The organism is Mesorhizobium sp. B2-3-7, assembly GCF_006442695.1.
GTDB lineage: Bacteria > Pseudomonadota > Alphaproteobacteria > Rhizobiales > Rhizobiaceae > Mesorhizobium.
The window spans coordinates 1-111,514 of the sequence record NZ_VFVV01000003.1 but is presented as its reverse complement, the minus strand read 5'-3'; the positions used below and the strand labels follow the sequence as shown (position 1 = coordinate 111,514).

Sequence of the window (111,514 nt, the reverse complement as noted above, 5' to 3'; positions counted from 1 at the left end):
GCGATCGGCGAGATCCTGCGCTTCATCCAGTTCCTCGCCGACGACGATACCATCATCATCGACCGCGAGGTGGCGGCGTCGGAGCGCGCCACCGGCTATCGCAATTTCGCGCTCGCCAACTACATGAAATCCTTCGGGAATCTTCATCATGCGCCGGAGCTGGCGCTCGGCGTCTATTTCCATCATTGCGCCGTCGCCATGAGCTGCCGGCAGCTGGCGATGGCCGGTCGGTTCCTCGCCAATGGCGGCAAGAATCCGGCGACCGGACATTCCGTGGTGTCGGCCGAGCGGGCACGCCGCATCGGCGCCATGATGCTGACCTGCGGCCACTATGACGGCTCCGGTGATTTTGCCTTCCGCGTCGGCATTCCGGGCAAGAGCGGCGTCGGCGGCGGCATATTGGGCATCGTGCCCGGCGTCGCCTCGCTCGCCGTCTGGTCGCCCGGCCTCAACGCCAACGGCAATTCCAAGCTGGGCTCGATCGCCCTGGAGAAGCTCGCCAGGATGATGAACTGGTCGATCTTCGCGCCGTAACGTTCCGGCAAACCGGATATGAAAATCCCGCGCCGTCTTTCGACCGGCGCGGGATTTTTTTTATTCAGGAAGTCAGTTCAAAGGGCTGAATCTCAGAAGAAACCTTTCCGCTGCCACCAGCCGGCGCGCTTCGGCTTCTCTTCGGTCTTGGTTTCCGGCTCTTCGGCGACGGTCGAGGAAACCACCGGCACGATCGGCGCATCGATGGCCGCCGGCTTGCGTCGTGACGGACGGGCCTTCGGTGTTTCCTCGGCGGTCGCTGCCGCCGCCTCGTCCGATGCCGTGGCTGGCGTCTCGGCGGGTGCCGGAACGGCCAGTTCAGCGATCGGCTCCTCGGCGACAGCCTCGGCGGCTGCCTTCTTCGGCTTGGCTGCGCGCCGCGGCTTCTTGGGCTTCTCGGCGGTCGTCGCCTCGTCGCTCACTGGAGCCACCGGCTCTTCCGCAGCCACGACGGTTACCGGCTCGATCGCAGGCTCGCTTTCGGAAGCATCGACCCCGGAAGGTTCGGTCGCTTCATCGGCGCTTGCCTCGGCCTCGCCTTCGCCGTCCTCGCGCCGGTTGCGTTTGCCGCCGCGCTTGCCGCGGCGACGCTTCTTGCCCTGGCCCTCGTCGGATGCTTCCGCCGTTTCGGCAGTTCCGGCCGCGGGGACCGGAGCCTCGTCGCCGGCTTCCGCCTCGTCACGGCTCACCGGGCTTTCCGATGTGGACAACTCGTCGGCCTGCGCCGACACGGAAGCACCGTCGGTGTGGCCATGTTCTCGATCGCGATCCTTGCCGCCGCGGCGTCTGCGACGCTTGCGGCGCTTGCGGTCGCGGCCTTCGCCCTCTTCGCCGGGCCTCTGCTGGTGCTGACCTTGCTGCGGCTGACGCGGCTGTTCGGCCTGGGCCGGTGCTTCGTCTTCCTCCTCGACGATGGTCTCATCCTCGGGCTCTTCCGGTTCGACATAGGCCGGCAGGGTGCGTGCCTCGACGAAGCCTTCAGGCTTTTCGGCCAGCGCGCCGCGGAAGATCGCATAATGCTGCGAACCGACCGTGTCGTCGGCCTCGAGCGTGATAGTCAGGCCGAAGCGGCTTTCCAGTTCCACCAGCGTGCCGCGCTTGTGGTTGAGCACATAGAGCGCGGTCGCCGCGGGCGTGCGAACCGTGATGTGGCTGCGCGAATCCTTGAGCAGGAACTCCTCGATCGCCCTGACCACCATCAGCGCGACAGACGAATCGGAGCGCACATGGCCGGTGCCGCCGCAATGCGGGCAAGGCTTCATGGTCGATTCCAGCACGCTGGCGCGGATGCGCTGGCGCGACATCTCCATCAGGCCGAAATGCGAGATGCGGCCGACCTGGATGCGCGCGCGGTCGTTCTTGAGATGATCCTTCAACCGCTTCTCGACGGCACGGTTGTTGCGGTTCTCCTCCATGTCGATGAAGTCGATGACGATCAGGCCGGCAAGGTCGCGCAGCCTGAGCTGGCGGGCGACTTCCTCCGCCGCTTCCAGATTGGTGTGGAGCGCGGTGTCCTCGATCGAGTGCTCCTTGGTCGAGCGGCCCGAATTGACGTCGATGGCGACCAGCGCCTCGGTCTGGTTGATGATGATGTAGCCGCCGCTCTTGAGCGTCACTTGCGGCTGCAGCATGCGGTCAAGCTGCGCCTCGATACCGTTGCGCACGAAGATCGGCGTCGTATCGCGGAACGGCTGAACCACCTTGGCGTGGCTCGGCATCAGCATGCGCATGAAGTCCTTGGCCTCGCGGTAGCCCTCTTCGCCGGAGACGAGGATCTCGTCGATGTCCTTGTTGTAGAGGTCGCGCACCGAACGCTTGATCAGGCTGCCTTCCTCGTAGACGAGGGCAGGGGCCGTGGACTGGAGCGTGAGATTGCGCACGTTCTCCCAAAGCCGCATCAGATATTCGTAATCGCGCTTGATCTCGGCCTTGGTGCGGCTCTCGCCGGCGGTGCGCAGGATGACGCCCATGCCTTGCGGCACTTCGAGATCGGCGACCACTTCCTTGAGGCGCTTGCGGTCGACAGCACTGGTGATCTTGCGCGAAATTCCGCCGCCGCGCGCCGTGTTCGGCATCAGCACGGAATAGCGGCCGGCAAGCGACAGATAGGTGGTGAGCGCCGCGCCCTTGTTGCCGCGCTCTTCCTTGACGACCTGCACCAGCAGGATCTGGCGGCGCTTGATCACCTCCTGGATCTTGTACTGGCGGCGCATCGGCTTGCGGCGGTTGCGCGCTTCCTCCAGGGCATCCTCGGCACCGACCGATTCGACCTCGTGATCGTCCGGATGCGAAGACTGAACCTCTTCCAGCATGCCGCGATCATCGTCGCTGGATTCGCTGCCCTGTTCCGTCAGCGGGACGGGTTCGGAAATCACATCGGCGTCGACGGAGGCGGCGATCGACGTCGGGCCGCCCTCGCGGGTCTCGCCTTCGTTCTGCCCAGAAGATTCGTCGCCCTGCTCGGGGGAGGCTTCGCCACGATTGGATGCATCCGCGGCCTGTTCCGGGATATCGGCCGCATGTTCGATGGTTTCCGAACCGTGGGAAGTGTTCTCCGAGACGGCGTCATTGCCATTGTCGGCGTCGCCTGCCTCGCCGGCCGTTTCGGTTGCCTCGTCGGCATCGGCCCCGCTCGCATCGCGCTTGTGTTCTGCGCGGTCGCGGCCCTTGCCGCCGCGCCGGCGCCCGCGCCGGCCGCGATCGCGGCTCTGGCGGTCGTCGCCTTCGCCGTCGTCATCGTCCTCGTCCTCGGCTTCCTGCGCTTCGGCGCGCAGCAGCGCCTGACGGTCGGCGACGGGGATCTGGTAGTAGTCGGGGTGTATTTCACTGAAGGCGAGGAAACCGTGACGGTTGCCGCCATATTCGACAAAGGCTGCCTGAAGGGAGGGTTCGACGCGCGTTACGCGGGCGAGATAGATGTTTCCTTTGAGCTGCTTCTTGTCCTGTGATTCAAAGTCGAATTCTTCGATACGATTACCGCGTACGACGACAACGCGTGTTTCCTCCGGGTGGGAGGCGTCTATCAGCATTTTGTTGGGCATTATTTCGTTTCCCCCCGGCAGCCGTCAGCCGCAGCTTGCGGCGCAAGGGCCGCTGCTGTGTGTCTGGATGAATGTGGGTGCCGGATGTCTGAATGTCCGCCGGACGGTGCCTGCGCGCCATGGCGGTGCCGCCCGCAGCCATATTGGCGCGGTTTGATGCGGACCTTTCCATGATTGCGCTTGAAGCCATCGTCACCAGCAGAACCTTTTGAACCAAAGCCCGGAAACCGGACCAGCTTGTTTGCTCATACAGAGCCGGCGCGGGACAAACCCGGCCGTTTTCCTCACGCAGGCGATTCCCCCGCCACGGGCGCACACCTGCGAAATTCGTCGCGATCACCTGAACCCTTCTCGCATGGAGCGAAAGGAGCCGCCTTTCGTCTCACCTGTAGCGGGAAGCTGCGGAGGAGGGCGGTTCCAGGATTGCAGTGATCCACTATCGCTTTTATGATTTGGCGGGTTGGAAGGCAACCCCGATTTCCGACGCCGGCAAAAGCGGTTCCGCCACGTAAGCACGGGTCCGGGCCTCGCGTGAAAAGGCTTGGTTAACCTTCTCTGGATACCAATCGTTAATCGAGTTCGCGGCCTAACCGGCACTTCGACTACATGACCGGGCGCCTTGGCGCCAAACCGGGAGCGACTGCAAAGAGATGGGACTGGCAGGCTTCACAGACAAGGGCAGTCGTGCCGGCGGCCGTTTGCTCGCGATCTTCTGCCTCCTGCTGTCGATGACCATCTCGTTGGTCGCCAACGCCGCCGATGCCCCGCTCACGGCAACCGGTTACAAGATGGCGGGCGATGCCACCAAGATGCGCATCGTCATGGATTTCGACCGTGAGCCCGACGTCAAATGGTTCCTTTTGCGCGGGCCCAATCGTCTGGTCATCGATCTGGCGAATACGAAGTTAGCCATCGATGCCAAGGATTTGAAGCCTCGCGGGCTGGTCAAGGGCGTGCGCCTGGGTGAGTTGGAGGCAGGCGTGTCGCGGCTGGTTCTCACCGGCAAGGGGCCGTTCGCGGTCGACAAGCTCGATGTTCTCAAGAACGAGGACGGCGCGGGCTACCGCATCGCCATCGACATGTCGGCGGCCTCCGAACGCGAGTTCGACACTGCCCTTGCCAATCAGGCGCTGACCACCGGTTCCACGGTTTCGACCGACAAGGGCGGGCGGGTCGGCACCGGGCCGGTCTCCAATCCGGGCCATCGCTTCACCGTCGTCATCGATCCGGGCCATGGCGGCGTCGATGGCGGTGCCGAGGGCCTGAACGGCACCGTCGAAAAGAACGTCACGCTGGCTTTCGCCACGGAACTGCGCGACAAGCTCGCCGCCGTCGGCAGATACGATGTCTTCATGACGCGCGACACCGACGAATATTTGCGGCTGGACGACCGCGTGCGCATCGCTCGCCAGCATGAGGCCGACCTGCTCATCTCCATTCATGCCGACACTATCAGCCTCAAGGGCATCCGTGGCGCGACCGTCTATACCGTTTCCGACAAGGCTTCGGATCCGGAAGCGCAGGCGCTTGCCGACCGTGAAAATCTCTCGGACCAGTTCGCCGGCATGGTGATCAAGGACGACAACAAGGAAGTCACCGATATCCTGATCGACCTGATCCGCCGCGAGACCCACACCTTTTCGATGAGTTTCGCCCACACGCTGGTCGGCCAGTTGTCGACCAGCGTCGGCCTCATCAACAATCCGCAGCGTTCCGCTGGGTTCAAGGTGCTGAAAGCGCCTGACGTCCCCTCCGTGCTGGTCGAACTAGGCTATCTCTCGAATGCCAAGGACGAGGCGCAACTGCTCGACGCCGACTGGCGCGGCAAGGCGGCGCAAAGCATCACCAACGCCGTCGCGCTGTTCGCTTCCGCGCGTGCCGGAACGGGAACCGGGGGCTGAAATGCCTGACGACGCCTGCAACCACAGGCAGCGTTGCGCGGCGACAACACCCGACGCTTTTATTTCCGACTCACGGCCGCGAAATCCGGCCTTGCCGTATTTTGCCCACATGGTAGCGACATGGGTTTTCCATTACGGGTTGGGACCGGCTCGAATGCTTGCGCGGAAGGCGGCTTCGTTTAGGAAATTCCCGAACCAAGGACTGGAGCGGGCATGATTCGTCTCATTGGCTATTTCTTCGGTATCGGCACGACGCTGGCCCTGCTGGTCGCGGCGGGGGTTGCCATCTATATCGGGCATTTGTCCAAGGATCTGCCCGACTATGAGGTGCTGGCCAAGTACGAGCCGCCGGTGACCACCCGAATCCATGCCTCGGACGGCGCGCTGATGGCCGAGTACGCGCGCGAACGGCGCCTGTATTTGCCGATCCAGGCCATCCCCGACCGCGTCAAGGCGGCCTTCCTGTCGGCCGAGGACAAGAATTTCTACAACCACCCCGGCATTGACGTGACCGGCCTGGGCCGCGCTATCATCGTCAACCTGCAGAATTTCGGCTCGGGCAGGCGTCAGGTTGGCGCCTCGACGATCACCCAGCAGGTGGCGAAGAATTTTCTGCTGACCTCGGACCAGACCTACGAGCGCAAGATCAAGGAAATGATCCTCGCCTTCCGCATCGAGCAGGCCTATTCCAAGGACCGCATTCTCGAACTCTACCTCAACGAAATCTTCTTCGGTTTCGGCGCCTATGGCGTGGCGGGTGCCGCGCTCACTTATTTCGACAAGTCGGTGAACGAGCTGACCGTGGCCGAGGCCGCCTATCTGGCCTCGCTGCCCAAGGGGCCGAACAATTATCACCCCTTCAAGCATGCCGACCGCGCGCTTGAGCGCCGTAACTGGGTCATCGACCAGATGGTCGAGAACGGCTACGTTACGCGCGAGGAAGGCGACAAGGCCAAGGCGGAGCCCCTCGGCGTCACGCCGCGCCGCAACGGCACCTATCTGTTCGCCGGCGAATACTTCACCGAGGAGGTGCGCCGCCAGATCATCGCCCGCTACGGCGAGAACGCGCTCTATGAAGGCGGCCTGTCCGTCCGCACCACGCTCGACCCGAAGATCCAGCTCATCGCCCGCAAGGCGATGCAGAACGGCTTGATCAAATACGACACGCTGCGCGGCTACCGCGGGCCGCTGAAGACGATCGACGTGTCCGGCGACTGGGGTGTGCCGCTGGGCAATGTGAAGGGACTGGAAGACGTTCCCGAATGGAAGCTCGCAGTCGTGCTCGACAGTTCGGCATCCGGCCTGTCGATTGGCTTGCAGCCGGCACGCCAGGCGTCGGGCGACATCGTCAAGGAGCGCGTCGAAGGCACCGTCAGCAAGGAAGACATGGGCTTTGCCATGCGCCATGTGGTCGGCGGCAAGACGGTCAGGGCCAAGTCGCCGGCCGATGTGCTGAAGCCGGGCGACGTCGTCTTCGTCCAGAAGAACGAAGGCTCCGACGACGCCTACAGCCTGCGCCAGGTCCCCGAAGTGGAAGGCGGCCTGATCGCCATGGATCCACACACCGGCCGCGTGCTGGCCATGGTCGGCGGCTTCTCCTACGCGCAGTCGGAGTTCAACCGCGCCACCCAGGCCATGCGCCAGCCCGGCTCTTCGTTCAAGCCGATCGTCTATTCCGCGGCGCTCGACAATGGCTATACGCCGGCGTCGGTGATCATGGACGGGCCGATTACCATCCAGAGCGGCAACACGACCTGGACGCCGAAGAACTACGACGGCACGGTCGCTGGTCCGGCAACCCTGCGCTCCGGCATCGAAAAGTCGCGCAACCTGATGACTGTGCGCCTCGCCAACGACATGGGCATGAAGCTGGTCGTCGAATATGCCGAGCGTTTCGGCGTCTATGACCATCTGGCGCCGTATTTGCCGATGGCGCTGGGCTCCGGCGAGACGACGGTGATGCGCATGGTTTCGGCCTATTCGATCATGGCCAATGGCGGCAAGTCGATCAAGCCGACATTGATCGACCGCATCCAGGACCGCTACGGCAAGACCGTCTTCAAGCAGGACGAACGCGGCTGCGAAGGCTGCAACGCGGCCGAATGGCAGAACCAGCCCGAACCTGAGCTTGTCGATAATTCCGAACAGGTTCTCGATCCGATGACCGCCTACCAGATCACCTCGATGATGGAAGGCGTCGTCCAGCGCGGCACCGGCGCCACCATCGCCGAGCTCGGACGCCACATCGCCGGCAAGACCGGCACCACTAACGACGAAAAGGACGCCTGGTTCATCGGTTACACGCCGAACCTCGTCGTCGGCCTCTATATGGGCTACGACACGCCGCGCGGCCTTGGCCATGGCGCCACCGGCGGCGGCCTCGCCGCTCCTATCTTCAAGGATTTCATGCGCGTGGCGCTGGATGGCACGCCCAATGTCGACTTCAAGGTTCCCGAAGGCATGAATCTGGTCGCCATCAACCGCAAGACCGGCATGCGGGCCAATTCGGGCGATCCCGGCACCATCATCGAGGCCTTCAAGCCGGGCACCGGGCCAGCCGACAGCTATTGGGTGATCGGCATGGGCGCTGACGGGTCCAATGCCTCCGGCGGCGCGCTGTCGCCTCAGGCCAACCAGGCCATCCAGTCGGGCGGCGGCGGCCTCTACTGACGGGTATGCATGCAGGATTGGGCCGGCCCTGGGCCGGTCCAATTTGCTTTACAGGCGGCGGCGCCGTCCCTATGTATCGCGCCGACCAGGCGTCACTTTCAGCAACAGGATAAAACACCAGGCCATGCGCGCGGAAACGCAGAATATTGTCGACGAGATCAGGCAGGCAATTACCCTGCTGAGGAGGCATCTTTGACTGGGATCAGGCCATAAAGCGGCTTGAATATCTCAACGTCCGCGCCGAGGACGCCAGCCTCTGGAACGAACCGCTGGAAGCGCAGAAGCTGATGCGCGAGCGCCAGGGCCTCGAGGAAGGCATCGCGGCGGTCAGGGGCCTGACCCAGGCGCTGGAAGACAATATCGGCCTGATCGAACTCGGCGAGGAAGAGGGCGACGAGAGCGTCGTTGCCGAGGCTGAGGCAGCGATCCGCTCGATGCAAGGCGAGGCGAAGGCCCGCCAGGTCGAGACGCTGCTGTCGGGCGAAGCCGACGCCAACGACACCTATCTCGAAATCCACGCAGGCGCCGGCGGCACCGAAAGCCAGGATTGGGCCTCGATGTTGCTGCGCATGTACACGCGCTGGGCCGAGCGCCGCCGCTTCAAGGTAGAGGTGCTGGAAGTGCATGACGGCGAAGAAGCCGGCATCAAGTCCGCGACGCTGCTGATCAAGGGCCACAATGCCTATGGCTGGCTGAAGACGGAGTCCGGCGTCCACCGGCTGGTGCGCATTTCACCCTATGACAGCAACGCGCGCCGGCACACATCCTTCGCCAGCGTCTGGGTCTATCCCGTCATCGACGATACGATCGAGATCGACGTTTCCGAATCCGACGTGCGCATCGACACCTATCGTTCGTCCGGTTCAGGCGGCCAGCACGTCAACACCACCGATTCGGCGGTGCGCATTACCCATCTCGCAACCGGCATCGCGGTCGCCTGCCAGGCCGAACGCTCGCAGCACAAAAATCGGGCAAAGGCCTGGGAGATGCTGCGCTCGCGTCTTTACGAGGAAGAGCTGAAGAAGCGCGAAGCCGTCGCCAACGCCACCGAAGCATCGAAGAGCGACATTGGCTGGGGTCACCAGATTCGCTCCTACGTGCTGCAGCCCTATCAGTTGGTGAAGGATCTGCGCACAGGTGTCGAAAGCACCAGCCCGTCGAGCGTGCTCGATGGCGACCTCGATGACTTCATGGAAGCCTCGCTGTCGCAACGCATCGAGGGTGGTGCTGGGGAAGCGGTGGCGGACCTGGATTAGGGCCGGCGCCTACAGTGCCACACATTTGGATTGGATGATGGCTCGCAAGCTTGTTGGAAAGTGCTTCTGCGGCGCGGTGCACTATGCGGTCGCTGACGAGTTCCTGTACGCGGCGAATTGCCATTGCTCGAACTGCCGGCGCACGACAGGTTCGGCTTTCAAGCCCTTCGCGGGCATCGAACGCGCCAAGTTTGTCTTGACCAAGGGCCACGACATGTTGCTGGTCTTCGGCGACGACAACGGCCATGACGCGCACTGCAAGCGGTGCGGTTCGCTGCTCTATTCGGTCGTGCGCCAGGGCGCCTTCGTCCATGTCGCGATGGGAACGCTCGTCGACAACCCGAGCATCCGCCCGACCGAGCATATCTTCGTCGGTTCCAAGGCGCCGTGGTACACGATCAGCGACGGCCTGCCGCAGTATGACGAACACGTGATCACAGGACCTGCTGGCGAATAGGCCGGAACTTCTCTCGCTGAATCTCGTTATCTGCGATCCCGTCTGCTGGGCATGGTTGTGCCTGCCTATCCAATCGAGAGACGGCGCCTGTTTTCTGTTGCCGATGCGCGGCATTCAGCCTGCGACATCGGCATGCAGTGGTTTCTTGCGCCGACTCACAAATCGGCCCACCATCCATGGTCGAGGGGAGACAAAAGCATCTATGGCCGGGCGCGGCAGAAATGCGTGCTGACGATCCGGCCGCTGGGAAGACACGTTTCAGGAACGGGCAAGCGAAACGCTTGATGCTCGTCGAAAGGAGCGCTTCCATGTCTGCTGCCCCATCAAAATCGGCTCGGGCCGCGGTGGGCCGACTCATGCTCTGCCTGCTTGCAATCGCAGCGATTGCGTTGCCGATGGCGCCTGCCTTCGCCCACGACGCCAAGCCTACGGCGGCGAAGCCGCTGGGTTGGAGCTATCCATTCGCATGCTGCGCTAACTACGATTGCCGCACGGCCCATACGGGCGAGGTTTTGGAAAAACCCGAGGGTTATGTGATCGCCGGCACGGGGGAAGTTGTCCCGATGACCGACAAGCGTGTGAAGGACAGCCCGGACGGCGAATTCCACTGGTGCGCGCATCAAGCGGGTCTAGACGCCGGTAAGACGATCTGCCTGTTCGTGCCGCCGCGCTCCTACTAGGCCCGGGAGGCGCAGCGGCGACCGGCCCGGACCGCGATGGGCGGGGGCCTGCTGACGGACGGTTGCCAGGACCGCTCCTTTGTGTTGCGTTGCCTGCGGGCGGCGGACAAGGGAGAGGTGACGTCCATGACCATCAAGGGAAGCTGCCACTGCAAGGCGACGATATTCGAGGTTTCGCAAGCACCGCAGACGCTGACGCAGTGCACTTGTTCGTTCTGCTCGAAACGCGGCTCGCTTTGGGCCTACTACACTCCGGCGCAGTTCAAGCTCCTCACGCCGCAGAAGAATGTTTCCTTCTATCAGTGGGGATCAAAGACCGTTAAGCACGGTTTTTGCGACACCTGCGGCTGCGGGACCTTCACCGAAACACCGGACTGGTCGAGCGGAGAGCCGGATTTCGACAATCCCAAGATCAGTGTCAACTCGCGGTTGTTCGACGATTTCGACCTGGACAAGGTCGAAGTGGTGGCCATCGACGGCAAGAATCTCTGGTAGATTCCTGGACGCCCAATCGGGGAAATCGTGCCCCGGGGAAAAGCCGTCGCCGGTGCTTTTCCCGTTCCGCTTTTCGCCGCATTTCATGGTACAAGTCGCGCGAAGGGCTGATTTGGCGCCACCGCAAGGCGTGACTTGGAGAGGGACAATCCTATGAAGAAGACCGTGCTCGTCGTCGTGGCGACGGCTGTGCTGGTGAGCGCCTGCACCACCACCGATCCGTATACCGGCGACCAGAAGATTTCCAATACGGCGGCCGGCGCCGGCCTCGGCGCCTTGGCCGGCGCCAGCCTTGGCCTGCTTGCGGGCGGCAATGATCGTCGCAACGCGCTGATCGGCGCCGGCATCGGGGCGCTGGCTGGCGGCGCCATCGGCGCCACCATGGACCAGAACGAAGCCGAACTGCGCCGGCAGTTGGAGGGCACAGGCGTCAGCGTCACCCGCTCCGGCGACCAGATCATCCTTAATATGCCGTCCGATATCACCTTCAACGTCGATCAGGATGCGGTGAAGCCCGGCTTTTACCAAGTGCTGAATTCGGTCGCGCTGGTGCTGAAGAAGTTCAAGCAGACCACGGTCGACGTGTTCGGCCATACCGATTCGACCGGCGGCGACCAGCATAATTTCGATCTGTCGCAGCGCCGCGCGCTGGCGGTCGCCAACTACCTGGCTGGCCAGGGCGTCGATTCGCGCCGCTTCGCGGTCACCGGATTCGGCAAGACCCGTCCGGTAGCGTCCAATGCCACCGCCGAGGGTCGCGCTCAAAACCGTCGCGTCGAGATCCAGCTTTCGCCGCTCACCTGAGCAGCATCGATCAGAATGCAAAAACGGCCTCGCAAGGGGCCGTTTTGTTTGCAAAATGCGACCGACGGCCAGGCCTGCGGCCCCCGGGTTCTTCCATGATCTTACGGTGAGGTCGGCTTATCGACCGTCGCTCATTGGGTCAGGCGCTGCCGCCGGACGACATGGGCAACGATCAGTCCATGAATGATCAGCCCGGCCGCAAGTCCAAGGACATGGAAACCCGTTCCCGAACCGGAAAGCGTCAGGATCGACCAGCTGGATGCGGGTACGAACAAAACAATTGCGGTGATGAGCCCGGGGTTATAGCTGCGCATCCTGATGGCCTGCGCGATGTGAACCAAAGCGTTGATCAGGGTGGTGTAGGCGGCGATCAGCCCTATTCCGGCATTGACCGTGACAGTGAGGGTGAAAACCAGGGAGTAGATGCCCCATACACCCGGTACGTTGATCACAAAGACTTCGAAGCGGGTAAGCAGCGGCGCCCCGCCGCCGAGCATCTTGTTGACAAAAAGCCGGAACCGGTCTTCGGCATGCTCCTCGTATTGATGGAGCATGTAAATCGGAATCAGCAGGAAGACGGTGAACTCGGCTGTCTCCAATTGAGCGGCCAGCCCGATCGCCACCACGCACAGAGTGAGGCCGGCGAGCACGCCACCATAGACCCAATCTTCCACCAGACGCTTCATCACGCCATCTTCGGCGAGGCCGCGCGTCCTTGCAACACACGACGATATCAGACCTTGGCAACGATGCGCATGAAGGCCGGCGTGTCGTCGCCGAAGCCAACGGTGGTGTCGCTCGGCGATGACGGCAACAGCTTCACCGGCCGCGACCGCCGCGCTCAGATTGAGATTGGCGTGCCAGAGAATTAGCCAGTCCTAAATAACCGCTTTCCCGCAGCCATGGAAAGGAATAGCATCGTCGCTGTTCCGGAGGGGATGAGGCGGTACACTTGGCCGCGCAATAAGCATTTTCTTTTTCAGCCTCGGTCTTGCACGGCCAGATCAAAAAAATCTGGGAGGAATGCATGACAAGAACAGCCAGCCTTGGGCGCTGCGGCGTCTTCGCTTTAACAGGTCTTGTAAGCGCATGGTTGGGCGTCGCGGCGGCTCGAGCCGAGGATGCCAACAAAGCTGACATCGAGGCCTTGAAAAAGTCGCTCGCCAAATATGAGGACTACACTGCGGCTGTCCGCGACCTTTATCTGTCGACGGTCGGCTGCGTCTACTATAGCGGAGAAAAGATATCCGGAGCGATGTACTACCCGAAAGGCGCCATGGGCATCCATTTCGTCAACGTCCCAAGTGTCGGCCAAAAACTCGACCCGATGCGCCCCAATGTGCTGATCTACGAGCCGACGAAAAACGGTCTGCGCCTGGTCGGGGCGGAATGGCTTGTGCCGCTGACGCCGGACGTCAAAGAGCCACCGAAGCTGTTTGGCCAAACCTTCATGGGTCCGATGGAGGGACACTATCCGCTCATCCCGAGGGAGTTCGTCCACTACGATCTTCACGCCTGGCTGGGTGATAATCCGAACGGCATGTTCAGTCCGACGAACCCGAACGTGAAATGCAACAAGGCCGAGTTTCCGATGTTGGAGAAACCGACCAAGATGATGCCTGGGCCGATGTAACGGCCAGCCCAGCCAGGAGCTTGCCGGGAGGGCAAGCCGGATGGCTGTCTTGTCTTGGAACCACTCGTCGGTCAGCCCTTGGCGACGATGCGCATGAAGGCCGGCATGTCGTCGCCGAAGCCAACGGTGGCGTCGTTTTCGTCTTCTCGGTTGCGGGCAGGGCGACGGTCATCGCGCTGCGGCCTGGTGTCGCCGCGCTCCGGTGCACGTCGCTCGCTGCGCGCCGCGGAGCTCTTGCGCTCGGAATTTTCCGAGCGGATAGCGTCCTTGCGCGTGCGCCGCTCACCAGTGCCGGCGACCGTTTCCTCGGTCGCGACCGGCTGTTCCTCGCGCACGGTTTCCGGTGCCGCGTCTTCGCCGTGCTTGGCCTGGCGTCCGCCTCTCTTGCGCTCGCCCCTGTCCTTGCGGTCGTCGTCCTTGCGGCCGGCGCGCCGCGGCGCACCGCGGCCACGGCGCGGTGCTTCGTCCTCGCCTTCGCTGGCCACCACCGTCGACAGGTCACCGTCATGCCACTCGATCTTGGTGCCGATCAGCCGTTCGATGGCGTCGATGTACTTGGTGTCGGACTTGGTCGCGATGGTGAAGGATTTTCCGGAGCGCCCGGCGCGGCCGGTACGGCCGATTCGGTGGACGTAATCCTCGGCATGGATCGGGACGTCATAGTTGAAGACGTGGCTGACATCGGGAATGTCGAGGCCGCGCGCGGCCACGTCGGAGGCGACCAGATACCGCAGCTTGCCGTCGCGGAAATTGGCCAGCATCTGCATGCGCGCGCGCTGGTCCATGTCGCCATGCAGCGCGCCGGCGTCGAAGTCATATTTCAGCAGCGAGCGGAACAGCTCCGACACCTCGATCTTGCGGTTGCAGAAGATGATGGCGTTCTTCAGCTCCGCATCCTCGGCCTTGATCAGGTTGCGCAGCGTCTCGCGCTTGTCCCAGGGTTTGGAACCGGACTTCACCAGCCGCTGGATGATGTTGGTCGCGGCGGAGGCGGCCTTTGAAACCTCGACGCGCACCGGCGCGTGCAGGAACTTTTCGGTCAGCTTGGTGATCTCGGGCGGCATCGTCGCCGAGAAGAACAGCGTCTGCCGGGTGAAGGGGATCATCTCGCAGATACGCTCGATATCGGGAATGAAGCCCATGTCGAGCATGCGATCGGCTTCGTCGATGACGAGGATCTCGACGCCGTTGAGCAAGAGCTTGCCGCGCTCGCGGTGGTCGAGCATGCGGCCGGGCGTCGCGATGAGCACGTCGGCGCCACGCTCCAGTTTCTTGTCCTGTTCGTCGAACGACACGCCGCCGATCAGCAGTGCGATGTTGAGCTTGTGGTTCTTGCCGTATTTTATGAAGTTTTCCTCGACCTGCGCCGCAAGCTCGCGGGTCGGCTCCAGGATCAGCGTGCGGGGCATGCGGGCGCGGGCGCGGCCCTTTTCCAGTCGTGTCAGCATCGGCAGCACGAAGGAGGCCGTCTTGCCGGTACCGGTCTGTGCTATGCCAAGCACATCCTTGCCCAGAAGCGCGTGCGGAATGGCGCCGGCCTGGATCGGCGTCGGCTTGAGGTAGCCGGCGTCGGTGACTGCGGAAAGGACCTTCGGCGATAGGCCGAGGTCCGCGAAAGTCAACGCTTCTTGAGCGGTCTGGGTGTCTGAGGACAAGTTCTGGCTGTCTTTGGCTGTTCGGGGAAGCGCAACGGCATCCGTCGCGGCAGGCGCCGCGCGCCCGCAAGATCATCACTGCAACTAGGCGCAAGCCCGCGATTTGTCAACACAAACGGCCGGCAATGGCTCGATTGTGAAGTCGTAACCTTAATTACTATGTCTGATCCGGCCGCTTATCCGCGCGCCGGCTCAATATCGGCTCAATAACGGAACTGTTCCGCCAGTATGCGTTCGTTCCAGGAGTGATTGGGATCGAACAGCAAAGTTGCGGTCGCCGTCGCTGATTCCCGCACCGTCACGGAAGCTACGGCCTTGACCTCCGTATGGTCGGCGGCGGCGTTCACCGGCCGCTTTTCCGCCTCTAGTATGTCGAAGCGCACGGTTGCTTTGTTGGAAAGCAAAGCGCCGCGCCAGCGGCGGGGGCGAAACGGGCTGACGGGGGTAAGCGCCAGCAGCGGCGCGTCGAGCGGCAGGATGGGCCCATGCGCCGAAAGATTGTAGGCGGTGGAGCCAGCCGGCGTGGCAATCATCACGCCGTCGCAATTCAGTTCCTCGAGCCGTACCTGGTCATCTATGGTGATGCGGATCTTGGCCGTCTGATAGGACTGGCGCCATAACGCCACTTCGTTGATGGCCAGCGCCGAGACGGTTTCGCCATCCGAGGTAACGGCCTGCATCTCCAGCGGACGGATCGTTTCGGCGACCGCGGCCGCGATGCGCTCGGCGAGACCTCCGGAACGATATTCGTTCATCAGGAAGCCGATGGTGCCACGGTTCATGCCGTAGACCTTTTTGCCGGTTCCCATTGTATCGCGCAAAGTTTGCAGCAGGAAACCGTCGCCGCCCAGGGCCACGACGACATCGGCTTCCGCGACCGAATGCTGGCCATAGCGCGCCGACAGGCTTTCCAGCGCCGCTTTGGCGTCAGGCGTGCCGGACGAGACGAAGGCGATGCTGTTGGCGGCTTTGCTCATGGCTCCCCGACGGTGACCGGTTGGCGGCTGGGCCGGGGTAGCATGGGCGGGCCTGTGTGCAAAGAGAGCCCGCAGACGTGCGGTTCGAACCGGCAGTCGCGAATCATATCAGGGAACGAGCCAATGTGATGGTTAAGGCCGGGCTTAAACTCTCGTAAAGCCGCATCGATCATGTTAGCCGGCATGGTGGCGTGGGGGCGCCCACAGCGATTTTATGCCTTTCAGGATACGAAAGACGCTGTGGCACTTTTGATCGTGCGTGAATCCTTCGAGAGTCGAGCCCGATTCCGGGGACACGCGCCAGCCGGGACCAACATATTGCTGGTAACACGCCTGATCATCATCTCCGTCGTGCTGGGAAGCTTCGCGCTTGTCTTCGCCGAACTGGTGCGCCGCTCGGAAGAAACAAGCCTCAGGCCCTTGCCCACGGCCTCGCGCTGCGGCGATGCTGCCGGAATGCCTTGTCCGCAAAGGGCGCTGTAGGTCAAAACAAGCTGACTGCTAGGAGCGTGGTTGCAGATGGCAGCCGGCCTGGCGTTTCTGTGCCAGATACTCGTCGATCAGCTGGCGATAGCGCACCTTGCCGAAACTCGGGAAATGGCCGCCATGCACGACCGAGACGTCGAGGCCGCGCATGGCAAACATCGTCCCCAAATAATCACCGATATCGGAATGGTAGACGTCGTCGATCAGCGGGCCGTCATAGATGATGTCGCCGGAAAGCAGGATGCCGGTCTTCTTCTCGTACAGCGCGATGCCGCCTGGCGAATGGCCGGGCGTGTGGATCACCTCGAAGGCGCGATCGCCGAGGTCGACGATGTCGCCATGTTCGAGCAGGCGGTCCGCCGGGGCGGGCATGATGCGATAGCGCGCCGTGTCCCAACCTTCCGGCTGGCGATCGAACATCTCTTCATTGGCGTAGCGGTCCGCCACCGTCCATTCGTTGCGCGGATCGGCGAGGATTTCAGCCTCGGCGCGGTGCACGCAACGTTCGGGAAATTCATGGTGGCAGCCTATATGATCGAAATGCGTGTGGCTGGCGACGCAGGTGAGCTTGCGCTCGCTGACCAGCGGCACATGGCGCCTGAGGCTGAAATGGCCAAGCCCGGTATCGAACAGCAGGTCGCGGTCGCGGCCGCGCACATGCCACATATTGCAGCGGAAGAACGGTTTGATCCATGGCTCGTGGATCAGCGTGACACCGTCGCCCATGCCGATGGTTTCGTACCAGTCAGGTGCGTCGACGACCGCAAGCATGCCCATGTTCAATCCGTCAGCAGGATGATCTTGTCTGTATCGCAGGAAACCGAGACCGTGTCGCCCGGCTGCACGACGGACGTCGCGGGCAGTTTGGCGATGAATTGCAGCGTGGCGTCTTCAGCGGAGACCGCGAGCACGCGCTTGAAGCTGCCCTGGAAAACGACATCGCTGACCTGCGCCTTGCCCAGCTTTGTGGCGCCTGAGGTCGCGCCCAGGGCAAGGTGCTCCGGCCGGATGGCCAAGGCAACCGCCGATCCCACCGGCAACGCTCCGGACGCCGAGACCGGCCCGACCTGTGTCGCGACAGTGCTTGTCCTGTCCATCATCTCCGCCACCGTTCCGCGAAGAATGGTGCTCTCGCCCATGAAAGTCGCCGAAAAGCGTGTCTTTGGGCGCGCATAGACGCGTTCGGGCGGCCCTTCGTCCTCGATGCGGCCATCACTCATCACCACGCAGTGGTCGGCCAGCGCCATCGCTTCTTCCTGGTCGTGGGTGACATGGATGAAGGCGGTGCCGACGCGCTTTTGGATCGCTTTCAATTCGTCCTGCATCTGCCGGCGCAGTTTGAGGTCGAGCGCGCCGAGCGGCTCGTCGAGCAGCAGCACGGCGGGCTCGATCACCAGTGCGCGCGCCAGCGCTACGCGCTGCCGCTGGCCGCCGGAGAGCTGGTGCGGCTTCTTGTCGAAGGCGGCATCCAGCCCGACCAGCGCCAGCGTCTCACGCGCCCGCGCGGCGCGTGTCGCGCCATCGACGCCTTGCATGCGCAGGCCAAAACCGACATTGCCGCCGACGCTCATATGCGGAAACAGCGCATAATCCTGGAACACCGTCGTTGTCGGGCGCTTTGCCGGCGGAACGGCGGTGCAGTCCTCGCCTCGGATGAACACCTTGCCTTCGCTCGGTGTGACGAAGCCGCCCAAAATCGACAAAAGCGTCGTCTTGCCGGAGCCCGACGGTCCGAGCAGGATGGTGTAGCTACCGGGCTCTATCCGCAGCGATACGTCTTTCAGCACCGCCAGCTGGCCGAAACGGTGCGAGACCCCGCGGATGTCGACCAGGGGCGCGCTCATGCCGGCTTCCTCCGCAGCAATGTCAATTCGAACAGCACCACCAGCACGATGGAAACGGCGAACACCAGCGAGCCGACTGCGTTGGTCTTGGGGTTGAGGCCAGAGCGCAGCAGATTCCAGATTTCGACCGGCAGCGTGGTTTCGAAGCGTGTCAGCAGGAAGGAGATCACGAATTCGTCCCAGGAAAAGGTCATCGACAGGAAGAAGCCGGCGAAGATGGCCGGCGCCATGACAGGCACAGTAATCAAGAGCAGCACTTTCCATTCCGGCGCGCCGAGATCGCGCGCGGCGCGCTCGATGTTGATCTGGTGGTCGCCCATCTGGCTGTAGACGATGGCGAAGCAGAGCGGCAGGTTGATCACGACATGGCCGATGCCGGCGGCCATCAGCGATTTCGGCACGCCGGCCCAGTTGAACAGCACCAGCAGCCCCATGCCGATGATGAGATAGCTGACGGTAAGCGGTAGCGTGATCAACCCTCGCAGCAGGGCCGAACCCGGCAGCACGAAGCGCGCGAACGCCCAGGCGCTGAGGAAGCCGAGCGTGACGGCCGCGAGCGACGAAAGGACGGCCACCAGCAGCGAGTTCACCAGCGCCGAGGTCAGCCGCGTATCGGACAGGACGGCCTGGTACCAGCGCAGCGACGGGCCGGTGAAGGGCGGGATGGGGAAGGAGGTTGCCTGCAGCGAGAACAGCACGAGCACGATCACCGGCAGGAAAATGAAGGCATAGATGGCGATCGCGTAGAGACAGGAAGCGGTTCGGACGATCAGGCGCATCTCAGGCCCGCTCGATCTTCAGCCAGCGGGCGCAGGCGAGATAGGCGATGGTCACGACCGCCATCAGGATAATCGACAGGGCGGAGGCCAGCGGAAAATCGCCGCGCCGGCCGATCTGCATCATCACCAGCTGCGGCATGACCAGCTCGTTGTTGCCGCCGAGGATCTGCGGCGTGATGTAGTCGCCGATGCACAGCACGAAGGTCAGGAAGGCGCCGACCATGATGCCGGGCAAGGTCAGCGGCAGGATGACATGCAGGAAGGTGCGCACCGGCCCGGCGCCGAGATCAGCGGCGGCCTTGCGGTAGCTCGGACTGAGCTGCTTCAAATTGGCGAAGATCGTCAGCGTCAAAAGCATGACGAAGAAATGCACGAAGCCGGTCACGGTGGCGAAGCGCGTATTGGCGAGCTGCAGCGGTTCGCTGGTCAAGCCGATGCCGGTCAGCGTCCGGTTGATGACGCCGTTCTGCGCCAGCACCAGAAGCCAGGAATAGGAGCGCACGACATAGGACGTCCAGAACGGCAGCACGGCCAGCATCAGCGCCAGCCGCTGCCAGCGTTCCGGCACCTGTTCGGCCAGGATCCAGGCGAAAGGATAGGCGAGCAGCACCGAGACCACCGTGACGATCGCCGTCACCTCCAGCGAATTCACCATCGCTTGCCAATAGGCAGGATTGGTGAAGAACTGGCTATAATTGGCTGATGTGAAGCCGCCGCCCTCATGCGACGTCAGGCTGGAAAGCCCCATGGCGATGAAAGGCAACACGAAGAACAGCAAGGTCCAGCCGAGCGCCGGCGTAACCAGCGCCCAGGGCAGGGCCTTGTTCGCGGTGCTGCTCACGACGGCCGTCTACTGCGCCTGCAGCATCTCGGTCCACATGTCCTGCATCTTCTTGTCGAGGTCGGCGTTCGGCGCCGGATAGGCCTGGGCGCGGGCAAGGAACTCGGGCTGCTCGTCGAAGCGCAGGATCTTCTTCTGGTCGTCGGTGAGTGCCGCCTTGCTGTTCGCCGGCATGCCCCAATAGCAGGAGGATGTGGCAAGACGGGCCTGGCCTTCCGGGCTCATGATATACTGGATGAATTTCAGCGCCACGTCCTTGTTCTTGGAGTCCTTGAACATGGCGAGCGACTGCGACCACAGCACCGCTCCCTCCTTGGGGATCGAGAAGTCCAGCGCCGGGTTCTCCTTGGCCAGGCCCGCCGTCACCCATTCGCCGCCGCCGACCAGAATATCGACTTCACCGGTGGCGAGCGCTGTCTGGCTGGCGGTCACCTCGCCGACCAGCTTGGCGTTGGCCTTCATCTTGAGCAGTTCGGCCTTGAGGGCGGGAAGATCGGCCTCGGTGAGTTCAGCCGTTTTCTTGCCGATGGCGAGTGCTGCCATGCCGATGACCGGCAGGTAATAATCGTAGATGGCGACCTTGCCCTTGTACTTGTCGCTTGTCAGCGACGCCAAGGATTGCATGTCGGCCGGGTCGACCTTGGTCTTGTTGAAGCCGATCGTGTTGTAGCCGAACTTTTCGGTGATGCCGTAGCGCTTGCCGCCGACCACGGTGGAGTTGTCCATCTTCACCTGCGGAAAGAGGTCGCCCAACGGCAGCTTGTCCTCCGGCAGCGGCTCGAACAGGCCTTTTTCCACGCCGCGCGGCACGTCGATGCTGTCGATCACCATCACGTCCCAGTCGCCGGGTTGCGACTGTTCGACGATGGCGAGCCCCGCGCCGGTGCCCTCGAATTCCTTGACGTTGACCTTGACGTTGTTGGCCTCTTCGAAGGGCTGCAGCAGCGCCGGGTCGGCATGATCGCACCAGATCAGGGCGTTGAGATCGGCGGCCTGGCTGGCGCCGGCTGCTGAGAGCACCAGCGCCGTGGCGCCGCAAGCGGCGCCCAGATGTCTCTTCAGGATTGAAAGCGGATTGTTGGCTGTGGATCGTGCGGACATCGAGTGTTCTCCCTTGCCTTTGTGGCTTCTTGCAAAAAATTGAACCAATTCTAAAATTGAGTCAATTCTGTTTCTGTGGCAGACAGCCGGCATGAGTGGATTGAGGGCAAGGCAAAAGGCCGACCGGCACCGCCGCATCATCGAGGCGGCGGCCGAGCTTTTCCGCGAGGCCGGCTATGAAGGCGCCAAGATCGAGGTGATCGCGGCCCAGGCCGAAGTGTCGATCGGGACGATTTACAATTACTACCAGAATAAGGGCGACATCCTCGGCGCCATCGTCTCCATGGAGGTCAACGAGGTGCTGAATGCCGGGCGAGGCGTGGTCGACAGCCCACCGGCCAATGTCGGCGATGCGCTGGACACGCTGATCGGCATCTATATCGAGCACTCCTTGCACTATCTCAGCAAGGAGATGTGGCGCCAGGCGATGGCGATCTCGACGCAACTGCCCGACAGCCCGTTCGGCCAGGCCTACACGGCGCTCGACCGCGCTCTGACGCAACAGATCCGCGCCCTGATCGCAAGGCTGCAGGAGATCGGCCTGGTGCGGCGCGACATCGACGGGCAGGCGGTGGGTGAGCTGGTCTTCAACAACATGAACATGATGTTCATCGAGTTCGTGAAGCGCGACGAGGCAAGGATAGCGGAACTGCGCGCGGCGATCCGACGGCAGAACCGGATCCTGGTGGCGGCGATCGGGATGTGAGGATGGAAGCGACCGCGGCATGAACCAGCTTCCGCTGCCAGTGTGACTGACGATGAGTGCCAACGGCGGCGCCCGTCTACACCGCCGGGCCCCGCGCACAGGGCAGCGTAGCCGCTGGGCCTAATCAGCGATTCCTTCGAAGCATCGACCGAAAGGAAAGACGCGGCCGCAGTGTCGCAGGTAAAAATCAGTGATCGGTCGGATCGATCTTCGTCAGGCGCTCTCGCGCTTCGGTGACGCGCCGCTGCGCGGACCTTATCCTGCTGCAAAGCGCGAGATTGATGCCGACGCCACAGTCTCCGTCCAGCATTTCTTCCGCTCGTTTGAGGGCGAGTACCGCTCGGCCAATCCGCTGCCTGGCTCTGGCCAGTTCCATGTCCAAGAGTTCGATCATTGTTCCGCTACAGAGTTTGCGGTCCCTTCGATCGTTAACCGTCTCCGGCCGGGTTTGGTTCCGGGTTGCGGCTCGAGACTCAGGACAGCAGGAGAAAGTCGCCGCTTCGGCACCGACCACATTGCACGCGAAGTCGCCTCTTGAGTTGAATTTGAAATCTGATACAACTTATAGGAGTGCGAAGGGGAGAGGTTAATGGGGACGTTTTCAATCTGGCATTGGACGATCGTACTGCTGATCATCGGCGTGCCTGTTTTCTTTGCGGTTCGCTCAGCCGTGAAGCCGTCACAGGGCCCGGCGGCTCTTGTAGGATTCGGTGGCTGGCTTATGCTGCTTGCGATCGGTCAGGTTTTGTCGCCGCTGCGCACGCTCGCCGACTTGGCCAATTCGGCCGAGGGTTACCGGCAACTCATGCCCCTGCCAAATGGACTGGTTGCGGTGTATAGCGAGGTTGCCCTCAATCTGGCATTTCTGGCGCTTCAACTGGTTGTGCTCATTTCGATGCTGCGGCGAAGCCGACGCTTTCCACAATTGTTTCTGGTTCAGTGGATTGCGATACCGGTTGTGTTCGTCCTGGACACGATCTTGATCTCATCAACTCTGGGCGTCCCGGTGAGCCAGATCCTTGCTGGAGATGCGCTGGCGACACCCGTCCTGTCGTTCATCCTCACCGGGGCTTGGGTCGCCTACGTCTACAAGTCCGTCAGGGTGAAGAACACGTTCGGCGGCGAAGTGGCAGCCGGCCAGGTCGCGACAGCCTCCTAGCGAAAGTCCGCTGGGTTTCGCCTCTTCGCATGAGCAGTCCTCCTGCGACAGGCTTCGGAGGACACTCCTTCGTTTTGCGAGATCTGGTGTTCTTATAACGGGCTGGGTGGCCTGCCACCCGAAGCTTGAAGAGTGAGCGACCCGAGACATAGGTGACGTTTTGTACCGGACACATGGGTAACACTTTTGGCTTTTGGCCGGAGGTGTTGATGCCGTGGAGAGAGTGTTCGGTGATGGAGGAACGTCTACGCTTCGTGGCCCGTCTTCTGGACGGGGAAGGCATGAGCGATGTGTGCCGGGAGTTCGGCATCTCGCGCAAGACGGGCTACAAGATCTTCAATCGCTACAAGGATGAGGGCCTTGAGGCACTGACGGACCGCTCTCGGCGGCCGGTGCGCTATGCCAACCAACTGCCGGTCCAGATCGAGCGGATGATTGTGGAAAACAAGCAAGAGAAGCCGCACTGGGGCGCCAGGAAGATCAGGGAGTTGCTGATCAGGAAACTGGCCGGCGACGTGCGCATTCCGGCCAAGAGCACAGTTCATGCCGTGCTCGACCGCCACGGCCTTGTGAGCCAGGCCCGCAAGAGGAACCGGGCGAACAAGGCCGCGGGCACGCAACTGTCACAGGCGATGCAGCCCAACGATCTCTGGTGCGCCGATTTCAAGGGCGAGTTCAAGCTCGGCAACGGCCGCTACTGTTACCCCCTGACCGTCACCGACCAGGCTTCACGCTATCTGCTGGCCTGCGAAGCCCTTGACTCGACAAAGGAGATTCCCGTCCTTGAGGCTTTCGTCCGGCTCTTCAAGGAACGTGGCCTGCCGGAAGCGATTAGAAGCGACAATGGCCTTCCTTTCGCAAGCCCCAACGGCCTCTACAATCTATCGAGGCTGTCGGTGTTCTGGCTGAGGCTCGGCATCGCCATCGAGCGCATCAGACCCGGCAACCCGCACGAGAACGCTCGCCATGGGCGCATGCACCGCACGCTCAAGGCCGAAACGACCCGGCCGCCGGGCATGAACGTCCTGCAGCAGCAGGCCAGGTTCGATGCTTTCATGAGCGAATTCAATGACGAGAGGCCCCACGAGGCCATCGGCATGAAGGTGCCAGCCGAGCTCTACAGAGGCTCTTCAAGAGCCTATCAAGGCCTCCCCGGGCTGGAATATCCCTTCCATGACAAGGACATCCTCGTCACCGCCTGCGGCCGCATCTGCATGCACAGGAAGAAAATCAACATCTCCACCGTGCTCGCCGGCCAGAGGCTCGGAATCAGCGAAGTCGACGACGGCATTTGGCTCGTCTCCTTCATGCACTATGATCTGGGGTATATCGACTTGGAACAGAGGACCTTGCAGACCATCGACAACCCGTTCGGCACGAGGTTGTCACCCATGTCTTAGGTACATTCTGTTACCTATGTCTCCGGGCCGTACAGAGCGAAGGGTGGTGCCCCCGGCAGGAATCGAACCCGCGACCTTCGGTTTACAAAACCGCTGCTCTACCAGCTGAGCTACAAGGGCATGCGGCACCGGTTAGCCATATTTGCGGCGCCAGTAAAGACAAATGTCGGTTTTGAGGCGCTCATGAACGCTGCCGGGCAACAGGCACGGCATCCTGAAAACGGCCAATTCGCTTCCTATATCTACGGCAGGTGCAATCGCTTGGGCGAGGCTGTCGCATGATCAGATTTGTCATCATCCTGCCGATCGTCGTCATAGCCTGGATGCTTCTGGTGAAGCTTATCAGGAGCGTCAAGAACGCCAATATCGACTGGACCGGCGTCACCACCATCATCGGCTTCATCGCGCTCGCCTTCTGGCTGCGCCATGTCACGGGCATGGGGTGGTGAATAGTAGTCAGTAGTCAGTAGTCAGTAGTCAGCCTGCTGCTCATAGCCTACTACTCACTACTCACTACTCACGATTCATCCCGTCTCCGGCCTTGCCGAAAAAAATCTCCTCCACCTTTCGAACCTTTTCCCGCGCCGCGCCGACTGATGGTCAGAGGCGAATGGGTCGCCTCGATCAAAAGATCCAGGAGATCATCATGTTCCAGCGCACTCTCGTTTCAGGCCTCGTTGCCATTTTCGTCGCCACCGGCGCGCTCGCCGGCACCGTCGGCACGTCGTCGGCCCACGGCATGCACGGCCACCATCATCACCACAACCATCACAAGAAGCACTTCAAGAAGTTTTGGTGGAAGCACCATAACCATCATTACCACAAGCACGGCAAGGTGATCATCTTTCTTTGATGGAGGGACCCAATTCTCCCGAAAGGGCGGCTTCGGCCGTCCTTTTTCGTTGGGCGAAATGGGACCGGTCATCAATGTCTAGCCAGGCCCTTGCAGGCCGCCGTCAGCACGACCTCCTCGGTTCACGTTCAAAAAAGATTCGAACCTTTTTCTTGTGCCGAACGACAGATGATCAAGAGGCGGATGGGTCGCCTCTCCAAACGAAGCAAGGAGATCATCATGTTCAAGCGCGCACTCGTTTCCAGCCTCATCGCCACCACCGTCGCCGCCACCGCTTTGGTCGGCACCGTTCAGCCTTCGGCGGCTCATTCGCATCACCACCACCATGGCCTCGGCATCGGCATCGCCGCCGGCGTCGGCGGTTTTGTCCTGGGCAGCCTGCTTGCCCAGCCCCGCGCTGTCTATGTGGATGAGGACGGCGGCTCGTGGCACGTCCGCCGCTGCTTCGATCGCTATTCGAGCTACGATCCGGACTCCGACACCTACATCGGTTACGACGGCTATCGCCATTACTGCCGTCTCTGAGAGGAGGAGCACCGTTCAGCACCAGAAGAGGGGCTCAGGCGAGCCTCTTTTCTATTGCTTGGACAGCGGCACGCCTGTTGGATAGCCGACTTTCAATGAGATGCCTGAAAGTCCTCGGTTTTGTCGATGCGATCGGCAATGTACAGGCATTTCCCGAAGGCCTAATCTGCTTTGGCGATGATCTGCGGGCGATATGGGGGAGGGTGATCCTTGGACGAGCAGGACCCGAAAGAGGAACAGGTCGAAATCATTTTCCGCAACGGCACGGTCACGGCCGTCGGCATCCTGCTGGCGTTTTCGCTGGGATTCATCACGCATTGGGCCGCCAATCCGATCCCGTGGCAGACCTATCATCTCGTCGCCGTGCTGCCCATCCTGGCCGGCATCGCCTTGCAGATGCGGGCATTGTCGCTTCTGCTCGACACAAAGTGCCTGCGGCTGAGCGCCTATGAACGCGCCAACCGCATCTTCATCACCGGCCTCGTCTTCACCGCCTGCGGTGTCGGCATGGCGATCCTGCTCGATTTCTTCGATCTTGCGAGCAGAAGCGCGCTGCCCGGAGCAGGTTGATCATCCGGTTTGCACGCCGCCGATCATCTTGGTCACCTCGGCCGCGGCGCTGTGCACCAGCGGGCCGATCTCGGCCAGCCGTTCAGGCGTCACCCGAACCGTCGGGCCCGACACCGAGACTCCGCCGATCGGCTCGCCGAATTCGTTGAAGATGGCTGATGCCACGCAGCGCATGCCTGGGTGCCGTTCCTCGTCGTCGACCGACCAGCCGCGCAGCTTGATCGTCGCGAGATCATGCGCGAGGGCAGGGATGTCGGACAGCGTCCTGTCGGTGAAGCGCTGCAGGCCGGCCTTGCGCAGGATGGCTCCGACGCGCTCCGGCTCGAGATGGGCCAGCACCGCCTTGCCGATGCCGGATGCGTGAAAAGGGCTCCGCGTGCCCGGTCGGAAGAAGGCGCGGATCGCCTGGTGGGTCTCGACCTGGCTGACGAACACCACGCAATCGTCCTCGGCGACGCCGAGATTGGCGGTCTCGCCGGTTTTCTCCATCAGCTCCTGCATGACGATGCGCGCGCGGTCGACCAGCTTGCGGCGGCGCAGGAACGCCGCGCCCATCCGGTAGGTCTCGACGCCGATCGACCAAAGCTGGTCCGAGCTGTCGAACTCGACCATGCCGTGGTTTTCGAGCGTCGTCAGCATGCGGTAGGCGGTGGAGGCAGCCAGACCGCTGTGAGCCGATATCTCGCTCAGCGACAGGCCGCTGCCTTCGGCAACGATGGCCAGGATGCGCAAGGCCCGGTCCAACGACTGCACCGAAGCCGCCTCCGACGGGCCGTTGAAGGCGCGCGGCCGGCCGCGCTGGCGTTTTTCAGCGGTTTCCATTTACGCCATCATGCCCGATTTTCCCGAACGGACAATGAAAAAGTTTTTCACGCGTTCTGCATTGCCACTTTTTGGAAAACAAAAAGAGAAAGGAAATCAATTGGCAACGGCAGTTTCTTAGAAATGAAAAAATATTCTGAAAAAATTGAAAAATAGCGGGCTTGCTGACATTCTCGGTTATCCAACAATCACAACCCTGTGGAGGGTCGGAACAATGGCCAGGATGCGCGCTGTCGATGCTGCGGTTCTCGTTCTCGAAAAGGAAGGCATCGCCTGCGCCTTCGGCGTGCCGGGCGCGGCGATCAATCCGCTCTACTCGGCCCTGAAGGCGAGGGGCACGATCCGCCATGTGCTGGCCCGTCATGTCGAGGGCGCGTCGCACATGGCCGAAGGCTTCACCAGGGCCAAGGCAGGCAATATCGGGCTCTGCATCGGCACGTCCGGCCCGGCCGGCACCGACATGATCACCGGGCTCTACTCGGCCGCAGCCGATTCCATCCCGATCCTCTGCATCACCGGCCAGGCGCCGCGGGCGCGGCTGAACAAGGAGGATTTCCAGGCCGTCGACATCGCCGCCATCGCGTCGCCCGTCGCCAAATGGGCGGTCACCGTCATGGAGCCTTATCTCGTGCCGATGGCGCTTCAGAAGGCATTTCACCTGATGAGGTCTTCGCGCCCGGGACCGGTGCTGATCGACCTGCCGGTCGACGTCCAATTGGCCGAGATCGAGTTCGACATCGACGCCTATGAGCCGCTCGCGCCGTTCAAGCCGGCGATGACGCGCGCCCAGGCCGAGAAGGCTCTGGCGATGCTCAACGCCGCCGAAAAGCCGCTGATCGTCGCCGGCGGCGGCATCATCAATGCCGATGCGTCGGACCTGCTGATAGAATTCGCCGAGATTACCGGCGTGCCCGTCATCCCGACGCTGATGGGCTGGGGCGCGATCCCCGACGACCATCGGCTGATGGCCGGCATGTGCGGCCTGCAGACCTCGCACCGCTATGGCAACGCGACGATGCTGGAAGCCGACTTCGTCTTCGGCATCGGCAACCGCTGGGCCAACCGCCACACCGGTTCGGTCGATGTCTACACCAAGGGAAAAAAGTTCATCCATGTCGACATCGAGCCGACGCAGATCGGCCGTGTGTTTGCCCCGGATCTCGGCGTCGTCTCGGATGCGGGCGCTGCGCTGAAGATGCTGCTCGACGTCGCCACCGAATGGAAAACGGCCGGAAGACTGCGCGACTGGTCGGGCTGGGCGAAGGAATGCCAGGGCCGCAAGAAGACCATGAAGCGCAAGACGCATTTCGACCAGGTGCCGCTGAAGCCGCAGCGCGTCTATGAGGAGATGAACAAGGCGTTCGGGCGCGACGTCACCTACGTCACCACGATCGGCCTGTCGCAGATCGCCGGCGCGCAGTTCCTGCATGTCTACAAGCCGCGCAACTGGATCAATTGCGGCCAGGCCGGCCCGCTCGGCTGGACACTGCCGGCAGCCCTTGGCGTGCGCGCCGCCGATCCCGACCGGACCATCGTGGCGCTGTCGGGCGACTATGACTTCCAGTTCATGATCGAGGAACTGGCGGTCGGCGCGCAGCACAGGCTGCCCTACATCCACGTCGTCGTGAACAATGCCTATCTCGGCCTGATCCGCCAGGCGCAGCGCGGCTTCTCGATGGATTACGAGGTTAGCCTTGCTTTTGAGAACATCAACCGATCGGACGATCCCGAGGCCGGCTACGGCGTCGACCACGTCGCTGTTGCCGAGGCGATGGGCTGCAAGGCGGTCAGGGTGCGCAAACCGGAAGAATTCGCCGGTGCCTTCAAGGAGGCGCAGCGGCTGATGAAGGAGCATCAGGTTCCCGTAGTGCTCGAATTCATCCTCGAACGCGTCACCAATATCTCGATGGGCACCGAGATCGACAAGATCACCGAATTCGAAGACCTTGCCGAACATCAAGAGGATGCCCCGACAGCGATCGTGATGCTCGACTAGGACGGAAGAAGGACAAAAAGAATGCCGCGTTTTTCAGCCAATCTTTCGATGCTCTTTGGCGAGCATGACTTCCTCGAACGTTTTGACGCAGCTGCCCGCGCGGGCTTCAAAGGCGTTGAATATATAGGCCCCTACGACCATGCGCCCGAGGTGGTGGCCGCGCGGCTGAAGAAGAACGGCCTGACACAGGTGCTGTTCAACCTGCCGGCGGGCGACTGGGGCAAGGGCGAGCGCGGTATCGCCGTTTTGCCGGACCGAGTGCCGGAATTCCGCCAGGGCATCGCCAAGGCGATCGCCTACGCGCAGGCGCTCGGCTGCTCACAGGTCAATTGCCTGGCAGGCATCGCGCCCGCCGGCGTCGACCGCAAGGTGCTCGAGGATGTGTTTGCCGAGAACCTCGCCTTCGCGGCGGAGAAACTGGAGCAGGCCGGTATCAAATTGCTGATCGAGCCGATCAACACGCGCGACATTCCAGGCTTCTTCCTCAATTATTCCGACCAGGCGCTGGCGCTGATCGACCGCGTCGGCTCGAAGAACCTGTTCCTGCAATACGACATCTACCACATGCAGATCATGGAGGGGGATCTCGCCCGTACCATCGAGGCAAACCTCGGCCGCATCGCGCATATCCAGCTTGCGGACAATCCCGGCCGTCACGAGCCGGGGACGGGCGAGATCAACTATCCCTTCCTGTACGAGCATATCGACCGCATTGGTTATTCCGGCTGGGTCGGCGCGGAATACAAGCCGAAGGCCGGAACTGAGCAAGGGTTGGGTTGGTTAAGGGAGCTGGCCGGGCAGGGAAGTGCCGCGGCTTAGCTGTCGAAATCGAACTCGCGTTCCTTCACGCCCTCCTCTGGCCTGTCGGCCATCTCCCCCACCAAGGGCGGAGGTTGGATGTCACCGGCGGCTTCGCTAAATTTTGAACCGGGAAAGTTGGGGCCAGCGCCGAAACTGCCAATCTCCCCACCTGTGGGGGAGATGGCCGGCAGGCCAGAGGGGGGCGTGAAGGAACGCAACCTCAACAAGACGGAGAACCACAATGGAAACCATCGGCTTCATCGGCCTTGGCATCATGGGCGCGCCGATGGCGGGACATTTGCTGGACGCCGGCTACACGGTGATCGCCAGCGACCACCGCTCCAGGCCACAGGCCGAACTGGTGGCCAAGGGACTGAAAACTGTCACCGGCCATGCCGCCGTGGCGAAGGCCGCCGATATCATCATCACCATGGTGCCCGACACACCGCACGTGGCCGAGGTGCTGTTCGGCGACAACGGCGTCGCATCAGGTCTTTCCAAAGGCAAATTGGCCATCGACATGAGCTCGATCTCACCGATCGAGACCAAGGTCTTCGCCAAAAAAATCAACGAACTGGGCTGCGACTATCTCGATGCGCCGGTCTCGGGCGGCGAGGTGGGAGCCAAGGCCGCATCGCTCACCATCATGGTCGGCGGCGAGGAGAGGGCGTTCGAGCGCGCCAGGCCCGTTTTCGAGAAGATGGGCAAGAACATCACCCTGGTCGGACCGAACGGCGTCGGCCAGACCACCAAGGTCGCCAACCAGATCGTCGTCGCGCTGACCATTGAAGCCGTCGCCGAAGCGCTTGTTTTTGCTTCAAAAGCCGGCGCCGACCCCGCCAAGGTCAGGCAGGCGCTGATGGGCGGGTTGGCCGCCTCGCGCATCCTCGAAGTGCATGGCGAACGCATGGTCAGGCGCACCTTCGCGCCGGGTTTCCGCATCGAACTGCACCAGAAGGATCTCAACCTCGCCCTGGAAGGCGCAAGGGCGCTCGGCGTCTCCCTGCCCAACACGTCGACCACCCAGCAACTGTTCAATTCCTGCACCGCCAATGGCGGCGCCAGGGAGGATCACTCGGCCCTGGTCAGGGCGCTGGAGCGGATGGCCGGGCATGAGGTAGGGCAGTAGGAGCCGCCCGTTCCGGCCGATTTGGAAACCCTACTGCCGTACTGCCCTACTGCCTCAAGAATTTCCGTGCCGCATAAAGGCTTACCGCCGCCGCGTTCGACACGTTGAGCGAGCGGATGGCGCCGGGCATGTCGAGGCGAGCCAGTGTCGTCACCGTCTCGCGCGTCTTATGGCGCAGGCCCTTGCCTTCCGCGCCCAGCACCAGGGCAAGCTTGTCGCCGGCAAAGCTCGTTTCGAGTTCGGCCGGGCCGTCCGAATCGAGACCGATTGTCTGGAAGCCGGCCTCGTGCAGTTGCGCGAGCGCGTCGGCCAGGTTCTTGACCTCGATCTGGTCGATATGTTCGAGCGCGCCGGAGGCTGATTTCGCCAGCACGCCCGATTCCTGCGGGCTGTGGCGCGCCGTGGTGATCAGCGCGCCGGCATCGAAGGCGACCGCCGAGCGCAGGATGGCGCCGACATTGTGCGGATCGGTGATCTGGTCGAGCACCAGCACCAGCTTTGTGTCGCCAAGAGCGTCGAGGCGCTTGGGCTTCAGCGGCTCGGCCTCGATCAACGCGCCTTGGTGCACGGCATCCGAACCCGTGATCTTGTCGATGTCCCTGGGTTCGACCAGCTCCGCCTTGAAGGGCAGAGCCGCGAGGTCGGCCAGTCCCAGCCGCTCGGCGGCATTGCGCGTCACCAGCATTTTCCGGATCTTGCGGCGCGGATTGTCGAGTGCCGCGCGCACCGTATGCAGGCCATAGAGCCGCACCAGCCCGTCGGCTGCGTTCTCGCCCGGCGGCATGGGCTGGCGCGGCCGGAATGCCGGCGCGCCGCCGCTCTTTTCGTCGCGGTGTGCACGACGCAGCTTGGCGTAGTGGGTGTCTTTCGGGGTGCCGGTCTTGTTGCTCATGGCCGGCTTCTATAGCGGTCTCCGGCGGCCAGGGATATGGCCCGTCGCCGCAGCCGGCGAACAACATCGAAAAACCCTTGCCACGCGGTTGACACCCACTGGCCTTGCCGCCATAAGGCGCTTCGCTGATTTCGGAGAAGTGATACTCGGGTCCGGATCGGCAAGAATGCCTCGTTGCATGGCTCCGGCGGCAGACTGGAGAGGTGCCCGAGTGGTTAAAGGGGACGGACTGTAAATCCGTTGGCTTAGCCTACGTTGGTTCGAATCCAACCCTCTCCACCACTGCCGGCCCGGAAGCCCTGAAACGTGAAAGCGTCGGAGGCGAAAAGCGCATGGCGCTTTTCCGTGGAATCCGGTACTTCAGTGCACGGCGCGGGTATAGCTCAGTGGTAGAGCAGCAGCCTTCCAAGCTGAATATGCGGGTTCGATTCCCGCTACCCGCTCCAGATCTCCAACCCACGCCATCGGCAAGCTGAAACACTGCGCGGCCAGGTCGCGCAGCGCTCCAGAGGATGGCTGTCCGCTCGCTTCAGCTGTTGAAGGCCGACGCGACCTGGTGTTGCTGCGGCACCTGGCCGTTCGGCGTCAGCTTGTCGACGATGCCAGGCAAGGCCGTGCTCAATTGCTTGAGCAGTTCCTGCTCGTCGAGTCCCGTCCGTTGCGCGATCTCGCGGATGACCTGCGGTCCGATCGCGTTGCCCAGGTCGTTGGCGTTGATCGGCTGGTTCTGGCCGGTGCCGACCCAGGAATCAGCGACGTTGCCGTGGCCGGAGTTCTTCAATTTGTCGAGCAGGCCGCCCAGTCCGCCAAGCAGGCCGCCATCGCCGGCCGTGGTTTCACTGGGCTCGGCCGGTACGGGAGTTTGGGGTTGCTCCGGCTGTTCGGCACTCCTGCCGCTCAGCATCTTTCCGACCAGCAGCGCGCCGAGCGCGATCATCAGGGGTTTGGTGATGTTGCCGCCCGGAACGGCATTGTCAAACAGTCCCATCGTGGATCTCCTTGTCAACCAAGCCCGTCCCATCGTCACAATGACGCAATCGGGCGGAATTTCAAGCTGGCTTGAGCTTTTGACAATCATATGAAAATGATGGACGCGGCAGGGGATTGGAGAGGAAAAATGTCAATCATCAGCTGGATTATTCTGGGAGTCATCGCCGGCTTTCTTGGCAGCAAGATCGTCAACAAGAGCGGCCAGGGCATGATCATGGATATCGTGCTCGGCATTGTCGGCGCCATTGTCGGCGGCCTGATCTTCAGCGCTTTCGGCGCGTCGGGCGTGACCGGTCTCAACATCTACAGCCTGATCGTCGCGGTGGTGGGCGCCGTGGTCGTGTTGTGGGCTTACCACCAGTTCGCCGGCAAGCGGACTATTTAGCACCAGTCCCATTCCGAAGGTTCGGGATGGGATTTCTACCTGTCCGCTCGTGCATGAGCTTCCCCGAAACCGGATCCCGCACTCGGGTCATGCGCCCGTCCTGTCCTTCATCGGCGGTGTTTGCCACCGCGGAGCGCCGTCTGGCGCGTCCTATCCGACCCTCTTGAGGATATCGCGGACAGCGTGTTGAGCTTGCGGCGAGACCCCCGGCGATGATCGGCCGCAACTGGAGCCGACTTAGGCCACGACAGTCAGCCGGCGCCTGCGCTGGTCGAGCGAGACGATGGCCAGTCCGCTGCCCACAACCAGAAGGATGCCGCAGATCGCCAGTGCGTTGGGGAATTGTCCGAACACCAGCAGGCCCGAAATCATCGCCCAGACGGTGAAGCAGTAGTAGAACGGCGCCACCGCGCTGGTCGGCCCGACGCGATAGGCCATGAAGATGAAGAAATGGCCGAAGATCAGGAAGAACCCGGCTCCGGCCATGAGCAGCAAATGATGTGCTCCGGGCATGATCCAGCGCTCTGAAACCAGGTGTGCCGCACCGGCGCCGATAAGCACCACGACGACGGCGGAAATCGCCACGATCATTCCCGGCACCTCGGCCGGAACCCGCCTGCCGGTGAGATCGCGCGCGGCCGACAATGCCGCGTTGCCGAGCGCCAGCAAGGCGTAGACCGAGATGCCCTGCATGGTCGGTTGCGCCACCATCAGCGCGCCGATGAAGCCGAGGCCGATCAGCGCCATGCGCTGGCCGCCGATGCGCTCGCCGAACAGGATAGAGGAGCCGACCAGCATCAACAGCGGCGTGACCTGTCCGAGCGCGGTGGAATCGGCAATCTGCATGTTGGCGAGCGCCACGACGTAACAAAGGATGGCGGCCAGTTCGAGCAGGTTGCGGTGCAGCACGCGCTTGTCGAAGATCAGCGGGATCTGTTTGCCATAACCAAGCGCAAACAGCAGCGGAAAGCCCCAGAGCGCTGCCGCCGCGCCGCGCAGGAACAGCACTTCATAGGACGGCAGGCCCGCCGTAGCGAGCTTCATCATCGTATCGTTGACGAGATACGACCCGGTCGAGACGATCATGAACAGGGGGCCGCGAACGGCTGTCGGGATGAAATGCATCGGTGCAGGAAATCAGAGCGGGAACACCGCCGCAATGGGCCATGAAGCGCCGACAAATCCGACAGCGACCGACGAGCGGGGCGCGGGAGGCCGGCGCGATTGCGCAGGGGTTTAGGCCATTCCATTTCATGCGGCACGTTCCTATATCAGCGCCATATCCCCGCAATCGGATCACGGGTTCGGACCGAGTGAGAAGGCGCCCGGGCAAAAGACGCTTGTGTTTTTTGGCCTTTGTCGCTAATCGCCCCGCATTCGACTGAACTGAAGGTCCAGGCCGTCCAAGGAAAGAGACTATGGCAAAAGGTAAATTCGAGCGCACCAAGCCGCATGTGAACATCGGCACGATTGGCCACGTTGATCATGGCAAGACGTCTTTGACGGCAGCGATCACCAAGTATTTTGGCGAATACAAGCGCTATGACCAGATTGACGCGGCGCCGGAAGAGAAGGCGCGCGGCATCACGATTTCGACGGCTCACGTCGAGTACGAGACGGAGAACCGCCACTACGCCCACGTCGACTGCCCCGGCCACGCCGACTATGTGAAGAACATGATCACCGGTGCCGCGCAGATGGACGGCGCGATCCTGGTTGTGTCGGCCGCCGACGGCCCGATGCCGCAGACCCGCGAGCACATCCTTTTGGCCCGCCAGGTCGGCGTACCGTCGATCGTGGTGTTCTTGAACAAGGTCGACCAGGTCGACGACGCTGAGCTGCTTGAGCTGGTCGAGCTCGAGGTTCGCGAATTGCTGACCAAGAACGAGTTCCCCGGCGACGACATTCCGATCGTCAAGGGTTCGGCGCTGGCGGCGCTGGAAGATTCGGACAAGAAGATCGGCGAGGACGCGATCCGCGAGCTGATGGCTCAGGTCGACGCCTACATCCCGACGCCGGTTCGTCCGCTGGACAAGCCGTTCCTGATGCCGATCGAGGACGTGTTCTCGATCTCGGGCCGCGGCACGGTCGTGACCGGTCGCGTCGAGCGCGGCGTGGTCAAGGTCGGCGAGGAGCTGGAGATCATCGGCATCCGTCCGACCACCAAGACGACCTGCACGGGCGTCGAGATGTTCCGCAAGCTGCTCGACCAGGGCCAGGCGGGCGACAACATCGGCGCGCTGCTGCGCGGCGTCGACCGTGAAGGTGTCGAGCGCGGCCAGGTTCTGGCCAAGCCCGGTTCGGTGAAGCCGCACAAGAAGTTCGTGGCCGAAGCCTACATCCTGACCAAGGACGAGGGCGGCCGTCACACGCCGTTCTTCACCAACTACCGTCCGCAGTTCTACTTCCGCACCACCGACGTGACCGGCATCGTGTCGCTGCCGGCCGGCACCGAGATGGTGATGCCTGGCGACAACATCACGGTCGACGTCGAGCTGATCGTGCCGATCGCCATGGAAGAGAAGCTGCGCTTCGCCATCCGTGAAGGCGGCCGCACCGTCGGTGCCGGCATCGTCGTCACCATCAAAGAGTAATCGACACCGGCATCAGCCGGATCGAGAAGGAAGGGCGGTCCTCGGGCCGCCCTTTTTGTCGGCGACCGAAGGTCAGCCGTTGGCATGCCGGGGCCGACACGCGGTCGAACGGTAGCCGCGTCATCGAACTGGCCATCGAGGCAGGTTGAGGCTTGCTCGATTTTTCCGCTATCGTCGCTGCAGGCGGCGCTGGGCGGAGGTCAAGTATGAGCCAGGATGTTCCGACACTGTACGAATGGGCCGGCGGCAGCGAAGCGCTCAACCGGCTGACGCAGACCTTCTATGACAAGGTGGCGCAGGATCCGGTCGTCGGGCCGGTGTTCAAGCATATGTCGCCCGACCATCCCGCCCATGTCGCGGCCTTTATCGGCGAGGTTTTCGGCGGGCCGAAAACCTACAGCGAAAAATTCGGCGGCCACCGCGAGATGGTGATGCATCACCTGGGCAAGCATTTGACGGAGGAGCAGCGCCGCCGCTGGATCAACCTGCTGGCCGATGCCGCGGATGCCGTCGGGCTGCCTGACGATCCGGAGTTCCGTTCCGCCTTCATGGGCTATGTCGAGTGGGGATCGCGGCTCGCCAGGATGAATTCCAATCTCGGCGAAACGTGCGACCCGGAGACCGAGCCGATGCCGGCCTGGGGCTGGGGCGTGCCCGGCGGGCCTTACCGGGTCCCGGACACCAAATAGCGTCCAACGGATACACGGGCCGGCAGGCAAGATCTCCGCGAACAGCATGCCGGCGCACTCGAGCATGAAACCGGAGATCGATGGCGGCGGGCTGGTCGTCGACCATCCCGATTTCCGGGAAAGGGGATGAAGGCGCGTTTGCTTGCAAACCGCTCTTTACAGAGCGCGCGGAAGCTTTTAGGAAGCCCCTGCTGCGCCGAGGCGCACGTGTACGGGCATAGCTCAGTTGGTAGAGCGGCGGTCTCCAAAACCGCAGGTCGTAGGTTCGAGCCCTGCTGCCCGTGCCATTTCAAGAAATGGCACGTCAAACAAAAACTCAGCCATTTCCTAAATGGCCGTCAGAAACGATATTTCTGCGGGCCGCCCTTTGAAAATCGACGACCGGCTTGCCATATTAAGCTGATTGAGGCATAAGGGCGCCATAGCCGGGACGGAACGACTGGATGGTTCCGAGGCGGTGTTTGGTCATAAAGCGGACACTTGCCACTTGCGTGGATCAAGAATCGGTTTTATGTAGACGAAACAGACACGCGACGCGTGGAGCTGGGAAGCCGGCTTTACGCGTCTGATTTGCATGGGCGAAATGATTGCGCTGATTCGGCGCGAAAGTGGACCCAGGCGGCACGTCCCGGCCAGCGGGATCATCCAGGAGACCCGGCCAACGGGTCTTGAAGACAGAGCGGCATATGGCTTCGAAAACCACAAATCCTTTCGTCTTTCTCCAGCAGGTTCGCGCGGAGACCGCCAAGGTGACTTGGCCGTCGCGACGCGAAACGATGATCTCGACGGTGATGGTTCTGGCTTTCGCTGTGATCGCGATGATCTTTTTCTTCACCGCCGATCAGCTCATGGGCCTCGCGGTCGAACAGATTCTGGGCATTGGACGCTAAGTCCGGCGATTACGGAGAAGTCGTGAAATGACTACGCGCTGGTACATCGTCCACGCCTATTCGAACTTTGAGAAGAAGGTCGCCGAGGACATCGAGAACAAGGCCAAGCAGAAGGGCCTGTCCGCCGATATCGAGCAGATCGTCGTGCCGACCGAGAAGGTCGTCGAGGTTCGTCGCGGCCGCAAGGTCGACGCCGAGCGCAAGTTCTTTCCGGGCTATGTGCTCCTGAAGGCCAACTTGACCGACGCCGTGTTCTCGCTGGTCAAGAACACGCCGAAGGTCACCGGGTTTTTGGGCGACTCCAAGCCGGTGCCGATCACCGAGGCCGAGGCGCAGCGCATCCTGAACCAGGTGCAGGAAGGCGTCGAGCGCCCGAAGCCCTCGGTTACTTTCGAGATCGGCGAGGCGATCCGCGTCTCGGATGGCCCCTTCGCGTCCTTCAACGGCTTCGTCCAGGAAGTGGACGAGGAGCGGGCGCGGCTCAAGGTGGAGGTTTCGATCTTCGGGCGCGCCGTGCCTGTCGATCTGGAATTCGGGCAAGTCGAAAAAGGCTGATCCGAAATCCCTGGCGCCGTTCCGGTGGTCAGGGGAGGCGGCGCGGCAACGCGCGGCCTGAGAACGGTGGGAGGCGAATGCGGCTTTAGCCGGCCGCAGGAACCGCACCACCAGACTGCAACAGCCGGTGTTTTCCCAGATCGAGGGGCCGGCATAGACAAAGGCAGGAATAGAGATGGCTAAGAAAATTGCAGGCCAGCTCAAGCTCCAGGTTGCCGCGGGCTCGGCTACGCCGTCGCCCCCGATCGGCCCGGCGCTTGGTCAGCGTGGCATCAACATCATGGAGTTCTGCAAGGCGTTCAACGCGCAGACCCAGGAAATGGAAAAGGGATCGCCGATTCCGGTCGTCATCACCTACTACCAGGACAAGTCGTTCACCTTCGTCATGAAGACGCCGCCGGTGAGCTACTTCCTGAAGAAGGCCGCTAACCTGAAGTCGGGCTCCAAGGAGCCGGGCAAGGTCAAGGCCGGCACGATCGGCCGCGACAAGGTCCGCGCCATCGCCGAGCAGAAGATGAAGGATCTGAACGCAAACGACGTCGAGGCGGCCATGCGCATGGTCGAGGGCTCCGCCCGCTCGATGGGTCTGGAAGTGGTGGGCTGAGATCATGGCAAAGATTGCAAAGCGTGTATCGAAGACCCGCGAAGGCATCGATCCCAACAAGGCTTATACCTTGGGTGACGCGCTGAAGCTGCTCAAGGATCGCTCGACGGTCAAGTTCGACGAGACGATCGAAGTCGCGATGAATCTCGGCGTTGATCCTCGCCATGCCGACCAGATGGTCCGCGGCGTGGTCAACCTGCCGAACGGCACCGGCCGCTCGGTCCGCGTCGCCGTGTTCGCCCGTGGCGACAAGGCCGAGGAAGCCAAGGCCGCCGGCGCCGACATCGTCGGTGCGGAGGACCTGGTCGATATCGTCCAGAAGGGCACGATCGATTTCGATCGCTGCATCGCTACGCCGGACATGATGCCGCTCGTCGGCCGTCTGGGCAAAGTGCTCGGCCCGCGCGGCATGATGCCGAACCCGAAGGTCGGTACCGTCACCACCGACGTCGCGGCCGCCGTCAAGGCATCGAAGGGCGGCGCTGTCGAGTTCCGCGTCGAGAAAGCCGGCATCGTTCACGCCGGCGTCGGCAAGGTCTCGTTCGACGTCAAGGCGCTGGAAGAAAACGTCCGCGCCTTCGCCGATGCGGTGACCAAGGCAAAGCCGGCTGGCGCCAAGGGCAACTACGTCAAGAAGGTGTCCGTCACCTCGACGATGGGCCCGGGCCTCAAGCTCGACGTCTCGACGCTCGCGGCGTCCTGATTAACCGTTTGGATCGGCCGCTGAACGGGCCGATCCGTAAGTGAATTCCGGGCCTGGATCGTTCTGGGCCCGGTACCGGGAGCCGAAAGGTTTCCGGACATCCTGTCCGAGATTGCAGGCGGCCCGGCCTTGATTGAAAAGGGGGGCCTTAATTCATGTGGGCCTGCATGAGACGGGTGAAGACCTGACAACGGAGCAAGCGCTCCAATGAAAGGTTCGAACCGTGTTTGCCTTTTGTCTGCGCATCGTCCGGCTTGCCGGCGATGTGGCGAAAGGGGGCAGGATCCTCGAGCGCTGTTCGGGAGATCCGTTACTGGATGGCCCGGCCGGCAAAAGGCAACCCGACGCCTGTCCTCGTGAATGGGAATGTTCCCGTTAGCAGGGTGGGGGTCAACTGGAGATAGGCAGTGGACAGAGCGGAAAAACGCGAACTCGTCACGGGCCTGAACGATGCGTTCTCGAACGCGGGTTCAGTGGTCGTGGCCCACTATGCCGGTATCACCGTCGCGCAAATGAACGACCTCCGGTCGAAAATGCGCGCTGCCGGTGGCACCGTTAAAGTCGCGAAGAACCGTCTCGCCAAAATCGCTCTTCAGGGCACGGACTCCGCATCGATCATCGATCTGTTCAAGGGACAGACGCTGGTCGCCTATTCGGAGGATCCGATTGCGGCGCCGAAGGTCGCGTCCGATTTCGCCAAGGGGAATGACAAGCTGGTCATTCTCGGCGGCGCAATGGGCACCACCTCGCTCAACGCCGACGGTGTGAAGGCACTCGCCACACTCCCGTCGCTCGACGAGCTGCGCGCCAGGCTGGTTGGCATGATCGCCACGCCGGCAACCCGGATCGCCCAGATCGTCAATGCGCCCGCGGCTTCGGTCGCGCGTGTCATCGGCGCTTACGCCCGGAAGGACGAGGCGGCATGAGGCCGTTCCTCGCTATCACAAACACACGTTCGAACCTTATGAAGGAATACAACAATGGCTGATCTCGCAAAGATCGTAGACGACCTTTCGAAGCTGACCGTCCTCGAGGCGGCTGAGCTGTCGAAGCTTCTGGAAGAAAAGTGGGGCGTTTCGGCTGCTGCTCCGGTGGCTGTTGCCGCTGCCGGCGGTGCTGCCGCTGCCGCTGCTCCGGTCGAGGAAAAGACGGAATTCGACGTCGTCCTCACCGACGCCGGCGCCCAGAAGATCAACGTCATCAAGGAAGTCCGCGCCATCACCGGCCTTGGCCTCAAGGAAGCCAAGGACCTGGTCGAAGCGGCTCCGAAGCCGGTCAAGGAAGCCGTTTCCAAGGCCGACGCCGACAAGTTCAAGGCCCAGCTGGAAGCAGCCGGCGCCAAGGTCGAGCTGAAGTAAGCGTAACAATCGGCGGACGGCCTCGCGCCGTCCGCCACTCCCTCGGGCGACCTGGGGAGGCTGCGTAGCGCGAGATGCACGAAAACCTCTTTCCTGAGGGCCGAAAACCGGCTCTCAGGAAACGGGTTTTCTCCCGTTTTAGCCGGCCGCCCGCCAAGTAGTTTGGTAATGGGGCCGGAGAACAGACAGAGAGCCGCTGCCCAGGCGGTTCGGATGCAAGGCGAGCCGCGGCGAGGCTCGCCCCGAGTTTAGAGCTAAGGAGCGACGATGGCCCAGACCCAGACTTTCAATGGCCGCAGACGCGTACGCAAGTTCTTCGGAAAGATCCCGGAAGTTGCGGAGATGCCGAACCTCATCGAGGTTCAGAAGGCGTCCTATGACCAGTTCCTGATGGTGGACGAGCCTAAGGGCGGACGTCCGGACGAGGGACTGCAGGCTGTTTTCAAGTCGGTCTTCCCGATCTCCGATTTTTCCGGCTCCTCGATGCTGGAGTTCGTGAAGTACGAGTTCGAAGGACCGAAATTTGACGTTGACGAATGCCGTCAGCGCGACCTCACCTATGCCGCACCGCTGAAGGTGACGCTGCGCCTGATCGTGTTCGATATCGACGAGGATACCGGCGCGAAGTCGATCAAGGACATCAAGGAGCAGGACGTCTACATGGGCGACATGCCGCTCATGACCTCGAACGGCACCTTCATCGTCAACGGCACCGAGCGCGTCATCGTCTCGCAGATGCACCGCTCGCCGGGCGTCTTCTTCGACCATGACAAGGGCAAGTCGCACTCGTCGGGCAAGCTCCTGTTTGCCGCGCGCGTCATCCCCTATCGCGGTTCGTGGCTCGACATCGAGTTCGATTCCAAGGACGTCGTGCACGCCCGCATCGACCGTCGCCGCAAGATTCCGGTGACGTCGCTGCTGATGGCGCTCGGAATGGACGGCGAAGAGATCCTGTCGACCTTCTACAACAAGATCACCTACAAGCGCGCCGGCGATCACTGGCGCATTCCGTTCAACGTCGATCGTTTCCGCGGCCTGAAGGCCGTCGGCGACCTGGTCGACGCCGACACGGGTGAGGTCGTTGTCGAGGCCGGCAAGAAGATCACCGCCCGCCAGGCCCGCCAGCTCGGCGAAAAGGGCCTGAAGGCGATCAAGGCGACCGACGAGGACCTGCTCGGCAACTATCTCGCCGAGGACATCGTCAATTACGCCACCGGCGAGATCTTCCTCGAGGCCGGCGACGAGATCGATGACAAGACGCTGAAGGTGCTGCTTGGCACCGGCGAGGACGAGATCCAGATACTCGACATCGATCACGTCAATGTCGGCGCCTACATCCGCAACACGCTCGCCGTCGACAAGAACGAGAGCCGCCAGGACGCGCTGTTCGACATCTATCGTGTCATGCGCCCCGGCGAGCCGCCGACGCTCGAAACCGCTGAAGCCATGTTCAACTCGCTGTTCTTCGACAGCGAGCGCTACGACCTGTCCGCCGTTGGCCGCGTCAAGATGAACATGCGCCTCGAACTCAAGGCCGAGGACACCGTGCGCGTGCTGCGCAAGGACGACATCCTGGCCGTGGTCAAGACGCTGGTCGAACTGCGTGACGGCAAGGGCGAGATCGACGACATCGACAACCTCGGCAATCGCCGCGTGCGTTCGGTCGGCGAGCTGATGGAAAACCAGTACCGCGTCGGCCTGCTGCGCATGGAGCGCGCGATCAAGGAGCGTATGTCCTCGATCGAGATCGACACGGTCATGCCGCAGGACCTGATCAACGCCAAGCCGGCGGCTGCCGCCGTGCGCGAGTTCTTCGGTTCCTCGCAGCTGTCGCAGTTCATGGACCAGACCAACCCGCTGTCGGAGATCACCCACAAGCGCCGTCTCTCCGCGCTTGGACCGGGCGGTCTGACCCGCGAGCGCGCCGGCTTCGAGGTGCGCGACGTGCACCCGACGCATTACGGCCGCATCTGCCCGATCGAGACGCCGGAAGGCCCGAATATCGGCCTGATCAACTCGCTCGCCACCTTCGCGCGCGTCAACAAGTACGGCTTCATCGAGAGCCCGTACCGCAAGATCGTCGACGGCAAGCTGACCAATGACGTCGTCTATCTGTCGGCGATGGAAGAGGCCAAGCACCATGTCGCGCAGGCCAATGCCGAGCTCGACAAGGATGGCCGCTTTGTCGACGAATTCGTCATTTGCCGCAGTGCCGGCGAAGTGATGATGGCGCCCCGCGAAAACGTCGACCTGATGGACGTTTCGCCCAAGCAGATGGTGTCGGTGGCCGCGGCCCTGATCCCGTTCCTTGAGAACGACGACGCCAACCGCGCGCTGATGGGCTCGAACATGCAGCGCCAGGCCGTGCCGCTGGTGCGCGCCGAGGCGCCGTTCGTCGGCACCGGCATGGAGCCGATCGTCGCCCGTGATTCGGGCGCCGCCATCGGCGCCCGCCGCGGCGGCATCGTCGACCAGGTGGACGCGACGCGTATCGTCATCCGCGCCACGGAAGACCTCGATCCGGGCAAGTCCGGCGTCGACATCTACCGGCTGATGAAGTTCCAGCGTTCGAACCAGAACACCTGCATCAACCAGCGTCCGCTGGTGCGCATGGGCGACCGGGTCAACAAGGGCGACATCATCGCGGACGGTCCTTCGACCGAGCTCGGCGATCTGGCTCTCGGCCGCAACGTGCTGGTCGCGTTCATGCCGTGGAACGGCTACAACTACGAGGACTCGATCCTCCTGTCCGAGCGCATCGTCGCCGACGACGTCTTCACCTCGATCCACATCGAGGAGTTCGAGGTCATGGCGCGCGACACCAAGCTCGGACCGGAGGAAATCACGCGCGACATTCCGAACGTCTCGGAAGAAGCGCTGAAGAACCTCGATGAAGCCGGCATCGTCTATATCGGTGCCGAAGTTCAGCCGGGCGATATCCTGGTCGGCAAGATCACGCCGAAGGGCGAAAGCCCGATGACGCCGGAAGAAAAGCTTCTGCGCGCCATCTTCGGCGAAAAGGCATCCGATGTGCGCGACACCTCGATGCGCATGCCTCCGGGCACCTTCGGCACCGTCGTCGAGGTGCGCGTGTTCAATCGCCACGGTGTGGAGAAGGACGAGCGCGCCATGGCGATCGAGCGCGAGGAGATCGAACGCCTCGCCAAGGACCGTGACGACGAGCAGGCGATCCTGGATCGCAACGTCTACGCGCGCCTTTCCGACGTGCTCGTCGGCAAGGAAGCGATCGCCGGACCGAAGGGCTTCAAGAAGGGCTCGACGCTGTCGAAGGACACGCTCGACGAGTATCCGCGTTCGCAGTGGTGGCAGTTCGCCGTGGAGAACGAAAAGCTCCAGAGCGAACTGGAAGCCCTGCGCGGCCAGTACGACGATTCCAAGAAGGCACTCGAACAGCGCTTCATGGACAAGGTCGAGAAGGTGCAGCGCGGCGACGAAATGCCTCCGGGCGTCATGAAGATGGTCAAGGTCTTCGTGGCGGTGAAGCGCAAGATGCAGCCGGGTGACAAGATGGCCGGCCGTCACGGCAACAAGGGTGTCGTGTCGCGCATCGTTCCGGTCGAGGACATGCCTTTCCTCGAGGACGGCACGCATGCCGATATCGTGCTCAACCCGCTGGGTGTGCCGAGCCGCATGAATGTCGGCCAGATCCTGGAAACGCATCTGGGCTGGGCTTGCGCCGGAATGGGCAGGAAGATCGGCGAGATGATCGACGCCTACAAGTCTGCCGGCGACATCAAGCCGCTGCGCAAGACGCTGGAGAGCTTCATGCCCGCCAACGACCGCAACGAGCCGGTCCGCGAGTATGACGACGAGAGCATCGTTCGCCTGAGCGAGCAGATGCGCCGCGGCGTCTCGATCGCAACCCCGGTGTTCGACGGCGCGCACGAGGCCGACATCAACGTCATGCTGGAGCAGGCGGGCCTGCACACCAGCGGTCAGTCGCAGCTCTATGACGGACGCACCGGCGAGCCGTTCGATCGCAAGGTGACGATGGGCTACATCTACATGCTCAAGCTTCACCACCTCGTGGATGACAAGATCCACGCGCGTTCGATAGGTCCGTACTCGCTCGTCACCCAGCAGCCGCTGGGCGGCAAGGCGCAGTTCGGCGGCCAGCGCTTCGGCGAAATGGAGGTCTGGGCGCTGGAAGCCTACGGCGCCGCCTATACGCTGCAGGAAATGCTGACGGTGAAGTCGGACGACGTCGCTGGCCGCACCAAGGTCTACGAGGCGATCGTCCGCGGTGACGACACCTTCGAGGCCGGCATTCCCGAGAGCTTCAACGTTCTCGTCAAGGAGATGCGGTCGCTCGGCCTCAACGTCGAATTGGAGAACACCAAGCTCGACGAAGCCCCGGTTCGGCTGCCCGACGCAGCGGAATAAACAAGACACCCGGTCGCGGGAGAGGCTCCCGCGACCGGGTGCACCAAATTCTTCGGCCGGTGGGCCGACCACTCAGCGGGCATTTGCCCCGCATCAGATGCAAGGGGTTTTCGAGGACCCCGAAAGGAGAACGGCATGAACCAAGAGGTCATGAATCTCTTCAATCCCCAGGCGCCGGCGCAGGTGTTCGATTCCATCCGGATATCGCTCGCCAGCCCTGAGAAGATTCTGTCCTGGTCGTTCGGCGAGATCAAGAAGCCGGAGACCATCAACTACCGCACCTTCAAGCCGGAGCGTGACGGTCTGTTCTGTGCGCGCATTTTTGGCCCGATCAAGGACTACGAGTGCCTGTGCGGCAAGTACAAGCGCATGAAGTACAAGGGCGTCATCTGCGAAAAGTGCGGTGTCGAAGTCACGCTGTCGCGCGTTCGCCGCGAGCGCATGGGCCATATCGAGCTGGCGGCACCCGTCGCTCATATCTGGTTCCTGAAGTCGCTGCCCTCGCGCATCGGCACGCTGCTCGACATGACCCTGAAGGACATCGAGCGCGTCCTCTACTTCGAGAACTATATCGTCACCGAACCCGGCCTCACCGCGCTGAAGGAGCACCAGCTGCTCAGCGAGGAAGAGTACATGATCGCCGTCGACGAATATGGCGAGGATAGCTTCACCGCCATGATCGGCGCCGAGGCCATTCATGACCTTCTGGCCGGCATGGACCTGGAGAAGATCGCCGGCGACCTGCGTTCGGAGCTGGCTTCGACCACGTCCGAGCTGAAGCAGAAGAAGTATCTGAAGCGGCTCAAGGTCGTCGAGAACTTCATGGAGTCCGGCAACCGTCCGGAATGGATGATCATGAAGGTGGTTCCGGTGATCCCGCCGGACCTGCGCCCGCTCGTCCCGCTGGACGGCGGACGTTTCGCGACGTCGGACCTCAACGATCTCTATCGACGCGTCATCAACCGCAACAACCGTCTGAAGCGGCTGATCGAGCTGCGTGCCCCCGGCATCATCGTGCGCAATGAAAAGCGCATGCTGCAGGAGGCCGTCGACGCGCTGTTCGACAACGGCCGCCGTGGCCGGGTCATCACCGGCGCCAACAAGCGTCCGCTGAAGTCGCTGTCGGATATGCTCAAGGGCAAGCAGGGCCGGTTCCGCCAGAACCTGCTCGGCAAGCGCGTCGACTATTCCGGCCGTTCGGTCATCGTCACCGGTCCGGAGCTCAAGCTGCACCAGTGCGGCCTGCCCAAGAAGATGGCGCTCGAACTGTTCAAGCCCTTCATCTACGCCCGCCTCGACGCCAAGGGTTACTCCTCGACCGTCAAGCAGGCCAAGAAGCTGGTCGAGAAGGAGCGTCCGGAAGTCTGGGATATCCTCGACGAGGTCATCCGCGAGCATCCGGTGCTCTTGAACCGCGCGCCGACGCTGCACCGCCTCGGCATCCAGGCGTTCGAGCCGATCCTGATCGAAGGCAAGGCGATCCAGCTGCATCCGCTGGTCTGCACGGCCTTCAACGCCGACTTCGACGGCGACCAGATGGCGGTCCACGTGCCGCTGTCGCTGGAAGCGCAGTTGGAAGCCCGCGTGCTGATGATGTCGACCAACAACATCCTGCACCCGGCTTCCGGCGCGCCGATCATCGTGCCGTCGCAGGACATGGTTCTGGGTCTCTACTACCTCTCGATCGTCAACCAGAACGAGCCGGGCGAGGGCATGGTGTTTGCCGATATGGGCGAACTCCAGCACGCGCTCGAGACCAAGGCGGTGACCCTGCACGCCAAGATCAAGGGCCGCTTCCGCTCGGTCGACGCCGAGGGCAAGGTCGTGTCGAAGATCTACGACACCACGCCTGGCCGCATGATTATCGGCGAGCTTCTGCCGAAGAACGTCAACGTGCCTTACGAGACCGCCAACCAGGAGATGACCAAGAAGAACATCTCCAAGATGATCGACACCGTCTACCGCCATTGCGGTCAGAAGGAGACGGTCATTTTCTGCGATCGCATCATGGCGCTCGGTTTCGCCCATGCCTGCCGTGCCGGCATTTCGTTCGGCAAGGACGACATGCTGATCCCGGATACCAAGATCAAGCTGGTGTCGGACACCGAGGCCTTGGCCAAGGAATACGAGCAGCAGTACAATGACGGCCTGATCACGCAGGGCGAGAAGTACAACAAGGTCGTCGACGCCTGGGCCAAGTGCTCGGAAAAGGTCGCCGACGAAATGATGGCCCGCATCAAGGCGGTCGAGTTCGAGGACAATGGCCGTCAGAAGCCGATGAACTCGATCTACATGATGTCGCACTCCGGTGCGCGCGGCTCGCCCACCCAGATGCGCCAGCTCGCCGGCATGCGCGGCCTGATGGCCAAGCCGTCGGGTGAAATCATCGAGACGCCGATCATCTCGAACTTCAAGGAAGGCCTGACCGTGCTCGAGTACTTCAACTCGACCCACGGCGCCCGCAAGGGCCTGGCAGACACCGCATTGAAGACGGCGAACTCGGGCTACCTCACCCGTCGTCTGGTCGACGTGGCGCAGGACTGCATCGTCAACTCCGTGGATTGCGGCACCGACAAGGGCCTCACCATGCAGCCGATCGTCGATGCCGGTCAGGTCGTCGCTTCGGTCGGCCAGCGCGTGCTGGGCCGCACCGCGCTCGACGACATCAACCATCCGGTGACCGGCGAATTGCTGGTCAAGGCCGGAACGCTGATGGACGAGCGCGACGTGGAGCAGATCGAAAAGGCCGGCGTGCAGTCGGTCCGCATCCGCTCGGCGCTGACTTGCGAAGTCAGGGTCGGCGTCTGCGCGGTCTGCTACGGACGCGATCTGGCCCGGGGCACCCCGGTCAACCAGGGCGAGGCCGTCGGCGTCATCGCGGCGCAGTCGATCGGCGAGCCGGGCACCCAGCTCACCATGCGTACCTTCCACATGGGCGGTACGGCGCAGGTGGTGGATAGCTCGTTCCTTGAAGCCTCCTATGAGGGCAAGGTCGAGATCCGCAACCGCAACGTGGTGCGCAACTCGGACGGCCAGCAGATGGTCATGGGCCGCAACATGGCGGTGCTGATCCTCGACGAGGCCGGCAAGGAGCGCGCCACGCACCGCGTCACCTATGGTTCGCGCATCTTCGTGGACGATGGCGACAAGGTGAAGCGCGGCCAGCGCATCGCCGAGTGGGATCCTTACACCCGCCCGATCCTCACCGAAATCGAGGGCAAGGTGGCGTTCGAGGATCTGGTCGACGGCATTTCCGTCCAGGAAACGGCCGACGAGTCGACCGGCATCACCAAGCGCGAGGTTATCGACTGGCGTTCGACGCCGCGCGGCAACGACCTGAAGCCGGCGATCGTGGTTCAGGACGCCAAGGGCAAGGTCGGCAAGCTGTCGAAGGGCGGCGATGCCCGCTTCCTGCTCTCGGTCGAGGCCATTCTCTCGGTCGAGCCGGGTGCTCAGGTTCGCCCCGGCGACGTCCTGGCGCGTATCCCGATGGAAAGCGCCAAGACCAAGGACATCACCGGCGGTCTGCCGCGTGTTGCCGAGCTGTTCGAGGCCCGTCGTCCGAAGGATCACGCCATCATCGCAGAGATCGATGGTACGATCCGCTTTGGCCGCGACTACAAGAACAAGCGCCGCATCATCATCGAGCCGCATGACTCGACGCTTGAGCCTGTCGAATACCTGATCCCGAAGGGCAAGCCGTTCCATCTCCAGGACGGCGACGTCATCGAGAAGGGCGACTACATCCTCGACGGCAATCCGGCGCCGCACGACATCCTGGCGATCAAGGGCGTGGAGGCGCTTGCGTCCTACCTCGTCAACGAGATCCAGGAGGTCTACCGTCTGCAGGGCGTGTCGATCAACGACAAGCACATCGAGGTGATCGTTCGGCAGATGCTGCAGAAGGTCGAGATCACCACGCAGGGCGACTCGACCTATATTCCGGGCGACCACGTCGACGTGATCGAACTGGAAGAGGTCAACGAGCGCCTGGTCGAGGACGGCAAGAAGCCGGCCGAAGGCCAGCCGGTGCTGCTCGGCATCACCAAGGCCTCGCTGCAGACGCCGTCCTTCATCTCGGCCGCCTCCTTCCAGGAGACGACCAGGGTGCTGACGGAAGCCGCGGTTGCCGGCAAGACCGACATGCTGCAGGGCTTGAAGGAAAACGTCATCGTCGGCCGGCTGATCCCGGCCGGTACCGGCGGCACGATGAGCCAGATCCGCCGCATCGCCACCTCGCGCGACGAACTGATCATCGACGAGCGCCGCAAGGCCTCCGGTGTCGAAGTCGCCGAGCCGATGCTGGCCGACATGACAACCGCCGCGCAATAAGCGCGGCGGCAAGAGATCTCAGGCAACAAGGCCGCCGGGGCAACCCGGCGGCTTTTTCGTTTCAACGAACAATCGAGGAAGGCAGATGAGCACGAAAACCTGGACGGCTGTCGATAACTACATCGTTTCCTCGCTCTTCGAGGCGGATCCCGTTCTCGACGCGGTCCTGGCGGCCAACCGCGACGGTGGCTTGCCGGCGATCGACGTCTCGGCGACGCAAGGAAAGCTGCTCTCGCTGCTGGTGCGCATTCGCGGCGCGAAAAAGGTGCTCGAGATTGGTACGCTGGGCGGTTATTCCACCATCTGGATGGCGCGGGGATTGCCGGCCGGCGGAAAAATCGTGACGCTCGAACTCGATCCGCACCACGCCAAGGTCGCGCGTTCGAATTTCGAGCGGGCAGGGGTTTCCGAACAGGTCGATCTGCGGGTCGGGCCGGCGCTGCAGTCGCTCGCTGCGCTGGGGGCCGAAGACGCCGGGCCGTTCGACCTCGTTTTCATCGACGCCGACAAGCCTAACAACCGCAACTATCTCTCCTGGGCCATGCGGCTGTCGCGCTCGGGAACGGTCATCGTCTGCGACAACGTCATTCGCGACGGCACGGTGCTCGACGAGGATGGTCGCGACGCCAACGTCGAAGGTGCACGCGCGGCGTTCTCCTTCATCGGCGGCGACAAGCGCCTGGACGGCACCGCGATCCAGACTGTCGGCGCCAAGGGCTATGACGGGTTCGCCATAGCGATTGTCGATTGAGTTGTTGCGATAGGCGGACCGGATCCGCGATCCGGGCGACAGTCGCTATTCAGTCGAAGAACGCCTCGACCACATTGCGCTTGCCGAGCATGAAGGCGTCGGCGACATGCTGGAGGGGCGCGAGATCGACATCGGAAGTGCCGGCGCGCACGATTTCGGCGAAACGCCTGTAGAGTTCAGGATATTCCGATTCCGGTTCTTCATGGACGACGCGGCCGTCGATGGAGAGTTTCGAGCCACCGCCCGAGAGCACCATCTTGCCGGCATCGGTATCGGCGAGAATGTCCCAGCTCTGCGGCCCGGTCTGGAGCCAATCCAGATCCATCGTCACCGCCGACCCGTTCGCCGCGCGGAAGGCGACCTGGGCGGCGATCGGCGCGTCGCGGTTCTCCGGGAAGTCGAGCGCGGCCGAGGTGATGTACATGGCGGGCAGGATGTAGGTCGCGATCGACAGCGCGTTGATGCCTGGATCGAAGACGCCGAAGCCGCCTGGCTGCCAGATCCAGTCCTGGTTCGGGTGCCAGCGGCGCACGTCTTCCTTCCAGACGATTGCCGCTGATTTGATTTGCGTCGCGGCCAAAAAAGTCCGTGCCGCTTCAACCGCCGGCGCATAGCGCGAATGCCAACTGGCGAACAGCGACACGCCCTGTTTCGTCGCCAGCGCCTTCAGGTCCTCGACCTCGCTGACCGTGGCGCCGGGCGGCTTTTCCAGGAACACGTGCTTCTTCGCCTCGAGCGCGGTGCGCGCCGCAGCGTAGCGGAATTGCGGCGGCATGCAGAGTGAGACGGCGTCGAGTTCGGGAACGGCGCCAAGCATCGTCTCGATATCGGGAAAATTATGGATGTCTTCAACCTTGCCATGCCGGCTGGCAGCGGCGATCAGCCGGTAGTCCCGGTCCTTGGCGAGCGCCGGAAGGTGTTGGTCGCGGACGATCTTGCCGACACCGACAATACCTATCTTGATGGGCTGGGACACGGCCGCTCCGTCTGTGGATGATGGTGAGCGCTTCTTATCAGAACACTTGCCCCGGACAAGCCGAAGCCGAAAGGTCAACTCCGTCTTTGCCGGAGCTGCAGCGTGGGCCTTTCACTCGTTGGAAGGCTTCAGCGGCGATTCGAACGGCAAGGGCCGGCACGCTTTCAGATCGGCACGTCAAAGGTCACGATCGACACTTCGCCTTCGAGCGCGCCCTGGAAGGCCGAAAGATGCGGCTCCTCGTCGGGCTCGCCCTCCATGTCGCCGATCTGGTCGAGCTCGGCTTCGGCGTAACCCTCCGCCGCCAGCGATTCGAGCGCACGGCGCACCGCCGAATCGTCATCAGGCGCAACCAGCATGACGTGCACGCCTTCCGGCTTGCCGCCTTTTCTCTTCCACACCCGGCCGGTGATGATGGTGACCGGGCGTTCCTCGTTGTCGTTCACGGGCCGATTCCTTCGCGGCGAGGGGCTTTGACTGTTCATGCGGCTTTTTCGCATGAAGCCGCGCCGCGCAACAGCCAAAACCCGGTCACTTTCTTCCTCGCCCTTGCAAAATGACGAAAGAAAATTACATGCGGTTTACGCATGGCTGCCAAGCCCCGGCTTCAATGCAATATTTGCCGCTCCGGGGTTGACGGTACGCGGGCTTGCGAGTAGAAGCCGCCCAGTCAGAACCGATGTGAGGCTCTCCCTTCCGAAGCGACACGCTTTGGAGTTTGCCTCAAACAGGGTTCGTTTTACGAGCGAAAAGACATTTCCGGCGTGCACGAAGCGGTATCCGCTTCCTCTGCGATTTGTTCGGGCAAGACCGCAAGGCGCGGTTTGTGGCCCGAATTTGCGTATGGAAATGACGCTTTGAGCGAGCCTTGACCGGCACGAGACACGGAATTGAGAGACAAGAGGGTTTAATGCCTACCGTCAACCAGCTGATCCGCAAGCCGCGCATTGCGCCGGTGAAGCGCAACAAGGTCCCGGCCATGCAGCAGAACCCGCAGAAGCGGGGCGTCTGCACGCGCGTCTACACAACGACGCCGAAGAAGCCGAACTCGGCGCTGCGCAAGGTGGCCAAGATCCGCCTGACCAATGGTTTCGAGGTGATCGGTTACATCCCCGGCGAAGGTCACAACCTTCAGGAGCACTCCGTGGTCATGATCCGCGGCGGCCGCGTCAAGGACCTTCCGGGTGTCCGTTACCACATCATCCGCGGAGTGCTCGACACGCAGGGTGTGAAGAACCGCAAGCAGCGCCGTTCGAAATACGGTGCCAAGCGTCCGAAGTAAGGTTTTCCGGCTTCGGCGCTTTTTTGACTGCGCCGGGCTATGAGAGATTGAGAGACAAAAGCCATGTCCCGTCGTCACAGTGCAGAAAAGCGTGAGATCAATCCGGACCCCAAGTTCGGCGATCTGATCGTCACCAAGTTCATGAACGCCGTCATGTATGACGGCAAGAAGTCGGTTGCCGAGACCATCGTCTACGGCGCGCTCGACCAGGTCCAGTCGAAAACCAAGCAGGAGCCGGTCACCGTCTTCCATCAGGCGCTCGACAATGTCGCGCCGCATGTGGAAGTGCGTTCGCGTCGCGTCGGCGGCGCCACCTACCAGGTTCCGGTCGACGTGCGCCCCGAGCGCCGTCAGGCGTTGGCCATCCGCTGGCTGATCGCCGCGGCCCGCAACCGCAACGAGACCACCATGGTCGACCGCCTCTCCGGCGAGCTGATGGACGCGGCCAACAACCGCGGCACCGCCGTGAAGAAGCGTGAAGACACCCACAAGATGGCTGAAGCCAACCGCGCCTTCGCGCACTACCGCTGGTAAAGCGCGAAAGAGACTGAGAGGCAGTTACGATGGCCCGCGAATATAAAATCGAAGACTACCGCAATTTCGGTATCATGGCGCATATCGACGCCGGCAAGACGACGACCACCGAGCGCGTCCTCTATTACACGGGCAAGTCGCACAAGATCGGCGAAGTGCACGACGGCGCCGCGACCATGGACTGGATGGAGCAGGAGCAGGAACGCGGCATCACGATCACGTCGGCCGCGACCACGACCTTCTGGAAGGGCCGTGACGGCAAGATGCACCGCTTCAACATCATCGACACGCCCGGACACGTCGACTTCACCATCGAGGTCGAGCGTTCGCTGCGCGTGCTTGACGGTGCCATCGCGCTGCTCGACGCCAATGCCGGTGTGGAGCCGCAGACGGAAACCGTCTGGCGCCAGGCCGACAAGTACCGCGTGCCGCGCATGATCTTCTGCAACAAGATGGACAAGACCGGCGCCGACTTCTACCGCTCGGTCGAGATGATCGGCTCGCGCCTTGGTGCGCAGGCTGTCGTCATGCAGCTGCCGATCGGCGCCGAGACCGAATTCAAGGGCGTTGTCGACCTGGTCGAGATGAACGCGCTGGTCTGGCGCGACGAGACGCTGGGCGCTGCCTGGGATGTCGTCGAGATCCCGGCCGACCTCAAGGCCCGCGCCGAGGAATACCGCGAGAAGATGATCGAGGCCGCCGTCGAGATGGACGAGACGGCTCTTGAAAACTACCTCGAAGGCAAGATGCCGTCGAATGACGAGATCCGCGCGCTGATCCGCAAGGGCACCATCGCGGTCAAGTTCTTCCCGATGTTCTGCGGCTCGGCATTCAAGAACAAGGGCGTGCAGCCTCTGCTCGACGCGGTCGTGGAATACCTGCCGTCGCCGGCCGATGTGCCCGCGATCAAGGGTGTCGATGCCAAGACCGACGCCGAGATCGAGCGTCACGCCGTCGACGACGAGCCGCTGTCGATGCTGGCGTTCAAGATTATGAACGACCCGTTCGTCGGTTCGCTGACCTTTGCCCGCATCTATTCGGGCAAGCTCACCAAGGGCATCTCGGTCGACAACACCGTGAAGGGCAAGAAAGAGCGCATCGGCCGCATGCTGCAGATGCATGCGAATTCCCGTGCCGACGTTGAAGAGGCCTATGCCGGCGACATCGTCGCTCTCGCAGGTCTCAAGGACACGACCACCGGCGACACGCTGTGCGATCCGCTTCATCCGGTCATCCTCGAGCGTATGGAATTCCCCGATCCGGTCATCCAGATCGCCATCGAGCCGAAGACCAAGAACGACCAGGAAAAGATGGGCCTCGCTCTGCATCGCCTGGCTGCCGAGGATCCGTCCTTCCGCGTCAAGACCGACGAGGAAAGCGGCCAGACCATCATTTCCGGCATGGGCGAGCTGCACCTCGACATCATCGTCGACCGCATGCGCCGCGAGTTCAAGGTCGAGGCCAATGTTGGTGCGCCGCAGGTGGCTTATCGCGAGACGATCACCCGCAGGCACGAGCAGGACTACACGCACAAGAAGCAGACCGGTGGTACCGGGCAGTTCGCCCGCGTGAAGATCGTGTTCGAGCCGAACCCCGATGGCGAGGATTTCGTGTTCGAATCCAAGATCGTCGGCGGCGCTGTGCCGAAGGAATACATCCCGGGTGTCGAGAAGGGCCTGCTGAGCAAGATGGGTTCCGGCCCGTTTGCCGGGTTCCCGATGATCGGCGTCAAAGCTACCTTGATCGACGGCGCTTTCCACGACGTCGACTCTTCGGTGCTCGCATTCGAAATCGCTTCCCGCGCTTGCTTTATGGAAGCTTCGCCGAAGCTCGGCGTGCAGCTGCTCGAGCCGATCATGAAGGTCGAGGTCGTGACGCCGGAAGATTATGTCGGCGGTGTCATCGGCGACCTCAACGGCCGTCGTGGCCAGATCCAGGGCCAGGAAGCCCGCGGCGTGGCAGTCGTCATCAACGCGATGGTGCCGCTCGCCAACATGTTCAAGTACGTCGACAATCTGCGCTCGATGAGCCAGGGCCGTGCGGCATACACGATGCAGTTCGACCATTACGAGCCGGTCCCGACCGCGGTCGCCCAGGAAGTCCAGAAGAAATACGCGTAACCCGGCAGGGTGCTGCGGCAACTTAATTAAGAGCCCGTACGGGCGAGCAGGAATGGAGACATCACATGGCAAAAGGTAAATTCGAGCGCACCAAGCCGCATGTGAACATCGGCACGATTGGCCACGTTGATCATGGCAAGACGTCTTTGACGGCAGCGATCACCAAGTATTTTGGCGAATACAAGCGCTATGACCAGATTGACGCGGCGCCGGAAGAGAAGGCGCGCGGCATCACCATTTCGACGGCTCACGTCGAGTACGAGACGGAGAACCGCCACTACGCCCACGTCGACTGCCCCGGCCACGCCGACTATGTGAAGAACATGATCACCGGTGCCGCGCAGATGGACGGCGCGATCCTGGTTGTGTCGGCCGCCGACGGCCCGATGCCGCAGACCCGCGAGCACATCCTTTTGGCCCGCCAGGTCGGCGTGCCGTCGATCGTGGTGTTTTTGAACAAGGTCGACCAGGTCGACGATGCCGAGCTGCTTGAGCTGGTCGAGCTCGAGGTTCGCGAATTGCTGACCAAGAACGAGTTCCCCGGCGACGACATTCCGATCGTCAAGGGTTCGGCGCTGGCGGCGCTTGAAGATTCGGACAAGAAGATCGGCGAGGACGCGATCCGCGAGCTCATGGCTCAGGTCGACGCCTACATCCCGACGCCGGTTCGTCCGCTCGACAAGCCGTTCCTGATGCCGATCGAGGACGTGTTCTCGATCTCGGGCCGCGGCACGGTCGTGACCGGTCGCGTCGAGCGCGGCGTGGTCAAGGTCGGCGAAGAGCTGGAGATCATCGGCATCCGTCCGACCACGAAGACGACCTGCACGGGCGTCGAGATGTTCCGCAAGCTGCTCGACCAGGGCCAGGCCGGCGACAACATCGGCGCGCTGCTGCGCGGTGTCGACCGTGAAGGTGTCGAGCGCGGCCAGGTTCTGGCCAAGCCCGGTTCGGTGAAGCCGCACAAGAAGTTCGTGGCCGAAGCCTACATCCTGACCAAGGACGAGGGTGGCCGTCACACGCCGTTCTTCACCAACTACCGTCCGCAGTTCTACTTCCGCACCACCGACGTGACCGGCATCGTGTCGCTGCCGGCCGGCACCGAGATGGTGATGCCCGGCGACAACATCACGGTCGACGTCGAGCTGATCGTGCCGATCGCCATGGAAGAGAAGCTGCGCTTCGCCATCCGTGAAGGCGGCCGCACCGTCGGTGCCGGCATCGTCGTCACCATCAAAGAGTAATTTGGACTTAAACCGATCTGTCGCGGGCGCGGGTGCCCGCGCCGCGCCAGAACAAGGAAGTGACGCATGAACGGACAGAATATCCGCATCCGCCTGAAGGCGTTTGATCACCGGGTGCTCGACGCCTCGACGCGCGAAATCGTGTCGACGGCCAAGCGCACCGGTGCCAACGTCCGCGGCCCCATTCCGCTGCCGACGCGGATCGAAAAGTTCACGGTCAACCGGTCGCCTCACGTCGACAAGAAGAGCCGCGAGCAGTTCGAGATGCGCACGCACAAGCGTCTGCTCGATATCGTCGATCCGACCCCGCAGACCGTCGATGCTTTGATGAAGCTCGATCTGGCCGCCGGTGTCGACGTCGAGATCAAGCTCTAAGGGAATGAGAGCGCGGTAAGGGGCGGTGCCCCTGGCCCGGAACTCTAAAGGAATTGAACCGATGCGTTCAGGTGTGATTGCAAAGAAGGTGGGAATGACCCGCATCTACAACGATGCCGGGGAACATGTTCCCGTCACCGTTCTCCAGATGGAGAACTGCCAGGTCGTGGCGCAGCGCACGCAGGAGAAGAATGGCTACACCGCCGTTCAGCTCGGCGTTGGCCTTGCCAAGGTGAAGAACACGTCGAAGGCGATGCGCGGCCATTTCGCGACCGCTTCCGTCGAGCCGAAGGCCAAGCTTGCCGAGTTCCGCGTCTCCGCCGACAACATGATCGATGTCGGCGCCGAGATCACCGTCGAGCATTTCGTCGCCGGCCAGAAGGTCGACGTCACCGGCACGACGATCGGCAAGGGTTTCCAGGGCGTCATCAAGCGCCACCATATGGGTGGTGGCCGCGCGACCCACGGTAACTCGGTCTCGCACCGGACGCACGGCTCGACCGGCCAGCGCCAGGACCCCGGCAAGGTGTTCAAGGGCAAGAAGATGGCCGGCCACATGGGCGACACGCGCGTCACCACGCAGAACGTCGAGATCGTCTCGACCGATGCCGACCGCGGCCTGATCCTGATCCGCGGCGCGGTTCCCGGGTCGAAGGGTGCGTGGATCCTGGTTCGCGACGCCGCCAAGGTGGCGCTTCCGGCCAATGCGCCGAAGCCCGCCGCGATCCGCCCAGTTGCTGCCGGTATGGGCACGAAGAATGAGGCTCCGGCCACAGAGGGAGCGGAATAATGGATCTCAAGATCACAACGCTGGGCGGCAAGGACGCCGGCAAGGTGAAACTCTCCGAGGAGATTTTCGGCCTTGATCCGCGCGAGGACATTTTGCAGCGCGTCGTGCGCTGGCAGCTCGCCAAGAAGCAGCAGGGCACGCACAAGGCCAAGGGCCGCGCCGAGATCGCGCGCACCGGCGCCAAGATGTACAAACAGAAGGGTACGGGCCGCGCCCGTCACCATTCGGCACGCGCTCCGCAGTTCCGCGGCGGCGGCAAGGCTCACGGCCCGGTCGTTCGCAGCCACGAGCACGAGCTGCCGAAGAAGGTCCGCGCGCTCGGCCTCAAGCATGCTCTCTCGGCCAAGGCCAAGAGCGCGTCGATCATCGTCATCGACGAGCTGAAGCTGACCGAGGCAAAGACCAAGGCGCTGATCGCGAATTTCGCGACGCTGGGCCTGACGAACGCCCTGGTGATTGGTGGCGCCGAGCTCGACCGGAACTTCAAGCTGGCCGCGACCAACATCCCGAACATCGACGTGCTGCCCATCCAGGGCATCAACGTCTACGACATTCTGCGCCGCGGCACGCTGGTCCTTTCGAAGGCCGCCGTCGAGGCTCTCGAGGAGCGCTTTAAATGACCGACCTTCGTCACTACGACGTAATCGTCAGCCCGGCGATCACCGAAAAGTCGACCATGGCTTCCGAGCAGAACCAGGTCGTCTTCAACGTCGCCAAGAAGGCGTCGAAGCCGGAAATCAAGGCCGCCGTTGAAGCGCTGTTCGGCGTCAAGGTGATGGCCGTGAACACGCTTGTCCGCAAGGGCAAGATCAAGCGCTTCCGCGGCACGATCGGCCGCCAGAGCGACGTCAAGAAGGCGGTAGTGACGCTGGCCGACGGCCAGTCGATCGACGTCGCGACGGGTCTCTGAGCAAGGCCGCGAGGACAGGACAATGGCACTTAAAAAATTCAACCCGATAACGCCGAGCACCCGTCAGCTGGTCATCGTCGACCGCTCGGGCCTCTACAAGGGCAAGCCCGTCAAGGGTCTGACCGAGGGCCTGACCAAGTCGGGCGGCCGTAACAATTACGGCCGCATCACTGCACGCTTCATCGGCGGCGGTCACAAGCGTTCGTACCGCATCATCGATTTCAAGCGCCGCAAGTTCGACGTCGTCGGCACGGTCGAGCGCATTGAATACGATCCGAACCGCACCGCCTTCATCGCGCTGATCAAGTATGACGATGGCGAGCTGTCCTACATCATCGCTCCGCAGCGCCTTGCCGCCGGCGACAAGATCGTGGCTGGCGAAGCGGTCGACGTGAAGCCGGGCAATGCGATGCCGCTGGCCTCGATGCCGGTCGGCACGATCGTCCACAACATCGAGCTGAAGCCGGGCAAGGGCGCCCAGGTCGCCCGTTCGGCTGGCGGTTACGCCCAGCTCGTCGGTCGCGACCAGGGCATGGCGATCCTGCGCCTCAACTCGGGCGAGCAGCGTGTCGTTCACGGCTCCTGCATGGCCACCGTCGGTGCGGTGTCCAACCCGGACCACGGCAACATCAACGACGGCAAGGCCGGCCGCACGGTTTGGCGTGGCAAGCGCCCGCACAATCGCGGCGTGACCATGAACCCGGTCGACCACCCGCATGGCGGTGGTGAAGGCCGCACCTCCGGTGGCCGCCATCCGGTCTCGCCGTGGGGCAAGCCGACCAAGGGCAAGAAGACGCGGTCCAACAAGGCGACCGACAAGTTCATCCTGCGCTCGCGCCATCAGCGCAAGAGCTAAGAAGAGGTAACGCCAAGTGACTCGTTCTATTTGGAAAGGCCCCTTCATCGACGGCTACCTTCTCAAGAAGGTGGACAAGGTTCGTGAAGGTGGTCGCAATGAGGTGATCAAGATGTGGAGCCGTCGCTCCACCATCCTGCCGCAGTTCGTCGGCTTCACCTTCGGTGTCTACAACGGCCAGAAGCATGTTCCCGTCTCGGTGAACGAGGACATGGTCGGTCACAAGTTCGGTGAATTCGCTCCGACGCGGACCTATTACGGTCACGGCGCGGATAAGAAGGCGAAGAGGAAATAATCATGGGCAAGGCCAAAGCTCCGCGCAGGCTTGCTGACAACGAAGCGCGCGCCGTACTGCGCACGATCCGTATCAGCCCGCAGAAGCTGAACCTGGTTGCCGCGCTGATCCGCGGCAAGAAGGTCGCGACAGCGCTTTCCGACCTGGAATTCTCGGCCAAGCGGATTTCCGGCACGGTCAAGAAGACGCTGGAATCGGCGATCGCCAACGCGGAAAACAACCACGACCTCGACGTCGATGCGCTGATCGTGGCGGAAGCCTATGTCGGCAAGTCGATCGTCATGAAGCGGTTCCATGCCCGGGGCCGTGGTCGCGCCAGCCGTATCGAGAAGCCGTTCTCGCACCTCACGATCGTCGTTCGTGAAGTCGAAGAAAAAGGGGAGGCCGCATAATGGGCCAGAAAGTCAATCCGATCGGTCTTCGCCTCGGCATCAACCGCACCTGGGATTCGCGCTGGTTCGCGAACACCGGCGAGTACGGCAAGCTGCTGCATGAGGACATCAAGATCCGCAAGTACCTCGAGAAGGAGCTCAAGCAGGCTGCCATCTCGAAGGTCGTGATCGAGCGTCCGCACAAGAAGTGCCGCGTCACCATCCATGCCGCGCGCCCGGGTCTGATCATCGGCAAGAAGGGCGCCGACATCGAGAAGCTTCGCAAGAAGCTGATGGAGATGACCAAGTCCGAGACGCACCTCAACATCGTCGAAGTGCGCAAGCCGGAGATCGACGCGACCCTGGTCGCGCAGTCGATCGCCCAGCAGCTCGAGCGCCGCATCGCGTTCCGCCGTGCCATGAAGCGTGCCGTGCAGTCGGCGATGCGCCTCGGTGCCGAAGGCATCCGCATCAACTGCTCGGGCCGTCTCGGCGGCGCCGAAATCGCGCGCATGGAATGGTACCGTGAAGGCCGCGTGCCGCTGCACACGCTGCGTGCCGATGTCGACTACGGCACGGCCGAGGCGAATACGGCGTACGGCATCTGCGGCGTCAAGGTGTGGGTGTTCAAGGGCGAGATCCTCGAGCACGACCCGATGGCTTCGGAGCGCCGCGCGACCGAGGGCGATCATGCGCATGGCGGTGGTGGTGGTGATCGCGAACGCGGTCGTCGTCGCGAAAACGCCTGAGACATTTAGGAATTTGGAGTTAGAACGATGCTGCAGCCAAAGCGCACAAAGTTCCGCAAGCAGTTCAAGGGCCGCATCCACGGTACCGCCAAGGGCGGCACCAACCTGGATTTCGGTGGTTTCGGGCTGAAGGCGCTTGAGCCGAACCGCGTCACCGCGCGCGAGATCGAAGCGGCCCGCCGCGCGATCACCCGCGAGATGAAGCGCGCCGGCCGTGTCTGGATCCGTATTTTCCCGGATCTGCCGGTCACCTCGAAGCCGACCGAAGTCCGCATGGGCAAGGGCAAGGGCGCGGTCGACTACTGGGCGGCGCGCGTCAAGCCGGGCCGGATCATGTTCGAGATCGACGGCGTCAATGAAGAAACCGCCCGTGAGGCACTGCGTCTCGGCGCGGCCAAGCTCTCGGTCAGGACGCGCTTCGTACAGCGCATCGCAGAATAAGGACGGGCTGATCATGAAAGCCGAAGACATCCGGACCAAGACCCAGGACCAGCTGACCGACGACCTGGCCAGCCTGAAGAAGGAGCAGTTCAACCTGCGCTTCCAGAAGGCGACCGGCCAGCTCGAAAAGACCGCGCGCGTGAGGCAGGTCCGCAAGGACATTGCGCGTATCAAGACCATCGCTGCGGAAAAGTCCGCGGCTAAGAAGGCTTAAGGACGAAAACCATGCCAAAGCGCATTCTGCAGGGCACCGTCGTCAGCGACAAGAACGAGAAGACGGTTGTCGTCAAGGTCGAACGGCGCTTCACGCATCCCGTGATGAAGAAGACCGTGCGCATGACCAAGAAGTACAAGGCGCACGACGAGAACAACGCCCACAAGGTTGGCGATCAGGTGTTCATCCAGGAATCGAAGCCGATTTCCAAGGACAAGCGCTGGATTGTCGTGTCTTCGGACCAAGCCTGATCTCTGGGCGTAAACAAACGAATTTTGGACAGACCGGGGAGGGGTGAAGAACCCGTCCCGTTAGAAAAGAAGAAGGCGGCCAGTCATGATTCAGATGCAAACAAACCTCGACGTCGCGGATAATTCCGGCGCCCGTCGTGTCATGTGCATCAAGGTGCTGGGCGGCTCGAAGCGGAAATACGCTTCCGTAGGCGACATCATCGTGGTGTCGATCAAGGAAGCCATCCCGCGCGGCCGCGTGAAGAAGGGCGATGTGATGAAGGCGGTCGTGGTTCGCACGGCCAAGGACATCCGCCGCCCGGACGGCAGCGTGATCCGTTTCGACAAGAACGCGGCCGTTCTCGTCGACAACAAGAAAGAGCCGATCGGCACGCGTATCTTCGGACCGGTTCCGCGCGAACTCCGCGCCAAGAACCACATGAAGATCATCTCGCTCGCGCCTGAAGTGCTGTAAGGAGCCGGACCAATGCAGAAGATTAGAAAAGGCGACAAGGTCGTCGTGCTGGCTGGCAAGGACAAGGGCCGTTCGGGCGAAGTCCTGTCGGTTCAGCCGAAGGACGACACCGCGCTGGTGCGCGGCGTCAACATGATTCGTCGTCACCAGAAGCAGTCCCAGTCCCAAGAGGGCGGGATCATCACCAAGGAAGCGCCGATCCAGCTGTCGAACATCGCGCTGGCCGACCCCAAGGATGGCAAGCCGACCCGCGTCGGCTTCGTCTTCCAGAAGGACGGCAAGAAGGTGCGCGTCGCCAAGCGCTCGGGAGAAGTCATCAATGGCTAAGGCTCAAACCAAGCAGGCGACTGCCCAGAACACGCCGCGCCTCAAGCAGGTCTACAACGATACCATCCGCAAGGCATTGCAGGAGCAGTTCGGCTACGACAACGAGATGCAGGTTCCGCGCATCGACAAGATCGTGCTGAACATGGGCGTTGGCGAAGCGACCGGCGATTCGAAGAAGCCTTCGATCGCGGCCGAGGATCTGGCGATGATCGCCGGCCAGAAGGCCGTCGTCACCCGCGCCCGCAATTCGATCGCAGGCTTCAAGGTCCGCGAGAAGATGCCGATCGGCGCTAAGGTCACGCTGCGCAAGGAACGCATGTACGAGTTCCTCGACCGCCTCGTGAACATCGCGCTGCCGCGCGTCCGCGACTTCCGCGGACTGAATCCGAAGAGCTTCGATGGCCGTGGCAACTACGCCATGGGCATCAAGGAACACATCGTGTTCCCGGAGATCAACTACGACAAGGTTGATCAGATCTGGGGCATGGACGTCATCGTTTGTACGACTGCGAAGACGGACGACGAAGCCAGGGCACTGCTCAAGGCCTTCAACTTCCCCTTCCGCCAGTAACGGCAGCGAGAAAAGGAAAAATCTGAAATGGCAAAGACCAGCTCAGTCGAGAAGAACAACAGGCGCCGCAAGCTTGCCGACCAGTACGGCCCCAAGCGCGCTGCCCTGAAGGCGATCATCATGGACCAGTCCAAGCCGATGGAAGAGCGCTTCCGCGCTCAGCTCAAGCTTGCCGCCATGCCGCGCAACTCGGCCAAGATCCGCATCCGCAACCGCTGCGAAGTCACCGGCCGTCCGCGTGCCTACTATCGCAAGCTCAAAGTATCGCGCATCGCGCTTCGTGATCTCGGCAATAACGGCCAGATCCCGGGCCTGGTCAAGTCGAGCTGGTAAGGAGGACATAATATGTCATTGAGCGATCCTCTCGGCGATATGCTGACCCGCATCCGCAACGCCTATGGCCGCAAGAAGTCGAGCGTGTCGACGCCGGCCTCGCGTCTGCGCACCCGCGTCCTCGACGTGCTGAAGGCTGAAGGCTATATCCGCGACTACAGCCAGACCGACTTCGACAACGGCAAGTCCGAAATCGAGATCGAGCTGAAGTATTTCGATGGAGCGCCGGTCGTGCGCGAAATCGCCCGCGTCTCGAAGCCGGGCCGCCGCGTTTACGTTTCGGCCAAGTCGATCCCGCATGTCGCCAACGGCCTCGGTATCGCCATCCTTTCGACGCCGAAGGGCGTGATGGCCGACCACGAAGCGCGCGAACAGAACGTCGGTGGCGAGATCCTCTGCCAGATCTTCTGATCCGGCAGCGTGATCCCGAAAAAATGGAATCCGGTCTTCGGATCGTTCCGAAGACAGAGACCTGAAACAAGAGAAGTGACGAGGACAACAAAATGTCTCGTATTGGAAAGAAACCCGTTTCGCTGCCGCAGGGCGTGACCGCGACCGTCAACGGCCAGACCGTGACGGCGAAGGGCCCCAAGGGCGAGCTGAAGTTCGTGGTCAACGACGAAGTGCTGGTCAAGATGGAAGGCAGCGAGATAGCTGTCGAGCCGCGCGACCAGTCCAAGACCGCCCGCTCCAAGTGGGGCATGTCGCGCACGCAGATCGTCAACATCCTGCAGGGCGTCAAGGACGGCTTCGAGAAGAAGCTCGAGATCACCGGCGTCGGCTATCGCGCCGCCTTGCAGGGCAAGAACCTGCAGCTGGCGCTCGGCTTCAGCCACGACGTCGTCTACGAGACGCCGCAAGGCATCACCATCACCGTGCCGAAGCCGACCGAAATCACCGTGGCCGGCATCGACAAGCAGCAGGTCGGCCAGGTGGCTGCGGAAATCCGCGAATACCGTGGTCCCGAGCCCTACAAGGGCAAGGGCGTCCGCTACGCAGGCGAGAAGATCGTCCGCAAGGAAGGCAAGAAGAAGTAGTGGGTTTGGCCCCGGGAAGGTGCAGACTTTTCGGAAGGGGCCAAGCCAGGAAGTGTAACGCCGCGGGGAGCGGTCGCGGGAGGCGCTTTCGCCTACCGCACAGGGCGGCCCCCGTTTTCTGAAGGCAAGGAAGACCATCATGGGTACCAAGGAAGCCACTCAGCGCCGCGCGCAGCGCGTCCGCCGCCAGATCAAGAAGGTCGCCGGCGAGCGTCCGCGCCTGTCGGTTCACCGCACGTCGAAGAACATCTACGTCCAGGTCATCGACGACGCCAAGGGCCACACCATCGCTGCCGCCTCGACCCTCGAGAAGGACCTCAAGGGTTCGCTCAAGACCGGTGCAGATACCGCTGCCGCTGCCGCGATTGGCAAGCTGATCGCCGAGCGTGCCGCCAAGGCGGGAGTCAAGGAAGTCGTCTTCGACCGCGGCCCGTACATCTATCACGGCCGCGTCAAGGCGCTGGCCGAGGCGGCTCGTGAAGGCGGCTTGAGCTTCTAAGCCTGATCCGGACCGAAAGTCGGCAGAAAGTTGCAGACTTTTCGAAACGGATCATGCAAGGGAGTGATGATTTTCACCGTCGGCGACCCGCAATGAGGCGTCGGCATTCAGCAACCCGTGCTTCCGGAAAAGAACAAGGAACAGGATATGGCACAGGAACGTAGGGATGGCGGCCGCGGCCGCGATCGTGAAGAACGCGATGACGGCATGGTCGACAAGCTCGTCCACATCAACCGTGTCGCCAAGGTCGTCAAGGGCGGCCGCCGCTTCGGTTTTGCAGCACTCGTCGTCGTCGGCGACCAGAAGGGCCGCGTCGGCTTCGGTCACGGCAAGGCGCGCGAAGTGCCGGAAGCCATCCGCAAGGCAACCGAATCGGCCAAGCGCGACATGATCTTCGTGCCGCTGCGCTCGGGCCGCACGCTGCACCACGATGTCGAGGGACGCTGGGGCGCCGGCCGTGTTCTCCTGCGCGCCGCCAAGCAAGGTACCGGCATCATCGCCGGCGGCCCGATGCGTGCCGTCTTCGAGACGCTCGGCATGCATGACGTGGTCGCCAAGTCGATGGGTTCGTCGAACCCTTACAACATGGTTCGCGCCACTTTCGACGCGCTGAAGAGCCAGATGCATCCCAAGGATGTGGCTGCCGCGCGCGGCATCAAGTATTCGACCCTTCAGGCCCGCCGCGGCACCGCCGTCGCGGCTGAAGAATAGTCGATCTGACCAGGGATTTTGACCATGGCCAAGAAAGCAACCAAGACCATCACCGTTGAGCAGATCGGTTCGCCGATCCGCCGCCCGAAGGAACAGCGCGCGACGCTGGTCGGCCTCGGCCTCAACAAGATGCACAAGCAGCGCACGCTGGAAGATACGCCTTCCGTGCGCGGCATGATCGCTGCCGTCCAGCATCTCGTCCGCGTCGTGGACGAGGGCTGAGCACAGGCGCAGGAGAAGCAAGATGAAACTCAACGATCTGCGTGACAAGGACGGCGCGACGCATTCGAAGAAGCGTCTCGGCCGCGGCATCGGCTCCGGTTCCGGCAAGACTGCCGGTCGCGGCGTCAAGGGCCAGAAGGCGCGCTCCGGCGTCGCCGTCAACGGCTTCGAGGGTGGCCAGATGCCGCTCTATCGGCGCCTGCCGAAGCGTGGCTTCAACAACATCTTCGCCAAGAGCTTCACCGTCGTCTCGCTGGCCCGTATCCAGGCCGCTGTAGACGCCAAGAAGCTCGATGCGAAGGCGACCGTGACGGCCGAGGCGCTGGTCGCCGCCGGCGTCATCCGTCGCGTGAAGGACGGCGTGCGCGTGCTGTCGGACGGCGATATCAAGGCGAAGCTCGCCTTTGACGTCGCCGGGGCCTCCAAGGCCGCGATCGAGAAGATCGAAAAGGCCGGCGGTTCGGTCAAGCTGCCGCAAGAGGCGGCCGCCGAGTAACAGCAATTTGAAGCGCGGTCGGCAAGGCCGATCCGGTTTTGCTTTCGATCACGCTTCGACCTGTTCAATATGGCGGCCGCGTCAACGCGGCCGCTTGCATGTTTACAGTCCGGAGCTTATCTCGTGAGCTTCGGTGACACGCGCCGCCTGACCTTAGGGCCATCAAGCGTGACCAAGCGGAGAATCGGGCATGGCTTCGGCTGCTGAACAACTAGCCTCGAATCTGAATTTCTCAGCCTTCGCCAAAGCGGAGGACCTGAAGAAACGAATCTGGTTCACCGTCGGCGCGCTGCTCGTCTACCGCCTCGGCACCTACATCCCGCTTCCCGGCATCAATCCCGATGCCTTCGCGCAGGCCTTCTCTTCGCAGAGCAAGGGCGTGCTGGGCATGTTCAACATGTTCGCCGGCGGCGCCGTGCAACGCATGGCGATCTTCGCGCTCGGCATCATGCCTTACATTTCCGCTTCCATCATCATGCAGCTGATGACCTCGGTCATCCCGTCGCTGGAAGCGCTGAAGAAGGAAGGCGAGCAGGGCCGCAAGGTCATCAACCAGTACACGCGCTACGGCACGGTGCTCCTGGCGCTGGTGCAGGCCTATGGTATTTCGGTCGGGCTTGAAGGCGGCAACGGCATCGTCAGCGATCCCGGCATGTTCTTCCGCATCTCGACCGTCGTCACGCTGGTCGGCGGCACCATGTTCCTGATGTGGCTCGGCGAGCAGATCACCGCGCGCGGCATCGGCAACGGCATTTCGCTGATCATCTTCTCCGGCATCGTCGCCGGCCTGCCGCATGCCATTTCCGGCACGCTGGAACTCGGCCGCACCGGAGCGCTGTCGACCGGCCTGATCCTGGCGATCATCGTGCTGGCCATCGTCGTCATCGCGCTCATCGTCTTCTTCGAGCGCGCCCAGCGGCGTCTGCTGATCCAGTATCCGAAGCGTCAGGTCGGCAATCGCATGTTCCAGGGCGACACTTCCCACCTGCCGCTCAAGCTCAACACGTCGGGCGTCATCCCGCCGATCTTCGCCTCGTCGCTGCTCTTGCTGCCGGCCACCGTCGCCGGCTTCTCGCAGACCACGAACATGCCGGCCTGGGCCAGCACCATCCTGGCCTCGCTCGGCCATGGCCAGCCGCTCTACATGTTGTTCTACGCGGCGATGATCGTGTTCTTCGCCTTCTTCTACACCGCGATCGTCTTTAACCCGAAGGACACCGCCGACCAGCTCAAGAAGCACTCCGGCTTCATCCCCGGCTATCGTCCGGGCGAGCGCACCGCCGACTATATCGACTACGTTCTTACCCGCATCACTGTCGTCGGTGCCATCTATCTGGTGCTGGTCTGTCTGCTGCCGGAGTTCCTGATCTCGGCGACTGGCGTACCATTCTACCTTGGTGGCACATCGCTTCTGATCGTGGTCAGTGTCACGCTCGACACGGTTGCGCAGATTCAGGGCCACCTGATCGCGCACCAGTATGAAGGCCTGATCAAGAAGTCGAAGCTGCGCGGGGGGAAGAAAGCCAGATGAGGTTGATTTTGCTTGGGCCGCCAGGAGCGGGCAAGGGGACACAAGCACAAAGACTGGTAGAGAGGCACGGCATCCCCCAGCTTTCCACGGGCGACATGCTGCGCGCCGCGGTCCAGGCCGGCACCGAGGTCGGCAAGCGCGCCAAGGCGGTCATGGATGCCGGCGAGCTGGTCTCGGATGCCATCGTCAACGCCATCGTGGCCGAGCGCATTGACCAGCCCGATTGCGCCAATGGTTTCATCCTCGACGGCTACCCGCGTACGCTGGTGCAGGCTGATGCGGTTGAATCGATGCTTGACGAACGTGGCATTGCGCTCGACACCGTCATCGAGCTTGTCGTCGACGACAAGGCGCTGGTCGGCCGCATCGTCAAGCGAGCCGATGAGGCCAAGGCAGCCGGTCAGCCGGTGCGCAAGGACGACAATCCGGCGGTGTTCGAGGAGCGGCTGCGGGAATATTACAAGAAGACCGCTCCGCTGATCGGCTATTATTATGCCAAGCGCCGGCTGAAGAGCGTGGACGGCATGGCTGGTATTGATGCCGTGACGTCGGAGATCGAAGCCGTGCTCGCGGCGACGGTGAAAGAGGCCGCCTCGGCCAAATAGCGATTGTGCTTGACTGAAGCGGTCCGCTGGGGTATGGCGGCCCGTCTTCCTGTCAGGCATGGAGTTTGCTTGCCCGCAAGGGCAGGGCAGCCGTTTTTGACCAGGAAACTCCCGCAAGGGCCGGCCTCCACCGGACGCGGGGCAACGCAGACAGCGCCGGCTCGTCCGGCCTATATGGAGATGAGAAGAACATGGCTCGTATAGCCGGCGTCAACATTCCGACCAACAAGCGCGTTGTCATCGCGCTTCAGTACATTCACGGCATCGGCAAGAAGTTCGCCCAGGAAATCGTCGACAAGGTCGGCATCCCGGCCGAGCGCCGCGTCAACCAACTGACCGACGCGGAAGTGCTGCAGATCCGCGAGACGATCGACCGCGACTATCAGGTCGAGGGCGACCTGCGCCGCGAAGTGTCGATGAACATCAAGCGGCTCATGGACCTCGGCTGCTACCGCGGCCTGCGTCACCGTCGCTCGCTGCCGGTTCGCGGCCAGCGCACGCACACCAATGCACGCACCCGCAAGGGCCCGGCCAAGTCGATCGCCGGCAAGAAGAAGTAATTTAGGGCAGTAAGGGAGTAGGGGAGTAAGGCAGTAGGGAATGCCCGGCAATCGGGTCGCACTTTCCCTACTCCCTTACTGCCCTATTCCCCACTCCCTTACCAAGGTGGAGCCGCTGGCATTACGGCGGTGTAGAGATCAACTGAAAGGAATACCATGGCCAAGGAAGCCGCTCGTGTTCGCCGTCGCGAACGCAAGAACATCTCGTCGGGCGTTGCCCACGTCAATTCGACCTTCAACAACACCATGATCACCATTACCGACGCGCAGGGCAATTCGATCGCCTGGTCGTCGGCCGGAGCCCAGGGCTTCAAGGGTTCGCGCAAGTCGACCCCCTTCGCCGCCCAGATGGCTGCCGAGGATGTTGCCAAGAAGGCCCAGGAACACGGCATGCGCATGCTCGAGGTCGAGGTCTGCGGACCCGGCTCCGGCCGTGAATCGGCGCTGCGCGCCCTGCAGGCGGCTGGTTTCACCATCACCTCGATCCGTGATGTGACCCCGATCCCGCACAATGGCTGCCGTCCGCGCAAGAAGCGTCGCGTCTAAGGAATTACCGAACGCCGCGTGAACGCCAGAAGCGTTCCTCCGCGGTTTTCCAGGTCGCCCGCCACGATTGGATGGTGGCGGGTCAACGGAAGGAAAGCATCATGATCCAGAAAAATTGGCAGGAACTGATCAAGCCGAACAAGATCGAGTTCTCGTCGAAGAAGAAGACGCTGACCACGCTGGTGGCCGAGCCGCTCGAACGCGGCTTCGGCCTCACCCTCGGCAATGCGTTGCGCCGCGTGCTTCTGTCTTCGCTGCGCGGGGCGGCCGTCACCGCCGTACAGATCGACGGCGTCCTGCATGAATTCTCGTCCATCGCCGGCGTGCGCGAGGACGTGACCGACATCGTCCTCAACATCAAGGAAATCGCCATCCGCATGGAAGGCGACGGCCCCAAGCGCATGGTTGTGCGCAAGCAGGGCCCGGGTGCGGTTCTCGCCGGCGACATCCAGACGGTGGGCGACGTCGAGATCCTCAATCCGGATCACGTCATCTGCACGCTGGACGAGGGCGCTGAAATCCGTATGGAATTCACTGTCGATACCGGCAAGGGTTACGTGCCGGCCGACCGCAACCGCGCCGAGGATGCGCCGATCGGCCTGATCCCGGTCGACAGCCTCTATTCGCCGGTCAAGAAGGTCTCCTACAAGGTCGAGAACACCCGTGAGGGCCAGGTTCTCGACTACGACAAGCTGACCATGACCATCGAGACCGACGGTTCGATCTCGGGCGAGGACGCGGTGGCTTTCGCCGCCCGCATCCTGCAGGACCAGCTTGGCCTGTTCGTCAATTTCGACGAGCCGCAGAAGGAAGTCGCCACCGAAGCCGTCACCGAGCTTGCCTTCAACCCGGCGCTGCTCAAGAAGGTCGACGAACTCGAGCTTTCGGTGCGTTCGGCCAACTGCCTGAAGAACGACAACATCGTCTACATCGGCGATCTCATCCAGAAGACCGAAGCCGAGATGCTGCGTACCCCGAACTTCGGCCGCAAGTCGCTGAACGAGATCAAGGAAGTCCTGGCGGCGATGGGCCTGCACCTCGGTATGGAAGTGCCGGACTGGCCGCCGGAAAACATCGAAGACCTCGCCAAGCGTTACGAAGATCAATATTGAGGCTCCGAGGAGCTTCTCGAACCCGGAATGAAGGAGAAGAGCCATGCGCCATGGATTTAAAGGCCGCCGGTTCGCCCGCAGCATAAGCCATCGCAAGTCGATGTTTGCCAACCTTGCCGTGTCGCTGCTCGAACACGAGCAGATCGTCACCACCTTGCCCAAGGCGAAGGACCTGCGTCCGATCGTCGAGAAGCTGGTGACGCTCGGCAAGCGCGGCGACCTGCACGCCCGCCGCCAGGTGATCGCGCAGATCGGCAATGAAGGCGTCGTCAAGCGCCTGTTCGACACCATCGCGCCGCGCTACGCCACCCGCAACGGCGGCTATCTGCGCATCATGAAGGCGGGCTTCCGCCACGGTGACAATGCCGCGATGGCGGTCATCGAATTCGTAGACCGCGACACGGAGGCCAAGGGCGCCGGCGACCGCGCCCGCCTCGAAGCCGAAGGCACCGATGCGGAAGCCGCAGCCGCTTAAGGCTTCGCTTTTCAAATGATTTAAAGGGGCCTGCGGGCCCCTTTTTCATATTCTGGCCGCCTCGGCTGCTCCTGCGTCAAAATAATTCGATTTAATCGCCTTAGCCTTTCATTTTGCACATTCGTCGGGACAATGCGCCCCAACTCGCACGGAGGATTCGCAATGCGCGCTAAAAGACTGTCCCTGGTTCTGCTCTGCGCCTTTATGGCGTTCGCAACCACGCCGACAGTCCGGCAGGCATTGGCCGAGGATGCCCCCAAAGCCGATCCGGGCCTCTCCGACGTGCTCACCGACCTGCTGCACGGCGTCGAGGGCGAAAACGCCACCTCGGGCCCCGACAAGCGCGTGCCGTTCGGCCGTGAGGAAGTGCAGTTGTCGTTCGCGCCATTGGTCAAGCAGACGGCGCCGGCCGTGGTCAATGTCTATGCCTCGCAAACGGCCAAGGTCGTTTCGCCCTTCGAAGGCGATCCGTTCTTCGAAGAATTCTTCGGTCGCGCGCAGCCGCGCGCGCAGTCCTCGCTGGGCTCGGGCGTGCTTGTCGATCCGAGTGGCGTCATCGTCACCAATTTCCACGTCATCAAGAATGCCGACGAGGTGAAGGTCGCGACCGCCGACGGGCGCGAATTCACCAGCAAGGTGATGCTCAAGGACGAGACGCTCGATCTTGCCGTGCTCAAGATCGAATCCGACAAGCCATTCCCGGTCATCGCCATCGGCGATTCCGATGCGCTCGAAGTCGGTGACCTGGTGCTGGCCATCGGCAATCCTTTCGGCGTCGGGCAGACCACCACCAGCGGCATCGTTTCCGCACTTGCCCGCAGCCATATAGGCGTTTCGGATTCGGGTTATTTCATCCAGACGGACGCTGCCATCAATCCCGGCAATTCCGGCGGCGCGCTGATCAACATGGGCGGCCAGCTGGTCGGCATCAACACCGCCATCTTCAGCCGCAGCGGCGGCTCGATCGGCATCGGCTTTGCCATTCCTGCCAATATGGTGCGCGCTTTCGCCGATGCCGCCAAGGCCGGTCTCGATTTCTTCGAGCGGCCTTACATCGGGGCCGAGTTCGAAGCGGTGACGCCGCAGATCGCTGAATCGCTCGGCATGGAAAAGCCTGCCGGCGCGCTGGTCTCGTCCGTTGACGCGTCCGGACCGGCCGGCAAGGCCGGATTGAAGCCTGGCGATGTCGTCCTGCAGATCAACGGCAAGCCGGTCGAGAGCATCGAGGCACTGGACTATCGCATGGCGACGCTGTCGATCGGTACAAAGGCCAATTTCGCGGTGCTGACCAAAGGCCAGCAGGCAGCGATGGACATCGCGCTGGAACGCGCGCCCGAGGGTGCAAAACCCTCGGAGGTGACGCTGCATGGCCGCAGCCCCTTCTCGGGCGCCAAGGTTGCGGAATTATCGCCGCGGCTGGCTCAGAAGCTCGGCCTGCGCACCGACATCAAGGGCGTCACCGTGGTCGACATCAATCGCGATTCGCCGGCCGCCGATTTCGGCTTCCAGCCGGGCGACATCGTGCGCGAGGTCAACGGCACGACAATCGATACGGCGGCGACGCTGGCGCAGGCTTCCCAGCAGGATACGCGCTGGTGGCGCTTTACCGTCGAGCGCGGCGGGCAGATACTGCGCCAGGTGTTGCGTTACTGAGCTCGATCGCTGAAGAGATCGCGCTCCAAACCCAAAAAGAAGTGCATGGCCGATCTGTTCAGTGTCGATGAACCGGAAAAGGCGCCGCCAGGCCGGCCGCTGGCAGACAGGCTGCGCCCGAAAAACCTTGGCGAGGTCGTCGGCCAGGAGCATCTGACCGGCCCCGATGGTGCGCTGACCCGGCTGATTAATTCCGGTTCGCTCGGCTCCATGATTTTCTGGGGGCCGCCCGGCACCGGCAAGACCACGGTGGCGCGCCTGCTTGCCGGTGAAACCAGCCTTGCCTTCGAGCAGATTTCGGCGGTTTTCTCCGGCGTAGCCGACCTGAAGAAAGTGTTCGAGGCGGCCAAGCTGCGCCGCGCCAATGGCCGCCAGACCCTGCTGTTCGTCGACGAGATCCACCGCTTCAACCGCGCCCAGCAGGACGGCTTCCTTCCAGTCATGGAAGACGGCACCGTCGTGCTCGTCGGCGCTACCACCGAAAATCCGTCCTTCGAGCTCAATGCAGCTCTGCTGTCGCGTGCGCGCGTGCTGGTTTTCCATTCGCTTGGCGAGGAAAGCATCGCAAAGCTTCTGGCCAGGGCCGAAGAGACGGAGGGCAGGGCGCTGCCGCTCGATGATGAGGCGCGAGCGATGCTCATCCGCATGAGCGACGGCGATGGCCGGGCCTCGCTGACGCTGGCGGAAGAAGTTTGGCGCGCCGCCAAACCAGGCGAAGTGTTCGGTCCCGAAGGCTTGCAGCGCATCATCCAGCGTCGGGCGCCGATCTACGACAAGGGCCAGGACGGTCATTACAATTTGATCTCGGCGCTGCACAAATCCGTGCGCGGCTCCGATCCCGATGCCGCGCTCTACTACCTCGCGCGCATGTTCGACGCCGGCGAGGATCCGCTCTATCTCGGCCGCCGGCTGGTGCGCATGGCGATGGAGGACATCGGGCTGGCCGATCCGCAGGCATTGGTCATCGCCAACGCGGCCAAGGACGCCTACGATTATCTGGGTTCGCCCGAAGGCGAACTCGCCTTCGCCGAGGCCACCGTCTATCTCGCCACGGCGCCCAAATCCAACGCGGTCTACACCGCATTCAAAGCCGCCACGCGCGCCGCCAAGGAGCACGGTTCGCTGCTACCGCCCAAGCACATCCTCAACGCGCCGACAAAGTTGATGAAGGACGAAGATTACGGGGCCGGCTATCGCTACGATCATGACGAACCGGACGCGTTTTCCGGCCAGGACTATTTTCCGGAAAAGATGGGCCGCCAGACCTTCTACGACCCACCCGAACGCGGTTTCGAGCGCGATATCAGGAAACGGCTCGACTACTGGGCAAAGCTGCGCAAAGAGCGGGAATAGCAGGCTTGCGACGGCCGGTGGCGGTTGCGGTCCGAAACGAGGTTTCACCTGGGGTATTTCCACGTCGGTTCTTCTGCACGCGCTGCTCGCGGCCACGATTATATCGATGCCAATGCCGCAGCTTCCGAGCCGGCCGGAGGAAGAGCAGGTAACGGTCGACATCCTGACCCCGCGACAGTTCGAGGTCTCGGCAAGGCAGTCAGCCGGCCACGATGCCGTGGCCGTTGTGCGGCAACCCAAAAGACCTTATCAAGGCGCACGGCCGGGCGGTGGTCGTTGTCGTGATTTTGGCACTATTCATTCGCAACAGGATCGCGCTCGGCGCGTGGAAAAATGACAAAAACCCTTCGCAAGACCCTTCGCAAATTCGCCATTGCCATCCCGCTCCTTGCCCTTGGCTTCTATTTCATTCCGATCCTAACGACGATTTTCGTCGTTTGCGGCCTGATCGACGTGCTGCGCAACGACCGCAAGAATCTGTCCCTGTTCAGCGGCTATTTCCTGGGCAATGGCCTCTTCACCTGGCTGCTTTCGCCATTCAACCTGCTGGTCGACCTCCTGTGCTACAGAAATCCGGGCGTGTGGAAGCTGGAGCAGTTCCCTCAGGATTATCAGCGCGAAGTCAACGAGGTCTTGGATGTCTTCAAGGCGCGCAAGGCCGAAATCATCGCCGACATCGACGCCAATTTCGGCGCCGGCCGGCGCGGCATGTATGTCTACCAATGGTATGGCAAGCACAGGATAGACAACGTCGCCGAGTTCAACAAGGATTTCAAATACATCAAGACGATTGCCGTCTCGGTCTTCAGCAAGCGCGAATCGACCTCCTGGCACTTCGGACCGTTGCGGCTCAGCCTCCGCATCCTCTACAACCTCATTCCGATGAAGTCAGAGATCTTCGTCGAGTGCGGCAACGTCAAGAACTACTGGTACGACAATCCGCTGTTCATTTTCGACGACACGCTGCTGCATCGCTCGGTCAACGAGTATGACGGTCGTCGCTACTGCGTATTCATGGACATTATCAGGCCGTCCCCGGTCCCCAGGCTCATCGCCGGCCTTCTCGCCATCGTCTCGGTGAGCGTCGAGAGGATCAATTCGATGTTCTACAAGAACTGGAAGATGATCGGCTCGACCAAGCCGAAGAAGGCCGAAACCACCTGAGCTGGCAAGTTTTCGAACGTAGCCGGCGCGCCGGATAGGTATGAATAGTCGGGGACAGTATACGGCGATGTTCAATCTGCTTCTCGTGGCCGCCGGCGGCGGCATTGGCGCCGGCGTTCGCCATCTGACCAATATGGGCTCGCTGCGCCTTGTCGGCCCCAACTATCCCTGGGGCACGATGGCGATCAACATCGTCGGTTCGTTCGCGATGGGCCTGTTCATCGCCGCCCTGGCGCGCCGCGGCGGGTCTAACGAAGTCAGGCTGTTTGTTGCCACCGGCATCTTAGGCGGCTTCACGACGTTTTCCGCCTTTTCGCTCGACTTCGCGACCTTGTGGGAGCGGGGAGCCACCTTGCCGGCGTTTGGATATGCGCTGGCCAGCGTGATTGGCGCCATCATTGCCCTGTTTTTGGGTCTTTGGCTCGCAAGAAGCCTGCCTTAATGCTATTGCCGCGCCGAGAGCAGGCCTGGGCCTGCCAGGAAACGGGTAAGCGAAAACAATATGGCAGGCGTTGAACAGATCACGGTGGAGGCCGGCGAGGCGGGCATGCGGCTCGACCGCTGGTTCAAGACCCATTTCCCGGGCCTTGGCTTTGGTCATCTGCAGAAGCTGCTTCGGTCCGGGCAGATCCGCGTCGACGGCGGCCGCGTCAAGGCCGACACCCGTGTCGAGCCTGGCCAGACGGTGCGCATTCCACCGCTGGAAGTGGACAAGAAGGGCGACAGCCCGCTGACCGGCCATTCGATCCGCAACCAGGGCGATGCCGAAGTCCTGGCAAAGATGCTGATCCATGAGGATCCGAAGGTCTTCGTCTTCAACAAGCCGGCTGGCCTTGCGGTGCAGGGCGGCTCGGGCGTCACCCGTAACGTCGACGACATGTTGGAAGCCTGGCGCAACCAGAAGGGCGAGAAGCCGCGGCTGGTGCACCGGCTCGATCGCGACACGTCTGGCGTGCTGGTCGTCGCCCGCACCAGGCTGGCGGCGATGAAGCTCTCCGAGGCGTTTCGCGCCCGCGAGACCAAGAAGACCTACTGGGCCCTGGTCAAGGGCGTGCCGCCCAAGCGCGAGGATAAGATATCGACCTGGCTGATCAAGGAAGCCACGCCGGATGGCGATCGGGTGCGCATTGCCAAGCACGGCGAAAAGGGCGCCGACCATGCCGTATCCTACTATCGCATCATCGAGCAGGCGGCGCAGGCGCTGACCTGGCTGGAGATGGAGCCCTATACCGGCCGCACCCATCAGTTGCGCGTTCATGCCGCCCATATCGGTTGTCCCATCATCGGCGATCCCAAATATTTCGAGGCCGACACCAACTGGGATTTTCCGGGCGGGATGCAGAATCGCCTGCATCTGCACGCGCGCCGCATCGTCATCCCGCATCCGGACCAAGGTTTCATCGACGTCACCGCGCCTATGCCGCCGCATATGCGCCAGAGCTGGAACCTGATCGGCTTCGACGACGCCAGTGCGGAGGATTGACCATGAGCGGCGCTGCCGATGCGCTCGACCGTCGCGATGCGGTCGACATGGCGGCCGCCGCCATAATGGTCGGCCTGACGTTCTCCTGGGGCCTGAATTATGTCGCCGCCAAGATCTCCTATGCCGGCTATGATCCGGTTTTCCTGTCGATCGCGCGCTCGGTTATCGGCGGGCTCTGCGTCTTCCTCTGGTGCCGCTGGCGCGGCATTTCGCTTTTCAAGAGGGACGGGACATTGCTCGCAGGCATTGCAGTCGGCGTGCTCTTCGGCATCGAGTTCCTCTGCCTTTATGTCGGGCTGGAGCACACCACGGTCGCCCGCAACACGCTGCTGGTCAACACCATGCCGTTCTGGATGCTGCTGGGAGGGCATTTCCTGCTCGGCGAGCCGATCAGCCTGCGCAAATCCCTTGGCCTTCTGCTTGCCTTTGCCGGCCTCGCCGCGGTCTTTTCCGACAAGCTCGGCGGCAGCGGGGACATGCTGTTCGGCGATCTGCTGAGCCTTGGCTCCGGATTCGTCTGGGCCTTGACCAATATTCTCATCAAGCGCTCGAAGCTGGTCGAGACGAGCGCCGAAAAGCTGCTGCTCTATCAACTCTCCGGCGCTGCGATCGTCGGCGTCCTGGTGTTGCCTCTGGCCGGCCCCTCCGTGCGCGATCCCACGCTGTTGCCAACTTTGGCCCTGCTTTTCCAGGCGCTCTATATCGTCGCCTTCACCTATGTGTTGTGGTTCTGGCTGCTGCGGCGCTATCCCGCCTCCAGCCTGTCGAGTTTCACGTTCCTGTCGCCGGTCTTCGGCGTGCTGTGCGGCGCCCTGTTCTTGAACGAGCCGCTGACCATACGCATTTTTCTGGCACTTGGTCTCATTGCCGCCGGTCTGGTCATCGTCAACAGGCCGCCGCGCCAGCAGACGGCCGAAGGAGGCTGACATGCGCGATATCCTCAGCGATCTCGAGGCGGGGAAACTGCTCTCCGACCCCGATCCGGTGCGCCGCGCCCAAATCCAGATGAAGAAGCCGCTGCCGAAACGTTTTTACAAGACCGTTTCGGTCGCGCCCGCCGATGGTGGCTTTGCCGTCCATCTCGACGGAAAGCCGGTGCGCACGCCGGGCAAGACGCTGCTGACGCTGCCGACCGAGAAGGCGGCATCGCTGGTTGCCGATGAATTCGCCGCCCAGGGCGAGACCATCGATCCGGTGTCGATGCCGGTGATGCGTCTCGTCAACACCGCGCTCGACGGCGTCGCCAGCGATCCGCAGGCGGTGCTGGAGGACATACTGCGCTTTGCCTCATCGGATCTGCTCTGTTATCGCGCCGACGCACCACAAGGCTTGGTCGAGCGGCAGAACGAGCTGTGGGATCCTGTCCTCGATTGGGCGCAGGCAGCACTCGGCGCTCGCTTCAACCTTGCCGAGGGCATCATCCACGTCGAGCAACCGCGCGAAACCATTGCTGTGCTGGGTGCGCATCTTGCCCAGCGCGCCGAGCCGCTGCGCCTGGCAGCGATCCACGTCATGACCTCGCTGACCGGTTCGGCGCTGCTGGCGTTGGCCGTGGAGGTCGGCGAACTCGGCGGTGAGGCGGCCTGGACTGCCGGCCATGTCGACGAGGATTGGCAGATCGAGCATTGGGGACAGGATGCGGAAGCTGTCGCGCGCCGGTCCGCCCGCAAGCGCGACATGATGGCTGCCGTCGGTCTGATCGAGGCGCTCGAAGGCTGACCGGCCACCGCACCGCACCTAATACCAAAGTCATAATCCCAAAGTCATCTGCCGTTGGCAGGCGCTTTCTGTCATTTTTCCCGTGATTGCTGCCGCGAGTCTGCGTTCGGAAGAGAATGCGAACGCAAGGGCGCTGCATCGAGCACAAGGGTCTCACGGGAGGAGCATCTCAATGGCTATCGCATCGACCGCCAGCGGAAAGAGCCGCGGCATGACGCGAGAGGAGAAGAAAGTCATCTTCGCTTCTTCGCTCGGCACTGTTTTCGAATGGTACGATTTTTATCTCTACGGGTCGCTGGCGGCCTTTATTGGTTCGACCTTTTTCAGCCCGACCATTCCGGAAGCGACGCGCAATATTTTCGCGCTGCTGGCTTTCGCCGCCGGCTTCCTCGTCCGTCCGTTCGGCGCTTTGCTGTTCGGCCGCATCGGCGACCTTGTCGGCCGCAAATATACCTTCCTCGTCACCATGACGATCATGGGCCTGTCGACCTTCCTGGTGGGCTTGCTGCCTGGTTATGCGAGCCTCGGCATCGCGGCTCCGGTGATCCTGATCATCCTGCGCATGCTCCAGGGCTTGGCACTGGGCGGCGAATATGGCGGCGCGGCCACCTATGTCGCCGAGCATGCGCCGGACGACCGGCGCGGCTACTATACGTCGTGGATCCAGACGACCGCCACACTCGGCCTGTTCCTGTCGCTGATCGTCATCCTGATCGTCCAGGGCTCCATGAGCAAGGAAACCTATGCCGCCTGGGGCTGGCGCGTTCCTTTCATCGTGTCGTTCCTGTTGCTCGGCATTTCCATCTGGATCCGGCTGTCGCTTTCCGAATCCCCCACCTTCCAGCGCATGAAGGAAGAGGGCAAGGGTTCCAAGGCACCGCTCTCAGAAGCCTTCGGCCAGTGGAAGAACGCCAAGATCGCGCTGCTGGCACTGCTCGGCCTTACGGCTGGCCAGGCCGTCGTCTGGTATAACGGCCAGTTCTACGCCCTGTTCTTCCTCCAGAACGTGTTGAAGCTGGACGCACAGTCGGTCAACATCATGATCGCCATCGCGCTTGCGCTGGGCTCCATCTTCTTCGTCGTGTTCGGCTGGCTGTCCGACAAGATCGGCCGCAAGCCGATCATCATGGCCGGGCTCGCACTCGCGATCGTCTGCACCTTCCCGCTGTTCAAGGCATTGACCTGGGCCGCCAATCCGGCCCTTGCCGAGGCACAGCAGAGCACCCGCGCGACGGTGACCGCGGCACCCGGCGACTGCAGATTCCAGTTCAATCCGGTGGGTACCGCGAAGTTCACGACGTCTTGCGACATCGCGACCTCGTTCCTGACCAAGAACTCGGTGCCCTATGACGTCGTTTCCACGGCGGCACCGGGTACGGCTGCTTCGGTCAAGATCGGCAATGAGACGGTCGCATCCTACGATGCTGTCGCCGCGGGCGACCAGGCCAAGGCCAAGGAGGCCGCCTTCGTCAAGGCCGTCAACATGTCGTTGCAGGACGGCGGATATCCGCTGAAGCGTGCTGCGATCAAGATACCGGACCAGAAGCTCGACGCGTTTGTCGCTGCCAATCCCGAACTGAAGCTCGACGCCGCCGTCATCCGCGCCGGCGAGAAGGCGACGGTTCCTACCGATCAGGCTATCAAGGACAAGCTTTTGACCGCCGACGAGGCTGCCGGTGCGCCTGAGGTCACCGTCTACAACATACCCGGCGGCGGTGCCTTCGCCATGTTCGCCGACCCTGCGGCCGTGAACTGGCCTATGACGATCGCCATCCTGTTCGTCCTCGTCCTGTTCGTGACCATGGTCTACGGTCCGATCGCGGCCATCCTGGTCGAGATGTTCCCGACCCGCATCCGCTACACCGGCATGTCGCTGCCCTACCATATCGGCAATGGCTGGTTCGGCGGGTTGCTGCCGGCGACGGTGTTCGCGCTCAGTGCCTACAGGGGCGACATCTATTATGGCCTCTGGTATCCCGTGATAATCGCGGCGATGTCGCTCGTCATCGGCATGATCTTCGTCAAGGATACGCTGGGCACGAACCTGGAGACCAAGCAGTAACGGGTCGGATCCACATGCATGAGAAAACCCGGCGCGAGCGATCGCGCCGGGTTTTCATATCGAGGCTGAAGATGCGTTCAGCTCTTCGGCTGCTGGTTTTCTTCCTCGACAGCGGCCTCGTGATACCAGCCATCGAAATCGGCATGCGTGTTACGCAGCGAGGCAAGCTCTGCCGCGAACTTGGCCTTCGCGCCTAAATTTGAGGCAGATACGCGGCCTGCAAGCGGGAACATCAGGATCTTTGCCGACGGACGGGCGAGGGTGACTTCCATTGGCGGTCTCCTTTCTTCTCCGAGGGTCAGTTGATTCAGCTTTTCCTCAAAATAGGTTCTGCGATTCATTTAGGCAATATGCTTATGAAAAGATCAGTTATTGCCTATTATTTGCGCAATCTCTGCGTCTGATCGATCCCGGCGCATTGCTGGGGCGGTGCAGTGAATTCACGGGAATCTTACGACCATTTTGTCGCACCGGTCGACGCCAGAGTGGCATATGAATTGCTTTTTACCAGTCGGCAGGTCGGCTTGCTCCGGCCATGCGTCGACACCGCGTGCGGTGGTCAAGCACAACGAGAGGCTCTAGAATGACCAAATACAAGCTCGAGTATATCTGGCTCGACGGATACACCCCGGCCCCCAATCTTCGCGGCAAGACCCAGATCAAGGATTATGCCGAGTTCCCGAAGCTCGATCAGCTGCCGCTGTGGGGCTTCGACGGCTCGTCCACCATGCAGGCCGAGGGCCGAAGCTCCGATTGCGTGTTGAAGCCGGTCGCGCTTTATCCCGATCCGGCCCGCACCAACGGCGTTCTCGTCATGTGCGAAGTCATGATGCCCGATGGCGTCACGCCGCACGTGTCCAACAGCCGCGCGACCATTCTCGACGACGAGGATGCCTGGTTCGGTTTCGAGCAGGAGTACTTCTTCTACAAGGATGGCCGTCCGCTCGGTTTCCCCGAGAGCGGTTATCCCGCCCCGCAGGGCCCGTACTACACCGGCGTCGGCTATTCGAACGTCGGCAGCATCGCGCGCCAGATCGTCGAAGAGCATCTCGACCTCTGCCTTGCCGCGGGTATCAACCATGAAGGCATCAACGCCGAAGTGGCCAAAGGCCAGTGGGAATTCCAGATTTTCGGCAAGGGCTCCAAGAAGGCCGCCGATCAGATGTGGATGGCCCGCTACCTGCTCCAGCGCCTCACCGAAAAGTACGGCATAGATATCGAGTTCCACTGCAAGCCGCTCGGCGACACCGATTGGAACGGCTCGGGCATGCATTGCAACTTCTCGACCAAATATATGCGCGAAGTCGGCGGCAAGGGTTATTTCGAGGCCCTGATGGCGCAGTTCGAAAAGAACCTGATGGACCATATCGCCGTGTACGGCCCGGACAACGACAAGCGTCTGACCGGCAAGCACGAGACGGCCCCGTGGAACAAGTTCAGCTATGGTATCGCCGACCGCGGCGCCTCGATCCGCGTGCCGCATTCGTTCGTCAAGAATGACTACAAGGGTTATCTGGAAGACCGCCGCCCGAACTCGCAGGGCGACCCCTACCAGATCGCTTCCCAGGTCCTGAAGACGATCTCGCAGGTTTCGACCGGCGCATCGGTTTCGGCCGCTGCTTGATATTTCACGTCGGGCCTCAAGATCCCCGACAACCATGACGCGAGCCCCGGCGGGAGTTGCCGGGGCTTTTTCGTGTGACGATGGCGGGCACTATCGCATGCCGCTGTTTCCGTTCTCCGCTCCTCGTCTTCCTGGCTCCTGGCCTGGCAAAGCAAATTCCCCCAAAAAAAGTCAGGTTAAAAAGGGCGGCTCAAACCCATCCCGACAAGGCGGCTTTGGGCTGACGAAAGCATACCTTGGCGCCGGGCCGCAGGCTTCGAAATCCTCGAAAAAGCCCGGAAATCCGGCCATTCCGGCAAGAATGCCTGTCGACCGATCCTTTCATAAGCCCCTGTTCATACACCAAAATCGACCGTCTCGACGCCCGGCAGGCGACATTGACAGGCTGCGGCCCAACATGCGTATTCGCAGGCATTGGGGGATACGCCAAGCGGTGCTGTTCGAACGGGGCGGGGTTTCTTGAACGACAGCATTGGCGGGGGCGCCGGACGAGCGGGCATTGCAGCCTGAGGCAGTGTGCCGCTCGCTCCTGGCTATCCCTTTACTTGCAAAAAGCGCATGCCGGATCGCATGGCAGCCCAGCTTGGCTGGCTCAAGCCGGTCTGTGCCTCAGCGCAATCGACACGTGTGACGTGACCAGCCGACGGAACCTCAGCAGCCGGTGCGCCTTTCCAGTCGCTGGATCGGGCAGCATCCGATCGAACGCGTCAGTGTCCGCGGATTTGGCTGAACGGAAGCCTCGATATGAGCAAACAAAGAGGCCGGAAGAGGTTCATCTTCCGGCCTCGCATTTGCAGGCTGAATTGAAGCCGCTGGATCCGGGTTATGCCGGGTCCAGGGAGATCAAAAATCAGACCGAATAGTACATGTCGTATTCGACGGGATGCGGTGTCATTTCGAAGCGCATCACCTCGGCCATCTTCAACTCGATGTAGCTGTCGATCTGGTCGTCGTCGAAGACGCCGCCGGCCTTCAGGAATCCGCGGTCCTTGTCGAGGCTCTGGAGCGCTTCACGCAGCGAGCCGCAGACGGTCGGGATCTTCTTCAACTCCTTCGGCGGCAAATCATAGAGATCCTTGTCCATCGGCTGGCCGGGATGAATCTTGTTCTTGATCCCGTCGAGGCCGGCCATCAGCATGGCGGCAAAGGCGAGATAGGGGTTCGCACCCGGATCGGGGAAGCGGACCTCGACGCGCTTCGACTTTGGCGACGAGCCGAACGGGATGCGGCAGGATGCCGAGCGGTTGCGCGCCGAATAGGCGAGCAGCACCGGCGCCTCGTAGCCCGGCACCAGGCGCTTGTAGGAATTGGTCAGCGGGTTGGTGAAGGCGTTGATGGCCTTGGCGTGCTTGATGATGCCGCCGATATAGAACAGGCAGCTTTCCGAGAGGCCGGCATACTCATTGCCGGCGAAGGTCGGCTTGCCGCCTTTCCAGATCGACTGGTGGACATGCATGCCCGAGCCGTTGTCGCCGAAGATCGGCTTCGGCATGAAGGTGGCGGTCTTGCCATAGGCATTGGCGACCTGATGCACGACATATTTGTAGATCAGCATCTTGTCGGCGTTGCGGACCAGCGTGTCGAACTTGATGCCGAGTTCGTGCTGGGCCGCGGCCACCTCGTGGTGATGCTTCTCGACCCGCACGCCCATCTCGGCGAGCACGGTCAGCATCTCGGAACGCATGTCCTGCGCCGAATCGATCGGCGGCACCGGGAAATAACCGCCCTTGACGCGCGGCCGATGGCCGAGATTGCCGGTTTCGTAGTCGGTGTCGTCATTGGACGGCAGTTCGGTGGAATCGAGCCTGAAGCCGGTGTTGTAGGGATCGGCTTTGTACTTGACGTCATCGAAGACGAAGAACTCGGCTTCCGGGCCGACATAGATGGTGTCGCCGATCCCTTCCGACTTCATGTAGGCCTCCGCCTTCTTGGCCGTGCCGCGCGGGTCGCGGTTGTAGGATTCGCCCGAAACCGGATCGAGGATGTCGCACAGGATGACCATGGTCGACTGAGCGAAAAACGGATCCATATGGACCGTTTCAGGATCGGGCATCAGCACCATGTCGGACTCGTTGATCGCCTTCCAGCCGGCGATCGAAGAACCATCGAACATCACGCCATCGGCGAACATGTCTTCCTCGACCTCGATGACACCCATCGTCACGTGCTGCAGCTTGCCCTTCGGGTCGGTGAAGCGCAGGTCAACGAACTTCACATCATTGTCCTTGATCTGCTTCATGATGTCTTTGGCTGTCGTCATGTCATGTATCCCTGTGTGACGTTTTTTAATAATGACGTTTCGGAAGATGGGCGAGGTATCAGACGGCATCCATGCCGGTTTCGCCGGTGCGGATGCGCACGACTTCCTCGATGTTGGAGACGAAGATCTTGCCGTCGCCGATGCGCCCGGTCTGGGCCGCCTTGCGGATGGCTTCGATGGCGCCTTCGACGGCATCGTCGCCGAGCACGACCTCGATCTTCACCTTGGGCAGGAAGTCGACGACATATTCAGCGCCGCGATAGAGCTCGGTGTGGCCCTTCTGTCGTCCAAAACCCTTGGCCTCGGTCACGGTGATGCCTTGTAGCCCGGCCTCCTGAAGCGCTTCCTTCACTTCGTCCAGCTTGAATGGCTTGATGATCGCTTCGATCTTTTTCATGTAAAAAGTGGCCTCCACTGCCAAAAAACGGGTTGTTAGCCCCGCTTGCGCCTCCATCAAGCACGAATTGTGCCAATTGGCGGGATTTCAAGCGGTGTCATTCGATTCCAGAACATGCCGCACGAAGATGCAAATTCGCATCGTTCACTGCATCCAGCGCGCGACGGATGGCTGCAGCCTACGCGGCGTCGGTGTTCATGTCTGCCCGATATTTAGGCGTATTGCTTATTTGGTAGGCATTGCTCAGCTTGGCTGGGACCGCGCCAACTCCTCTGCGTTTGCGTCGAGCCGAAAACTGGACAATGCTTTATCGAATGCGGATCGGCAATCCATGAGCAACGAACTTCTTTCTCCCGAGGAGATGAGCGAGGCGGATCGGTTGACGATTGCCGCCGGCGCAATCGACGGCATCGGCCTGATGCGCCGTGCAGGCGAAGCCGTCGCGGCTGAAATTTTCAGCCGCCATCCGGCGGCGAAGCGGGTCCATGTGCTTTGCGGTCCCGGCAACAATGGCGGCGATGGCTATGTCGTGGCCCGCTGCCTGGCAGCCGCTGGCGTCGACACGATGGTGTGGGCGTCGGGCACGCCGAAGCCGGGCAGCGATGCCGCGCTCGCCGCCGGCGAATGCCCGGTCAAACCTCGGCCGCTGGCGGATTTCGCGGCCGAAGCCGGCGCTGTCGTCGTCGACGCTCTTTACGGAGCAGGGCTGTCCAAACCGCTGTCCGGTGAAGCGGCGAGAACGGTTGGCGTGGTGACAAGCCTGGCCTTGCCTGTCGTCGCGGTCGATCTGCCATCAGGCGTTTCCGGGGACAGCGGCCAAGTGCTCGGCCATGCTTTTCGGGCTGGGGTCACCGTCACCTTCGCCCGCAAAAAACCTGGTCATCTTTTGCTGCCCGGGCGCGAGCTGTGCGGGGAGATCGTGCTCGCCGATATCGGCATCACCGATGGTGTCATTGCGCGGATTCGGCCCCAGGCGTTCGAGAACTCGCCGGCGCTTTGGCTCAGCGCCTTTCCGATTCCGGGCGTCGATACGCACAAGTACAAGCGCGGCCAAGTCGGCGTCTTTTCCGGCGGCCCGAGCGCCACCGGCGCGGCGCGGCTTGCGGCGCTTGCCGCGGCCCGTAGCGGGGCAGGGGCGGTCACCGTCCTGTCCCCGGCGAACGCCATGCAGGTCAATGCCGCTCATCTGACCTCGATCATGCTGCGCAAGGCCAATGACAGCGGCGACATCGACGCCTTCATCGGCGAACGCCGGCCCTCCGCCTTTGTGCTGGGGCCTGGCTTCGGTGTCGGTGAAAGAACGCGGAGCTTTGCGCTCACGCTGCTCGCCGCCGGCCAGCACCGGAACGTTTCGACCCGAGTCGATGGCCTGGTGTTCGACGCCGACGCGATCACTTCGTTTCGCGAGGCGCCGGACGTCCTGTTCGAGGCCGCGCGCCAGCCGGGAGCACCGCCGCTGGTGATGACGCCGCATGAGGGGGAATTTGCCAGGCTGTTTCCTGACATCGCGGGCGGCGCCGTTTCGTCCAAGCTGAGCAGGGCCCGTATGGCCGCCACCCGTGCCAACGCCGTGATCGTCTACAAGGGCGCGGACACCGTAATCGCTGCTCCCGATGGCAAGGCCGCGATAAACTCCAATGGTGCGCCGTGGTTGGCAACCGCCGGCTCGGGCGATGTGTTATCGGGGCTCGTGGCCGGCTTCTTGGCGCAAGGCATGCCGGCCTTCGAGGCGGCGTGCGCGGCGGTGTGGATCCATGCCGAGGCCGGCAGCCGGTTCGGGCCGGGGCTGATCGCCGAGGACTTGCCGCTGGCGCTGGTGCCTGTGCTGCGTGAACTGGTGGCGGCTCGCGGCGCGCGCTGACCGGCTCGACATTCAGCTCACAGCGGAATGTTGTCGTGCTTCTTCCAGGGGTTCTGCATGTCCTTGTTGCGCAGCATTCGCAGAGCGCGGGCAATGCGGCGGCGCGTCGAATGCGGCATGATCACCTCATCGACATAGCCGCGCTCGGCGGCGACAAAGGGTGACAGGAAGCGGTCTTCGTAAGTCTTTGTATGGGCAGCGATCTTTTCGGCGTCTCCGATGTCCTTGCGATAGATGATCTCGACCGCGCCCCTGGCGCCCATCACGGCGATCTGCGCCGTCGGCCAGGCATAGTTCATATCGCCACGCAGGTGTTTCGAAGCCATCACGTCATAGGCGCCGCCATAGGCCTTCCTGGTGATGACGGTGATCTTCGGCACGGTCGCCTCGGCATAGGCGAAGAGCAGTTTGGCGCCGTGCTTGATCAGCCCGCCATATTCCTGCGCCGTTCCCGGCAGGAAGCCCGGAACGTCGACGAAGGTGACGATCGGGATTGAAAAGCAATCGCAGAAGCGCACGAAGCGCGCTGCCTTGCGGCTGGCGTCGGAATCGAGCACGCCGGCCAGCACCATGGGCTGGTTGGCGACGAAGCCGACCGTGCGGCCTTCGATGCGTCCGAAGCCGGTGACGATGTTCTTGGCGAAACTTTGCTGGATCTCGAAGAAATCACCCTCGTCGGCGACTTTCAGGATCAGCTCCTTGATATCGTAAGGCTTGTTGGCGTTGTCGGGGATCAGCCGGTCGAGCGACAGATCGTGATCGGTGACCGACTGGTAGCATTCGATCTCGGGAATCTCCGATGTGTTCGAGGCCGGCAGCAAATCGACCAGCCGGCGCATCTGCAGCAGTGCTTCGACGTCGTTGTCATAGGCGCCGTCGGCGATCGAGGATTTCGTCGTGTGAACGGAAGCGCCGCCGAGGCTCTCGGCGGTCACCGCCTCGTTGGTGACGGTCTTCACCACGTCCGGTCCAGTGACGAACATGTAGGAGGTGTCGCGCACCATGAAGATGAAGTCGGTCATGGCCGGCGAATAGACGTCGCCGCCAGCGCAAGGCCCCATGATCACGGAAATCTGCGGAATGACGCCCGACGCCAGCACATTGCGCTGAAAGATCTCGGCGTAGCCGCCGAGTGCAGCCACGCCTTCCTGGATGCGGGCACCGCCGGCATCGTAGAGGCCGATGATCGGCGCGCGGTTGCGCAGCGCCATCTCCTGCACCTTGATGACCTTTTCGGCATGCGCTTCCGACAGCGAGCCGCCGAACACGGTAAAATCCTTGGCGAAAAGGTAGACGGGACGGCCGTTGACGGTGCCCCAGCCGGTGACAACGCCATCGCCGGCGATCTTGGTCTTTTCCATGCCGAAGTCGGTCGAACGGTGCTCGACATACATGTCGAACTCCTCGAACGAACCCTCGTCGAGAAACACCTCGATGCGTTCGCGGGCGGTGAGCTTGCCCTTCTTGTGCTGCGCGTCGATGCGAGCCTGACCGCCGCCCATGCGGGCGATCTCGCGACGACGCTCGAGTTCCTTCAGCACGTCCTTCATTCTCGATCTCCTGCGCGGGCTGCTTTGTGGTAATGATGCCCGCAGGTGAGCGCAAGCGTCGCTTTTTCGAGGCGTTTTGTTGCGCTGCAACATGATGCCCTTGCATTTCAGAGCGAACTCAGCCATATGCACGGCATAGGCGCTTGGGCCGGACCGATCCGGCCTTCTCCTCGAATGAGACTGGTTGCGTCTGTTTTCCCTCTTTCCTGCTGATCGACCCCGATTGGTTAGCAAGGTGGCGAAAAAGCCCCGTGGCATGATGCCTGCGGGCACGACAGCGCAGCCGCGCGGACGAACACGTCCGCCGCCTTGTCGTTCCATGACAATTGATTCGACGGCAGGTTGCGCCCTGCCGCCATTGATGTTTGCGGCCAGAGGCCGCGTGAAAGAAGAATATTTTGACCAACGAAAACACTTTGCCCGGCAACGACACTGGAGAACTCTCCGGTTTCGCAGCACTGGGAATCACGGGTGCGCTGCTCAAGGCCACCCATGCCGCCGGCTTCACCGATCCGAAGCCGATCCAGGCTCAGGCGATCCCGCCGCAGATGGAAGGCCGTGACATTTTCGGCATCGCCCAGACCGGCTCCGGCAAAACTGCGGCCTTCGCGCTGCCGATCCTGTCGAAGATCATTGCGCTCGGCACCAAGCGCCGGCCGAAGACGGCACGCGCGCTGATCCTGGCGCCGACTCGTGAGCTCGCCGTGCAGATCGAGGACACCATCAAGATCCTCGCCAAGGGCGCGCATGTCTCGACCGCGCTCGTGCTGGGCGGCGTCTCGCGCTTCAGCCAGGTGAAGAAGGTTGCGCCTGGTGTCGACATCCTGATCGCCACGCCTGGCCGGTTGACCGATCTGGTGCGCGAAGGCGACCTCATGCTTGCCGACACCAAATGGCTGGTGCTCGACGAGGGCGACCGCATGCTCGACATGGGCTTCATCAATGACGTCAAGCGCATCGCCAAGGCGACCGCGCCGGACCGTCAGACGGTGCTGTTCTCCGCGACTATGCCCAATGAAATCGCCGAACTGGCGAAAGGCCTGCTGAAGAACCCAATCCGTGTCGAAGTCGCGCCGCAAAGCACGGCGGCGGCCGAGATCGCGCAGAGCGTCGTCCTTGCCCGCACCAAGCAGAAGCGCCAAGTGCTGTCGACGATGCTCGCCGACGAGGCGATGAAGTCCGTCATCATCTTTTCGCGTACCAAGCACGGCGCCGACCGGGTAACCAAGGACCTCGAGCGCGACGGCTTCAAGGCCGCTGTCATCCACGGCAACAAGTCGCAGAATGCGCGGCAGAAGGCACTGAACGATTTCCGCGAGGGTTCGGTGCGCATTCTGGTGGCCACCGACATCGCCGCGCGCGGCATCGACGTGCCCGGCATCAGTCATGTCGTGAATTTCGACCTGCCTGATGAGGCGGAGAGCTATGTCCACCGCATCGGCCGCACCGGCCGCAACGGCCGGGACGGCATTGCGATTACGCTCTGCGATCCGTCCGAGAACAGCAAGCTGCGCCAGGTCGAACGCATCATCCGCGCCAAGCTGCCTGTTGTCGCCGACCATCTCGGCAGCCCCGATCCGCAGCGCAACCCGGCTGAGAAGAACGAGCGCTTCGAGCCTGCCAATGACCGCAACGAGCGCAATGGCCGTCGCGACGGCAGGCGGCCGGGCGGCCAGAACAACGGCTCCGGCAAGAAGCGCTTCGGTGACAAGCCGGCCTTCGCTGGCGACCGCAAACCGGAAGGCGCCAAGCCCTTCAAGGGCAACAATAAACGCCGCTTCGGCGGCAAGCGGCCCGCGGCGCGGGCCGCGTAGGCAGGCCGCTTCGTATTGGCCGGGCATTTGCGTGCCCGGCTGGTCACCAGTGAGATAAAGGGCGACCGCGGTGAGGCTGCGGTCGCCCTTTCCGTATGGAAGCTCGGGCTACTTCGCGACCGCCTCGATCCAGACGGCAATTCTTTGTGCAAGGAAGGTCGTGGTCGATGGCGACAGGGCGTCGCCGGCGATGACGTGGTTGTCGGGATCGCCGGTATCGTCGACCGGAACCAGCTCGTGCGGCGCGCCCCAACGCCCGGCGATTTCACGCGTGCGGTCAGGCCGCACCACGCGGTCCGAATCCGAAAAGATGAAGAGGGCAGGGACCACCGCTTTCTCCACCGGCGCGCCATAGGCAAGTTCCGTCAGCGCCTGCATCGGCAGCGTCGCGGCAAGGGGATATCTGGTGGTCCAGAATTTCTCGTGCAGCGCGTTGCGCGGCATGAAGCTGCGCTCCTTGCCGGCGACGAGTTCGGCTATTTGTTTGCCCCATCGCATGGTCAGGATCCCGGCGCCCGACGCCTTGACGCCGAAATTCGGCGAGATGAACGCGATCGCCGCCACGCCGTCCGAAGCGCCCGGCTGTGTTGCCGCCCAGGCCGCCAGCGAGCCGCCGGTCGAGGTAGAGATGACGATCACCTTGTCGCCGATGGCCCGGCCGATCGCGAGCGCCTCCTCATAGTCGTTGATCCAGGCATTGAGGCTGCCTTGCGTCATGGCCGCGCCATCCTGCCCGTGGCCGGTGAGGCGGGTGAAGAACAGATTGGCGTCGAGTTGGTCGGCAACCTCGTCGGGCAGCGGGCGGAGCTCGCCCTTCGACGCCGAAAAGCCGTGGATATAGACGATGGACAGCCGTGTCCTGGCATGCACCATCGGATTGGCCCAGATGATCTCTTTCTCCAGCCCGTCACGGATGCCGGATATCGCCGCTTCCGTCCTGGCCACGTAGGCCTGCGGATCGTCGCCGATTGCGGATGGATCGAAGCGGATCGTGGTGTCGACGGGAACCCGCGGGCCGAGCACGAAGGCCAGTGCGAGGATGGCGACTAACCCCAGCACAGCAAGCACGATTCGTCGCCCCATCGCAGACTCCAAACGCAACAACAACAAACCTACGGCGGTGGCGGGGAACAGGCAACGACCGGCCGGCGATGAAGCCGCCGATCCGCTGGCTTCTATTCGCTCGGCGGCTTGCGGTCGTAATTCAGCGGCCGTGCCTTCCAGCTCGTCATGAGGCTGATCACGCCTCGGTACACCGGTCTCGGCAACAGGCTGAGCAGCTTCAGGGGCCAGCTCGTCCGGCGCGGGAATGTGACCTCGAAGCCGCCGGATTTGATACCCCGCACCATGCGCCGCGTCGCTCGGCTGACCGGCATCAGCCCCGGCATGGGCAGCATGTTCTTCTCGGTCAGCGGTGTGTCTATGAAGCCCGGATTCATGACCTGGACGCGCACGTTCATCTTGTCGAAATCGTATTTCAGCGATTCGGCCAGGATGTTGATCGCCGCTTTGGTGCCGCCATAAGCGGCGGTCGTCGGCCAGCCGAAATAAGCGGTGACCGAGCCGACCAGCACAATATGACCGCGCGCCCGCACGCGCATGCGTTCGACAACCGGCACAAGCCCGTTGATGATGCCGAAATAGTTGACCTCGAAAGACCGGCGAAAATCGCTGACGACGAGAGCCTCGCCAGGCGTGGAAATGTAGTTGCCCGCGTTTAAGACGGCGAGCACGATGGGGCCAAGCTCGTTCTCGATTGCAGCGACGGTTCTTGCCATGCGCGGCTCGTCGGTCACGTCGCAGGGAAAAGCCTTGACCTTGCCTGGCATCTGCGCGGTCTCGACAATCAGCGTGTCGATGGGATCGCCATCGGGTGCCGTTACGGCCACCGCATAGCCCTGGGACGCAAGGTCCCTGGCCAGCGAACGGCCGATGCCGCTGCTGCCTCCCGTGACCCAGGCGACGCCATGCTTCGGGTCGGCCCGATAGAGTGTCATGCTGCGCCCCCGTCGAATTGTTCTTGGCTTTTGCTCTAACCGCGAAGAAATCGAATGAAAAGAGCGGTTTTCGACGCCGGCCGCAAATGAACAACGCGGATAGGCCCGGCACCAAGGTGACGCCGGCGCAAATGCAGTACGGAAAATGCGACTGGACCAGGCAAATTCTTGCCTTGAAACCGAAGCTTCGGGTTTCTAGGGTTTCGCGCAGCTACACAAGGACTCCCGAATGCCCCGCTCCGTGATCGACGCTATCGGCAACACGCCATTGATCCGCCTCAACAGGGCTTCGGAAGAAACCGGCTGCGAGATCCTGGGCAAGGCCGAATTCATGAATCCAGGACAGTCGGTCAAGGACCGCGCCGGCCTGTTCATCATCCGCGATGCCGAAGAGCGTGGGCTGCTCAGGCCGGGCGGCGTCATTGTCGAGGGCACGGCCGGCAATACGGGCATCGGGCTGACGCTGGTCGCCAAGGCGCTCGGCTACCGCACCGTCATCGTCATTCCCGAAACGCAGAGCCAGGAGAAGAAGGACACGATCAAGCTGCTCGGCGCCGAGCTGATCGAGGTTCCGGCCGTGCCGTACAAGAACCCCAACAATTACGTGAGATTGTCGGGGCGGCTGGCTGAGCAAATGGCGCGTTCGGAGCCGAACGGCGCTATCTGGGCCAACCAGTTCGACAATGTCGCCAACCGCGACGGGCACATCCGCACCACGGCGCAGGAGATCTGGAGCCAGACCGGCGGCAAGGTCGACGGCTTCGTCTCGGCGGTCGGCTCGGGCGGAACGCTGGCCGGCGTCGCTTTCGGACTGAAGGCGAAAAGCAAGGACGTAAAGATCGCTCTCGCCGATCCGCTGGGCGCTGCGCTCTACAGTTTCTATACCAGCGGTGAGCTGAAATCCGAGGGCAGTTCGATCACCGAAGGCATCGGGCAGGGACGCATCACCGCCAACCTCGATGGGTTCACGCCCGACTTCTCGTTCCAAATTCGTGATGAGGATGCGTTGCCGATCGTCTTCGACCTGGTCCAGGAGGAAGGCCTTTGCGTCGGCGGTTCGACCGGCATCAACATAGCGGGCGCGATCCGACTGGCGCGTGAACTCGGCCCCGGCCATACCATCGTGACCATTCTTTGCGACTACGGCACACGCTACCAATCGAAACTGTTCAATCCCGAATTCCTGCGCGAAAAGAAGCTGCCGGTGCCCGGCTGGATGGAAGAGAAATCAGATATTTCCGTGCCGTTTGAAAAGGTCGTGTGATGGCGCACAAGACCGAAGCGCTGTTTCGCGACGACGCCTATCTCAGGACGGCCGATGCCGTGGTGGTCGCCGTCAACGAGCGCGGCGGCATCGTTCTGGACCGCACCATCTTCTATGCCACCTCGGGCGGGCAGCCGGGCGATAGCGGCTATCTCCAGCGCGCCGATGGCAGCCGCATCGTCCTGGCCGCTACCATCACCGGGGAAACAAAGGACGAGATCATCCACGTGCCGGCGCCGGAACAAGCCGCGCCTGCGGTCGGCGAGCGCCTGAAGCTCGCAATCGACTGGGAGCGACGTCATCTCTTGATGCGCATGCATGCCGCTTGCCATTTGCTCACCGTCGTCTGCCCGTTTCCGATCACCGGCGCGGCGGTTTCGGAAGACGACAGCCGTGTCGATTTCGACATTCCCGACGCCAGCTTCAGCAAGGAAGACGTGACGGCTGGCCTGATGGGCCTGGTGCGGGCCGATCATCCGATCTTTACCAGGCTGATCAGCGACGAGGAACTGGCCGCCAATCCGGGTCTGGTGAAGTCCAAGAATGTCCGTCCGCCGCTAGGTACCGGCAAAATCCGGCTGGTCTGCATCGGCGAGAATGCTTCGGTGGACAGTCAGCCCTGTGGTGGCACCCATGTCAAAAGCACCGGCGAGATCGGCGAAATCCATATCGGCAAGATTGAGAAGAAGGGGCGTGAAAACCGGCGCTTCCGCATCCGGTTTGGACCGATGCCCCAAACATGATCTCGAAAGCTACGATGTTTTCGGACAAGATCATGCGGCAAGGCAAGACAACGTCTGGTCAATGGCGGCAGGAGAACCACAATGGCTGAAGACAGTCCTTTCACCGTCGACGCTGACTGGTTGCAGGAGCGTTTGGGCCAGCCTGGCCTGACGATTGTCGATGCATCCTGGTATCTTCCGGCGCAAAACCGCGACGCGCGCGCCGAGTATGACGCTGGGCACATTCCGGGCGCCCGCTTCCTGGATCAGGACGCGGTCTCCGATCCGGACGCCGCGCTGCCGCATACGCTGCCGTCGCCGCAGCATTTCGCGCAGTATGTCGGCGCGATGGGCGTTTCGGCAGATGACACGATCATCGTCTATGACGGCCCGGGCTTTTTCTCGGCACCTCGGGCTTGGTGGATGTTCCGGGTGATGGGCGTCTTCCAGACCTATATCCTTGACGGCGGTTTCGATGGCTGGAAAGCGGCAGGTCGGCCGGTGACGGCCGAACCGACCAAAATCGCGCCAAGCGTGTTCCACGCCGATTTCGACGCCGGCCGGGTCGCCAGCCTTGCCGAGATGCGCCGCATCGTCGAAACCCGGGAAAGCCAGATTGCCGATGCACGCGGGGCAGGACGCTTCACCGGCGCGGAGCCGGAGCCGCGTGCGGGCGTCCGTTCCGGCCATATGCCGGGCGCGCGCAACTTGCCTTATTCGGCGCTGTCGGAAAACGGCGTGCTTCTGCCGAAGGAGCGGTTGCGCAAGGTGGTCGAGGACGCCGGCCTCGATCTGTCGAAGCCTATCGTCACTTCCTGCGGCTCCGGCGTTACGGCGGCGGTGATCACGCTTGCGTTGGAAACGCTTGGCCATGCCGACAACAGGCTTTACGACGGCTCATGGACCGAATGGGGCGGTCTCTCCGACACACCAGTCGTGACAGGCAAGGAATGACGATGGAAAACGGCGAGCTGAAGGACATCGAAGTCACGGTGACGTTCCTCGAGATGCATGCGCCACCGGCCGTGTCGCCGCCCATGCCCTACAACCGCCAGGTCGCACTCCTGAAAACTAAGGACATTCCGCTGCATTTCTACCGGTACCTGATGGATCGGGTGGGGCGTAAATGGCACTGGGTCAATGTGCTGAGGCTGGATGACGACGAGCTTTCGGCCGGCATCCACCGCGAGGATCGCGACATCAGGGTGCTCTATCTCGATGGCGCGCCCGCCGGTTTTTTCGACCTCAAGCCGCATCTGCCGGAAGAAGTCGAGCTTGCCTATTTCGGCATGATGGAACACGCCACCGGGCAAGGCATCGGCCGCTGGTTCCTGGGATCGGCGATCGCCGCGGCTTGGTCGTATGGACCGAAGCGGGTGACGGTGCAGACCTGCACGCTCGACCATCCTGCTGCCTTGCCGCTCTACCAGAAGCTCGGCTTCGCGCCGGTGGCGCAGAAGAAGGAGACCGTTCACCCTCTGCCCTTCGCCGAGCGCTCGGCCAGCGTCATGCGGCCATAGCGACGCCCTCACAAAAGCTGAACCTCTCGTTCATCCGCGCTTCAGCCTGTCTCTGCCATCTTGCCCGCACATAATACGGGCCGAAGGAGAAAAGACATGCTGACCCGCCGTACCCTTGCCGCCGCGCTGATCGCGGCAATCGCAATGCCCGGTCTCGCCGCCGCGCAGGCGACAACGCCTTCGGCCGCAACCATCGAACGAAAGCTCGAGGCGGCACCCCGCGTGAAGCTGCGCCCGAACGAGCGCGTCACCATCCGTGAGTTCAAGCGCCGGCCGGACCTGCGCCGCATGGCCCGGTCGATCGATATCCAGTCGATCAATTTCGCTTTCGGCTCGGCCGCGATCTCCAGCTCGCAATACGACAAGATCGACACTATCGCCGATGCGTTGCAGCGTATCCTGCGCCGCAACCCCGGGGCGCGCGTCCTCATCGAGGGCCATACCGACGCCGTCGGCTCCTTCCAATCGAACCGGATCCTGTCGGAACAGCGCGCCGCCTCGCTGAAGCGCACGCTGGTGCGCGAGTTCGGCGTGCCGGCCTATGCTTTGGAGACGGTCGGTTATGGCGAGGAATTCCTGCTGGTGCAGACGCAGAACGAAAACTGGCGGAACCGGCGGGTCACCCTCCGTCGCTTTGACGACTTCATTCGCTGAGGGAGTTCCGACAATCCGGTGAAGTTCGCCTTGCCTTGGTCGGCTGGAACAAGCCGACCAAGGGCCAATGATTGTCAGGAATCGGGTGGGAGGCGGGGGCTGATGCGCATAATTTCCGATCAACGACATCGGAGATTTTCGCCATGACCATCCAGTTCAAAGCCTTGCCGACACAAGATATACGAGCGCTTCAGCGCGGCGGGCCCGATGCCTATGGAAACACGCCCGAGCGTAAGGTCTCCGACGGCGACGGCATGCCATGCCGGCATTGCCTGAAGAACATCGCCGACGGAGACGACTATCTCATCCTGGCCTACCGGCCATTCCCCAAACTTCAGCCCTATGCCGAGACCGGACCGATCTTCCTTCACGCGCAGGAATGCGAGCGCGCCGCGGAATCTCAGGCACTTCCCGAAATTCTCGAAGGCCCGGACTATATAGTGCGCGGCTACGGCAGGGATGACCGCATCGTCTATGGCAGCGGTGGCGTCATTGCGACCGATGCGATCGCCGCGCGCGCCGAGGCTCTCTTGGAACGCGACGAGATTGCCTACGTGCATGTCCGCTCGGCGCGCAACAATTGCTTCCAGTGCCGGATCGAACGTGTCTGACGGGCGCATGTGGCGGTGCGATAGCGGAGCGCTGTCGTACTCCTGTCATACCATTGCGGTACACGGGTAGCCGTCGATCGATTTGTCGACCGCGGATGAACCGGCGGCAAATCTCGACATCGAGGAAGCGGGGCCTTGGCTCCGCTTTTTTGTTTGCCTGAACCTTCCACAGAAATTTTCTGCGCAAAGAAGCATATGGGCTTCGACTATTTGCCTGGAGGGCTCAGTTAAACTTGCAATTGGCGCCGAGACGCAGGTTGCAGCGCATGTTTCAGGCCCGAGCCTGGTGCAGGCCTGACAGCCGCCAATCTGGAAAGAAAAAACCCGCCGGGAATGACCGGCGGGCTGACGGGAGGCAGGTATCCTCTCAGGAGAATCAGGCCGCGAGAACCGCCTTCGGCTCGACCAGTTCGTAGCCGAGCGCTTCGGCGACCGCACGGTTGGTGATCTTGCCTCTGTGGACGTTGAGTCCATTACGCAGATGATGGTCGTCGACCAGCGCCTTCAGGCCCTTGTCGGCGAGCTGAAGGCCATAGTGCAGCGTCGCGTTGTTGAGTGCATGTGCTGAGGTGACCGGCACGGCGCCCGGCATGTTGGCGACGCAATAGTGGATGACGCCGTCGACCTCGTAGGTCGGCTCGGCATGTGTGGTCGCGTGCGAGGTCTCGAAGCAGCCGCCCTGGTCGATGGCAACGTCGACCAGCACCGACCCCTTCTTCATGCCCGAAAGCATTTCGCGCGAGACCAGCTTCGGCGCCGCAGCACCCGGGATCAGCACGGCGCCGACAACGATGTCGGCGGAAAAGCACTCTTCTTCCAGAGCCTCCACGGTCGAGTAGCGGGTATGGACGCGGCCGGCAAAGAGGTCATCGAGCTGGCGCAGGCGCGGGATCGAGCGGTCGATGATGGTGACGTCGGCGCCCAGGCCAGCCGCCATCCTGGCTGCGTGCAGGCCGACGACGCCGCCGCCGAGCACGGTGACCTTGCCGGGCAGCACGCCGGGCACGCCGCCGAGCAGCACGCCGCGGCCGCCATTGGCCTTCTGCAGCGCCGTGGCGCCGGCCTGGATCGACAGGCGGCCGGCGACTTCCGACATCGGCGCCAGCAACGGCAGGCCGCCCCGGTCATCGGTCACCGTTTCATAGGCGATGGCGGTAACGCCCGAAGCGAGCAGGCCCTTGGTCTGTTCCGGATCCGGAGCGAGGTGAAGATAGGTGTAGAGGATCTGGCCATCGCGCAATTGGGCCCATTCGTTAGGCTGCGGCTCCTTCACCTTGACGATCATATCCGACTTGGCGAACACATCGGCCGCCGTCTTGGCGATGGTGGCGCCGGCGGCGCGATAGGCGTTGTCGTCGGCGCCAATGCCAGCCCCGGCGCCGGTCTCGACCAGCACCTCATGTCCGTGGGCGACATATTCGCGGACCGAGCCGGGCGTAAGTCCGACGCGATATTCATGGTTCTTGATTTCCCGGGGGCAGCCGACGCGCATTTTCTTTTCTCCTGACACGGCCCTTCGGGGCTCGTTCCCTGTATTGACGTAGTCAACCACGAATCGTTGCGTAAGTGTTTGCGAATGCACTTGCAGGAGGGCTCACTATTCGATAATTGTTGCGTAAAATGCATAAACATTCGCAGGAATCACGAAGAATGCCGCTCGACAGGATTGATATCGCCATTCTGGAGACATTGCAGAAGGATGGCCGGATGCCGAACGCCGCCCTTGCCGAAAGGGTCGGCCTGTCCCAGTCGGCCTGTTCGCGCCGGCTCGACAATCTGGAGAAATCCGGAACCATCCGCGGCTATCATGCCCGGCTTTCCAATGCAGCACTTGGTCACCAGATGACGGCGATCGTGCACATATCGCTGTCGGGCCAGTTCGAGAAGACGCTGTCGGATTTCGAGGCTGCGATCAAGCGCTGCCCGAACGTGCTGTCCTGCCACCTGATGTCGGGCGAGTACGACTACATCCTCAGGATCGCGGCCAAGGACCTTGCCGACTACGAACGCATCCACAAGGAGTGGCTGTCGGCGATGCCGCATGTGACGAAGATCAATTCGTCTTTTGCCCTGCGCGAAATCATCGACCGGACGGCGATGGGCCTGAAGCCCGAAATGGCCTGAGCATTCTCAGCCTTCCACGCCTTCAGCCGTCTACGCCTTGGCAGCCTCCGTCACGATCCGGTCCATCGGGATATCGTGCGGCTGCGGGTAGATGGTGGCGATTCGCTGCAATTCGTAGCCGACGCCGATGACCAGCGGCTTGAACGGCATCGCCGCCAGCGTTCGGTCGTAGAACCCGCCGCCATAGCCCAGGCGATAATTGCCGGAATCGATGCCGACGATCGGCGAGATGACGATGTCGGGCAAGACCGGTTCGCCCTCGGCCGGAATCGGAATGTTCCACACGCCCTTCTCCAGCCGGTCGCCCGGAACATAGGCCCGGAAGATCAGCGGCTGTGCCTTTTCGATGACGACGGGCAGCGCGGTGCGCCCGCCTCGTTCATTGATGGCGGCCATCCATGGCCGCAGGTCCGGCTCGCCGCGAAACGGCCAATAGAGGCTGACCATGCGGCCGTCGATATCGCCGATCGCCGCGTCGAGGGCTCCGGCGATGCTCTGCGACATCGCCGTTCGCGCATCGGCGGAAACCGCGAGACGCGCCGCGATCAGGCGTTCCCGTTCGGCCTTGCGCCATCGTCTGACGTCGGTCCAATCGGATATCGGCGCGTGAAACGCGGGATCGAGTTCGTGCATGAAGCATGGCGGCGAGGAATATTGCGCCGGACCCTGGTCGTCGTGATCGTTGGCCATGCTTCACCTCATCGCTGTTTTCCATAACGCTATACCCGGCGGGGGGATGCGACATGTGCATTCACGACATGGAACGACGAGTCTCGGGCACGGCCTTCGTGTTGTTGCATTGCACAAAAGCTCCTACATCAAAGGCATGCGATATTGCTGGTCAGGGTGAATGCGATGGATCAAGCCAATCACCATGTCGTCGTCGTAGGGGCGGGGTTCGGCGGCCTCGAATTCACCCGCGCTCTCGCCGGTGCGTCCGTGCGCATCACCATGATCGACAAACGCAATCACCATCTTTTCCAGCCGCTGCTCTACCAGGTCGCAACGACAGCGCTGGCGACCTCGGAGGTCGCCTGGCCGATCCGCCACCTGCTGCGCAAGCGCAAGGACGTGACGACGCTGCTCGCCAATGTCACCGGCATCGACCGAGCCGGAAAACGCGTGCTGCTCGATGACGGCAGCACCGTCGCCTACGACACGCTGGTGCTCGCCACCGGCGCCCGACACGCCTATTTCGGCCACGACGAATGGGAGCCGTTCGCGCCAGGGCTGAAGACGCTGGAGGACGCCACCACCATCCGACGGCGCATTCTGCTCGCCTTCGAGCAGGCCGAACGGGAAACCGATCCTGCCAGGCGCCAGGCGCTGCTGACGATCGCGATCGTCGGCGGCGGTCCGACCGGTGTCGAACTTGCCGGCACCATTGCCGAACTGGCGCACGACACACTGCGCGGCGAATTCCGCAACATCGACACGCGCGAGACGCGTGTGGTGCTGATCGAGGCTGGCGACCGCATATTGGCCAATTTCGCACCGAAACTGTCCGATTATGCCGGAAAGGCGTTGAAGCGGCTCGGCGTGACGATCGAACTCGGCCGGGCGGTCACGCGCTGCGACGCCGAGGGCGTCGTCTTCGGCGACACGCATCTGCCGGCGAGGACCATATTGTGGGCGGCGGGCGTTGCCGCTTCGCCGGCAGCCGAATGGCTGGGCGCCGCCGCCGACCGGGCGGGAAGGGTGCTGGTTGAACCCGATCTCACCGTGCCGGGCAGCCCCGAGATTTTCGTCATCGGCGACGCCGCTCTCGTGCTGCGGCCCGATGGACGGCCAGTTCCCGGCGTGGCGCCTTCCGCCAAGCAGGAGGGCCGCCATGTTGCCGCGACCATCAAGGCCAGGCTTGCCGGCGATACGAGCGTACGGCCGTTCCACTACAAGCATGGCGGTGACCTGGCCACGATCGGCAAGCGCGCCGCGGCGATCGATTTCGGCTGGATCAGGCTGACCGGCTGGCCGGCCTGGTGGCTGTGGGGACTGGCGCACATCTATTTCCTGATCGGCTTCCGCAACCGGCTCGCGGTGTCGCTGAGCTGGCTATGGATCTACGTCACGGGCCAACGCAGCGCCCGCCTGATCACGCAGGGCGACGACGACAAGGGCTGATCTTCCGCGCTTGCGCCCGTTCATCCGCGCGTCATCTGTTGCTGATCTGACAGCTCCGACGCGCGCAACTTCTTGAATGGACTCGAATAGGTTTCAGCGCGAAGTTCGCTTCGGGCAGGGTCTTTCGTGTCGTCGAAAAGGAGAAAACATGTCGCAGCCGCTCCATTCCGTCTCCCGCCGCGGTCTCCTCGCGGGCGCCGCCGCCACGGGCGCGCTAATTGCGCTTCACCCTTTCTCCGCCCGCGCCCAGGCCAACCAGGCGCATCTCCGGATCATGGAGACCACCGACATCCATGTGAATGTGCTGCCCTATGACTATTACGCCGACAAAGCGAATGACACGATGGGACTGTCGCGCACGGCCTCCCTGATCGACGCGGTGCGCAAGCAAGCCGTTAATTCGATGCTGATCGACAATGGCGACCTGCTGCAGGGCAATCCGATGGGCGACTACATCGCCTATGAGAAGGGCATGAAGGACGGTGACCTGCATCCGATCATGAAAGGCATGAACCTGCTCGGCTACGAGTGCTCGACGTTGGGCAACCACGAATTCAACTACGGCCTGTCCTTCATGGACAAGGTTCTGGCCGGCGCCAATTTCCCCTTCGTCTGCGCCAACCTGATCCGCGGCACCGAGCTTGCCGCGAACCCGCGCGACGACAAGCTCTACCTCAAGCCCTACGTCATCCTCGACAAGAAGATCAGCGACGGTTCAGGCACCGAGCAACCGATCAGGATTGGCATCATCGGCTTCGTGCCGCCGCAGATCATGGTCTGGGATCTCAAGAACCTCGAAGGTAATGTCAGAACGCGCGACATTGTCGAGGCCGCCAAGGCCTGGGTGCCGCAGATGAAGGAAGAGGGCGCCGACATTATCATCGCGCTCTCGCATTCTGGCATCGACGTCAAGCAGGGCGATATGATGGAGAACGCATCGTTCTTTGTCGCCGGCGTCGAAGGCATCGACGCGGTGTTCACGGGTCACCAGCATCTGGTGTTCCCTGGCAAGAAGGATTTTCAGGCGCTCGAAGGCGTCGATGCGCAAAAGGGTACGCTGCAGGGCAAGCCGGCCGTCATGGGCGGCTTCTGGGGCTCGCATATGGGCCTGATCGACCTGATGCTGGAGCGCGACGGCTCGAAATGGAAGATCGTGTCCGCCACCTCGGAAGCGCGGCCGATCTTCGAACGTGTCGACAACAAGAACAAGCCGACTGTCGCGGACGACAACCGCATCATCGCCGCGCTCGAGCAGGACCACCAGGCAACGCTCGCCTATGTGCGTCGTCCCGTCGGCAAGACCGCAGCGCCGCTCTATTCCTATTTCGCGCTGGTCGCCGACGATCCGTCGGTTCAGGTCGTCAGCCAGGCGCAGACCTGGTACCTTCAGGACATCCTGAAAAACACACAATGGAAGGACGTGCCGCTGCTGTCGGCGGCAGCCCCCTTCAAGGCCGGCGGGCGCAACGGCGCCGACTACTACACCGATGTGCCGGCAGGCGACATCGCCATCAAGAACGTCGCCGACCTCTACCTTTATCCCAACACCGTGCGGGCCGTTGAGATCACCGGAGCGCAGGTCAAGGAATGGCTGGAAATGTCGGCCGGCATCTTCAACCGGATCGAACCTGGCAAGGCCGACCAGGCGCTCATCAACACCGACTTTCCGTCCTACAATTTCGATGTTATCGACGGCGTCACCTACAGAATAGATCTGTCGCAGCCGCCGAAATACGATGCCAAGGGCGGGCTGGCGAATGCTAGTGCCAATCGCATCGTCGGCCTGATGTTCGACGGCAAACCGATTGATCCCAATCAGAAATTTGTCGTTGCAACGAACAATTACCGGGCCGGCGGCGGCGGCAATTTTCCTGACATCGACGCTTCCAAAATTATCTACGAAGCGCCAGACACCAACCGCGACGTCATCGTCCGCTACATCGTCAAGCAGGGCACCATCAACCCGTCGGCGGACGGCAACTGGTCGTTCGCGCCGCTGCCCGGAACCAGCGTCGTGTTCGAGACAGGGCCCCAGGCGAAGGACCTCATCGCCGAAGTGAAGTCATTGAAGATCGAGCCGGCGGGCGCCGGCGAGGCAGGATTTGCGAAATACCGCATCCTTCTCTGACCGCCATTCGCAATTGGGACGCGGGCCATTTCTGGATCATGTCCGGCCAGTCGCCGGCGACGAGATCGAAGGCGCGCCGGCATAGATTTGGCAGTTCCAGGTGCCGAGAGCTCACATACCGGACGAGGGTCGACACGGATCCCATCTTTGCCTGGCGGAAACGTCTATGAGCACAGCCGGGCTTATGCGATAGATTAGCCATGCGTTATGTCATCGTCATCGCCGCCGTTGCGTTCTTCCTGATCTGGGACGGTCTCTACAACCAGGGCCGGTACCTCGATATGACGGTGAGGAATGTCTCTCACGTGGTGCGTTACGTCACCGGCAAGGTCTAGTCCCGTTCAGGTCTCATGCATCCCGGGCGCGTCGCAAGGACGCGCGGCACCCTGAACGGTTGACCTGACGGTTTCGTCGTCACAAAAGACCCCGGATTTTTGATCGAGGAGGCGGGGTTGATCCGGCATATCGTTTTCTTCAGCGCGCGGCGTGGCGAGGATGTGGAGGCAGTGCGCTCTGGGCTGCTGGCGCTCGGCGGCATTCCCCATTCCAGCCTGTTCGAGGTGACGCTGAACACCAAGGTCGATCCGCTGTCGGATGAGATCGACGTGGTCGTCTATGCCGAATTCACGGATGCCGCCGCATTGGCCGCCTACAAGGCGCATCCGCTCTATGCGCAGACCACCAGCAGGGTCAAGCCATTGCGCGAACTGCGTTATTCCGCCGATGTGGTGGCCGGAAGCTGATTCGAGCGCCCTTGAACCCTTTTGCGCAATGATGCACACCGCGCTGGCATGATCCAAACACCACCCACAGGCACTCATCCGCTCGATCACCTCGTGCTGCCGACCTCGAGCCTGGATGTGGCGCGGGCGCGGCTAACGGCCCTCGGCTTCATCGTCGCGCCGACAGGCATCCATCCATTCGGCACGGAAAATTGCTGCGTCTTCCTCGCGGACGGCACCTATCTGGAACCGCTGGCTGTAGGCGATGATCAGGCCGCGATGAAGGCCGCCGGCCAGGGCAATGTCTTCGTCGCGCGCGACCGGCTCTATCGTGACCGCAATGGCAATGAAGGTTTTTCCGCCGTGGTCCTGACCACGGACGACGCCGATGCGGACCATGCACGCTTTGTCGATGCGAGCCTGTCGGGCGGGGACATGCTGGGCTTTTCGCGGGCGTTCACCGGCGCTGCCGGCAAAAGCGACATGGCGTCATTCAAACTGGCCTTCGCGTCGACCGGGGGTTCAACCGATGCGTTCCTGTTCGCCTGCCAGCGCGTCAACGCGCCGGAAGTGGACCGCACAGCGCTGCAGGCTCATGCCAACGGTGCCACGGGAATTGTCGAGATCGTGGCGATCAGCGACGAGCCCGCCGAGCAGCGCCGGCTGATTTCCGTGGCAGTAAACGATCCGACGGCTGACGCGCGCGCCTCCATTTTTCGTCTACCTAACGCTATCTTGGCTGTACTCGACCCGGCCTCTTTCACGGCACGCTTTGGCGTGCCCGCCGGTAAGCCGACGCAACTCCGCTTCGCGGCAGTCGTCTTTTCGGTTCGGCGTGCCGCTGTGGCGGCAGGTCTGCTTGCAGCCAATTCCATCAGATACGATATGTCGGGCAGTGATATCGTCGTGCAGCCGACATCCGGGCAGGGCGCGGCCTTCATCTTTCGGGAGATACAATGAGCAACGCCTTGGCGCCCAATTCATCGGTAACCGTCGGCAATGTCGTCTTCGACAACGCAGCACCGCTGTCGCTGATTGCCGGCCCCTGCCAGTTCGAATCACGCCAGCATGCCTTCGACATGGCCGGCGCGCTGAAGGAATTGACAGGCAGGTTGGGCATCGGCCTCGTCTACAAGACCAGCTACGACAAGGCCAACCGCACCTCCCTGTCGGCTACACGCGGTGCCGGCATGGAAGCGGCGCTCCCGGTCTTCGACGAGTTGCGCAAGGAATTCTCCTTGCCGGTACTGACCGACGTCCACACCGAGGAACAGTGCGCCATCGTTGCGCCGCATGTCGACGTGCTGCAGATCCCGGCCTTCCTGTCGCGCCAGACCGACATGCTGGTTGCCGCCGCAAGGACGGGCAAGGTGATCAACGTCAAGAAGGGACAGTTCCTCGCGCCCTGGGACATGAAGAACGTGGTGGCCAAGATCACCGGCTCCGGCAACCCCAATGTCTTGACCACCGAGCGCGGCGCCTCGTTCGGCTACAACACGCTTGTCTCGGACATGCGGGCCCTGCCCATTATGGCCGACATCGGCGCGCCTGTGATTTTCGACGCCACCCATTCGGTCCAGCAGCCGGGCGGGCAGGGTGGTTCCTCCGGCGGCGAACGCCGCTTTGTCGAGACCTTGGCCCGCGCGGCTGTCGCTGTCGGCGTTGCCGGCGTCTTCATCGAGACCCACCAGGATCCGGATAATTCGACCTCGTCCGACGGACCGAACATGGTGCCGCTGAAGGACATGCCGGCACTTCTGGAAAGGTTGATGGCGTTCGATCGGGTAGCGAAGGCCCGCTGACCCGGCGCAGCTGAAGGTCGTCGCCGCGGAGGGCATATATCGGCCTGCCACGTCAGTAAGAAGTCACCTTTATACAGGTGGAAAAAGTCGAACAGACCGGCGGAAAAGTCGGGAACCTTCGATCTCGCCCCTCATTGTGAAAGTCCAGAGCAACGACAATGAGGAGCACATCATGACAACCCAGGCAGGACACACAGAGGCTATCGCTGCTTCGCGGGTCATCGGCACATCCGTCTATAACACCGAAGGCACGAAGATCGGCAGCATCGAGGACGTCATGCTCGACAAGCTGTCCAACGGCATCATGTTCGCTGTGATCGGTTTTGGCGGCTTTCTCGGCATGGGTGAAAAATATCACGCCATCCCGTGGGCGAGTTTGGATTACGATGAGGATAGGGGCGGCTATGTCGTGCCATTCTCGAAGGACCAGCTGAAAGCCGCTCCCGCCTATTCGATCAACGAGCTGACGGGCGCCGATGGCGAGGCCGCACGTGACGCCTCCTACAATTACTACAAGGTCGAGCCTTACTGGCATTGACCGGCCAGCCTGACGTGAAAAGGCCCCCGCAAACCAGCGGGGGCCTTTTACATGATCGCCTGCCGTGCTTACTCCGCGCTGCGGAGGGTCGACAGTTGCACCGCGCCCTGTGGAGGCTGCTGGTTGTCGCAGGACGTCAGGAACGCCGCCGCGATCAGGAACAAACTCACGATACCGCTTAACTCGGACATGGCGAAACTCCTCCTGTTTCGCCCCGCGCAACCGCCATCATAGACCGGCGGCCATCCTATGGCGCATGACTTATGATGACAGGAATTTGCGCTTCGTGAATCGCGCCGGCGGCAATAATTGGCGGTGGCCCGATTGCCTTTTGCGCCGCTTTGGCTAAGACGGGCGCGACGTTTCGTCAGATCAATCGGGGACATCGCAATGACCGCCATCATCGACATTGTCGGGCGTGAAATCCTGGACAGCCGTGGAAATCCGACCGTCGAGGTCGATGTCGTGCTCGAAGACGGTTCGATGGGCCGCGCGGCCGTGCCGTCTGGAGCTTCCACCGGCGCGCATGAAGCCGTCGAACTGCGCGACGGCGGCGCCCGCTATCTCGGCAAGGGCGTGCTGCGGGCCGTCGAGGCGGTCAACGGCGAACTGTTCGAGGCAATCGGCGGCATGGAAGCCGAAAACCAGATCCACATCGACCAGACCATGATCGAACTCGACGGCACGCCCAACAAGAGCCGGCTCGGCGCCAACGCTATTCTCGGCGTGTCGCTGGCGGTGGCCAAGGCCGCGGCCGAAGCCGCCGGCCTGCCGCTCTATCGTTACGTCGGCGGCACCAAGGCGCATCTGCTGCCGGTACCGATGATGAACATCATCAATGGCGGCGCCCATGCCGACAACCCGATCGATTTCCAGGAATTCATGATCCTGCCGGTCGGTGCGCCAACGCTGCGCGAAGGCGTGCGCTGGGGTTCTGAGGTCTTCCACACGCTGAGGAAGAAGCTGAAGGACGCCGGCCACAACACCAATGTCGGCGACGAAGGCGGCTTTGCCCCGAACCTGAAGAGCGCGCCGGTGGCGCTCGATTTCATCATGGAGTCGATCGAGCAGGCCGGCTTCAAGCCGGGCGAGGAGATTGCGCTCGGCCTCGATTGCGCTGCGACGGAATTCTTCAAGGACGGCAACTACGTCTATGAAGGCGAGAAGAAGACACGCGATCCGAAGGCGCAGGCGAAATACCTGGCCAAGCTCGCCGCCGATTATCCGATCATTTCGATCGAGGACGGCCTTGCCGAGGATGACTGGGAAGGCTGGAAATATCTGACCGACCTGATCGGCAAGAAGACGCAGCTCGTCGGCGATGATCTCTTCGTCACCAATACGGCGCGCCTGCGCGATGGCATCCGCATGGGGGTCGCCAATTCGATCCTGGTCAAGGTCAACCAGATCGGATCGCTGACCGAGACGCTCGATGCCGTCGAGACCGCGCACAAGGCCGGCTACACCGCCGTCATGTCGCATCGCTCGGGCGAGACCGAGGATTCGACCATCGCCGACCTCGCCGTCGCCACCAATTGCGGGCAGATCAAGACCGGATCGCTGTCGCGTTCCGACCGCATGGCCAAATACAACCAGCTCATCCGCATCGAGGAAGAACTCGGCAAGCAGGCGCGCTACGCCGGCAAGTCGATGTTGAAGGGCTGAGCCGGAGCATCTGACACAGGGATGGCGGTGAGGGGCGGGAATTCCCGCCCTTTTTCGTTGGAGCGCCTGTGGACGCGTCATCCGTAACCGTCCGTTAAGCACAATGGAGCGAAAAAGACCGTGGTCGCCCGAGTTCGCGACTGCGAGGGAACGGACGATGTGGACGCGTCAGCACAAACAGAGAAACACCGGCCGGCTGATCATCCCCTCGCTCTGCGCGGTGTTCCTGGCCTATTTCGGCTTTCATGCCTATCACGGCGAGTTCGGCATCAATTCGAAATACCAGCTGGAGGCCGAGACTGTTGCCCTGCAGGCCCAGCTCGATGCGATCAAGGCGCGCAGGATGGAGCTGGAACGGCGCGTCAAGCTGATGCACGACGGCACGCTGGAGAAGGACATGCTCGACGAGCAGGCGCGTAAGGCGCTGAATTTGTCCCAGGCCGACGAAATCACCATCATGTTGCCGGTCTCGGCAAAGTAACCAATATCAGGTTAATCACCAATATTTTCAATGATTCTAATTGCTTAGTCGCATGCCAGCTATGCAATTTCGACATGGCGGAACACGTTCTCACGTGTTAGCCTCCCCAAAATCAGTGGGGAGAGCTGATCTCCCCTGAGCAGATTTCATCTTGCTCGAGCAGATTTCATCTTGCTCGAAATGTCCGCGAAGAGACGCCAACAGGGAGTGATGCATGGCAACCGCAGCCAGGAAAGCGCCTGCCAAATCGAAATCCGACGGCAAATCGGGCCTTTCCGCGCCCAAACCAGTGGAATTCACCAAGGACGAGGAGCTTGCCGCCTACCGGCACATGCTGCTTATTCGCCGTTTCGAGGAAAAGGCCGGCCAGCTTTACGGGATGGGCTTCATCGGCGGCTTCTGCCATCTCTACATCGGCCAGGAAGCGGTCGTCACCGGTATGAAGATGGCGCTGATCGACGGTGACCAGATGATCACGGCCTACCGCGACCACGGTCATATGTTGGCGATGGAACTGTCGCCGCGTGGCGTCATGGCCGAACTGACCGGCCGCCGAGGCGGCCTGTCGAAGGGCAAGGGCGGCTCCATGCACATGTTCTCCAAGGAGAAGCATTTCTACGGTGGCCACGGCATCGTCGGCGCCCAGGTGTCGCTCGGCACGGGCCTGGCCTTTGCCAACCGCTATCGCAGCAACAACAATGTCACGCTGACCTATTTCGGCGACGGGGCCGCCAACCAGGGCCAGGTCTACGAAAGCTTCAACATGGCTTCGCTGTGGAAGCTGCCGGTGATCTACATCATCGAGAACAACCGCTATGCCATGGGCACCTCGGTATCGCGCTCCTCGGCGGAGACCGACTTCTCGAATCGCGGCGCCTCGTTCAAGATTCCCGGTATCCAGGTCGACGGCATGGACGTGCGTGCTGTCAAGGCCGCCGGCGATCTCGCCACCGAATGGTGCCGTGCCGGCAATGGGCCGCTGATCCTCGAAATGCAGACCTACCGCTATCGGGGCCATTCGATGTCCGACCCGGCGAAATACCGCTCCAAGGAAGAAGTGCAGAAGATGCGCTCCGAGCATGACCCGATCGAGCAGGTCAAAGCGCGGCTGATCCAGAAGAAGTGGGCAAGCGAGGACGAATTGAAGACCATCGACAAGGAGGTTCGCGACGTCGTCGCCGATGCCGCCGAGTTTGCCCAGCACGACGCCGAGCCGGATCCGTCCGAGCTCTGGACCGACATCGTATTGTAACGGGAGGGCAAGGACATGCCGATCGAAATTCTCATGCCCGCCCTTTCGCCGACCATGGAAGAGGGCAATCTTTCCAAGTGGTTGAAGAACGAGGGCGACAAGGTCGTCGCCGGCGACGTCATCGCCGAGATCGAAACCGACAAGGCGACGATGGAAGTCGAAGCTGTCGATGAGGGCACGCTTGCCAAGATCGTGGTTCCCGCAGGCACCGAAGGCGTCAAGGTCAACGCGGTGATCGCCGTGCTGGCTGTCGATGGCGAAGACGTCGACAAGGCCGGCGAAGGCATCGGTGAAGAGCCCGCCAAGACTGAGGCAAAGGCGCCGACACCGGCACCCGCTGCGGCCAAGAGCGAGGCAGCGGCGCCTGTGGCGGCCGCGCCGAAGACGGAAGTCGCCGCCGATCCTGACATACCCGCCGGGACCGAGATGGTCTCGACCACGGTGCGCGAAGCGCTGCGCGATGCGATGGCGGAGGAAATGCGCCGCGACGGCGATGTCTTCGTCATGGGCGAGGAAGTTGCCGAGTACCAGGGCGCCTACAAGATCACCCAAGGCCTGCTGCAGGAGTTCGGACCGCGTCGCGTCGTCGACACGCCGATCACCGAGCACGGCTTTGCCGGCGTCGGGGTCGGTGCGGCGATGGCTGGGCTGAAGCCGATCGTCGAATTCATGACCTTCAACTTCGCCATGCAGGCGATCGACCAGATCGTCAACTCGGCCGCCAAGACGCTCTACATGTCCGGCGGACAGATGGGCGCGCCGATCGTCTTCCGCGGGCCGAACGGCGCGGCGGCTCGCGTCGCCGCCCAGCATTCTCAGTGCTACGCCGCCTGGTACAGCCACATACCAGGCCTGAAGGTGGTGATGCCTTATACCGCCGCCGACGCCAAGGGACTGCTCAAGGCGGCGATCCGCGATCCGAACCCGGTCATCTTCCTCGAAAACGAAATCCTCTACGGCCAGTCCTTCGACGTGCCGAAGCTGGACGACTTCGTGCTGCCGATCGGCAAGGCGCGCATCCACAAATCAGGCAAGGACGTCACCATCGTCTCCTTCGGCATTGGCATGACCTATGCGGTCAAGGCCGAAGCGGAACTGCGCGGCATGGGCATCGACGCGGAGATCATCGATCTCAGGACCATCCGTCCGCTCGACTTCGACACCATCATCGCCTCGGTGAAGAAGACCAACCGGCTGGTCGTGGTGGAAGAAGGCTTCCCGCAGAACTCGGTCGGCGACCATGTCGCCAACCAGGTGTCGCAGCGAGCCTTCGATTTCCTCGACGCGCCGGTCATCACCATCGCCGGCAAGGACGTGCCGATGCCCTATGCGGCCAATCTCGAAAAGCTGGCTTTGCCGAATGTCGGCGAGGTCATCGAGGCCGTCAAAGCCGTCTCATATCGCTGAACCGGGCGGGAGGACACAATGCCAATCAACATCACCATGCCGGCCCTCTCGCCCACCATGGAAGAGGGCAATCTGTCGAAGTGGCTCGTGAAGGAGGGCGACAAGGTTTCGCCCGGCGATGTCATTGCCGAGATCGAGACCGACAAGGCGACGATGGAAGTCGAAGCCGTCGATGAGGGCACGGTGGCGAAACTGGTCGTTCCCGCCGGCACCGAAGGCGTCAAGGTCAATGCGCTGATCGCCGTGCTTGCCGCCGAGGGTGAGGACGCAAGTGCCGCCGCGAAAAGCGGTGGCGATGCCGCACCGGCGAAAGCGGAGCCTCCCAAGGCTGAGACATCGAAGACCGAGAGTCCCACCTCTCCGTCCGATGGGGGAGGTCGCGCCGCGGGTGAACCCACCGCCGCGCCCCCCCCCCCCGCC

The 111,514-nt window shown here is 62.4% G+C and carries 119 protein-coding genes and 4 tRNA genes (1 of these 123 cut by a window edge); 97 read left to right on the top strand and 26 right to left on the bottom strand.

What is annotated here, in order from left to right:
• On the top strand, window positions 1-534 hold the 3' portion of the coding sequence (locus FJ940_RS07280; protein ID WP_140493644.1) for a glutaminase. It extends 396 nt beyond the left edge of the window; only the last 534 of its 930 coding nucleotides appear in the window; its start codon lies beyond the left edge, outside the window; the stop codon is at window positions 532-534.
• Between the two features lie 92 nt (window positions 535-626).
• On the opposite strand, the gene FJ940_RS07275 is transcribed toward FJ940_RS07280, so the two are convergent.
• A complete protein-coding gene (locus tag FJ940_RS07275) occupies window positions 627-3,575 on the bottom strand; it encodes a ribonuclease E/G (RefSeq protein ID WP_140655972.1) in 2,949 nt (982 codons plus the stop codon).
• A 650-nt stretch (window positions 3,576-4,225) separates the two neighbouring features.
• On the opposite strand from FJ940_RS07275, the gene FJ940_RS07270 reads away from it, so the two are divergent.
• The 7 genes from FJ940_RS07270 (at window position 4,226) to FJ940_RS07240 (ending at window position 11,838) form a co-directional block, all read left to right on the top strand.
• Window positions 4,226-5,476, top strand: coding sequence for an N-acetylmuramoyl-L-alanine amidase (locus FJ940_RS07270; protein ID WP_140493640.1), 1,251 nt, complete (start codon window positions 4,226-4,228; stop codon window positions 5,474-5,476).
• A gap of 213 nt (window positions 5,477-5,689) precedes the next feature.
• On the top strand, window positions 5,690-8,146 hold the full coding sequence (locus FJ940_RS07265; RefSeq protein WP_140493638.1) for a penicillin-binding protein 1A: 2,457 nt from the start codon (window positions 5,690-5,692) through the stop codon (window positions 8,144-8,146).
• Window positions 8,147-8,270: 124 nt separating this feature from the next.
• Window positions 8,271-9,402, top strand: a protein-coding gene (gene prfB / locus FJ940_RS07260; protein WP_140493636.1) for a peptide chain release factor 2 whose coding sequence is annotated in 2 segments (ribosomal slippage) — window positions 8,271-8,336 and window positions 8,338-9,402 — 1,131 coding nt in all. Because the reading frame shifts where the segments join, the coding sequence is not laid out codon by codon here.
• Between the two features lie 37 nt (window positions 9,403-9,439).
• Window positions 9,440-9,859, top strand: coding sequence for a GFA family protein (locus FJ940_RS07255; protein WP_140517633.1), 420 nt, complete (start codon window positions 9,440-9,442; stop codon window positions 9,857-9,859).
• 308 nt (window positions 9,860-10,167) lie between these two features.
• A complete protein-coding gene (locus FJ940_RS07250) occupies window positions 10,168-10,539 on the top strand; it encodes a hypothetical protein (protein ID WP_140493631.1) in 372 nt (123 codons plus the stop codon).
• A 126-nt stretch (window positions 10,540-10,665) separates the two neighbouring features.
• Complete coding sequence (locus FJ940_RS07245; protein WP_140493629.1) at window positions 10,666-11,034, top strand: GFA family protein; 369 nt, start codon at window positions 10,666-10,668, stop codon at window positions 11,032-11,034.
• 153 nt (window positions 11,035-11,187) lie between these two features.
• Complete coding sequence (locus FJ940_RS07240) at window positions 11,188-11,838, top strand: OmpA family protein (protein ID WP_140493627.1); 651 nt, start codon at window positions 11,188-11,190, stop codon at window positions 11,836-11,838.
• A 131-nt stretch (window positions 11,839-11,969) separates the two neighbouring features.
• Here FJ940_RS07240 and FJ940_RS07235 read toward each other — a convergent pair whose 3' ends face one another.
• The gene (locus FJ940_RS07235) at window positions 11,970-12,524 is read right to left on the bottom strand and encodes an HXXEE domain-containing protein (RefSeq protein ID WP_210242424.1); all 555 of its coding nucleotides are present in this window, start codon (window positions 12,522-12,524) and stop codon (window positions 11,970-11,972) included.
• 54 nt (window positions 12,525-12,578) lie between these two features.
• On the opposite strand from FJ940_RS07235, the gene FJ940_RS28965 reads away from it, so the two are divergent.
• Both FJ940_RS28965 and FJ940_RS07230 read left to right on the top strand, forming a co-directional pair.
• A complete protein-coding gene (locus FJ940_RS28965) occupies window positions 12,579-12,710 on the top strand; it encodes a hypothetical protein (protein WP_263483010.1) in 132 nt (43 codons plus the stop codon).
• 155 nt (window positions 12,711-12,865) lie between these two features.
• Entirely contained in the window at window positions 12,866-13,471 is a 606-nt protein-coding gene (locus FJ940_RS07230; protein WP_140494984.1) for a hypothetical protein, read from the top strand.
• Between the two features lie 71 nt (window positions 13,472-13,542).
• Here the strand turns inward: FJ940_RS07230 and FJ940_RS07225 are convergent, their stop codons facing one another.
• Window positions 13,543-15,126 carry a DEAD/DEAH box helicase gene (locus FJ940_RS07225; protein ID WP_181167385.1) on the bottom strand — a complete coding sequence of 528 codons (1,584 nt, stop codon included), beginning with the start codon at window positions 15,124-15,126 and terminating at the stop codon, window positions 13,543-13,545.
• 203 nt (window positions 15,127-15,329) lie between these two features.
• Entirely contained in the window at window positions 15,330-16,103 is a 774-nt protein-coding gene (locus FJ940_RS07220; RefSeq protein ID WP_140493621.1) for an NAD kinase, read from the bottom strand.
• A gap of 318 nt (window positions 16,104-16,421) precedes the next feature.
• Between FJ940_RS07220 and FJ940_RS28405 the strand changes: the two genes are divergently transcribed.
• Entirely contained in the window at window positions 16,422-16,586 is a 165-nt protein-coding gene (locus tag FJ940_RS28405) for a hypothetical protein (protein ID WP_181167386.1), read from the top strand.
• Between the two features lie 18 nt (window positions 16,587-16,604).
• On the opposite strand, the gene FJ940_RS07215 is transcribed toward FJ940_RS28405, so the two are convergent.
• Genes FJ940_RS07215 through FJ940_RS07195 form a run of 5 tightly spaced genes read right to left on the bottom strand, consistent with a single transcriptional unit; the run spans window position 16,605 to window position 21,154 of the window.
• Window positions 16,605-17,366 carry an MBL fold metallo-hydrolase gene (locus FJ940_RS07215; protein ID WP_140655968.1) on the bottom strand — a complete coding sequence of 254 codons (762 nt, stop codon included), beginning with the start codon at window positions 17,364-17,366 and terminating at the stop codon, window positions 16,605-16,607.
• A 2-nt stretch (window positions 17,367-17,368) separates the two neighbouring features.
• The gene (locus FJ940_RS07210; protein ID WP_140522146.1) at window positions 17,369-18,433 is read right to left on the bottom strand and encodes an ABC transporter ATP-binding protein; all 1,065 of its coding nucleotides are present in this window, start codon (window positions 18,431-18,433) and stop codon (window positions 17,369-17,371) included.
• Entirely contained in the window at window positions 18,430-19,212 is a 783-nt protein-coding gene (locus tag FJ940_RS07205; protein ID WP_140517632.1) for an ABC transporter permease, read from the bottom strand. The genes FJ940_RS07210 and FJ940_RS07205 overlap by 4 nt, the downstream gene beginning before the upstream one ends.
• Before the next feature lies 1 nt (window position 19,213).
• Entirely contained in the window at window positions 19,214-20,053 is an 840-nt protein-coding gene (locus FJ940_RS07200; RefSeq protein ID WP_140517631.1) for an ABC transporter permease, read from the bottom strand.
• A gap of 9 nt (window positions 20,054-20,062) precedes the next feature.
• Window positions 20,063-21,154 (bottom strand): spermidine/putrescine ABC transporter substrate-binding protein, encoded by a 1,092-nt coding sequence (locus tag FJ940_RS07195; protein WP_140584184.1) that lies wholly within the window; start codon window positions 21,152-21,154, stop codon window positions 20,063-20,065.
• Between the two features lie 91 nt (window positions 21,155-21,245).
• Here FJ940_RS07195 and FJ940_RS07190 point away from each other — a divergent pair, with 91 nt between their 5' ends.
• Window positions 21,246-21,860 carry a TetR/AcrR family transcriptional regulator gene (locus FJ940_RS07190; protein WP_140655964.1) on the top strand — a complete coding sequence of 205 codons (615 nt, stop codon included), beginning with the start codon at window positions 21,246-21,248 and terminating at the stop codon, window positions 21,858-21,860.
• A 187-nt stretch (window positions 21,861-22,047) separates the two neighbouring features.
• Here the strand turns inward: FJ940_RS07190 and FJ940_RS07185 are convergent, their stop codons facing one another.
• The gene (locus FJ940_RS07185; RefSeq protein ID WP_140493598.1) at window positions 22,048-22,254 is read right to left on the bottom strand and encodes a hypothetical protein; all 207 of its coding nucleotides are present in this window, start codon (window positions 22,252-22,254) and stop codon (window positions 22,048-22,050) included.
• Window positions 22,255-22,449: 195 nt separating this feature from the next.
• On the opposite strand from FJ940_RS07185, the gene FJ940_RS07180 reads away from it, so the two are divergent.
• On the top strand, window positions 22,450-23,019 hold the full coding sequence (locus FJ940_RS07180) for a DUF2569 family protein (RefSeq protein ID WP_140493595.1): 570 nt from the start codon (window positions 22,450-22,452) through the stop codon (window positions 23,017-23,019).
• A 209-nt stretch (window positions 23,020-23,228) separates the two neighbouring features.
• The gene (locus FJ940_RS07175) at window positions 23,229-24,419 is read left to right on the top strand and encodes a helix-turn-helix domain-containing protein (RefSeq protein ID WP_140493592.1); all 1,191 of its coding nucleotides are present in this window, start codon (window positions 23,229-23,231) and stop codon (window positions 24,417-24,419) included.
• Window positions 24,420-24,463: 44 nt separating this feature from the next.
• Here FJ940_RS07175 and FJ940_RS07170 read toward each other — a convergent pair.
• Window positions 24,464-24,539: transfer RNA gene (locus tag FJ940_RS07170), tRNA-Thr, on the bottom strand.
• Window positions 24,540-24,697: 158 nt separating this feature from the next.
• Here FJ940_RS07170 and FJ940_RS07165 point away from each other — a divergent pair.
• From FJ940_RS07165 to FJ940_RS07150, 4 genes are all read left to right on the top strand, one after another.
• Window positions 24,698-24,868 carry a hypothetical protein gene (locus FJ940_RS07165; RefSeq protein WP_140493589.1) on the top strand — a complete coding sequence of 57 codons (171 nt, stop codon included), beginning with the start codon at window positions 24,698-24,700 and terminating at the stop codon, window positions 24,866-24,868.
• Between the two features lie 197 nt (window positions 24,869-25,065).
• Entirely contained in the window at window positions 25,066-25,272 is a 207-nt protein-coding gene (locus FJ940_RS07160; protein ID WP_140493585.1) for a hypothetical protein, read from the top strand.
• A 219-nt stretch (window positions 25,273-25,491) separates the two neighbouring features.
• Window positions 25,492-25,797 carry a BA14K family protein gene (locus FJ940_RS07155; RefSeq protein WP_140493582.1) on the top strand — a complete coding sequence of 102 codons (306 nt, stop codon included), beginning with the start codon at window positions 25,492-25,494 and terminating at the stop codon, window positions 25,795-25,797.
• Between the two features lie 210 nt (window positions 25,798-26,007).
• Window positions 26,008-26,367, top strand: a complete 360-nt coding sequence (locus tag FJ940_RS07150; RefSeq protein ID WP_140493579.1) for a hypothetical protein — start codon at window positions 26,008-26,010, stop codon at window positions 26,365-26,367.
• Here the strand turns inward: FJ940_RS07150 and bhcR are convergent, their stop codons facing one another.
• Window positions 26,368-27,189, bottom strand: coding sequence for an HTH-type transcriptional regulator BhcR (bhcR, locus tag FJ940_RS07145; RefSeq protein WP_140493574.1), 822 nt, complete (start codon window positions 27,187-27,189; stop codon window positions 26,368-26,370).
• 214 nt (window positions 27,190-27,403) lie between these two features.
• Here bhcR and gcl point away from each other — a divergent pair, with 214 nt between their 5' ends.
• From gcl to FJ940_RS07125, 3 genes are all read left to right on the top strand, one after another.
• Window positions 27,404-29,185, top strand: a complete 1,782-nt coding sequence (gcl, locus tag FJ940_RS07140; protein ID WP_140655961.1) for a glyoxylate carboligase — start codon at window positions 27,404-27,406, stop codon at window positions 29,183-29,185.
• Window positions 29,186-29,206: 21 nt separating this feature from the next.
• The gene (gene hyi / locus FJ940_RS07135) at window positions 29,207-30,004 is read left to right on the top strand and encodes a hydroxypyruvate isomerase (protein ID WP_140493566.1); all 798 of its coding nucleotides are present in this window, start codon (window positions 29,207-29,209) and stop codon (window positions 30,002-30,004) included.
• 223 nt (window positions 30,005-30,227) lie between these two features.
• Window positions 30,228-31,115: a 2-hydroxy-3-oxopropionate reductase gene (locus FJ940_RS07125; protein WP_140493563.1), complete on the top strand. Its 888-nt coding sequence runs from the start codon at window positions 30,228-30,230 to the stop codon at window positions 31,113-31,115.
• A gap of 46 nt (window positions 31,116-31,161) precedes the next feature.
• Here FJ940_RS07125 and FJ940_RS07120 read toward each other — a convergent pair whose 3' ends face one another.
• On the bottom strand, window positions 31,162-32,007 hold the full coding sequence (locus FJ940_RS07120) for an RNA methyltransferase (protein WP_140655958.1): 846 nt from the start codon (window positions 32,005-32,007) through the stop codon (window positions 31,162-31,164).
• A gap of 197 nt (window positions 32,008-32,204) precedes the next feature.
• Between FJ940_RS07120 and FJ940_RS07115 the strand changes: the two genes are divergently transcribed.
• Together FJ940_RS07115 and FJ940_RS07110 are read left to right on the top strand one after the other, a co-directional pair.
• Window positions 32,205-32,289 (top strand) — tRNA-Tyr (locus FJ940_RS07115).
• Window positions 32,290-32,379: 90 nt separating this feature from the next.
• Window positions 32,380-32,453 (top strand) — tRNA-Gly (locus tag FJ940_RS07110).
• A gap of 83 nt (window positions 32,454-32,536) precedes the next feature.
• Here the strand turns inward: FJ940_RS07110 and FJ940_RS07105 are convergent.
• Window positions 32,537-32,995 carry a YidB family protein gene (locus FJ940_RS07105; protein WP_140655955.1) on the bottom strand — a complete coding sequence of 153 codons (459 nt, stop codon included), beginning with the start codon at window positions 32,993-32,995 and terminating at the stop codon, window positions 32,537-32,539.
• Window positions 32,996-33,124: 129 nt separating this feature from the next.
• On the opposite strand from FJ940_RS07105, the gene FJ940_RS07100 reads away from it, so the two are divergent.
• Window positions 33,125-33,382, top strand: coding sequence for a GlsB/YeaQ/YmgE family stress response membrane protein (locus FJ940_RS07100; protein ID WP_140493554.1), 258 nt, complete (start codon window positions 33,125-33,127; stop codon window positions 33,380-33,382).
• A gap of 237 nt (window positions 33,383-33,619) precedes the next feature.
• Here the strand turns inward: FJ940_RS07100 and FJ940_RS07095 are convergent, their stop codons facing one another.
• Entirely contained in the window at window positions 33,620-34,507 is an 888-nt protein-coding gene (locus FJ940_RS07095) for a DMT family transporter (RefSeq protein ID WP_140493546.1), read from the bottom strand.
• A gap of 293 nt (window positions 34,508-34,800) precedes the next feature.
• Between FJ940_RS07095 and tuf (FJ940_RS07090) the strand changes: the two genes are divergently transcribed.
• The 12 genes from tuf (FJ940_RS07090) to FJ940_RS07035 all read left to right on the top strand — a co-directional run bounded on the left by tuf (FJ940_RS07090) (window position 34,801) and on the right by FJ940_RS07035 (window position 50,262).
• Window positions 34,801-35,976 (top strand): elongation factor Tu, encoded by a 1,176-nt coding sequence (gene tuf / locus FJ940_RS07090; RefSeq protein ID WP_140515452.1) that lies wholly within the window; start codon window positions 34,801-34,803, stop codon window positions 35,974-35,976.
• 206 nt (window positions 35,977-36,182) lie between these two features.
• Window positions 36,183-36,665, top strand: a complete 483-nt coding sequence (locus FJ940_RS07085) for a group II truncated hemoglobin (RefSeq protein WP_140564602.1) — start codon at window positions 36,183-36,185, stop codon at window positions 36,663-36,665.
• 211 nt (window positions 36,666-36,876) lie between these two features.
• A tRNA-Trp gene (locus FJ940_RS07080) sits at window positions 36,877-36,952 on the top strand.
• Window positions 36,953-37,351: 399 nt separating this feature from the next.
• A complete protein-coding gene (gene secE, locus FJ940_RS07075; protein ID WP_013531408.1) occupies window positions 37,352-37,555 on the top strand; it encodes a preprotein translocase subunit SecE in 204 nt (67 codons plus the stop codon).
• Window positions 37,556-37,582: 27 nt separating this feature from the next.
• The gene (gene nusG, locus FJ940_RS07070; protein ID WP_140501620.1) at window positions 37,583-38,110 is read left to right on the top strand and encodes a transcription termination/antitermination protein NusG; all 528 of its coding nucleotides are present in this window, start codon (window positions 37,583-37,585) and stop codon (window positions 38,108-38,110) included.
• A gap of 175 nt (window positions 38,111-38,285) precedes the next feature.
• Window positions 38,286-38,714 (top strand): 50S ribosomal protein L11, encoded by a 429-nt coding sequence (rplK, locus tag FJ940_RS07065; RefSeq protein WP_140501622.1) that lies wholly within the window; start codon window positions 38,286-38,288, stop codon window positions 38,712-38,714.
• A gap of 4 nt (window positions 38,715-38,718) precedes the next feature.
• The gene (rplA, locus tag FJ940_RS07060; RefSeq protein ID WP_140501624.1) at window positions 38,719-39,417 is read left to right on the top strand and encodes a 50S ribosomal protein L1; all 699 of its coding nucleotides are present in this window, start codon (window positions 38,719-38,721) and stop codon (window positions 39,415-39,417) included.
• Window positions 39,418-39,824: 407 nt separating this feature from the next.
• On the top strand, window positions 39,825-40,343 hold the full coding sequence (gene rplJ / locus FJ940_RS07055) for a 50S ribosomal protein L10 (protein WP_140515456.1): 519 nt from the start codon (window positions 39,825-39,827) through the stop codon (window positions 40,341-40,343).
• A gap of 54 nt (window positions 40,344-40,397) precedes the next feature.
• Window positions 40,398-40,775, top strand: coding sequence for a 50S ribosomal protein L7/L12 (gene rplL, locus FJ940_RS07050; RefSeq protein WP_027146630.1), 378 nt, complete (start codon window positions 40,398-40,400; stop codon window positions 40,773-40,775).
• 267 nt (window positions 40,776-41,042) lie between these two features.
• On the top strand, window positions 41,043-45,179 hold the full coding sequence (gene rpoB / locus FJ940_RS07045) for a DNA-directed RNA polymerase subunit beta (protein ID WP_140501628.1): 4,137 nt from the start codon (window positions 41,043-41,045) through the stop codon (window positions 45,177-45,179).
• Between the two features lie 135 nt (window positions 45,180-45,314).
• A complete protein-coding gene (gene rpoC / locus FJ940_RS07040; protein ID WP_140561040.1) occupies window positions 45,315-49,511 on the top strand; it encodes a DNA-directed RNA polymerase subunit beta' in 4,197 nt (1,398 codons plus the stop codon).
• 85 nt (window positions 49,512-49,596) lie between these two features.
• On the top strand, window positions 49,597-50,262 hold the full coding sequence (locus FJ940_RS07035) for an O-methyltransferase (protein WP_140655952.1): 666 nt from the start codon (window positions 49,597-49,599) through the stop codon (window positions 50,260-50,262).
• 49 nt (window positions 50,263-50,311) lie between these two features.
• On the opposite strand, the gene FJ940_RS07030 is transcribed toward FJ940_RS07035, so the two are convergent.
• Together FJ940_RS07030 and FJ940_RS07025 are read right to left on the bottom strand one after the other, a co-directional pair.
• The gene (locus tag FJ940_RS07030) at window positions 50,312-51,238 is read right to left on the bottom strand and encodes a Gfo/Idh/MocA family oxidoreductase (protein ID WP_140561042.1); all 927 of its coding nucleotides are present in this window, start codon (window positions 51,236-51,238) and stop codon (window positions 50,312-50,314) included.
• Window positions 51,239-51,402: 164 nt separating this feature from the next.
• On the bottom strand, window positions 51,403-51,684 hold the full coding sequence (locus FJ940_RS07025) for a transcriptional regulator (RefSeq protein ID WP_140501636.1): 282 nt from the start codon (window positions 51,682-51,684) through the stop codon (window positions 51,403-51,405).
• 464 nt (window positions 51,685-52,148) lie between these two features.
• On the opposite strand from FJ940_RS07025, the gene rpsL reads away from it, so the two are divergent.
• The 39 genes from rpsL (at window position 52,149) to FJ940_RS06830 (ending at window position 80,580) form a co-directional block, all read left to right on the top strand.
• Complete coding sequence (rpsL, locus tag FJ940_RS07020; RefSeq protein WP_006333356.1) at window positions 52,149-52,520, top strand: 30S ribosomal protein S12; 372 nt, start codon at window positions 52,149-52,151, stop codon at window positions 52,518-52,520.
• Window positions 52,521-52,583: 63 nt separating this feature from the next.
• The gene (gene rpsG / locus FJ940_RS07015) at window positions 52,584-53,054 is read left to right on the top strand and encodes a 30S ribosomal protein S7 (protein ID WP_008875664.1); all 471 of its coding nucleotides are present in this window, start codon (window positions 52,584-52,586) and stop codon (window positions 53,052-53,054) included.
• Between the two features lie 29 nt (window positions 53,055-53,083).
• Entirely contained in the window at window positions 53,084-55,174 is a 2,091-nt protein-coding gene (gene fusA / locus FJ940_RS07010; RefSeq protein ID WP_140525521.1) for an elongation factor G, read from the top strand.
• 65 nt (window positions 55,175-55,239) lie between these two features.
• Window positions 55,240-56,415 (top strand): elongation factor Tu, encoded by a 1,176-nt coding sequence (tuf, locus tag FJ940_RS07005; protein ID WP_140515452.1) that lies wholly within the window; start codon window positions 55,240-55,242, stop codon window positions 56,413-56,415.
• Window positions 56,416-56,481: 66 nt separating this feature from the next.
• Entirely contained in the window at window positions 56,482-56,790 is a 309-nt protein-coding gene (gene rpsJ, locus FJ940_RS07000) for a 30S ribosomal protein S10 (protein WP_006205468.1), read from the top strand.
• Window positions 56,791-56,851: 61 nt separating this feature from the next.
• The gene (gene rplC, locus FJ940_RS06995; RefSeq protein ID WP_140501257.1) at window positions 56,852-57,580 is read left to right on the top strand and encodes a 50S ribosomal protein L3; all 729 of its coding nucleotides are present in this window, start codon (window positions 56,852-56,854) and stop codon (window positions 57,578-57,580) included.
• Window positions 57,580-58,200, top strand: a complete 621-nt coding sequence (gene rplD, locus FJ940_RS06990; protein ID WP_140501259.1) for a 50S ribosomal protein L4 — start codon at window positions 57,580-57,582, stop codon at window positions 58,198-58,200. Before rplC ends, rplD begins: the two co-directional genes overlap by 1 nt.
• A complete protein-coding gene (locus FJ940_RS06985) occupies window positions 58,197-58,490 on the top strand; it encodes a 50S ribosomal protein L23 (RefSeq protein WP_006205465.1) in 294 nt (97 codons plus the stop codon). Before rplD ends, FJ940_RS06985 begins: the two co-directional genes overlap by 4 nt.
• A 22-nt stretch (window positions 58,491-58,512) precedes the next feature.
• Window positions 58,513-59,346: a 50S ribosomal protein L2 gene (gene rplB / locus FJ940_RS06980; RefSeq protein WP_140501261.1), complete on the top strand. Its 834-nt coding sequence runs from the start codon at window positions 58,513-58,515 to the stop codon at window positions 59,344-59,346.
• 16 nt (window positions 59,347-59,362) lie between these two features.
• Window positions 59,363-59,641 (top strand): 30S ribosomal protein S19, encoded by a 279-nt coding sequence (gene rpsS / locus FJ940_RS06975; protein WP_006205463.1) that lies wholly within the window; start codon window positions 59,363-59,365, stop codon window positions 59,639-59,641.
• Between the two features lie 2 nt (window positions 59,642-59,643).
• Entirely contained in the window at window positions 59,644-60,033 is a 390-nt protein-coding gene (rplV, locus tag FJ940_RS06970) for a 50S ribosomal protein L22 (protein ID WP_006205462.1), read from the top strand.
• A complete protein-coding gene (gene rpsC / locus FJ940_RS06965; protein WP_140501263.1) occupies window positions 60,033-60,761 on the top strand; it encodes a 30S ribosomal protein S3 in 729 nt (242 codons plus the stop codon). The genes rplV and rpsC overlap by 1 nt, the downstream gene beginning before the upstream one ends.
• 27 nt (window positions 60,762-60,788) lie before the next feature.
• The gene (rplP, locus tag FJ940_RS06960) at window positions 60,789-61,202 is read left to right on the top strand and encodes a 50S ribosomal protein L16 (RefSeq protein ID WP_027026963.1); all 414 of its coding nucleotides are present in this window, start codon (window positions 60,789-60,791) and stop codon (window positions 61,200-61,202) included.
• Between the two features lie 13 nt (window positions 61,203-61,215).
• Window positions 61,216-61,416 carry a 50S ribosomal protein L29 gene (gene rpmC, locus FJ940_RS06955; protein WP_006205459.1) on the top strand — a complete coding sequence of 67 codons (201 nt, stop codon included), beginning with the start codon at window positions 61,216-61,218 and terminating at the stop codon, window positions 61,414-61,416.
• A gap of 11 nt (window positions 61,417-61,427) precedes the next feature.
• A complete protein-coding gene (rpsQ, locus tag FJ940_RS06950; RefSeq protein ID WP_010909280.1) occupies window positions 61,428-61,667 on the top strand; it encodes a 30S ribosomal protein S17 in 240 nt (79 codons plus the stop codon).
• 85 nt (window positions 61,668-61,752) lie between these two features.
• A complete protein-coding gene (gene rplN / locus FJ940_RS06945; RefSeq protein WP_006205457.1) occupies window positions 61,753-62,121 on the top strand; it encodes a 50S ribosomal protein L14 in 369 nt (122 codons plus the stop codon).
• Between the two features lie 12 nt (window positions 62,122-62,133).
• Entirely contained in the window at window positions 62,134-62,448 is a 315-nt protein-coding gene (gene rplX / locus FJ940_RS06940; RefSeq protein WP_015317981.1) for a 50S ribosomal protein L24, read from the top strand.
• Window positions 62,441-63,019, top strand: a complete 579-nt coding sequence (gene rplE, locus FJ940_RS06935; protein ID WP_140501265.1) for a 50S ribosomal protein L5 — start codon at window positions 62,441-62,443, stop codon at window positions 63,017-63,019. Before rplX ends, rplE begins: the two co-directional genes overlap by 8 nt.
• Before the next feature lie 27 nt (window positions 63,020-63,046).
• On the top strand, window positions 63,047-63,352 hold the full coding sequence (gene rpsN / locus FJ940_RS06930) for a 30S ribosomal protein S14 (protein ID WP_013895695.1): 306 nt from the start codon (window positions 63,047-63,049) through the stop codon (window positions 63,350-63,352).
• A gap of 12 nt (window positions 63,353-63,364) precedes the next feature.
• Entirely contained in the window at window positions 63,365-63,763 is a 399-nt protein-coding gene (gene rpsH, locus FJ940_RS06925; protein ID WP_006205453.1) for a 30S ribosomal protein S8, read from the top strand.
• A 92-nt stretch (window positions 63,764-63,855) separates the two neighbouring features.
• A complete protein-coding gene (gene rplF, locus FJ940_RS06920; RefSeq protein WP_140501269.1) occupies window positions 63,856-64,389 on the top strand; it encodes a 50S ribosomal protein L6 in 534 nt (177 codons plus the stop codon).
• A 139-nt stretch (window positions 64,390-64,528) separates the two neighbouring features.
• Window positions 64,529-64,888: a 50S ribosomal protein L18 gene (rplR, locus tag FJ940_RS06915; RefSeq protein WP_140501271.1), complete on the top strand. Its 360-nt coding sequence runs from the start codon at window positions 64,529-64,531 to the stop codon at window positions 64,886-64,888.
• Between the two features lie 147 nt (window positions 64,889-65,035).
• Window positions 65,036-65,599, top strand: a complete 564-nt coding sequence (gene rpsE / locus FJ940_RS06910) for a 30S ribosomal protein S5 (protein ID WP_006333394.1) — start codon at window positions 65,036-65,038, stop codon at window positions 65,597-65,599.
• Between the two features lie 24 nt (window positions 65,600-65,623).
• Window positions 65,624-65,821, top strand: coding sequence for a 50S ribosomal protein L30 (rpmD, locus tag FJ940_RS06905; protein WP_006205449.1), 198 nt, complete (start codon window positions 65,624-65,626; stop codon window positions 65,819-65,821).
• 22 nt (window positions 65,822-65,843) lie between these two features.
• Complete coding sequence (rplO, locus tag FJ940_RS06900) at window positions 65,844-66,317, top strand: 50S ribosomal protein L15 (RefSeq protein WP_140525520.1); 474 nt, start codon at window positions 65,844-65,846, stop codon at window positions 66,315-66,317.
• Between the two features lie 190 nt (window positions 66,318-66,507).
• Window positions 66,508-67,848, top strand: coding sequence for a preprotein translocase subunit SecY (secY, locus tag FJ940_RS06895; protein ID WP_140501275.1), 1,341 nt, complete (start codon window positions 66,508-66,510; stop codon window positions 67,846-67,848).
• Window positions 67,845-68,453, top strand: coding sequence for an adenylate kinase (locus FJ940_RS06890; RefSeq protein WP_140501277.1), 609 nt, complete (start codon window positions 67,845-67,847; stop codon window positions 68,451-68,453). Before secY ends, FJ940_RS06890 begins: the two co-directional genes overlap by 4 nt.
• 191 nt (window positions 68,454-68,644) lie before the next feature.
• Window positions 68,645-69,013, top strand: coding sequence for a 30S ribosomal protein S13 (gene rpsM, locus FJ940_RS06885; protein WP_006205445.1), 369 nt, complete (start codon window positions 68,645-68,647; stop codon window positions 69,011-69,013).
• 156 nt (window positions 69,014-69,169) lie between these two features.
• Window positions 69,170-69,559 (top strand): 30S ribosomal protein S11, encoded by a 390-nt coding sequence (gene rpsK / locus FJ940_RS06880; RefSeq protein ID WP_006205444.1) that lies wholly within the window; start codon window positions 69,170-69,172, stop codon window positions 69,557-69,559.
• A gap of 101 nt (window positions 69,560-69,660) precedes the next feature.
• Window positions 69,661-70,671 (top strand): DNA-directed RNA polymerase subunit alpha, encoded by a 1,011-nt coding sequence (locus FJ940_RS06875; RefSeq protein ID WP_023682599.1) that lies wholly within the window; start codon window positions 69,661-69,663, stop codon window positions 70,669-70,671.
• A 43-nt stretch (window positions 70,672-70,714) separates the two neighbouring features.
• Window positions 70,715-71,146, top strand: coding sequence for a 50S ribosomal protein L17 (rplQ, locus tag FJ940_RS06870; RefSeq protein WP_140501279.1), 432 nt, complete (start codon window positions 70,715-70,717; stop codon window positions 71,144-71,146).
• Window positions 71,147-71,308: 162 nt separating this feature from the next.
• A complete protein-coding gene (locus tag FJ940_RS06865) occupies window positions 71,309-72,799 on the top strand; it encodes a DegQ family serine endoprotease (RefSeq protein WP_140525519.1) in 1,491 nt (496 codons plus the stop codon).
• Window positions 72,800-72,844: 45 nt separating this feature from the next.
• Entirely contained in the window at window positions 72,845-74,152 is a 1,308-nt protein-coding gene (locus FJ940_RS06860; RefSeq protein WP_140632698.1) for a replication-associated recombination protein A, read from the top strand.
• A 333-nt stretch (window positions 74,153-74,485) separates the two neighbouring features.
• Complete coding sequence (locus FJ940_RS06855; RefSeq protein ID WP_140501286.1) at window positions 74,486-75,316, top strand: aspartyl/asparaginyl beta-hydroxylase domain-containing protein; 831 nt, start codon at window positions 74,486-74,488, stop codon at window positions 75,314-75,316.
• 67 nt (window positions 75,317-75,383) lie between these two features.
• Window positions 75,384-75,758, top strand: a complete 375-nt coding sequence (gene crcB / locus FJ940_RS06850; protein ID WP_140561136.1) for a fluoride efflux transporter CrcB — start codon at window positions 75,384-75,386, stop codon at window positions 75,756-75,758.
• A 60-nt stretch (window positions 75,759-75,818) separates the two neighbouring features.
• Window positions 75,819-76,799 (top strand): RluA family pseudouridine synthase, encoded by a 981-nt coding sequence (locus FJ940_RS06845; protein ID WP_140515445.1) that lies wholly within the window; start codon window positions 75,819-75,821, stop codon window positions 76,797-76,799.
• Between the two features lie 2 nt (window positions 76,800-76,801).
• Window positions 76,802-77,725 carry a DMT family transporter gene (locus FJ940_RS06840; RefSeq protein ID WP_140561143.1) on the top strand — a complete coding sequence of 308 codons (924 nt, stop codon included), beginning with the start codon at window positions 76,802-76,804 and terminating at the stop codon, window positions 77,723-77,725.
• A gap of 1 nt (window position 77,726) precedes the next feature.
• Window positions 77,727-78,518: an ATP12 family chaperone protein gene (locus FJ940_RS06835; RefSeq protein WP_140655949.1), complete on the top strand. Its 792-nt coding sequence runs from the start codon at window positions 77,727-77,729 to the stop codon at window positions 78,516-78,518.
• Between the two features lie 172 nt (window positions 78,519-78,690).
• Entirely contained in the window at window positions 78,691-80,580 is a 1,890-nt protein-coding gene (locus tag FJ940_RS06830) for an MFS transporter (protein ID WP_140501296.1), read from the top strand.
• A gap of 77 nt (window positions 80,581-80,657) precedes the next feature.
• Here FJ940_RS06830 and FJ940_RS06825 read toward each other — a convergent pair whose 3' ends face one another.
• Entirely contained in the window at window positions 80,658-80,852 is a 195-nt protein-coding gene (locus FJ940_RS06825; protein WP_140501298.1) for a DUF2735 domain-containing protein, read from the bottom strand.
• A 311-nt stretch (window positions 80,853-81,163) separates the two neighbouring features.
• Between FJ940_RS06825 and FJ940_RS06820 the strand changes: the two genes are divergently transcribed.
• Window positions 81,164-82,204, top strand: coding sequence for a glutamine synthetase beta-grasp domain-containing protein (locus FJ940_RS06820; RefSeq protein ID WP_140501300.1), 1,041 nt, complete (start codon window positions 81,164-81,166; stop codon window positions 82,202-82,204).
• 850 nt (window positions 82,205-83,054) lie between these two features.
• Here FJ940_RS06820 and glnA read toward each other — a convergent pair.
• Both glnA and FJ940_RS06810 read right to left on the bottom strand, forming a co-directional pair.
• Complete coding sequence (gene glnA, locus FJ940_RS06815) at window positions 83,055-84,464, bottom strand: type I glutamate--ammonia ligase (protein WP_140655945.1); 1,410 nt, start codon at window positions 84,462-84,464, stop codon at window positions 83,055-83,057.
• A 58-nt stretch (window positions 84,465-84,522) separates the two neighbouring features.
• Window positions 84,523-84,861, bottom strand: coding sequence for a P-II family nitrogen regulator (locus FJ940_RS06810; protein WP_006205430.1), 339 nt, complete (start codon window positions 84,859-84,861; stop codon window positions 84,523-84,525).
• A gap of 331 nt (window positions 84,862-85,192) precedes the next feature.
• Between FJ940_RS06810 and FJ940_RS06805 the strand changes: the two genes are divergently transcribed.
• Window positions 85,193-86,722, top strand: a complete 1,530-nt coding sequence (locus tag FJ940_RS06805; protein ID WP_140655942.1) for an NAD(P)H-hydrate dehydratase — start codon at window positions 85,193-85,195, stop codon at window positions 86,720-86,722.
• Between the two features lie 17 nt (window positions 86,723-86,739).
• Here the strand turns inward: FJ940_RS06805 and FJ940_RS06800 are convergent, their stop codons facing one another.
• Window positions 86,740-88,272 carry an acyl-CoA carboxylase subunit beta gene (locus FJ940_RS06800; protein ID WP_140561148.1) on the bottom strand — a complete coding sequence of 511 codons (1,533 nt, stop codon included), beginning with the start codon at window positions 88,270-88,272 and terminating at the stop codon, window positions 86,740-86,742.
• A gap of 398 nt (window positions 88,273-88,670) precedes the next feature.
• On the opposite strand from FJ940_RS06800, the gene FJ940_RS06795 reads away from it, so the two are divergent.
• Window positions 88,671-90,086, top strand: coding sequence for a DEAD/DEAH box helicase (locus FJ940_RS06795; RefSeq protein WP_140501308.1), 1,416 nt, complete (start codon window positions 88,671-88,673; stop codon window positions 90,084-90,086).
• Window positions 90,087-90,194: 108 nt separating this feature from the next.
• Here the strand turns inward: FJ940_RS06795 and FJ940_RS06790 are convergent, their stop codons facing one another.
• Window positions 90,195-91,169 carry an alpha/beta fold hydrolase gene (locus tag FJ940_RS06790; RefSeq protein WP_140655939.1) on the bottom strand — a complete coding sequence of 325 codons (975 nt, stop codon included), beginning with the start codon at window positions 91,167-91,169 and terminating at the stop codon, window positions 90,195-90,197.
• A 92-nt stretch (window positions 91,170-91,261) separates the two neighbouring features.
• Window positions 91,262-92,083 (bottom strand): SDR family oxidoreductase, encoded by an 822-nt coding sequence (locus tag FJ940_RS06785; protein WP_140501312.1) that lies wholly within the window; start codon window positions 92,081-92,083, stop codon window positions 91,262-91,264.
• 229 nt (window positions 92,084-92,312) lie between these two features.
• Between FJ940_RS06785 and FJ940_RS06780 the strand changes: the two genes are divergently transcribed.
• The 6 genes from FJ940_RS06780 (at window position 92,313) to FJ940_RS06755 (ending at window position 96,854) form a co-directional block, all read left to right on the top strand.
• Window positions 92,313-93,347 (top strand): cysteine synthase A, encoded by a 1,035-nt coding sequence (locus FJ940_RS06780; RefSeq protein WP_140655936.1) that lies wholly within the window; start codon window positions 92,313-92,315, stop codon window positions 93,345-93,347.
• A complete protein-coding gene (locus FJ940_RS06775; protein ID WP_140501316.1) occupies window positions 93,347-94,090 on the top strand; it encodes an alanyl-tRNA editing protein in 744 nt (247 codons plus the stop codon). Before FJ940_RS06780 ends, FJ940_RS06775 begins: the two co-directional genes overlap by 1 nt.
• An 81-nt stretch (window positions 94,091-94,171) precedes the next feature.
• Complete coding sequence (gene sseA, locus FJ940_RS06770; RefSeq protein ID WP_140655934.1) at window positions 94,172-95,023, top strand: 3-mercaptopyruvate sulfurtransferase; 852 nt, start codon at window positions 94,172-94,174, stop codon at window positions 95,021-95,023.
• A gap of 2 nt (window positions 95,024-95,025) precedes the next feature.
• Window positions 95,026-95,589, top strand: coding sequence for a GNAT family N-acetyltransferase (locus FJ940_RS06765; RefSeq protein WP_140501320.1), 564 nt, complete (start codon window positions 95,026-95,028; stop codon window positions 95,587-95,589).
• Window positions 95,590-95,685: 96 nt separating this feature from the next.
• Window positions 95,686-96,243 (top strand): OmpA family protein, encoded by a 558-nt coding sequence (locus FJ940_RS06760; protein WP_140501321.1) that lies wholly within the window; start codon window positions 95,686-95,688, stop codon window positions 96,241-96,243.
• A gap of 143 nt (window positions 96,244-96,386) precedes the next feature.
• On the top strand, window positions 96,387-96,854 hold the full coding sequence (locus tag FJ940_RS06755) for a DUF1203 domain-containing protein (RefSeq protein ID WP_140501323.1): 468 nt from the start codon (window positions 96,387-96,389) through the stop codon (window positions 96,852-96,854).
• A 376-nt stretch (window positions 96,855-97,230) separates the two neighbouring features.
• On the opposite strand, the gene ald is transcribed toward FJ940_RS06755, so the two are convergent.
• Complete coding sequence (ald, locus tag FJ940_RS06750; RefSeq protein WP_140501325.1) at window positions 97,231-98,346, bottom strand: alanine dehydrogenase; 1,116 nt, start codon at window positions 98,344-98,346, stop codon at window positions 97,231-97,233.
• A gap of 158 nt (window positions 98,347-98,504) precedes the next feature.
• Between ald and FJ940_RS06745 the strand changes: the two genes are divergently transcribed.
• Window positions 98,505-98,978, top strand: coding sequence for an Lrp/AsnC family transcriptional regulator (locus tag FJ940_RS06745; RefSeq protein WP_140557269.1), 474 nt, complete (start codon window positions 98,505-98,507; stop codon window positions 98,976-98,978).
• 30 nt (window positions 98,979-99,008) lie between these two features.
• Here FJ940_RS06745 and FJ940_RS06740 read toward each other — a convergent pair whose 3' ends face one another.
• A complete protein-coding gene (locus FJ940_RS06740; RefSeq protein ID WP_140515432.1) occupies window positions 99,009-99,668 on the bottom strand; it encodes a 5-formyltetrahydrofolate cyclo-ligase in 660 nt (219 codons plus the stop codon).
• Window positions 99,669-99,833: 165 nt separating this feature from the next.
• Here FJ940_RS06740 and FJ940_RS06735 point away from each other — a divergent pair, with 165 nt between their 5' ends.
• The 7 genes from FJ940_RS06735 (at window position 99,834) to FJ940_RS06710 (ending at window position 106,289) form a co-directional block, all read left to right on the top strand.
• Entirely contained in the window at window positions 99,834-101,099 is a 1,266-nt protein-coding gene (locus FJ940_RS06735; RefSeq protein WP_140655931.1) for an NAD(P)/FAD-dependent oxidoreductase, read from the top strand.
• A gap of 148 nt (window positions 101,100-101,247) precedes the next feature.
• Complete coding sequence (locus FJ940_RS06730) at window positions 101,248-103,227, top strand: bifunctional 2',3'-cyclic-nucleotide 2'-phosphodiesterase/3'-nucleotidase (RefSeq protein ID WP_140564583.1); 1,980 nt, start codon at window positions 101,248-101,250, stop codon at window positions 103,225-103,227.
• Between the two features lie 200 nt (window positions 103,228-103,427).
• Window positions 103,428-103,562, top strand: coding sequence for a hypothetical protein (locus FJ940_RS28960; RefSeq protein ID WP_263483007.1), 135 nt, complete (start codon window positions 103,428-103,430; stop codon window positions 103,560-103,562).
• Between the two features lie 117 nt (window positions 103,563-103,679).
• Window positions 103,680-103,970, top strand: coding sequence for a Dabb family protein (locus tag FJ940_RS06725; RefSeq protein WP_140501335.1), 291 nt, complete (start codon window positions 103,680-103,682; stop codon window positions 103,968-103,970).
• Window positions 103,971-104,018: 48 nt separating this feature from the next.
• Window positions 104,019-104,909: a VOC family protein gene (locus tag FJ940_RS06720; protein WP_140564730.1), complete on the top strand. Its 891-nt coding sequence runs from the start codon at window positions 104,019-104,021 to the stop codon at window positions 104,907-104,909.
• Complete coding sequence (gene kdsA / locus FJ940_RS06715) at window positions 104,906-105,751, top strand: 3-deoxy-8-phosphooctulonate synthase (protein WP_140525506.1); 846 nt, start codon at window positions 104,906-104,908, stop codon at window positions 105,749-105,751. The genes FJ940_RS06720 and kdsA overlap by 4 nt, the downstream gene beginning before the upstream one ends.
• A 172-nt stretch (window positions 105,752-105,923) precedes the next feature.
• Window positions 105,924-106,289, top strand: coding sequence for a PRC-barrel domain-containing protein (locus FJ940_RS06710; protein ID WP_140501340.1), 366 nt, complete (start codon window positions 105,924-105,926; stop codon window positions 106,287-106,289).
• Between the two features lie 68 nt (window positions 106,290-106,357).
• Here FJ940_RS06710 and FJ940_RS28955 read toward each other — a convergent pair whose 3' ends face one another.
• Window positions 106,358-106,480 (bottom strand): hypothetical protein, encoded by a 123-nt coding sequence (locus FJ940_RS28955; protein ID WP_263483006.1) that lies wholly within the window; start codon window positions 106,478-106,480, stop codon window positions 106,358-106,360.
• A gap of 199 nt (window positions 106,481-106,679) precedes the next feature.
• Here FJ940_RS28955 and eno point away from each other — a divergent pair, with 199 nt between their 5' ends.
• The 5 genes from eno to FJ940_RS06685 all read left to right on the top strand — a co-directional run.
• Complete coding sequence (eno, locus tag FJ940_RS06705; RefSeq protein ID WP_140501342.1) at window positions 106,680-107,954, top strand: phosphopyruvate hydratase; 1,275 nt, start codon at window positions 106,680-106,682, stop codon at window positions 107,952-107,954.
• A 157-nt stretch (window positions 107,955-108,111) separates the two neighbouring features.
• Window positions 108,112-108,435, top strand: a complete 324-nt coding sequence (locus FJ940_RS06700) for a septum formation initiator family protein (protein WP_140501344.1) — start codon at window positions 108,112-108,114, stop codon at window positions 108,433-108,435.
• A gap of 214 nt (window positions 108,436-108,649) precedes the next feature.
• On the top strand, window positions 108,650-109,687 hold the full coding sequence (pdhA, locus tag FJ940_RS06695) for a pyruvate dehydrogenase (acetyl-transferring) E1 component subunit alpha (RefSeq protein WP_140501346.1): 1,038 nt from the start codon (window positions 108,650-108,652) through the stop codon (window positions 109,685-109,687).
• Window positions 109,688-109,702: 15 nt separating this feature from the next.
• Window positions 109,703-111,094 (top strand): pyruvate dehydrogenase complex E1 component subunit beta, encoded by a 1,392-nt coding sequence (locus tag FJ940_RS06690; protein WP_140501348.1) that lies wholly within the window; start codon window positions 109,703-109,705, stop codon window positions 111,092-111,094.
• Between the two features lie 18 nt (window positions 111,095-111,112).
• A partial coding sequence (locus FJ940_RS06685) for a biotin/lipoyl-containing protein (RefSeq protein ID WP_246672552.1) occupies window positions 111,113-111,514 on the top strand: 402 nt, incomplete at its 3' end.

Bases quoted from the DNA above. Each gene is read 5' to 3' on its own strand.
- FJ940_RS07270 (WP_140493640.1), top strand. From the start codon at position 4,226: ATGGGACTGGCAGGCTTCACAGACAAGGGCAGTCGTGCCGGCGGCCGT.
- crcB (WP_140561136.1), top strand. From the start codon at position 75,384: ATGTTCAATCTGCTTCTCGTGGCCGCCGGCGGCGGCATTGGCGCCGGC.
- rplN (WP_006205457.1), top strand. From the start codon at position 61,753: ATGATTCAGATGCAAACAAACCTCGACGTCGCGGATAATTCCGGCGCC.
- FJ940_RS07175 (WP_140493592.1), top strand. From the start codon at position 23,229: ATGCCGTGGAGAGAGTGTTCGGTGATGGAGGAACGTCTACGCTTCGTG.
- FJ940_RS06855 (WP_140501286.1), top strand. From the start codon at position 74,486: ATGACAAAAACCCTTCGCAAGACCCTTCGCAAATTCGCCATTGCCATC.
- eno (WP_140501342.1), top strand. From the start codon at position 106,680: ATGACCGCCATCATCGACATTGTCGGGCGTGAAATCCTGGACAGCCGT.
- rplQ (WP_140501279.1), top strand. From the start codon at position 70,715: ATGCGCCATGGATTTAAAGGCCGCCGGTTCGCCCGCAGCATAAGCCAT.
- rpsK (WP_006205444.1), top strand. From the start codon at position 69,170: ATGGCCAAGGAAGCCGCTCGTGTTCGCCGTCGCGAACGCAAGAACATC.
- FJ940_RS06765 (WP_140501320.1), top strand. From the start codon at position 95,026: ATGGAAAACGGCGAGCTGAAGGACATCGAAGTCACGGTGACGTTCCTC.
- nusG (WP_140501620.1), top strand. From the start codon at position 37,583: ATGACTACGCGCTGGTACATCGTCCACGCCTATTCGAACTTTGAGAAG.
- FJ940_RS07120 (WP_140655958.1), bottom strand. From the start codon at position 32,007: ATGAGCAACAAGACCGGCACCCCGAAAGACACCCACTACGCCAAGCTG.
- FJ940_RS07215 (WP_140655968.1), bottom strand. From the start codon at position 17,366: ATGGGCATGCTTGCGGTCGTCGACGCACCTGACTGGTACGAAACCATC.
- FJ940_RS07035 (WP_140655952.1), top strand. From the start codon at position 49,597: ATGAGCACGAAAACCTGGACGGCTGTCGATAACTACATCGTTTCCTCG.
- FJ940_RS06835 (WP_140655949.1), top strand. From the start codon at position 77,727: ATGCGCGATATCCTCAGCGATCTCGAGGCGGGGAAACTGCTCTCCGAC.
- FJ940_RS07255 (WP_140517633.1), top strand. From the start codon at position 9,440: ATGGCTCGCAAGCTTGTTGGAAAGTGCTTCTGCGGCGCGGTGCACTAT.
- rplR (WP_140501271.1), top strand. From the start codon at position 64,529: ATGGGTACCAAGGAAGCCACTCAGCGCCGCGCGCAGCGCGTCCGCCGC.
- FJ940_RS06735 (WP_140655931.1), top strand. From the start codon at position 99,834: ATGGATCAAGCCAATCACCATGTCGTCGTCGTAGGGGCGGGGTTCGGC.
- FJ940_RS06775 (WP_140501316.1), top strand. From the start codon at position 93,347: ATGGCGCACAAGACCGAAGCGCTGTTTCGCGACGACGCCTATCTCAGG.
- FJ940_RS06745 (WP_140557269.1), top strand. From the start codon at position 98,505: ATGCCGCTCGACAGGATTGATATCGCCATTCTGGAGACATTGCAGAAG.
- rplE (WP_140501265.1), top strand. From the start codon at position 62,441: ATGGCTAAGGCTCAAACCAAGCAGGCGACTGCCCAGAACACGCCGCGC.
- FJ940_RS06865 (WP_140525519.1), top strand. From the start codon at position 71,309: ATGCGCGCTAAAAGACTGTCCCTGGTTCTGCTCTGCGCCTTTATGGCG.
- rpsL (WP_006333356.1), top strand. From the start codon at position 52,149: ATGCCTACCGTCAACCAGCTGATCCGCAAGCCGCGCATTGCGCCGGTG.
- FJ940_RS06840 (WP_140561143.1), top strand. From the start codon at position 76,802: ATGAGCGGCGCTGCCGATGCGCTCGACCGTCGCGATGCGGTCGACATG.
- FJ940_RS06740 (WP_140515432.1), bottom strand. From the start codon at position 99,668: ATGGCCAACGATCACGACGACCAGGGTCCGGCGCAATATTCCTCGCCG.
- FJ940_RS06710 (WP_140501340.1), top strand. From the start codon at position 105,924: ATGACAACCCAGGCAGGACACACAGAGGCTATCGCTGCTTCGCGGGTC.
- FJ940_RS06780 (WP_140655936.1), top strand. From the start codon at position 92,313: ATGCCCCGCTCCGTGATCGACGCTATCGGCAACACGCCATTGATCCGC.
- pdhA (WP_140501346.1), top strand. From the start codon at position 108,650: ATGGCAACCGCAGCCAGGAAAGCGCCTGCCAAATCGAAATCCGACGGC.
- FJ940_RS07210 (WP_140522146.1), bottom strand. From the start codon at position 18,433: ATGAGCGCGCCCCTGGTCGACATCCGCGGGGTCTCGCACCGTTTCGGC.
- FJ940_RS06800 (WP_140561148.1), bottom strand. From the start codon at position 88,272: ATGAAGGACGTGCTGAAGGAACTCGAGCGTCGTCGCGAGATCGCCCGC.
- FJ940_RS28955 (WP_263483006.1), bottom strand. From the start codon at position 106,480: ATGTCCGAGTTAAGCGGTATCGTGAGTTTGTTCCTGATCGCGGCGGCG.
- rplV (WP_006205462.1), top strand. From the start codon at position 59,644: ATGGGCAAGGCCAAAGCTCCGCGCAGGCTTGCTGACAACGAAGCGCGC.
- FJ940_RS07160 (WP_140493585.1), top strand. From the start codon at position 25,066: ATGTTCCAGCGCACTCTCGTTTCAGGCCTCGTTGCCATTTTCGTCGCC.
- FJ940_RS06985 (WP_006205465.1), top strand. From the start codon at position 58,197: ATGACCGACCTTCGTCACTACGACGTAATCGTCAGCCCGGCGATCACC.
- FJ940_RS07100 (WP_140493554.1), top strand. From the start codon at position 33,125: ATGTCAATCATCAGCTGGATTATTCTGGGAGTCATCGCCGGCTTTCTT.
- tuf (WP_140515452.1), top strand. From the start codon at position 55,240: ATGGCAAAAGGTAAATTCGAGCGCACCAAGCCGCATGTGAACATCGGC.
- FJ940_RS07190 (WP_140655964.1), top strand. From the start codon at position 21,246: ATGAGTGGATTGAGGGCAAGGCAAAAGGCCGACCGGCACCGCCGCATC.
- FJ940_RS06760 (WP_140501321.1), top strand. From the start codon at position 95,686: ATGCTGACCCGCCGTACCCTTGCCGCCGCGCTGATCGCGGCAATCGCA.
- FJ940_RS06825 (WP_140501298.1), bottom strand. From the start codon at position 80,852: ATGGAAGTCACCCTCGCCCGTCCGTCGGCAAAGATCCTGATGTTCCCG.
- rplD (WP_140501259.1), top strand. From the start codon at position 57,580: ATGGATCTCAAGATCACAACGCTGGGCGGCAAGGACGCCGGCAAGGTG.
- rplK (WP_140501622.1), top strand. From the start codon at position 38,286: ATGGCTAAGAAAATTGCAGGCCAGCTCAAGCTCCAGGTTGCCGCGGGC.
- FJ940_RS06700 (WP_140501344.1), top strand. From the start codon at position 108,112: ATGTGGACGCGTCAGCACAAACAGAGAAACACCGGCCGGCTGATCATC.
- FJ940_RS06785 (WP_140501312.1), bottom strand. From the start codon at position 92,083: ATGACACTCTATCGGGCCGACCCGAAGCATGGCGTCGCCTGGGTCACG.
- rpsC (WP_140501263.1), top strand. From the start codon at position 60,033: ATGGGCCAGAAAGTCAATCCGATCGGTCTTCGCCTCGGCATCAACCGC.
- rpsE (WP_006333394.1), top strand. From the start codon at position 65,036: ATGGCACAGGAACGTAGGGATGGCGGCCGCGGCCGCGATCGTGAAGAA.
- FJ940_RS06860 (WP_140632698.1), top strand. From the start codon at position 72,845: ATGGCCGATCTGTTCAGTGTCGATGAACCGGAAAAGGCGCCGCCAGGC.
- FJ940_RS07265 (WP_140493638.1), top strand. From the start codon at position 5,690: ATGATTCGTCTCATTGGCTATTTCTTCGGTATCGGCACGACGCTGGCC.
- rpsN (WP_013895695.1), top strand. From the start codon at position 63,047: ATGGCAAAGACCAGCTCAGTCGAGAAGAACAACAGGCGCCGCAAGCTT.
- FJ940_RS07230 (WP_140494984.1), top strand. From the start codon at position 12,866: ATGACAAGAACAGCCAGCCTTGGGCGCTGCGGCGTCTTCGCTTTAACA.
- FJ940_RS07235 (WP_210242424.1), bottom strand. From the start codon at position 12,524: ATGAAGCGTCTGGTGGAAGATTGGGTCTATGGTGGCGTGCTCGCCGGC.
- fusA (WP_140525521.1), top strand. From the start codon at position 53,084: ATGGCCCGCGAATATAAAATCGAAGACTACCGCAATTTCGGTATCATG.
- FJ940_RS06875 (WP_023682599.1), top strand. From the start codon at position 69,661: ATGATCCAGAAAAATTGGCAGGAACTGATCAAGCCGAACAAGATCGAG.
- rpmD (WP_006205449.1), top strand. From the start codon at position 65,624: ATGGCCAAGAAAGCAACCAAGACCATCACCGTTGAGCAGATCGGTTCG.
- rplO (WP_140525520.1), top strand. From the start codon at position 65,844: ATGAAACTCAACGATCTGCGTGACAAGGACGGCGCGACGCATTCGAAG.
- FJ940_RS06805 (WP_140655942.1), top strand. From the start codon at position 85,193: ATGAGCAACGAACTTCTTTCTCCCGAGGAGATGAGCGAGGCGGATCGG.
- FJ940_RS06810 (WP_006205430.1), bottom strand. From the start codon at position 84,861: ATGAAAAAGATCGAAGCGATCATCAAGCCATTCAAGCTGGACGAAGTG.
- hyi (WP_140493566.1), top strand. From the start codon at position 29,207: ATGCCGCGTTTTTCAGCCAATCTTTCGATGCTCTTTGGCGAGCATGAC.
- gcl (WP_140655961.1), top strand. From the start codon at position 27,404: ATGGCCAGGATGCGCGCTGTCGATGCTGCGGTTCTCGTTCTCGAAAAG.
- FJ940_RS07195 (WP_140584184.1), bottom strand. From the start codon at position 21,154: ATGTCCGCACGATCCACAGCCAACAATCCGCTTTCAATCCTGAAGAGA.
- FJ940_RS06820 (WP_140501300.1), top strand. From the start codon at position 81,164: ATGACCAAATACAAGCTCGAGTATATCTGGCTCGACGGATACACCCCG.
- FJ940_RS06690 (WP_140501348.1), top strand. From the start codon at position 109,703: ATGCCGATCGAAATTCTCATGCCCGCCCTTTCGCCGACCATGGAAGAG.
- FJ940_RS07245 (WP_140493629.1), top strand. From the start codon at position 10,666: ATGACCATCAAGGGAAGCTGCCACTGCAAGGCGACGATATTCGAGGTT.
- secE (WP_013531408.1), top strand. From the start codon at position 37,352: ATGGCTTCGAAAACCACAAATCCTTTCGTCTTTCTCCAGCAGGTTCGC.
- tuf (WP_140515452.1), top strand. From the start codon at position 34,801: ATGGCAAAAGGTAAATTCGAGCGCACCAAGCCGCATGTGAACATCGGC.
- FJ940_RS06830 (WP_140501296.1), top strand. From the start codon at position 78,691: ATGGCTATCGCATCGACCGCCAGCGGAAAGAGCCGCGGCATGACGCGA.
- rpoC (WP_140561040.1), top strand. From the start codon at position 45,315: ATGAACCAAGAGGTCATGAATCTCTTCAATCCCCAGGCGCCGGCGCAG.
- glnA (WP_140655945.1), bottom strand. From the start codon at position 84,464: ATGACGACAGCCAAAGACATCATGAAGCAGATCAAGGACAATGATGTG.
- FJ940_RS28960 (WP_263483007.1), top strand. From the start codon at position 103,428: ATGCGTTATGTCATCGTCATCGCCGCCGTTGCGTTCTTCCTGATCTGG.
- rpmC (WP_006205459.1), top strand. From the start codon at position 61,216: ATGAAAGCCGAAGACATCCGGACCAAGACCCAGGACCAGCTGACCGAC.
- FJ940_RS06790 (WP_140655939.1), bottom strand. From the start codon at position 91,169: ATGGGGCGACGAATCGTGCTTGCTGTGCTGGGGTTAGTCGCCATCCTC.
- kdsA (WP_140525506.1), top strand. From the start codon at position 104,906: ATGAGCAACGCCTTGGCGCCCAATTCATCGGTAACCGTCGGCAATGTC.
- FJ940_RS07085 (WP_140564602.1), top strand. From the start codon at position 36,183: ATGAGCCAGGATGTTCCGACACTGTACGAATGGGCCGGCGGCAGCGAA.
- FJ940_RS07220 (WP_140493621.1), bottom strand. From the start codon at position 16,103: ATGAGCAAAGCCGCCAACAGCATCGCCTTCGTCTCGTCCGGCACGCCT.
- rplA (WP_140501624.1), top strand. From the start codon at position 38,719: ATGGCAAAGATTGCAAAGCGTGTATCGAAGACCCGCGAAGGCATCGAT.
- FJ940_RS06845 (WP_140515445.1), top strand. From the start codon at position 75,819: ATGGCAGGCGTTGAACAGATCACGGTGGAGGCCGGCGAGGCGGGCATG.
- FJ940_RS06720 (WP_140564730.1), top strand. From the start codon at position 104,019: ATGATCCAAACACCACCCACAGGCACTCATCCGCTCGATCACCTCGTG.
- FJ940_RS06730 (WP_140564583.1), top strand. From the start codon at position 101,248: ATGTCGCAGCCGCTCCATTCCGTCTCCCGCCGCGGTCTCCTCGCGGGC.
- ald (WP_140501325.1), bottom strand. From the start codon at position 98,346: ATGCGCGTCGGCTGCCCCCGGGAAATCAAGAACCATGAATATCGCGTC.
- FJ940_RS06755 (WP_140501323.1), top strand. From the start codon at position 96,387: ATGACCATCCAGTTCAAAGCCTTGCCGACACAAGATATACGAGCGCTT.
- FJ940_RS06890 (WP_140501277.1), top strand. From the start codon at position 67,845: ATGAGGTTGATTTTGCTTGGGCCGCCAGGAGCGGGCAAGGGGACACAA.
- FJ940_RS07250 (WP_140493631.1), top strand. From the start codon at position 10,168: ATGTCTGCTGCCCCATCAAAATCGGCTCGGGCCGCGGTGGGCCGACTC.
- rplL (WP_027146630.1), top strand. From the start codon at position 40,398: ATGGCTGATCTCGCAAAGATCGTAGACGACCTTTCGAAGCTGACCGTC.
- rplX (WP_015317981.1), top strand. From the start codon at position 62,134: ATGCAGAAGATTAGAAAAGGCGACAAGGTCGTCGTGCTGGCTGGCAAG.
- rplF (WP_140501269.1), top strand. From the start codon at position 63,856: ATGTCTCGTATTGGAAAGAAACCCGTTTCGCTGCCGCAGGGCGTGACC.
- FJ940_RS07205 (WP_140517632.1), bottom strand. From the start codon at position 19,212: ATGCGCCTGATCGTCCGAACCGCTTCCTGTCTCTACGCGATCGCCATC.
- FJ940_RS07240 (WP_140493627.1), top strand. From the start codon at position 11,188: ATGAAGAAGACCGTGCTCGTCGTCGTGGCGACGGCTGTGCTGGTGAGC.
- FJ940_RS07105 (WP_140655955.1), bottom strand. From the start codon at position 32,995: ATGGGACTGTTTGACAATGCCGTTCCGGGCGGCAACATCACCAAACCC.
- FJ940_RS07180 (WP_140493595.1), top strand. From the start codon at position 22,450: ATGGGGACGTTTTCAATCTGGCATTGGACGATCGTACTGCTGATCATC.
- FJ940_RS07165 (WP_140493589.1), top strand. From the start codon at position 24,698: ATGATCAGATTTGTCATCATCCTGCCGATCGTCGTCATAGCCTGGATG.
- sseA (WP_140655934.1), top strand. From the start codon at position 94,172: ATGGCTGAAGACAGTCCTTTCACCGTCGACGCTGACTGGTTGCAGGAG.
- FJ940_RS07095 (WP_140493546.1), bottom strand. From the start codon at position 34,507: ATGCATTTCATCCCGACAGCCGTTCGCGGCCCCCTGTTCATGATCGTC.
- rpsH (WP_006205453.1), top strand. From the start codon at position 63,365: ATGTCATTGAGCGATCCTCTCGGCGATATGCTGACCCGCATCCGCAAC.
- rpsQ (WP_010909280.1), top strand. From the start codon at position 61,428: ATGCCAAAGCGCATTCTGCAGGGCACCGTCGTCAGCGACAAGAACGAG.
- FJ940_RS07125 (WP_140493563.1), top strand. From the start codon at position 30,228: ATGGAAACCATCGGCTTCATCGGCCTTGGCATCATGGGCGCGCCGATG.
- FJ940_RS07155 (WP_140493582.1), top strand. From the start codon at position 25,492: ATGTTCAAGCGCGCACTCGTTTCCAGCCTCATCGCCACCACCGTCGCC.
- rpoB (WP_140501628.1), top strand. From the start codon at position 41,043: ATGGCCCAGACCCAGACTTTCAATGGCCGCAGACGCGTACGCAAGTTC.
- FJ940_RS07185 (WP_140493598.1), bottom strand. From the start codon at position 22,254: ATGATCGAACTCTTGGACATGGAACTGGCCAGAGCCAGGCAGCGGATT.
- rpsJ (WP_006205468.1), top strand. From the start codon at position 56,482: ATGAACGGACAGAATATCCGCATCCGCCTGAAGGCGTTTGATCACCGG.
- FJ940_RS07275 (WP_140655972.1), bottom strand. From the start codon at position 3,575: ATGCCCAACAAAATGCTGATAGACGCCTCCCACCCGGAGGAAACACGC.
- rplC (WP_140501257.1), top strand. From the start codon at position 56,852: ATGCGTTCAGGTGTGATTGCAAAGAAGGTGGGAATGACCCGCATCTAC.
- secY (WP_140501275.1), top strand. From the start codon at position 66,508: ATGGCTTCGGCTGCTGAACAACTAGCCTCGAATCTGAATTTCTCAGCC.
- rplP (WP_027026963.1), top strand. From the start codon at position 60,789: ATGCTGCAGCCAAAGCGCACAAAGTTCCGCAAGCAGTTCAAGGGCCGC.
- rpsM (WP_006205445.1), top strand. From the start codon at position 68,645: ATGGCTCGTATAGCCGGCGTCAACATTCCGACCAACAAGCGCGTTGTC.
- rpsG (WP_008875664.1), top strand. From the start codon at position 52,584: ATGTCCCGTCGTCACAGTGCAGAAAAGCGTGAGATCAATCCGGACCCC.
- bhcR (WP_140493574.1), bottom strand. From the start codon at position 27,189: ATGGAAACCGCTGAAAAACGCCAGCGCGGCCGGCCGCGCGCCTTCAAC.
- rplB (WP_140501261.1), top strand. From the start codon at position 58,513: ATGGCACTTAAAAAATTCAACCCGATAACGCCGAGCACCCGTCAGCTG.